The organism is Pseudomonas sp. D3-10, assembly GCF_051132175.1.
Taxonomy (GTDB): Bacteria; Pseudomonadota; Gammaproteobacteria; order Pseudomonadales; family Pseudomonadaceae; genus Aquipseudomonas.
This window is the reverse complement of the sequence record NZ_CP071668.1, coordinates 513833-629175: the sequence shown is the minus strand read 5'-3', so window position 1 is coordinate 629175 and position 115343 is coordinate 513833. Positions and strand designations below refer to the sequence as shown.

At 61.9% G+C, this 115343-nt stretch carries 89 protein-coding genes, 2 pseudogenes and 1 riboswitch (1 of these 92 cut by a window edge); of the genes and pseudogenes, 36 read left to right on the top strand and 55 right to left on the bottom strand.

Annotated elements, in window-relative coordinates; genetic code table 11:
* Positions 1 to 152: 152 nt before the first annotated feature.
* The 11 genes from J3P90_RS02690 to J3P90_RS02640 form a co-directional block, all read right to left on the bottom strand.
* A complete protein-coding gene (locus J3P90_RS02690; protein ID WP_003186407.1) occupies positions 153 to 1445 on the bottom strand; it encodes an adenylosuccinate synthase in 1293 nt (430 codons plus the stop codon).
* 55 nt (positions 1446 to 1500) lie between these two features.
* Positions 1501 to 2688 carry an ATP phosphoribosyltransferase regulatory subunit gene (locus tag J3P90_RS02685; RefSeq protein WP_420766192.1) on the bottom strand — a complete coding sequence of 396 codons (1188 nt, stop codon included), beginning with the start codon at positions 2686 to 2688 and terminating at the stop codon, positions 1501 to 1503.
* Positions 2689 to 3011: 323 nt separating this feature from the next.
* Entirely contained in the window at positions 3012 to 3881 is an 870-nt protein-coding gene (gene hflC / locus J3P90_RS02680) for a protease modulator HflC (protein WP_420766191.1), read from the bottom strand.
* The gene (gene hflK / locus J3P90_RS02675) at positions 3881 to 5056 is read right to left on the bottom strand and encodes an FtsH protease activity modulator HflK (protein WP_434675791.1); all 1176 of its coding nucleotides are present in this window, start codon (positions 5054 to 5056) and stop codon (positions 3881 to 3883) included. The genes hflC and hflK overlap by 1 nt, the downstream gene beginning before the upstream one ends.
* An 85-nt stretch (positions 5057 to 5141) precedes the next feature.
* Positions 5142 to 6443: a ribosome rescue GTPase HflX gene (hflX, locus tag J3P90_RS02670; protein ID WP_434675790.1), complete on the bottom strand. Its 1302-nt coding sequence runs from the start codon at positions 6441 to 6443 to the stop codon at positions 5142 to 5144.
* A gap of 12 nt (positions 6444 to 6455) precedes the next feature.
* Positions 6456 to 6716, bottom strand: coding sequence for an RNA chaperone Hfq (hfq, locus tag J3P90_RS02665; protein WP_003186419.1), 261 nt, complete (start codon positions 6714 to 6716; stop codon positions 6456 to 6458).
* A 92-nt stretch (positions 6717 to 6808) separates the two neighbouring features.
* On the bottom strand, positions 6809 to 7780 hold the full coding sequence (gene miaA / locus J3P90_RS02660; RefSeq protein ID WP_420766188.1) for a tRNA (adenosine(37)-N6)-dimethylallyltransferase MiaA: 972 nt from the start codon (positions 7778 to 7780) through the stop codon (positions 6809 to 6811).
* Positions 7780 to 9693 (bottom strand): DNA mismatch repair endonuclease MutL, encoded by a 1914-nt coding sequence (gene mutL / locus J3P90_RS02655; RefSeq protein WP_434649121.1) that lies wholly within the window; start codon positions 9691 to 9693, stop codon positions 7780 to 7782. Before mutL ends, miaA begins: the two co-directional genes overlap by 1 nt.
* The gene (locus J3P90_RS02650) at positions 9690 to 11120 is read right to left on the bottom strand and encodes an N-acetylmuramoyl-L-alanine amidase (RefSeq protein ID WP_434560970.1); all 1431 of its coding nucleotides are present in this window, start codon (positions 11118 to 11120) and stop codon (positions 9690 to 9692) included. Before J3P90_RS02650 ends, mutL begins: the two co-directional genes overlap by 4 nt.
* On the bottom strand, positions 11121 to 11591 hold the full coding sequence (gene tsaE, locus J3P90_RS02645) for a tRNA (adenosine(37)-N6)-threonylcarbamoyltransferase complex ATPase subunit type 1 TsaE (protein ID WP_305482479.1): 471 nt from the start codon (positions 11589 to 11591) through the stop codon (positions 11121 to 11123).
* The gene (locus tag J3P90_RS02640; RefSeq protein ID WP_434675789.1) at positions 11579 to 13078 is read right to left on the bottom strand and encodes an NAD(P)H-hydrate dehydratase; all 1500 of its coding nucleotides are present in this window, start codon (positions 13076 to 13078) and stop codon (positions 11579 to 11581) included. The genes tsaE and J3P90_RS02640 overlap by 13 nt, the downstream gene beginning before the upstream one ends.
* Before the next feature lie 63 nt (positions 13079 to 13141).
* Between J3P90_RS02640 and queG the strand changes: the two genes are divergently transcribed.
* Complete coding sequence (gene queG / locus J3P90_RS02635) at positions 13142 to 14221, top strand: tRNA epoxyqueuosine(34) reductase QueG (RefSeq protein WP_420766183.1); 1080 nt, start codon at positions 13142 to 13144, stop codon at positions 14219 to 14221.
* Here queG and J3P90_RS02630 read toward each other — a convergent pair.
* Together J3P90_RS02630 and orn are read right to left on the bottom strand one after the other, a co-directional pair.
* A complete protein-coding gene (locus J3P90_RS02630; RefSeq protein ID WP_420766182.1) occupies positions 14203 to 14814 on the bottom strand; it encodes a trimeric intracellular cation channel family protein in 612 nt (203 codons plus the stop codon). The genes queG and J3P90_RS02630 overlap by 19 nt on opposite strands.
* Positions 14815 to 15078: 264 nt before the next feature.
* Complete coding sequence (orn, locus tag J3P90_RS02625) at positions 15079 to 15621, bottom strand: oligoribonuclease (RefSeq protein ID WP_434676533.1); 543 nt, start codon at positions 15619 to 15621, stop codon at positions 15079 to 15081.
* Between the two features lie 118 nt (positions 15622 to 15739).
* Here orn and rsgA point away from each other — a divergent pair, with 118 nt between their 5' ends.
* Positions 15740 to 16771: a small ribosomal subunit biogenesis GTPase RsgA gene (gene rsgA, locus J3P90_RS02620; protein WP_053117887.1), complete on the top strand. Its 1032-nt coding sequence runs from the start codon at positions 15740 to 15742 to the stop codon at positions 16769 to 16771.
* A gap of 80 nt (positions 16772 to 16851) precedes the next feature.
* Here the strand turns inward: rsgA and motB are convergent, their stop codons facing one another.
* Together motB and motA are read right to left on the bottom strand one after the other, a co-directional pair.
* On the bottom strand, positions 16852 to 17922 hold the full coding sequence (gene motB, locus J3P90_RS02615) for a flagellar motor protein MotB (RefSeq protein ID WP_434675788.1): 1071 nt from the start codon (positions 17920 to 17922) through the stop codon (positions 16852 to 16854).
* Between the two features lie 162 nt (positions 17923 to 18084).
* Positions 18085 to 18936, bottom strand: coding sequence for a flagellar motor stator protein MotA (motA, locus tag J3P90_RS02610; protein ID WP_198797221.1), 852 nt, complete (start codon positions 18934 to 18936; stop codon positions 18085 to 18087).
* Positions 18937 to 19102: 166 nt separating this feature from the next.
* Between motA and J3P90_RS02605 the strand changes: the two genes are divergently transcribed.
* From J3P90_RS02605 to J3P90_RS02590, 4 genes are all read left to right on the top strand, one after another.
* Positions 19103 to 20641 carry an HDOD domain-containing protein gene (locus tag J3P90_RS02605; RefSeq protein WP_434560976.1) on the top strand — a complete coding sequence of 513 codons (1539 nt, stop codon included), beginning with the start codon at positions 19103 to 19105 and terminating at the stop codon, positions 20639 to 20641.
* A 42-nt stretch (positions 20642 to 20683) separates the two neighbouring features.
* Positions 20684 to 21499 (top strand): rhodanese-like domain-containing protein, encoded by an 816-nt coding sequence (locus J3P90_RS02600; RefSeq protein WP_420766179.1) that lies wholly within the window; start codon positions 20684 to 20686, stop codon positions 21497 to 21499.
* A 17-nt stretch (positions 21500 to 21516) separates the two neighbouring features.
* The gene (asd, locus tag J3P90_RS02595; RefSeq protein WP_420766178.1) at positions 21517 to 22377 is read left to right on the top strand and encodes an archaetidylserine decarboxylase; all 861 of its coding nucleotides are present in this window, start codon (positions 21517 to 21519) and stop codon (positions 22375 to 22377) included.
* 130 nt (positions 22378 to 22507) lie between these two features.
* Positions 22508 to 24268, top strand: a complete 1761-nt coding sequence (locus tag J3P90_RS02590; RefSeq protein ID WP_434560978.1) for a molecular chaperone — start codon at positions 22508 to 22510, stop codon at positions 24266 to 24268.
* 170 nt (positions 24269 to 24438) lie between these two features.
* Here the strand turns inward: J3P90_RS02590 and serB are convergent, their stop codons facing one another.
* The gene (gene serB / locus J3P90_RS02585) at positions 24439 to 25653 is read right to left on the bottom strand and encodes a phosphoserine phosphatase SerB (protein WP_420766176.1); all 1215 of its coding nucleotides are present in this window, start codon (positions 25651 to 25653) and stop codon (positions 24439 to 24441) included.
* A 133-nt stretch (positions 25654 to 25786) separates the two neighbouring features.
* Between serB and J3P90_RS02580 the strand changes: the two genes are divergently transcribed.
* Positions 25787 to 27301, top strand: coding sequence for an AhpA/YtjB family protein (locus J3P90_RS02580; protein ID WP_434675787.1), 1515 nt, complete (start codon positions 25787 to 25789; stop codon positions 27299 to 27301).
* Positions 27302 to 27537: 236 nt separating this feature from the next.
* On the opposite strand, the gene J3P90_RS02575 is transcribed toward J3P90_RS02580, so the two are convergent.
* From J3P90_RS02575 to J3P90_RS02540, 8 genes are all read right to left on the bottom strand, one after another.
* Positions 27538 to 28242, bottom strand: coding sequence for a PqiC family protein (locus J3P90_RS02575; RefSeq protein ID WP_420766174.1), 705 nt, complete (start codon positions 28240 to 28242; stop codon positions 27538 to 27540).
* 179 nt (positions 28243 to 28421) lie between these two features.
* Positions 28422 to 30686: a DNA topoisomerase IV subunit A gene (gene parC, locus J3P90_RS02570; RefSeq protein ID WP_420766173.1), complete on the bottom strand. Its 2265-nt coding sequence runs from the start codon at positions 30684 to 30686 to the stop codon at positions 28422 to 28424.
* A gap of 99 nt (positions 30687 to 30785) precedes the next feature.
* Entirely contained in the window at positions 30786 to 31772 is a 987-nt protein-coding gene (locus tag J3P90_RS02565; protein ID WP_434675786.1) for an esterase-like activity of phytase family protein, read from the bottom strand.
* Positions 31772 to 33676 (bottom strand): DNA topoisomerase IV subunit B, encoded by a 1905-nt coding sequence (parE, locus tag J3P90_RS02560; protein WP_434608106.1) that lies wholly within the window; start codon positions 33674 to 33676, stop codon positions 31772 to 31774. The genes J3P90_RS02565 and parE overlap by 1 nt, the downstream gene beginning before the upstream one ends.
* 42 nt (positions 33677 to 33718) lie before the next feature.
* Complete coding sequence (locus J3P90_RS02555) at positions 33719 to 34327, bottom strand: YqiA/YcfP family alpha/beta fold hydrolase (RefSeq protein WP_420766170.1); 609 nt, start codon at positions 34325 to 34327, stop codon at positions 33719 to 33721.
* An 818-nt stretch (positions 34328 to 35145) separates the two neighbouring features.
* Complete coding sequence (cpdA, locus tag J3P90_RS02550; RefSeq protein WP_434560984.1) at positions 35146 to 35961, bottom strand: 3',5'-cyclic-AMP phosphodiesterase; 816 nt, start codon at positions 35959 to 35961, stop codon at positions 35146 to 35148.
* Between the two features lie 99 nt (positions 35962 to 36060).
* A complete protein-coding gene (locus tag J3P90_RS02545; RefSeq protein WP_003186471.1) occupies positions 36061 to 36513 on the bottom strand; it encodes a DUF1249 domain-containing protein in 453 nt (150 codons plus the stop codon).
* The gene (locus J3P90_RS02540) at positions 36504 to 37121 is read right to left on the bottom strand and encodes an NUDIX domain-containing protein (protein WP_420766168.1); all 618 of its coding nucleotides are present in this window, start codon (positions 37119 to 37121) and stop codon (positions 36504 to 36506) included. The genes J3P90_RS02545 and J3P90_RS02540 overlap by 10 nt, the downstream gene beginning before the upstream one ends.
* A 214-nt stretch (positions 37122 to 37335) precedes the next feature.
* On the opposite strand from J3P90_RS02540, the gene J3P90_RS02535 reads away from it, so the two are divergent.
* Positions 37336 to 38082 (top strand): DUF3298 domain-containing protein, encoded by a 747-nt coding sequence (locus J3P90_RS02535; protein ID WP_420766167.1) that lies wholly within the window; start codon positions 37336 to 37338, stop codon positions 38080 to 38082.
* On the opposite strand, the gene cytX is transcribed toward J3P90_RS02535, so the two are convergent.
* Positions 38051 to 39343, bottom strand: coding sequence for a putative hydroxymethylpyrimidine transporter CytX (gene cytX / locus J3P90_RS02530; RefSeq protein ID WP_434675785.1), 1293 nt, complete (start codon positions 39341 to 39343; stop codon positions 38051 to 38053). The two genes, J3P90_RS02535 and cytX, sit on opposite strands and share 32 nt — an antisense overlap.
* A gap of 172 nt (positions 39344 to 39515) precedes the next feature.
* Positions 39516 to 41405: a phosphomethylpyrimidine synthase ThiC gene (thiC, locus tag J3P90_RS02525; protein ID WP_420766165.1), complete on the bottom strand. Its 1890-nt coding sequence runs from the start codon at positions 41403 to 41405 to the stop codon at positions 39516 to 39518.
* Positions 41406 to 41580: 175 nt separating this feature from the next.
* Positions 41581 to 41686: riboswitch (TPP riboswitch) on the bottom strand.
* Between the two features lie 157 nt (positions 41687 to 41843).
* On the opposite strand from thiC, the gene J3P90_RS02520 reads away from it, so the two are divergent.
* Complete coding sequence (locus tag J3P90_RS02520) at positions 41844 to 43283, top strand: TolC family outer membrane protein (protein WP_434564157.1); 1440 nt, start codon at positions 41844 to 41846, stop codon at positions 43281 to 43283.
* A gap of 54 nt (positions 43284 to 43337) precedes the next feature.
* Here the strand turns inward: J3P90_RS02520 and waaA are convergent, their stop codons facing one another.
* Both waaA and J3P90_RS02510 read right to left on the bottom strand, forming a co-directional pair.
* Positions 43338 to 44612, bottom strand: a complete 1275-nt coding sequence (gene waaA, locus J3P90_RS02515; protein WP_434675784.1) for a lipid IV(A) 3-deoxy-D-manno-octulosonic acid transferase — start codon at positions 44610 to 44612, stop codon at positions 43338 to 43340.
* 22 nt (positions 44613 to 44634) lie between these two features.
* Positions 44635 to 45525: a LysR family transcriptional regulator gene (locus J3P90_RS02510; RefSeq protein WP_434675783.1), complete on the bottom strand. Its 891-nt coding sequence runs from the start codon at positions 45523 to 45525 to the stop codon at positions 44635 to 44637.
* A gap of 103 nt (positions 45526 to 45628) precedes the next feature.
* Here J3P90_RS02510 and J3P90_RS02505 point away from each other — a divergent pair, with 103 nt between their 5' ends.
* From J3P90_RS02505 to J3P90_RS02490, 4 genes are all read left to right on the top strand, one after another.
* A complete protein-coding gene (locus tag J3P90_RS02505) occupies positions 45629 to 45961 on the top strand; it encodes a DMT family transporter (protein ID WP_109752132.1) in 333 nt (110 codons plus the stop codon).
* 109 nt (positions 45962 to 46070) lie between these two features.
* Positions 46071 to 47246 carry an NAD(P)/FAD-dependent oxidoreductase gene (locus J3P90_RS02500; RefSeq protein WP_434608116.1) on the top strand — a complete coding sequence of 392 codons (1176 nt, stop codon included), beginning with the start codon at positions 46071 to 46073 and terminating at the stop codon, positions 47244 to 47246.
* Positions 47243 to 48055 (top strand): aldo/keto reductase, encoded by an 813-nt coding sequence (locus J3P90_RS02495; RefSeq protein ID WP_434675782.1) that lies wholly within the window; start codon positions 47243 to 47245, stop codon positions 48053 to 48055. The genes J3P90_RS02500 and J3P90_RS02495 overlap by 4 nt, the downstream gene beginning before the upstream one ends.
* 34 nt (positions 48056 to 48089) lie before the next feature.
* Positions 48090 to 49055, top strand: coding sequence for a metal ABC transporter ATPase (locus J3P90_RS02490; protein WP_420766160.1), 966 nt, complete (start codon positions 48090 to 48092; stop codon positions 49053 to 49055).
* A gap of 88 nt (positions 49056 to 49143) precedes the next feature.
* Here J3P90_RS02490 and hldE read toward each other — a convergent pair whose 3' ends face one another.
* From hldE to J3P90_RS02470, 4 genes are all read right to left on the bottom strand, one after another.
* Positions 49144 to 50565: a bifunctional D-glycero-beta-D-manno-heptose-7-phosphate kinase/D-glycero-beta-D-manno-heptose 1-phosphate adenylyltransferase HldE gene (hldE, locus tag J3P90_RS02485; RefSeq protein WP_420766159.1), complete on the bottom strand. Its 1422-nt coding sequence runs from the start codon at positions 50563 to 50565 to the stop codon at positions 49144 to 49146.
* Positions 50566 to 50649: 84 nt separating this feature from the next.
* Positions 50650 to 51276, bottom strand: a complete 627-nt coding sequence (cysC, locus tag J3P90_RS02480; protein WP_434649134.1) for an adenylyl-sulfate kinase — start codon at positions 51274 to 51276, stop codon at positions 50650 to 50652.
* Between the two features lie 51 nt (positions 51277 to 51327).
* Entirely contained in the window at positions 51328 to 53133 is a 1806-nt protein-coding gene (gene msbA / locus J3P90_RS02475; protein ID WP_434675781.1) for a lipid A export permease/ATP-binding protein MsbA, read from the bottom strand.
* Between the two features lie 15 nt (positions 53134 to 53148).
* Positions 53149 to 54321, bottom strand: coding sequence for an O-antigen ligase family protein (locus tag J3P90_RS02470; protein WP_420766156.1), 1173 nt, complete (start codon positions 54319 to 54321; stop codon positions 53149 to 53151).
* A gap of 107 nt (positions 54322 to 54428) precedes the next feature.
* Between J3P90_RS02470 and J3P90_RS02465 the strand changes: the two genes are divergently transcribed.
* A complete protein-coding gene (locus J3P90_RS02465) occupies positions 54429 to 55034 on the top strand; it encodes a toluene tolerance protein (protein ID WP_434611677.1) in 606 nt (201 codons plus the stop codon).
* Here the strand turns inward: J3P90_RS02465 and J3P90_RS02460 are convergent.
* The 15 genes from J3P90_RS02460 to glnE form a co-directional block, all read right to left on the bottom strand.
* Positions 55020 to 56123, bottom strand: a complete 1104-nt coding sequence (locus J3P90_RS02460; RefSeq protein ID WP_434649137.1) for a glycosyltransferase — start codon at positions 56121 to 56123, stop codon at positions 55020 to 55022. The two genes, J3P90_RS02465 and J3P90_RS02460, sit on opposite strands and share 15 nt — an antisense overlap.
* Positions 56124 to 56171: 48 nt before the next feature.
* Positions 56172 to 56936 carry a glycosyltransferase family 2 protein gene (locus tag J3P90_RS02455; protein ID WP_420766154.1) on the bottom strand — a complete coding sequence of 255 codons (765 nt, stop codon included), beginning with the start codon at positions 56934 to 56936 and terminating at the stop codon, positions 56172 to 56174.
* A 56-nt stretch (positions 56937 to 56992) separates the two neighbouring features.
* Positions 56993 to 57949, bottom strand: a complete 957-nt coding sequence (locus J3P90_RS02450; protein ID WP_434561000.1) for a glycosyltransferase family protein — start codon at positions 57947 to 57949, stop codon at positions 56993 to 56995.
* A 63-nt stretch (positions 57950 to 58012) separates the two neighbouring features.
* Positions 58013 to 59416: a PIG-L deacetylase family protein gene (locus J3P90_RS02445; RefSeq protein ID WP_434649141.1), complete on the bottom strand. Its 1404-nt coding sequence runs from the start codon at positions 59414 to 59416 to the stop codon at positions 58013 to 58015.
* A gap of 8 nt (positions 59417 to 59424) precedes the next feature.
* Complete coding sequence (locus J3P90_RS02440) at positions 59425 to 60321, bottom strand: antimicrobial resistance protein Mig-14 (protein WP_420766151.1); 897 nt, start codon at positions 60319 to 60321, stop codon at positions 59425 to 59427.
* Positions 60321 to 61451, bottom strand: a complete 1131-nt coding sequence (locus tag J3P90_RS02435; RefSeq protein WP_434649143.1) for a glycosyltransferase — start codon at positions 61449 to 61451, stop codon at positions 60321 to 60323. The genes J3P90_RS02440 and J3P90_RS02435 overlap by 1 nt, the downstream gene beginning before the upstream one ends.
* Positions 61435 to 63192, bottom strand: coding sequence for a carbamoyltransferase family protein (locus tag J3P90_RS02430; protein WP_420766149.1), 1758 nt, complete (start codon positions 63190 to 63192; stop codon positions 61435 to 61437). Before J3P90_RS02430 ends, J3P90_RS02435 begins: the two co-directional genes overlap by 17 nt.
* 291 nt (positions 63193 to 63483) lie before the next feature.
* Positions 63484 to 64944, bottom strand: a complete 1461-nt coding sequence (locus J3P90_RS02425) for a lipopolysaccharide kinase InaA family protein (RefSeq protein ID WP_434608137.1) — start codon at positions 64942 to 64944, stop codon at positions 63484 to 63486.
* Positions 64944 to 65696, bottom strand: coding sequence for a lipopolysaccharide kinase InaA family protein (locus J3P90_RS02420; protein WP_420766147.1), 753 nt, complete (start codon positions 65694 to 65696; stop codon positions 64944 to 64946). The genes J3P90_RS02425 and J3P90_RS02420 overlap by 1 nt, the downstream gene beginning before the upstream one ends.
* Positions 65693 to 66427: a lipopolysaccharide kinase InaA family protein gene (locus J3P90_RS02415; RefSeq protein ID WP_434561006.1), complete on the bottom strand. Its 735-nt coding sequence runs from the start codon at positions 66425 to 66427 to the stop codon at positions 65693 to 65695. Before J3P90_RS02415 ends, J3P90_RS02420 begins: the two co-directional genes overlap by 4 nt.
* On the bottom strand, positions 66427 to 67233 hold the full coding sequence (gene rfaP / locus J3P90_RS02410) for a lipopolysaccharide core heptose(I) kinase RfaP (protein WP_434675780.1): 807 nt from the start codon (positions 67231 to 67233) through the stop codon (positions 66427 to 66429). The genes J3P90_RS02415 and rfaP overlap by 1 nt, the downstream gene beginning before the upstream one ends.
* Positions 67233 to 68354 carry a glycosyltransferase family 4 protein gene (locus J3P90_RS02405; protein ID WP_434675779.1) on the bottom strand — a complete coding sequence of 374 codons (1122 nt, stop codon included), beginning with the start codon at positions 68352 to 68354 and terminating at the stop codon, positions 67233 to 67235. Before J3P90_RS02405 ends, rfaP begins: the two co-directional genes overlap by 1 nt.
* Positions 68354 to 69412 (bottom strand): lipopolysaccharide heptosyltransferase I, encoded by a 1059-nt coding sequence (waaC, locus tag J3P90_RS02400; RefSeq protein ID WP_420766143.1) that lies wholly within the window; start codon positions 69410 to 69412, stop codon positions 68354 to 68356. The genes J3P90_RS02405 and waaC overlap by 1 nt, the downstream gene beginning before the upstream one ends.
* A 1-nt stretch (position 69413) precedes the next feature.
* Positions 69414 to 70448, bottom strand: coding sequence for a lipopolysaccharide heptosyltransferase II (gene waaF / locus J3P90_RS02395; protein WP_434675778.1), 1035 nt, complete (start codon positions 70446 to 70448; stop codon positions 69414 to 69416).
* Between the two features lie 1701 nt (positions 70449 to 72149).
* Positions 72150 to 75089, bottom strand: a complete 2940-nt coding sequence (gene glnE / locus J3P90_RS02390) for a bifunctional [glutamate--ammonia ligase]-adenylyl-L-tyrosine phosphorylase/[glutamate--ammonia-ligase] adenylyltransferase (protein ID WP_434675777.1) — start codon at positions 75087 to 75089, stop codon at positions 72150 to 72152.
* 382 nt (positions 75090 to 75471) lie between these two features.
* Between glnE and aceE the strand changes: the two genes are divergently transcribed.
* The 5 genes and pseudogenes from aceE (at position 75472) to msrA (ending at position 85081) form a co-directional block, all read left to right on the top strand.
* Positions 75472 to 78117: a pyruvate dehydrogenase (acetyl-transferring), homodimeric type gene (gene aceE / locus J3P90_RS02385; protein WP_420766140.1), complete on the top strand. Its 2646-nt coding sequence runs from the start codon at positions 75472 to 75474 to the stop codon at positions 78115 to 78117.
* A gap of 11 nt (positions 78118 to 78128) precedes the next feature.
* A complete protein-coding gene (gene aceF / locus J3P90_RS02380) occupies positions 78129 to 79775 on the top strand; it encodes a dihydrolipoyllysine-residue acetyltransferase (protein WP_434675776.1) in 1647 nt (548 codons plus the stop codon).
* A gap of 294 nt (positions 79776 to 80069) precedes the next feature.
* Positions 80070 to 81462, top strand: a pseudogene (locus J3P90_RS02375) (alkaline phosphatase D family protein).
* A 193-nt stretch (positions 81463 to 81655) separates the two neighbouring features.
* Positions 81656 to 84349 carry an EAL domain-containing protein gene (locus J3P90_RS02370; protein WP_434675775.1) on the top strand — a complete coding sequence of 898 codons (2694 nt, stop codon included), beginning with the start codon at positions 81656 to 81658 and terminating at the stop codon, positions 84347 to 84349.
* Positions 84350 to 84433: 84 nt separating this feature from the next.
* On the top strand, positions 84434 to 85081 hold the full coding sequence (gene msrA / locus J3P90_RS02365; RefSeq protein WP_420766136.1) for a peptide-methionine (S)-S-oxide reductase MsrA: 648 nt from the start codon (positions 84434 to 84436) through the stop codon (positions 85079 to 85081).
* Positions 85082 to 85233: 152 nt separating this feature from the next.
* Here msrA and J3P90_RS02360 read toward each other — a convergent pair whose 3' ends face one another.
* A complete protein-coding gene (locus tag J3P90_RS02360; protein ID WP_434675774.1) occupies positions 85234 to 86073 on the bottom strand; it encodes a 23S rRNA (adenine(2030)-N(6))-methyltransferase RlmJ in 840 nt (279 codons plus the stop codon).
* Between the two features lie 127 nt (positions 86074 to 86200).
* Complete coding sequence (locus tag J3P90_RS02355) at positions 86201 to 88237, bottom strand: type VI secretion system tip protein VgrG (protein ID WP_434675773.1); 2037 nt, start codon at positions 88235 to 88237, stop codon at positions 86201 to 86203.
* Between the two features lie 262 nt (positions 88238 to 88499).
* Between J3P90_RS02355 and J3P90_RS02350 the strand changes: the two genes are divergently transcribed.
* Positions 88500 to 89000: a DUF2165 family protein gene (locus tag J3P90_RS02350; protein WP_434675772.1), complete on the top strand. Its 501-nt coding sequence runs from the start codon at positions 88500 to 88502 to the stop codon at positions 88998 to 89000.
* Positions 89001 to 89072: 72 nt separating this feature from the next.
* Here J3P90_RS02350 and putP read toward each other — a convergent pair whose 3' ends face one another.
* Complete coding sequence (putP, locus tag J3P90_RS02345; protein ID WP_420766132.1) at positions 89073 to 90557, bottom strand: sodium/proline symporter PutP; 1485 nt, start codon at positions 90555 to 90557, stop codon at positions 89073 to 89075.
* Positions 90558 to 91032: 475 nt separating this feature from the next.
* Between putP and putA the strand changes: the two genes are divergently transcribed.
* Both putA and J3P90_RS02335 read left to right on the top strand, forming a co-directional pair.
* Positions 91033 to 94986, top strand: a complete 3954-nt coding sequence (putA, locus tag J3P90_RS02340; RefSeq protein ID WP_434675771.1) for a trifunctional transcriptional regulator/proline dehydrogenase/L-glutamate gamma-semialdehyde dehydrogenase — start codon at positions 91033 to 91035, stop codon at positions 94984 to 94986.
* A gap of 247 nt (positions 94987 to 95233) precedes the next feature.
* On the top strand, positions 95234 to 97036 hold the full coding sequence (locus tag J3P90_RS02335) for an acyl-CoA dehydrogenase (protein ID WP_434675770.1): 1803 nt from the start codon (positions 95234 to 95236) through the stop codon (positions 97034 to 97036).
* 162 nt (positions 97037 to 97198) lie between these two features.
* On the opposite strand, the gene J3P90_RS02330 is transcribed toward J3P90_RS02335, so the two are convergent.
* Complete coding sequence (locus J3P90_RS02330; RefSeq protein WP_420767095.1) at positions 97199 to 97501, bottom strand: cell division protein ZapA; 303 nt, start codon at positions 97499 to 97501, stop codon at positions 97199 to 97201.
* The gene (locus J3P90_RS02325) at positions 97498 to 97728 is read right to left on the bottom strand and encodes a hypothetical protein (RefSeq protein ID WP_420767094.1); all 231 of its coding nucleotides are present in this window, start codon (positions 97726 to 97728) and stop codon (positions 97498 to 97500) included. Before J3P90_RS02325 ends, J3P90_RS02330 begins: the two co-directional genes overlap by 4 nt.
* Before the next feature lie 258 nt (positions 97729 to 97986).
* Between J3P90_RS02325 and J3P90_RS02320 the strand changes: the two are divergent.
* The 5 genes and pseudogenes from J3P90_RS02320 to selO form a co-directional block, all read left to right on the top strand.
* A pseudogene (locus tag J3P90_RS02320) lies at positions 97987 to 98709 on the top strand (MCP four helix bundle domain-containing protein); the annotation flags it as partial.
* Between the two features lie 30 nt (positions 98710 to 98739).
* The gene (locus tag J3P90_RS02315; protein ID WP_420767102.1) at positions 98740 to 99612 is read left to right on the top strand and encodes a methyl-accepting chemotaxis protein; all 873 of its coding nucleotides are present in this window, start codon (positions 98740 to 98742) and stop codon (positions 99610 to 99612) included.
* Between the two features lie 221 nt (positions 99613 to 99833).
* Entirely contained in the window at positions 99834 to 101576 is a 1743-nt protein-coding gene (locus J3P90_RS02310; protein WP_420767093.1) for a potassium/proton antiporter, read from the top strand.
* A 34-nt stretch (positions 101577 to 101610) separates the two neighbouring features.
* Positions 101611 to 104973, top strand: a complete 3363-nt coding sequence (gene mscK / locus J3P90_RS02305) for a mechanosensitive channel MscK (protein WP_420767092.1) — start codon at positions 101611 to 101613, stop codon at positions 104971 to 104973.
* A 37-nt stretch (positions 104974 to 105010) separates the two neighbouring features.
* The gene (gene selO / locus J3P90_RS02300; protein WP_434561030.1) at positions 105011 to 106474 is read left to right on the top strand and encodes a protein adenylyltransferase SelO; all 1464 of its coding nucleotides are present in this window, start codon (positions 105011 to 105013) and stop codon (positions 106472 to 106474) included.
* 194 nt (positions 106475 to 106668) lie between these two features.
* Here selO and J3P90_RS02295 read toward each other — a convergent pair whose 3' ends face one another.
* A complete protein-coding gene (locus J3P90_RS02295) occupies positions 106669 to 106935 on the bottom strand; it encodes a hypothetical protein (RefSeq protein WP_420767090.1) in 267 nt (88 codons plus the stop codon).
* 92 nt (positions 106936 to 107027) lie between these two features.
* Entirely contained in the window at positions 107028 to 107933 is a 906-nt protein-coding gene (locus J3P90_RS02290; RefSeq protein ID WP_434564158.1) for a LysR family transcriptional regulator, read from the bottom strand.
* A 203-nt stretch (positions 107934 to 108136) separates the two neighbouring features.
* Between J3P90_RS02290 and ycaC the strand changes: the two genes are divergently transcribed.
* Positions 108137 to 108763, top strand: a complete 627-nt coding sequence (gene ycaC, locus J3P90_RS02285) for an isochorismate family cysteine hydrolase YcaC (protein WP_420767089.1) — start codon at positions 108137 to 108139, stop codon at positions 108761 to 108763.
* A gap of 168 nt (positions 108764 to 108931) precedes the next feature.
* Positions 108932 to 109354, top strand: a complete 423-nt coding sequence (gene trxC / locus J3P90_RS02280; RefSeq protein WP_420767088.1) for a thioredoxin TrxC — start codon at positions 108932 to 108934, stop codon at positions 109352 to 109354.
* A gap of 1 nt (position 109355) precedes the next feature.
* Here trxC and J3P90_RS02275 read toward each other — a convergent pair whose 3' ends face one another.
* The gene (locus J3P90_RS02275; RefSeq protein WP_434561032.1) at positions 109356 to 110126 is read right to left on the bottom strand and encodes a ParA family protein; all 771 of its coding nucleotides are present in this window, start codon (positions 110124 to 110126) and stop codon (positions 109356 to 109358) included.
* A 355-nt stretch (positions 110127 to 110481) separates the two neighbouring features.
* Between J3P90_RS02275 and J3P90_RS02270 the strand changes: the two genes are divergently transcribed.
* From J3P90_RS02270 to J3P90_RS02240, 7 genes are all read left to right on the top strand, one after another.
* Positions 110482 to 111201: a beta-ketoacyl synthase chain length factor gene (locus J3P90_RS02270; RefSeq protein ID WP_420767086.1), complete on the top strand. Its 720-nt coding sequence runs from the start codon at positions 110482 to 110484 to the stop codon at positions 111199 to 111201.
* Positions 111177 to 111986 (top strand): lysophospholipid acyltransferase family protein, encoded by an 810-nt coding sequence (locus J3P90_RS02265; RefSeq protein ID WP_420767085.1) that lies wholly within the window; start codon positions 111177 to 111179, stop codon positions 111984 to 111986. The genes J3P90_RS02270 and J3P90_RS02265 overlap by 25 nt, the downstream gene beginning before the upstream one ends.
* On the top strand, positions 111967 to 112224 hold the full coding sequence (locus tag J3P90_RS02260; protein WP_420767084.1) for a phosphopantetheine-binding protein: 258 nt from the start codon (positions 111967 to 111969) through the stop codon (positions 112222 to 112224). The genes J3P90_RS02265 and J3P90_RS02260 overlap by 20 nt, the downstream gene beginning before the upstream one ends.
* Positions 112225 to 112232: 8 nt before the next feature.
* Positions 112233 to 112487 carry an acyl carrier protein gene (locus tag J3P90_RS02255; protein WP_264427453.1) on the top strand — a complete coding sequence of 85 codons (255 nt, stop codon included), beginning with the start codon at positions 112233 to 112235 and terminating at the stop codon, positions 112485 to 112487.
* Positions 112484 to 113029, top strand: coding sequence for a hypothetical protein (locus tag J3P90_RS02250; protein WP_420767083.1), 546 nt, complete (start codon positions 112484 to 112486; stop codon positions 113027 to 113029). The genes J3P90_RS02255 and J3P90_RS02250 overlap by 4 nt, the downstream gene beginning before the upstream one ends.
* Complete coding sequence (locus tag J3P90_RS02245; protein WP_434675769.1) at positions 113026 to 114708, top strand: AMP-binding protein; 1683 nt, start codon at positions 113026 to 113028, stop codon at positions 114706 to 114708. Before J3P90_RS02250 ends, J3P90_RS02245 begins: the two co-directional genes overlap by 4 nt.
* A 158-nt stretch (positions 114709 to 114866) precedes the next feature.
* On the top strand, positions 114867 to 115343 hold the 5' portion of the coding sequence (locus J3P90_RS02240) for a glycosyltransferase family 2 protein (protein WP_434561038.1). It continues 258 nt past the right edge of the window; the window shows 477 of its 735 coding nt (coding positions 1–477); the start codon lies at positions 114867 to 114869; its stop codon lies beyond the right edge, outside the window.

Below are 115343 nucleotides of genomic sequence, written 5' to 3'. Positions count from 1 at the left end.
ACGTGAAATCCCTCTACCAAACGCCATTAATTTGATGGCACGCCTGGAAGGGGTGCCTTAATGGAGATGCGTAGCAAGTGTCATGCCGCCCGACAGGCAGAAACGACAAAGGGCTCCATAAGGAGCCCTTTGCTTGTTACATCAACGACTTATCAGGCAAATGGATGACGCAGAACGATGGTTTCGTTGCGGTCCGGCCCCGTCGAAATAATGTCGATCGGCGCGCCGACCAACTCTTCGACGCGCTTGATGTAGTTGCGCGCGGCCACTGGCAGCTCTTCCAGGGTCTTGGCACCCACGGTGGACTCGGTCCAGCCTGGCATCTGCTCGTAAACCGGCTCCAGGCCGATGTAGCTGTCGGCGTCGGTCGGTGCGTCGATGACAGCGCCGTCCTGGTTCTTGTAACCCACGCAGATGTTGATGGTTTCCAGGCCGTCCAACACGTCCAGCTTGGTCAGGCAAAGGCCCGAGATGCTGTTGACGTCGATGGCGCGACGCAGGATGACGGCGTCGAACCAGCCGCAACGACGGGCACGACCGGTGGTTGCACCGAACTCGTGGCCACGCTTGGCCAGGAACGCACCGACGTCGTCGAACAGCTCAGTCGGGAACGGCCCCGAACCGACGCGGGTGGTGTAGGCCTTGGTGATGCCCAGGATGTAGTCCAGGTACATCGGGCCAAAACCCGAACCGGTGGCGATGCCGCCAGCGGTGGTGTTGGAGCTGGTGACGTACGGGTAGGTGCCGTGGTCGATGTCCAGCAGCGAGCCCTGGGCACCTTCGAACATGATGTCCTTGCCGGCGCGGCGCAGCTCGTGCAGCTCGGCGGTGACGTCGAGCATCATCGGCTTGAGCAACTCGGCGTATTCCATGCACTCATCCAGGGTCTTCTGGAAGTCGATGGCCGGCTCTTTGTAGTAATTGACCAGCACGAAGTTGTGGTAATCCAGCAACTCGCCCAGCTTGGCGGCGAAACGCTCACGGTGGAAGAGGTCACCGATCCGCAGGCCACGACGGGCCACCTTGTCTTCATAGGCCGGGCCGATGCCGCGGCCGGTGGTGCCGATCTTCAGCTCGCCACGGGCCTTTTCACGGGCCTGGTCCAGCGCAACGTGATAGGACAGGATCAGCGGGCAGGACGGGCTGATGCGCAGGCGCTCGCGCACCGGTACGCCTTTCTCTTCCAGCTTGATGATTTCCCGCAGCAGGGCGTCGGGCGCCACCACCACACCGTTGCCGATCAAGCACTGCACGCCTTCGCGCAGCACGCCCGATGGAATCAGGTGCAGAACGGTTTTTTCACCGTCGATCACCAGGGTGTGACCGGCGTTGTGGCCACCTTGGTAGCGCACTACGGCGGCAGCATGTTCGGTCAGCAGATCAACGATCTTGCCTTTGCCCTCATCACCCCACTGGGTGCCCAGGACTACGACATTCTTACCCATAACACTTGTCCTCATTCGCGCAAACTTGGTGCCGGCTCCAGGCCGGCAGGAAAACTCAAGAAGCCAGCGGCAATACTTGCCAAAGCCCGTTCTGCTGAATCAATTGCCGGTCGCAGTCCGCTTCACGGGCGGCGGCCAAAGGTTGCCCAGGCAAGGCCTGGACGACACGCTGACCCTCACTGCGCAACTGGCAGACCATCTGCCAGAGTGCCGCATCCGTACTGTCAGGCATCCAGATACCGCCGGACGGTAACTCGATTTCAGCACGCCCCAGGGTCACCAGGGTTTTCAAATCGGTAGAGAAGCCGGTCGCCGGACGGGCGCGACCGAAGTCGGCGCCGATGTCGTCGTAGCGACCGCCCTGGGCGATGGACTGGCCAACGCCCGGTACAAACACTGCGAACACCACGCCAGTGTGATAGTGATAGCCGCGCAGCTCACCCAGGTCGAAATACAGCGGCAACTCAGGGAAACGCACCGACAGACGCTCGGCAATCGCCAACAGGTCGTCCAGCGCCGCCAACACCGGTGCCGGCGCGCCGGCCAAGCGTTCGCGGGCCGCGCCCAACACTTCACGGCCGCCGCAAAGATCCACCAATGCCCGCAACATGCCGGACAGGTCGCTCGGCAGTCCTTCGGTCAGGCTGATGACTTCATCGATGGCCTTGCGCTGCAAGGCGTCGAACAACCGCTGCTCCACTTCACCGGACAAACCGGCCGCACGGGCCAGGCCACGGTAGATGCCGACATGGCCCAGGTCCATGTGGACATCCGGCACGTCGGCCAGTTGCAGCATGGCCAACATCAGGCTGATGACTTCCACGTCACTGACTGGGCTGGCGTCGCCATAAAGTTCGGCGCCCAACTGGATCGGGCTGCGCGAAGACGACAAGGCACGCGGCTGGGCATGCAGGACACTGCCGGCGTAGCACAGACGGCTCGGGCCTTCGCGGCGCAAGGTGTGGGCATCGATGCGTGCCACTTGTGGCGTGATGTCGGCCCGAAAGCCCATCTGCCGGCCCGATTGCGGGTCGATAACCTTGAAGGTGCGCAAATCCAGGTCCTGGCCCGCACCGGTCAGCAGGGATTCCAGGTACTCGATATGCGGGGTAACGACGAACTCGTAACCCCAACTCTGGAACAGATCCAACACCTGCCGACGCGCTACTTCGATACGCGCGGCTTCCGGTGGCAGTACTTCTTCGATGCCATCTGGCAGCAGCCAGCGGTCTACCGTTGCCATTACGCCATTCCCCTATGGTCCGGGCGGCCAGCTTTCGGGCTGGCCTTGAGTGAAGCAGAAAATGCCCGCGTCATGCGAAAAACCGCAAACAACGCGCAAGGGCGACGTGACGAATGGCCCTGGATCGGCCTCGCCAAGCACTTTCCTCGAAAAACCTGTCGGGTCATTCAACCCGACGCCTGCACCGTATAAACCACAATCGAACGCGCAGACGCAAAAAAGCCGGGAATTTCCCGGCTGCCGCATCATACACACGTTTTCCCAAAGGATCACCCCGCCCGACGTTTTAGCCGCCGGGCGGAGTGCTTCAGGTCAACGTCGCATCAAGGCTTGGCCTTTTCCAGGTAATGGAAAAAGTCACTGCTTGGGTCCAGGACCATGACGTCGGATTTGTTCGCGAAGCTTTCACGGTAGGCACGCAGGCTACGGTAGAACGCGTAGAACTCCTGGTCCTGGCCATAGGCCTTGGCGTAGATCGCAGCGGCCTGGGCATCACCATCACCCCGGACCTCTTCCGATTCACGATAGGCTTCGGCCAGCAGCACGCGGCGTTGACGATCGGCGTCGGCACGGATGCCTTCGGCCAGCTCGTTACCTTTTGCGCGGTGCTCGCGGGCTTCACGCTCACGCTCGGTGCTCATGCGCTCGAACACGCTGCGGTTCACTTCCTTCGGCAGGTCGATGGCCTTGACACGCACGTCGACCACTTCGATACCCAGCTCTTTTTCCGCCATCGCGTTCAGCGAGCGGGTGATGTCTGCCATGAGCGCGTCGCGCTCACCGGACACCACTTCGTGCAGGGTACGTTTACCGAACTGGTCACGCAGGCCCGACTCCAGGCGACGGGACAAACGTTCGTCGGCGATCTGCTTGAGACCAGAGGTCGCGGTGTAGAAGCGCTCGGCATCCTTCACGCGCCACTTGGCGTAGGCATCGACCATCACGGCTTTCTTTTCCAGCGTCAGGAAGCGCTGCGTCGGTGCGTCCAACGTCATCAAGCGCGCATCGAACTTGCGCACCTTGTTAACGTACGGCACCTTCACATGCAGCCCTGGCTGGACATCAGCCTGGACCACGCGACCGAATTGCAGCAACACCGCGCGCTCGGTCTGAGCCACGATATAGAAGCAGTTCCAGGCAGCGATCGCCACGACGACGCCGACAATAAGGGCGATCAGCGATTTATTGCTCATCAGCGACTCTCCCTGGTACGTGCTTGCTGTTGCTGCAGGTCCGCCGCCGCGCGGGCATTGGCTTCATTGCTGGCGGCTGCCGCCGCGCCGGTTGGCGGTGTGCCGGCGTTGCGACCACTCTCGACCATCTTGTCCAGCGGCAAGTACAGCAGATTGCTCTGGCCGTCCTTGTTGCCGGTCACGAGGACCTTGCTGGTGTTGCTGAAGACTTCCTGCATGGTGTCCAGGTACAGGCGCTGGCGCGTGACTTCAGGCGCCTTGCGGTACTCGGCTACCAGTTTGGTGAAGCGATCAGCCTCACCCTTGGCGCGGGAAACCACTTCGTCGCGATAACCGTTGGCATCTTCGATGATGCGCTGGGCCTGACCACGGGCTTCCGGCACAACGCCGTTGGCATAGGTTTCGGCCTGGTTGCGCGAGCGTTGCTCGTCTTCACGGGCGCGGATCACGTCGTCAAAGGCTTCCTGCACTTCGCGCGGTGCCGCTGCGCTCTGTACGTTGACCTGGGTGACCGTGATACCGGTGCGATAGGTATCGAGGAACCGTTGCAGGCGCTCCTTGATTTCGCTGGCCATCAGCTCACGACCTTCGGTCAGCACCTGGTCCATGGCGGTGGAACCCACCACGTGGCGCAGGGCGCTTTCAGTCGCGTGTTGCAGGCTGATCTCCGGCTGGTCGACGTTGAGCACGAAGTCCTGCAGGTTGGTGATCTTGTACTGCACGGTCAGCGGCACTTCGACGATGTTCTCGTCTTCGGTCAGCATCTGGCCCTGCTTGGAGTAGGCACGCTCGCGCGTGACGTTCTCCATGTACTTCTGGTCGATCGGCGGGAAATAGATGTTCAGGCCCGGGCCGACGGTTTCGTAGTATTTGCCGAAGCGCAGCACCACGGCCTGCTCCTGCTCGTCCACGACATACACCGCGCTGTACAGCCAGACAGCCGCGAGCACGACAAGGCCGATGCCGAGCAGGCCGAAACCGCCGCCCTTGCCCGGACGGCTGCCGCCATCGTCACCGCGTTTCCTACCACCACCGAACAAACCGTTCAGGCTGTCCTGCAGCTTGCGGAAGGCCTCGTCGAGATCCGGTGGTCCCTTGCGGTCGCCGTTGTTACGACGCTTGCCGCCCCAGGGATCCTGGTTATTCGAGTTGCCACCCGGCTCATTCCAAGCCATAGCGCTCTCCATCTGATAAAGCAAAGACGCACCCACGGCGCGCCGGCCAATGCTACAGAATGCCTGACACAGCTTTCTCAGGCTTTTATTGCAAAGTGTGTTGCTCGATGAATTCCATCGGCTGGAGCCCTTCGCGACTGACCAGCCGGTTCAGTTCCGACCGAGGCAGGCGAACGGCCAGCAGGCAGATGCCTTCTTCGTCGTGTTCTTCTTTCTGCACCGCCCCCAACTCGAAAAACTGCGCACGCAGCCGGGCAAAACGCTGCGGCAGCTTCAAGGTGCCCACAAACAGGTCATCGCCCAGCAGTTCCGCCACGGCCTGCTTGAGCAGGTCCAGGCCACTGCCATCACGGGCCGAAAGCCAGACCCGCTGCGGCTTTCCGTCGGCATCGCGCTGGATCTGCGGCTCCACGCCTTCGATCAAATCGAGTTTGTTGTATACCTCGAGGATCGGCAAGTCCTGGGCCCCGATCTCTCCCAGCACCACCATGACCTGTTCGATCTGCAGCATCCGGTCCGGTTCGGCGGCATCGATCACGTGCAGCAGCAGGTCGGAGTTGCTCGACTCTTCGAGCGTAGCCCGGAAAGCCTCGACCAGCTTATGCGGCAAATGCCGAATGAAACCCACGGTATCGGCCAGCACGATGGGCCCGAGGTCGCTCAGGTCGAGCCGACGCAAGGTCGGGTCGAGCGTGGCGAACAACTGGTCGGCGGCATAGACATCGGATTGGGTGACGTTGTTGAACAGGGTCGATTTGCCGGCGTTGGTATAACCCACCAGTGAAACCGTCGGGATGTCGGCCCGCTTGCGGCCGCGCCGCGATTGCTCGCGCTGGCTGCGGACCTTCTCCAGCCGCCCTTTGATCTGGCGCAGGCGAACCCGCAGCAGGCGCCGGTCGGTTTCCAGCTGGGTTTCACCCGGGCCCCGCAGGCCGATACCGCCTTTCTGGCGCTCAAGGTGAGTCCAGCCGCGGACCAGCCGCGTGCTCATGTGCTCAAGCTGGGCCAGTTCGACCTGGAGCTTGCCTTCATGGGTACGCGCGCGTTGGGCGAAGATATCGAGAATCAGCCCGGTGCGGTCGATCACGCGGCACTCGAAGACACGTTCGAGGTTGCGTTCCTGACTGGGCGTGAGGATGTGATTGAAAATCACCAGATCGATGTGCTCGGCTTTGACCAGGTCGCGCAACTCCTCGACCTTGCCACTGCCGATCAGGAATTTGGCGGTTGGCCGATGACGCGGCACGTTGAAAAACGCGACGGTCTCGGCGCCGGCCGAAATTGCCAATTCCTGAAACTCCTGCGGATCTTCGCGCGCCTCAGGGTCCTGTCCTTCCAAGTGAACGAGAATGGTCCGCTCACCACCACCGTGGCGCTCAAAGAACAAAGGAGGCTCCTATCAAGCGTTACCCGGCTCAGCGTCACCGCCTTCGGATTCGGTTGCGCTAGGCAGACGAATCGGACGAACCGGCACCACTGTCGAGATAGCGTGTTTGTAGACCATCTGGCTGACGGTGTTCTTCAGCAGGATGACGAACTGGTCGAAAGACTCGATCGTGCCTTGCAGTTTGATCCCGTTGACCAGATAGATGGACACCCCAACTTTCTCTTTACGTAAAGTGTTCAAGTAAGGGTCTTGTAGCGAATGCCCTTTTGACATGTGCCGCACTCCTTTAAGGATCAATTATAAAAATCGGAATTCAGATGGCTTGGGCCGTCACACCCCCAAGGATAGACGGCAATTGCAAGGACTCAGCTCAATATGGAGATGGTCCCGAGGTATTTCAAGGCGCGTGGCAGATTGTCGCAATCAAGGCTGTCAAGCCAATGCAAGTCAGTCCAGCTGCGCAGCCAGGTGAACTGGCGTTTCGCCAATTGGCGCGTGGCAATGATTCCACGCTCGCGCATCTCGGCTGACGTCAGCTTGCCGTCCAGGTAGTCCCAGACTTGTCGATAACCCACCGCACGTATAGACGGCAACCCGGCATGCAGGTCACTTCGCTCACGCAGGGCTACGACCTCGTCTATGAATCCCTGTTCCAACATTAATGTGAATCTTTGTTCAATTCGCCGATGCAGCACTTGCCGGTTCGCCGGAGCGATGGCCAGATTCGCGACAGTATAGGGCAATTGTTGCAGTCCCGAAGCGGCTGCTTCAGTACTTTGCGCAGATTGTCGCTGCCGCAGGGCCGTCATGCTCTGGCCGCTCACCCGATAAACCTCCAGGGCCCGGCTGAGCCGCTGCGGGTCGTTGGGGTGAATGCGCGCCGCCGATTCAGGATCGATCACCGCCAATTGTTCGTGAAGCGCTTGCCAGCCAAGGCGCGCAGCCTCTTCTTCGATCTGTGCGCGCACCTCGGGATCGGCCGCCGGCATGTCCGCCAGGCCATCGACCAGGGCTTTGTAGTACAGCATCGTACCGCCCACCAGCAGCGGAATCTTGCCTCGCGCAGTGATCTCGGCCATGGCCTGGAGCGCATCACGCCGAAAATCAGCCGCCGAATAGGCTTCGGCCGGGTCGAGGATGTCGATCAGCCGATGGGGATATTCAGCCAGCAAAGCTTTCGACGGTTTGGCGGTGCCGATGTCCATGCCCCGGTAGACCAGCGCCGAATCGACGCTGATCAACTCGCAGGGCAAGACCTTGGTCAGTTCGATGGCCAGGTCGGTCTTGCCGGCGGCCGTCGGCCCCATCAGGAAAATCGCGGGTGGCAACTGGCTCATCAACGACCGCGCAGGAACAGTTTGTCCAGGTCGTCCAGGCCCAGTTGAGTCCAGGTCGGCCGGCCATGGTTGCATTGACCGCTGCGTTCGGTGTTTTCCATGTCCCGCAACAGGCCGTTCATTTCCGGCAAGGCCAGGCGCCGGTTGGCGCGGATCGCGCCGTGGCAGGCCATGGTGCCGAGCAATTCGTTCAAGTGCGCCTGGATCCGGTCGCTGGTGCCATATTCCATCAGGTCCGCCAGCACGTCGCTGACCAGGCGATTGGCCTCGGCCTGTTTCAACAAGGCCGGGATCTGCCGGATCGCCAGGGTTTCCGGGCCCAGGCGCTGTAGCTCGAAGCCCAGGCGCTGGAACCAGCTCATGTGCTCTTCAGCGCAATCGGCTTCGCGCTGGCTGACGGCCAGGGATTCGGGAACCAACAAAGGTTGGCCGCTCAAGCCTTCGCTGGCCATGGCGATCTTCAATCGCTCGTACATGATCCGCTCGTGAGCGGCGTGCATATCCACCAGGACCAGGCCCTGGGCGTTTTCGGAAAGGATGTAGATGCCTTTTAGCTGCGCCAGGGCATAACCCAACGGTGGTATATCTCCCTGACCGTCGGGCAATGTCGCCGCAGCGGTTTCAGGCAGAGGCTTGAAGAACTCGCGATACGCGGCCTGGGCCTCGGCTGCCGGCACATTGGATTGTGGGCGCGGCGTGTATTGATACTGATAACCGCTGCCAGCGCCGCTTCCGCCTGTGTTGTAGGCTGGTTGGGGCTGGGGTTGCTCCAGCAGGGCATGGGCCGCCAGGCGCATTTCCCCCTGGGGGCCAAACTCGCCGGCCTCCAGCCCGGTCGGCCGGACCATGCCGGCCACGGCCGCCGGGGCCGCCAACTGATCTTCCGGCCGAACATCGCCCAGGGCTCGATGCAACGTGCCATAGAGGAAATCGTGGACCATGCGTCCATCACGGAAACGCACTTCGTGCTTGGTCGGGTGGACGTTGACGTCCACCACCGATGGGTCGACTTCGAAGAACAGCACGAAGGTGGGATGCCGACCGTTGAACAGCACATCGCGGTAGGCCTGGCGCACCGCATGGGCCACCAATTTGTCGCGCACCGCACGGCCGTTCACGTAGAAATATTGCAGGTCCGCCTGGCTGCGGGAAAACGTCGGCAAGCCGACCCAACCCCACAGGTGCAAGCCATTGCGCTCCACCTCGATGGGCAAGGCCTGCTCCAGAAAACCCGCGCCACACACCGCGCCCACACGCCGGGCGCGAGCCGCATCATCGTTGGCCTCGTGCAGGCTGAGGATGGTCTTGCCGTTGTGGCGCAGGTGAAACGCCACGTCAAACCGTGCAAGGGCCAGGCGCTTGATGACTTCCTGCAAATGATCGAATTCGGTTTTCTCGGCCTTGAGGAACTTGCGCCGGGCCGGAGTATTGAAGAACAAGTCCCGTACTTCAACCGACGTGCCCACCGGATGAGCGGCGGGTTGCACATGGGAAGCCATGTCGCGGCCTTCGGTCTCGACCTGCCAGGCCTGATCGGCGTTTCGGGTGCGGGACGTGAGCGTCAGGCGTGACACCGAACTGATGGACGCCAGCGCCTCGCCACGAAACCCCAGGCTCATGACCCGTTCGAGGTCTTCCAGGTCACGAATCTTGCTGGTCGCGTGACGCGCCAGGGCCAGCGGCAGGTCATCGGCGGGAATGCCGCGACCGTCGTCGCGCACCCGCAACAGCTTGACCCCGCCCTGCTCGACATCGACGTCAATACGCCTGGCCCCGGAGTCGAGACTGTTTTCCAGCAGCTCCTTGATGACCGACGCGGGGCGCTCGACCACTTCGCCGGCGGCGATCTGGTTCGCCAGCCGAGGGCTGAGCAGTTCGATGCGGGCGGTGCTGTCGATCACGTCATCGCTCATTGCTTGGCCGCCACTTCGTTGCCAGGAATGGTCAGGGTCTGCCCGATCTTCAGCTCGTCACTTTGCAGATTGTTGGCGCTGCGCAAGGTCGCGGGCGACACCTGATAGCGCACGGCGATCATCGCCAGGGTTTCGCCCGGGTTGACTCGATGGTCGCGCGGGCCCTGGGCGATCTTGCCCGAATCGCGCAGCCAGGCGATGTAGGTGCCGGGCGGTGGATTCTGCTGGAAGAACTGCCGCACGCCACTGCTGATGGATCGGGCCAAGGCCTGCTGGTGGCTTGACGACGACAGTTTAGAGGCTTCGTTGGCGTTGGAAATGAACCCGGTTTCCACCAGGATCGACGGGATGTCCGGCGACTTGAGCACCATGAACCCGGCCTGCTCGACCCGCTGCTTGTGCAATGGCGTGACGCGGCCGATGTTGCTCAGCACTTTTTGGCCGACGTTCAGGCTGGAGGTCAACGAGGCGGTCATCGACAAGTCCAGCAACACACCGGCGAGCATCCGGTCCTTGTCGTCGAGGCTGACGTTGCCAGCACCGCCGATCAGGTCGGAACGGTTTTCACTGTCGGCCAGCCAGCGGGCGGTCTCGGAAGTGGCACCACGGTCGGACAAGGCAAATACCGAGGCGCCAAACGCAGCCTTGGAGGGTGCGGCGTCGGCATGGATCGAGACGAACAGGTCCGCGCCCTTCTTGCGGGCGATTTCCGTGCGTCCGCGCAGGGGAATGAAATAGTCGCCCGTGCGGGTCAGTTCGGCGCGGAAGCCTTTCATGCCGTTGACCTGGCGCTGCAGTTCGCGGGCGATGGACAGCACCACGTCCTTCTCACGCTGCCCGCGCGAACCCGAGGCGCCAGGGTCTTCGCCACCGTGGCCGGCGTCGATAACCACAATGATGTCGCGTTTGCCGGCCGGGGCCGGTGGCAGCTTGATCGCGGGTTCAGTGGGCGTGACCGGCACGGCGGGCACCGTGGCGACTTTGGTCGGCGGCGGCGGTGTCGGCGCGGCATCGGCCGGGTTATCGAACAGGTCCACCACCAGCCGGTTGCCGTACTGGGCGTTGGGCGCCAGGGTGAAGCTCTTCGGGGTCACCGCTTGTTTCAGGTCGACGACCACCCGCAGGTCGGTCGGCGTACGCTGGGCCGAGCGCATGGCGGTAATCGGAGTGTTGGCGGTGGGCACGTTCAGCGGCGCGCCCAGGGACGCGCCATTGATGTCGATCACCAGGCGATCCGGGGCGGTCAGGGTGAATACGCTGTGCTGCACCGGGCCTGTCAGGTCGAACACCAGCCGGGTATTGTCCGGCGCCCGCCAGAGGCGAACGCTGTTGACCTTTGTCTCAGCCACAGCATCGACGGCCAGTGCCGTAAGCAACAGTCCTACGACAGCAACCACCGCGCGAAAGCGCATACCAAACCCCATCATTTAATTAGTTTCCAAAGCCAAGGCGGCACACCACGACTCGCCACGCGAGCCTTGCGGTGTCAGTTTCAGCGAACGCCCGCCATTCTGCGCGCCAATGGTAATGGTCAGGTCCGGCTTTGGCAAAAAGCCTGCACCTTTCTGGGGCCATTCGATCAGGCACAAGGCGTCATCTTCGAAGTAATCACGGATGCCGAGGAACTCCAGCTCTTCGGGATCGACCAGCCGATACAGATCGAAATGAAACGCTCGGATGTCGCCGATCTCGTAGGGCTCGACCAGGGTGAAAGTAGGGCTCTTGACTGAGCCGACGTGCCCGAGACCACGGATGATGCCACGGGACAAGGTGGTTTTTCCCGCGCCGAGGTCGCCCTCGAGAAAGATCAAGCCATGCCCTGCGGTGATTTGCGCGATACGCGCGCCAAATTGTGTCATGGCTTGTTCGTCCGCCACGTACAGGGTTACTTCAGACACGGTGAATGCTCCTCCAACAACTGACGAATGGCCGGGATCAGATCGGTCGCCGCCAATCCCCGGCCCGAGCGACCGCACTGGACGCCCGCGCTGGCATGCAGCCAGACCGCCAGGCATGCGGCCTCGAACGCTTCCAGCCCCTGGGCCAGCAACGCGCCGACGACCCCAGCGAGCACATCCCCCAGGCCGGCGGTGGCCATGGCCGGGTGGCCTTGGGTACAAACCGCCAGGCGGCCGTCCGGGCTGGCGATCAAGCTGCCGGCCCCCTTGAGGATCACGGTAGCTGTGTATTTCTGGCTCAAGGCGTGGGCCGCCGCCGAGCGGTCGGCCTGCACCTGAGCCGTGGATATCCCCAGCAATCGCGCCGCCTCGCCCGGATGCGGGGTAATGACGCAATGTTCGGGCAGGCTGACCGCGCCAAGGCTCAACAGATTCAGGGCATCGGCGTCCCACACCTGGGGCAGCGCAGCATTGGCCGCCGCCGACAGCAGGCTGCGTCCCCAGGCAGCCTGGCCCAAGCCCGGGCCGACCACCAGGACGTTGGCCTGCTTGAGCAAGCCCATCAATTGATTGGCCGAATGAGTGCCCTGCACCATCACCTCAGGCAAACGGACCAGCGCCGAGGCGACGTGCTCGCTGCGGGTGGCCATCGAAACCATGCCCGCGCCGCAGCGCAGCGCACTTTCGGCGCTCATCTGGATCGCGCCGCCGAAACCCCGGTCGCCGCCGATCAACAGCACGTGACCGAACTTGCCTTTGTGGGACGTGGGCGGGCGAGGCGTCAGGCGCGGCAGATTAACAGGCAGGAGCAGACGGGCACTGGAAGGCGCCGACTCAACAATTTCAGGGTCGGCGTGCAGGTCGTTGAACACCAACTCACCGACTCGATCCGCCGCATCCCCGGTGAACAAGCCAAGCTTCAAGCCGATGAACGTCACGGTCAGGTCAGCCGCCACGGCGGTCCCGAGCACTCGGCCGGTGTCCGCACACAGCCCGGACGGTATATCCACCGCCGCGACCGGCAAACCGCTGACATTGATCGTATCGATCGCCCGGACATAAGGCTCGCGCACTTCGCCGGTGGTCCCGGTGCCGAGCAGCGCGTCGAGCAGCACTCCCCGCAGCTCGCTATCGTCCGACCAAGGCTCCACCGGCACACCCACGGCCACGGCCTCTGCATGGGCATTGGCGGCATCACCCAACAGGCGCCGGGGCTCGCCCACGGCCAGGACCCGTACCGACCAGCCGGCTCGGCGGGCCAGGGCAGCGACCAGGTAGCCATCGCCGGCGTTGTTGCCATGCCCGGCCAGCACGGTCAATTCAGCGCTTTGCGGCCAACGTCGCACGATTGCTCGCCACGTGGCGCGGGCGGCACGCTGCATCAGTTCGAAGCCGCTGGTGCCTGCCGCGATCAGCTGTGCATCCAAGGCCCGGACCTGCGCGGCGCTGTACAGCGCGTCGGGAAAATCATCTTTAGTCTGCGGCATGCGTCTTCGGGCTCCGATGTCTGGCAGAATTATACGCATCTCAGCTCCGGTTTCTCTCGCCTCATGCCTGCCATTCCCACAGACCTTGCCACCCTCGCCCAATCCATCAAGGAATGGGGCCGCGAGCTGGGCTTCCAGCAGGTCGGCATCAGCGGCCTGGACCTGGCCGAGCATGAACAACATCTGCAACGCTGGCTCGAGGCCGGCTACCACGGCGAAATGGACTATATGGGCGCCCATGGCAGCAAACGCTCGCACCCTGAAGAACTGGTGCCCGGCACGCTGCGGGTGGTGTCGCTGCGCATGGATTACCTGGCGGGCGACACCCAAATGGCCCAATTACTTGGCGAACCGGAAAAAGCCTACGTTTCGCGTTATGCGTTGGGCCGCGATTACCACAAATTGATCCGTAAGCGCGTGCAGCAACTGGCGGAAAAAATCCAAGAGGCCATCGGCCCCTTCGGCTATCGCGCCTTCGTCGACAGCGCGCCGGTGCTGGAAAAAGCCATTGCCGAACAGGCCGGCCTGGGTTGGATCGGCAAGAACACCCTGGTCCTGAACCGCAAGGCCGGCAGTTATTTTTTCCTCAGCGAGCTTTTTGTCGACCTGCCGTTGCCGGTGGACCCGCCCCACGGCACCGAGCATTGTGGGAAATGCACCGCTTGCCTGGACATCTGTCCGACCAATGCCTTCGTCGGCCCTTATGTACTGGATGCCCGACGGTGCATTTCATACCTCACTATCGAGTTGAAGAACGCCATTCCGGAGGATCTGCGGCCCTTGATCGGCAACCGGGTGTTCGGTTGCGATGACTGCCAGATCGTTTGTCCATGGAACCGCTTCGCCCGGCCATCCGGCGAAAGCGACTTCAAGCCACGGCACAACCTGGACAACGCCGGGCTGGCGGAGCTGTTCATGTGGGACGAGGAAAAATTCCTCAGCAGTACCGAAGGTTCACCGTTGCGCCGTGCTGGGTACGAACGTTGGCTGCGCAATCTGGCGGTGGGCCTGGGCAACGCGCCGTCAACGATTCCCGTGCTGCAAGCGCTGGAGGCGCGGCGCGATTATCCGTCGGAACTGGTGCGCGAACACGTGGAATGGGCGCTGCGCCAGCACGCCACGCGTCAGACTTCGTCGTTATAGACGAACTTAGGCATTTCCCAGTGAAAACGAATCGCCAGGAGCCGCAGCAGAAAACCGCCAAACAATGTGATGAGGATCGACTGCTCGCTGGGCAATTGCAGGTAGACGCATAACAAATAGCACCACGCGGCGGCAAACGAGACGCTGGCGTAGAGCTCGCGACGGAAGATCAGCGGAATATCGTTACAGAAGATATCCCGCAGGATGCCGCCAAATACCCCCGTGATCACGCCGCTCACCGAGGCGACCAACATGCCATGGCCCATTTCCAGCGCAGTCATGCAGCCAATCAGCGTAAATGCCACCAACCCCACGGCATCGAGCACCAAAAATAGCGAGCGCAGGTGACGCATCCAGCGCGCCAGGAACACCGTGAGCATCGCAGCCGCGGTGGTGAGCACCAGGTATTCCGGATGCTTGACCCATGTGAGCGGGTAGTGACCGAGCAACACGTCGCGCACCGAGCCACCACCCAGCGCCGTGATGCAGGCGATCAGCACCACACCAAACCAGTCCATGCCACGCCGCCCGGCGGATAGCGCGCCGGTCATGGCTTCGGCGGTAATGGCGATCAGATACAGCATCAGCAACATGGTGGCGGTCCTTGCGGGAAGGCGCGCAGTCTAGCCAGTTTGGGCGGGCACCAAAAGAGGGCCAGATCCCGTCGGCTGCCGGAGCGTGGCGAGGGGATTTATCCCCGCTGGGCTGCAAAGCAGCCCCAAATACAACCAACACCGACCGGCCTGACACAACCAGACATCAGGTCAAGGGGCTGCTCCGCAGCCCAACGGGGCGGTGCGACGTTTCGCTAAATCCCCTCGCCACAAAAGCTTGCCCGCCAGTCGCTTGGGGTTGGCTCAGAACTTGATGAAGTGCTTGCGGTAATGCTTCAGCTCGGCGATGGATTCGCGGATGTCGTCCAGGGCCAGGTGCGTACTGCCTTTCTGGAAACTGTCGCGCACTTCGGGAGCCCAGCGAGCGGCCAGTTCCTTGAGCGTGGAGACGTCAAGGTTGCGGTAATGGAAATAGCTTTCCAGGGATTTCATGTGGGTGTACAGGAAGCGACGGTCCTGGCAGATGCTGTTGCCGCAGATCGGCGACTTGCCCCTCGGCACCCATTGCTCGAGGAAAGCGATGGTCTGGGCTTCAGCCTCGGCCATGCTGATCTTGCTCTCGCGCACCCGCTGGGTCAGGCCCGAGCCGCCGTGTTGGCGGGTGTTCCACTCGTCCATGCCGGCCAGGATCTCGTCACTGTGATGGATCGCGATCACCGGCCCTTCGGCCAAGGTATTGAGATCGCTGTCGGTGACGATGGTGGCCATTTCGATGATGACGTCGCTGTCAGGGTTCAGACCGGTCATTTCCAGGTCGATCCAGATCAGGTTCTGCGGGTTTTGCAGGTTTTGCATGGGGGAGCTCCTCGGCTTAGCTGCGCAGTTTAGCTTAGGAAGCCCCTTGGGCGTGCTAAACTCGCCGCCGTTTTAAACCAATCGATGTATTTCTTCATACGGAACACCCATGGCCAAACGCCAACTCAATCGTCGTCAGAACTGGCGCATCGAAAAGATCCAGGGCGAGCGTGCCGCCCGTGCCGCCAAGCGCGAATCCAGCGCTGTCGAAGCCTTGGAAGGCGGTGACCTGGGCCCCGAGCAGACCGGCCTGGTGATCGCTCACTTCGGTGTGCAGGTCGAGGTCGAGGCCCAGGAAGGCGAACTGGCCGGCCAGGTGTTCCGCTGCCACCTGCGCGCCAACCTGCCAGCGCTGGTGACCGGCGACCAAGTGGTCTGGCGTGCCGGCAACCAGGGCATCGGCGTGATCGTCGCGCAACTGCCCCGGCACACCGAGCTGTGCCGTCCCGACAGCCGGGGCCAACTCAAGCCAGTGGCCGCCAACGTCGACATGATCGTCATCGTGTTCGCTCCGTTGCCCGAGCCCCACGCCAACCTGATCGACCGTTACCTGGTAGCGGCCGAACACGCCGGCATCCGTCCGCTGCTGCTGCTCAACAAGTTCGACCTGATCGATGAGCACAACGCCCCGGCGCTGAACGCACTGCTGTCGGTCTATCGGGACCTGGGTTACCCAGTGTTGGAGGTCTCGGCCCATCACGGCAACGGCATGGAACAATTGCAGCGGCAACTGGACGGACGCATCAGCGTGTTCGTCGGCCAGTCCGGCGTCGGCAAGTCTTCGTTGGTCAACAGCCTGCTGCCGGAGGTCGAGACCCGCGTCGGGCCGTTGTCCGAGCTGTCCGGCCAGGGCACACACACCACAACCACCGCGCGGCTGTTCCACTTTCCCGGCGGCGGCGAACTGATCGACTCGCCGGGCATCCGCGAATTCGGCCTGGGCCACGTCAGCCGGGCGGATGTCGAAGCCGGCTTCATCGAATTCAACGAGCTGATCGGCACCTGCCGCTTCCGCGACTGCAAGCATGATCGCGAACCCGGGTGCGCCTTGCTCAAGGCACTGGAAGAAGGCCGCGTGCACCAGCAACGGATGAACAGTTACCGCTCGATCATCGCCAGCCTGCCGGAGAGCAGTTACTGACTGTTGGTCACTATGGTGACGAGTCTCAGGTAAACCGATACCCACAAAAAAGCCGACAATGATGTCGGCTTTTTTGTGGATCACTGCGCCGGCGGCTCGGCCGGTTTCGGTGCGGCGTCGTCGAACAGGTTCAGGCGTTCGCGCAACTCGTGGGCCGGCACCGGCTGCTGGTCCGCCGGCAAGGCGTTCGGATCGACCGCTGCACCTGGCGCGGCCGCTGACACCGACACTTCACCTGGCGCGCCCTCGCCTTGGGCCGAATCGGGCACCGAATCGGGCACCGAATCGGGCACCGAATCGTCTGCTTGTGAACCCTCGATGGCTTTTTGGGCCTTCTTGGTCAACACCACGATATCGATACGCCGGTTGACCGGATTGAAGGGGTCTTGGCGATCGAACAGTGCCGAAGACGCATAACCGACCACCCGCGCCACTTGCTCGTCCGGATAGCTGCCCGCCACCAGGGCGCGACGTGCCGCGTTGGCGCGGTTGGCCGAGAGTTCCCAGTTACCGAAATCGCCTTTGCCCACGTACGGCTTGGCATCGGTATGGCCGCTGATACTGATCTTGTTCGGCACCGCCTTGATGGTGTCGGCCATGGCCAGCAGGATGTCTTCGAAATACGGCTTGAGCCGCGCGCTGCCAGAGTCGAACATCGGCCGGTTGTCGGCGTCCATGATCTGGATGCGCAGGCCGTTCGGCGTGATCTCGAACAGGATCTGGTCCTTGAACTTCTGCAATTCGGGATTTTCTTCGACCTTGTTCTGCAACTCTTGCAGGAGCAATTCCAGGCGCTCGCGCTCGACCTGCTCGGCCATGCCCTCGGCCTCATTGGCGTCGACGGTCGCCTTGTCGGGCTGGGGCTGGGATTTGACCTCGGGGTTGAGGGTATTTTCCGGTGCCAGGACAGGCGAGCCGCCCAGATCGATGATGTACGGCGTGCCGCTCTCGGAAAAACCCACCGGGTCCTTGAAGTAACCGGCGATCGCGATCTTCTGTTCCGGCGTCGCCGTGGACAGCAGCCACAGCACCAGGAAGAACGCCATCATCGCCGTGGCAAAGTCAGCGAAAGCGATTTTCCAGGCGCCGCCGTGATGCCCGCCAGCTATACGCTTGACGCGCTTGACGATGATCGGTTGGTTATTCTCCATAACGAGTGCTCTGCTTCACAAATACTGTTCCATTTTGACGGTGCCTGTTGCTGCCATACTGTATTGCCGCTCCTCGCCATAGCGGGCTATGACTCGTCGCGGCGCCTTGTCTGGCAGCAACAGTCACTCGCCAAAAAAGGAACGTATCTGCAAAGCAGAGCACTATCGACCGCGAACCGCTTGTTCCAGCTCGGCAAAGCTTGGACGGTGCGCCGGGTACAGGACCTTGCGGCCGAACTCCACCGCCAGGGACGGTGGCATGCCCGAGGCCGAGGCCACCAGGGAAGCCTTGATGGCTTCATAGACATTGAGTTCTTCCTTGGCGTCATGGGCCAGGGAGTGGGCCAGCGGGCCGAAGAAACCGTACGCGGCCAAAATACCGAAGAAGGTACCCACCAGTGCCGCACCCACGTGCAGGCCGATGGAAGCCTGGTCGCCTTCCCCCAGGGACGCCATGGTCACCACGATACCCAATACCGCCGCAACGATACCGAAGCCGGGCATGCCGTCGGCGATGCCGTTGACTGCGTGGGATGGGTGTTCCAGGTCTTCCTTGAGGCTGTACAGCTCCATGTCGAACAAGCCTTCCAGCTCATGGGGCGCCATGTTGCCGGACGACATGATGCGCAGGTAATCGCAGATGAACGCGGTCATGCGCTCGTCTTTCAGCACCGAAGGGTACTTGGCGAAGATCGGGCTGGCGGCGGCGTCTTCGATGTCGCCCTCGATCGCCATCATGCCTTCGCGGCGGCTCTTGTTGAGGATCTCGTAGACCAGCCCCAGCACCTCAAGATAGAAGGTGTGGCTGAAGCGCGAGCCGAACATGCTCAAGGATTTCTTGAGCACATGCATGGTCATATAGCCAGGGTTCGCCTGGAGGAATGCGCCAAGAGCCGCACCGCCGATGATCATCACCTCGAACGGTTGGATCAGCGCAGCGATCTTGCCATGGGAAAGCACGTATCCGCCGAGCACGCTCGCGAACACGACAATGATGCCGATAATTTTAGCCATAGGTAGAAAGTACTTATTTAAGTCGGGTTCAAGGTCATATTCGGAAGCTGAAAAATCTCTTCTTCTACTTATCGGCAAAACTGCGCCAGACTATAGCCAGTTCCGGCGAAAAGCCAATTTGCCCCGTTCCGGGCGTAGATACCTCATGCGAAGATCACGTCCAACCATGGCTAACGAAACGAACGTTCCAACTCCAAGACCGACCACGATCGAAGGCTGGGTAAAGCTGCTCGAAGGCGTCCATTTGCCGGTGCCCCAGGCCAGTCATGACCTGGTCTGCAAGGCCATTTCCGACAGCCGCCGCTCGTTGCGCGACATCGCCGAATTGATGCAGGACAGCCCCGCGCTGGCCCTGAGCGTCATCCGCGAAGCCAACCATCACACCCACGGCAGCCTGGCGGAGCCGGCTGAGAACCTCGAAGTGGCGATCAACCGCCTCGGCCTCAAGCGCACCGAGGAATTGCTCGCGCGCCTGCCTTCGCTACCGGCGCACCAGATACCGGTCGCCCTGCGCCAGTTGCAATTGATCAGCCAGCACGCTACACAACAGGCCAATGGTTTTTTCGCCAGCCGCCTGGCGCGGCTGTGGCAGGACATCCACTGGGGCAGCCTGTTGTTCCTGTCGCCGCTCTGGCCCTTGGCCCTGACCCATCCACGCCTGCTGGCGGAATGGGAGCTGCGGGTCGTCCATAAACGCCAGCCGGCCAGACAGGTCGAGCGCGAACTGTTCGGCGTCAGCCTGCTGAACATCTGCCTCGCGTTGGTGGAGGCGTGGCGCCTGCCCATCTGGGTGGCGCAAGGCTATCGCCTGCTGCTGAATGAACGCCGCGAACTGATGAAAGTGCTGCGCATCGCCCGCGACAGCGAACATCCGCTACGCCAGCAGAATCGCCTGGACGACGACCCGACGCTGCGGCGCTGGCTCAATCAACCCGCCAATACAGTGCTGCTGGCCAATGGTCTGGCACTGTCGGCGCAAGAGGCCTGGGAAAGCCCGCACAGCGCTCGCTGGCAATACCTCACCAGCCTGTATCTGCAGATGCCGATGGACGAACTTCAGCAGCAACTGCACCAACAAGCCGCCAACAGTGCTCGCCAGCACACCATGCCGGACCTCTGGCACCCCGCCGTGGCACTGATCTGGCCCCCGGGCAGCCGCCGCGTGCATCCCGGCTTGTTGCCCGCCGCCCCGCCCAGCGCCCAGGACCTGTCCCAATGGCGCAAGCAATGCGCCGCGCTGTTGGTGGAACCGAGCCCTTTCAGCAACGCCATGCACCTGACCACTTCGGCGCGAGATACCCTGGTGGCGTGCGGCATGCGCCGGGTGATGATTTTAATGCCCGATCGCAGCCAGACCAGCGTTCGTGTGCATCAGACCGCCGGCCTGCCCAAGGAAGCGGCGGCGATGAGCTTCTCCATCAGCCAAAGCAAGGTCTTGCAGCGACTACTGGCTCAACAGGCCCAGGTTCGCCTGACTCCTGAGAACAACGCCCAGTTCTCCGCCTTGCTGCCTCCGGGCCTTCGCGCCCTGTTCCGAGGCGAGCACCTGCTGTTGCGCTCACTGACGTGTAATGGACGGGTGATCATGCTAGTGGTCGCGGACCAGGGTGGCGGTCCGTTCTCGGACGTGTCCGTTCAGGCTTTCGGCAAGACCGTGCAATGCATCGAAAGGGCCCTGCACAGCTTTACCAACCGTGGCCGCTGAACTTGCTACAATCCTTTCCCTTTGCGCCCCAGGAGACCTCACATGCCTGACTTCTCTGGCTTGCCGCTGGTAATCGAGCCCAACGAGCTCTTGCCGCGCCTCGATGCTCCCAATCTGATTCTGGTGGACCTAACCAGCGCGGCGCGCTACAGCACCGGCCATATTCCTGGCGCGCGCTTCGTCGATCCCAAACGCACGCAACTGGGCCAGCCCCCGGCGCCGGGACTGTTGCCGGCGAAGGCCGACCTGGAAACGCTGTTCGGCGAACTCGGGCATAACCCTGGCGCGGTCTATGTGGTGTATGACGACGAAGGCGGCGGCTGGGCCGGGCGTTTTATCTGGCTGCTCGACGTGATCGGGCACTCCAACTACCACTATCTCGACGGCGGCCTGTTGTCCTGGCTGGACCAGGGCCTGCCGGTGTCGATCGACACCCCGGCGCCGGCCGCCGGCGATGTCAGCCTGGTGCTGCACGACGAACCCACCGCCACTCGCGAGTACCTGCAAAGCCGTCTTGGCTCGAAAGACCTGGCGATCTGGGATGCGCGCGGCCCGCTGGAATATTCCGGTGAAAAAGTCGTGGCGGCCCGGGGCGGACACATCCCCGGAGCGGTCAATTTCGAATGGACGGCCGGCATGGATCCTGCGCGCAGCCTGCGCATCCGCAAGGACATGCCGCAGATTCTCGAACAGCTGGGCATCACGCCCGATAAAGAAGTCATCACCCACTGCCAGACCCACCACCGCTCTGGCTTCACCTATCTGGTGGCCAAGGCGCTCGGTTATCCGCGGGTCAAGGGCTATGCCGGTTCATGGGGCGAATGGGGCAATCATCCCGACACGCCCATCGAGCTTTGAAGATTTAAGGACAGTTAATGAAAAACCGCTTGTTCATCCTCTCCCAATACCTGCTGCCGCACCACCTGCTGTCGCGGCTGGCCGGCTGCATCGCCGAGTGTCGCGTTCGCTGGTTCAAGAACGCCTTCACGGCCTGGTTCGCCAAGCGTTACCAGGTGGACATGTCCCAGGCGCTGGTGGAAGACCTCACTGCCTATGAACACTTCAACGCGTTTTTCACCCGCGCATTGAAAGACGGTGCGCGTCCCCTGGACGAAACGCCCGGCGCGATCCTCAGCCCCGCCGACGGCGCCGTCAGCCAGCTCGGCCCGATCGAGCATGGCCGGGTGTTCCAGGCCAAGGGCCATAGTTTCAGCGTGCTGGAACTGCTGGGCGGGGATGCGGCCAACGCGGCGCCATTCATGGGCGGCGACTTCGCTACCATCTACCTGTCGCCCAAGGACTACCACCGCGTACACATGCCGCTGGCCGGCACCCTGCGGGAAATGGTCTACATCCCAGGACGGATTTTCTCGGTCAACCAGACCACCGCCGAAAACGTCCCGGAGCTGTTCGCCCGCAACGAACGCGTCGCGTGCATTTTCGACACCGAGCGCGGGCCGATGGCCGTGGTGCTGGTGGGCGCGATGATCGTCGCCTCCATCGAAACCGTCTGGGCCGGCCTGGTGACACCGCCCAAGCGCGAGTTGAAGACTTTCCGCTACGATGAGGCCGCTCGCGCGCCGATCCACCTGGAAAAAGGCGCCGAACTGGGCCGGTTCAAGTTGGGTTCAACCGCTATCGTGCTGTTTGGACCAGACCAGGTGAAATGGGCCGAAGACCTCGTGGCGGGCTCGCCGGTGCAGATGGGCCAGGCCCTGGCACTGCCGAACGCCTGATCCAAAAGCTCACCCAGTGGGAGCAAACTCGCTCCCACTGGGTATCCGACAATCACAGAGCACCTCTTTCGCCTACAGCTGCTAGAGTTGGAAACATCCTTTTCATTTCCCGCCGGAGCCCGTCCACGGCATGAATGAGACCAGCCCTCTCCAGCTACTGCGCGTCTTGACACCGACCCAGTCGCGCCTGTCTTTCTGCGATGCCGCGCCACGCGACCTCAAGCGTTGGATCGCCAACCTGCCCAAGGCCAACATCGGCGAAACCGCTCGCCTGCTGTACCAGGCACTCGGCGAGCTGAACCAACTGCTGACCCCCAGCGATAATCGCCTGCAACTGCTGGAGCTGCTGCGACCAGAGGTTTATTACGTCTGCAAGCACCTTGAGCGGCACTTTCTGCAGCAGGCCATCGTGCTGGATGAGCGATCGCGCAAGATCGTCAACCTGTGCCAGGCCCTGCAAGCCCACCTGGCGATGGGCTACAAACAGATCGTCGGGCGTATCTCGTCGAAATTTTCCAAGGACCGGGCGCGCCTGCTGGCTACCGCAGCGCAACGGGCAGTCCACGCGCTCAATAGCACGTTGCTACGCTCCAGCCAGTTGTACAGCCCTGTGCCCGAGGGGCTCTGGCTCGATCTGCATCAGCTGTACCGGATCGCTTGCCAGCATAAACTGCAGCACCTGGCCGTCAGCGATGAACTGGCCAGCCAGGTTCACCAACTGAACGTCGAGCAAACCTACGTCGTCGCGCTATTGCTGGGCGCCTCGCGCAGCAACCAATTGCGCCAGAGCCAGATTGCCCGATTGGCCGAAGTGCTCGAACCCTGGAGCCAAGGGGTCAAGCTGGACCCGGCCGTGACCGCCTCCAGCCTGTTCGCGGTCGCGCCGCAGCTGGATGTCGGTCCGCGCTACCGCTCGAAATTCCGGGCGGAACAGCAACCCACCCTGCTGGGTTTCGACCCACAGCCGCTGGTGCGTGCCATTACCACCCACTTGGCGCAACCGGTCGAGTCGACGTTGACGGTACCGGCCGGCATGAGCGCCGACACCTTGCATCATCTGCAAGCCGCCTGGGGCGAAGCTGCCGAGCGCAGTTTCCAGCGCACCGAGGGCAACGGCACACTGACCCTGTGCGTGGGCATGAGCGCCTTGCATTATTACCTTGGCGGCGAACGCTCATTCAGTGAAATCCTGAAGAACCCGGCCACCCGCAAGGCCCGCTTCGAGGCGTCGCCCACCCGGAAAAACGATACCTGGGACCAAGCCTTCGACGCAGCGCCCAGCGGTGACAGTGAGCTTTTGCCCTACGAAGAAATCGAATACCCGGTCAATCCGGCCGATGATGACGCCGCAAGCTCCGACAACCAGCACCATTTCCCCACCTACGACTTGCCGATCATCAACCACAGCCCGGGAGGTTACTGCCTTGGCTGGCCGAAGGAGGTGCCGGAACAACTACAGGCTGGGGAAATGGTGGGTATCCGGGACGCCAACGACCAGAGCTGGAGCATCGCCGTGGTGCGCTGGATTCGCCAGGTGCGCAATGGCGCCATGCAGATGGGGATCGAACTGGTCGCGCCCCATGCCCAGCCGTGCGGCCTGCAATTGCTTCGAGAGCAAAACGAGCAAGGGCACTATCTGCGCGGGCTGCTGCTTCCGGAGATCAGCGCCATCGACTTGCCCCCCACCGTAATCGCCCCGCGCCTGCCTTTCCAGGAAGGCCAGCAGGTGTTGATCAACACCAATGGCGAGGAACGGCGCGCTGGGCTCGATCGACGAGTGACCAGCACCCACAGTTTCAACCAGTTCGCTTATCGCCAGGACGAATCAGCGGCGAACGGGGGTGACGGCACGCAAGAGGGGGATTTCGATTCGTTGTGGAAGTCGCTCTAAGGAACAACAACTATTGCGTGGCGAGGGAGCTTGCTCCCGCTGGGCCGCAAAGCGGCCCCGAAACCTGACACCCAGGCGTTTCAGGTGGGCCGTATTGGGCCTGCTGCGCAGGCCAGCGGGAGCAAGCTCCCTCGCCACGGCTATGCGAAATCCAACGATCGGCGAATTGCTCAAACCTGCCCGTCGCGATCCCGGAAGCCCAACAGGTACAACACCCCATCCAACCCCAAGGTCGAAATCGCCTGCCGGGCCGATTGCTTGACCAGCGGCTTGGCCCGAAACGCCACGCCCAGGCCGGCGATGGCCAGCATCGGCAGGTCGTTGGCTCCGTCGCCCACGGCAATGGTCTGCTCCAGGCGAAGGCCTTCTTTTTCGGCCAATTCGCGCAGCAGGTCCGCCTTGCGCTGGGCATCGACGATCGGCTCGACGGCCACGCCGGTGACCTTGCCGTCCACCACTTCCAGTTCATTGGCGAACACGTAGTCGATGCCGAGCTTGGCCTGCAACTGCTTGGCGAAATAGGTGAAGCCGCCGGACAGGATGGCGGTTTTGTAGCCCAGGCGCTTGAGTTCGGCGAACAGGGTTTCGGCGCCCTCGGTCAGCCGCAGTGAGGCGCCGATGGAATCGAGCACGCTGACGTCCAGGCCCTTGAGCAGCGCCAGGCGTTCTTTGAAACTGGCACGAAAATCCAGCTCGCCGGCCATGGCCCGCTCGGTGATCGCCGAGACCTTATCGCCCACGCCAGCCGCCTTGGCTAATTCGTCGATGACCTCGGCTTCGATCAACGTCGAGTCCATGTCGAACACCGCCAGGCGACGGTTGCGGCGGAACAGCGAATCTTCCTGGAACGCGATGTCGACGTTCAGCTCCTGGGCCACGCTGAGGAATTCGGCCCGCAGCGCCTGGGGATCGGCCGGTTCGCCGCGCACGGAAAACTCGATGCAGCCCTTGCCCTGGTCAGCCGGAGTATCGAGCGGCATACGCCCGGAGAGTCGGTCGATATGGTCGATGTTCAGCCCGTATTGGGCGGTGATCGAACTGACCCGTTGCAACTGCTCGGCGGTCACCTTGCGGGTCAACAGCGTCACGATGTGGCGCTTCTTGCCCTGGCCGGCTACCCAATGCTGGTAATCGGCTTCGGATACCGGGGTGAAACGCACCTGCTGGTCAAGCTTGTAGGCCGTGAACAGGATGTCCTTGAGCACCGACTTGCTTTGTTCGGCGTCCGGAATTTCAACCAGGATGCCGAACGACAGCGTGTCATGGATCACCGCCTGACCGATGTCGAGAATGGTCACACCACCCTGGGCCAGAACGCCGGTAATGGCCGCAGTCAGACCCGGACGGTCGCTGCCAGTGATGTTTATCAGGACGATTTCGCGCAAGGCGCACCCCCGCAGGTGGAAAAAAACCGCATTCTACCCACATTCAGTGACCATCGGGCACCGCCAGTGCTTTGCCGGCCATGGGCCTGTCGCTATACTGCGCGTCAATTTCACGGACAAAGAGCCGAGCTCAGTGAACCGGCCCACGCCAGTCAAAACCGACAACTTCTTCCTGCTGATCTTCCGTGCATTGCGCCATCGCCGCGTGCCGATTGCATTGCGCATCGCCAGCCATAACGTGATCCTGGTCGCCCTGGCCCTGGTCATCTATGCCTGCGTGATGGGCCTGCAATTCAAGCAGGCCATGCATGAGCAGGCGGACGCCCTGGGTGAAAGCCTGACCACCCAGACCGCCACCTCCGCCACCGAGTTGCTGGTGTCCAACGACATCCTCAGCCTCAACGTGCTGCTCAACAACCTGACCAAGAACAAACTGGTCGCCCACGCCGCCATCTACAGCGTGGACAACCGCATCCTCGCGGAGGCCGGCCAGCGCCCTAAACCTGGCCTGCTGGGCGAGACCGGCGGCATGTACCAGAGCAAGATCACTTTCCAGGACGTGACAGCCGGGCAACTGCGCATCAGCCTGGACATGGACCAGTTCCAGCAACCGATGACCATCAGCCTGCAAAGCATGGGCATTCTCAGCGCGATCCTGCTGGCGCTTGCCCTGGCCTTGAGCCTGCGCCTGGGACGGCACATCTCCACGCCGTTGTTGCAATTGCGCGTCTGGCTGCGGGACATCGATGAACACACGCCGGCGACCCAGCGCCAGGATGAGATCGGCGACCTGGCTCGGCAACTACACGCCAGCTTCGCGCCGGAACCTGAGCCGGTGCCGGAGCCTGAAGACATCGACTACGTCGACGAGGACGATGCCGAGCCGGGCTTCGAGGTGCGCAACCTGCGTGACCCGGGCTTTGACGAAAGCGCACCGATGCCCGCCTCCCGCTCTGCGCCGCGCCATGTGGTGCGCACGGTCGAAGACGAGGAAGACGACGACGCCTTTGCCGATTTGCGCGACGACGCGGTGACCGGCGCTCCTCAACCGGCTGCCCGCCCCGCCTCGAACGTGCCCCAGCACAGCGCCGTGCTGGCCGTTCAACTGGGTGCCCAGGATCAGCTGCGCCGCCTGCCCCAGGCGCGCCTGAAGGAGCTGCTCGAACGCTATCGCGACTGCCTTGACCAAGCCGCATCGCTTTATCAAGGCGAACTGCATACCCTCAATGACGGCAGTACGCTGATGCTCTTCCATGCCGAAGACAGCGGCGACGACTACCTGACCAACGCCATTTGCTGCGGTGAACTGCTGCGCGCGCTGGGTCATCAATTGCAAATCGAAGTCGCCGACAGCGGCATCACCCTGCAATTGCAGTTGGGCTTGACCTTGGGCGACGGCCTGTTCGGCCTGAGCCAGATCGACCTGCTGCTCACCGAAACCGCCCAGGACGCATTGGCCCTCTCCCAGCACAGCCGCAACTTGTTGCTGGTGGAGCGCAAGATCAACGATGACGCCCTGATCCGCCAACGCACCCGCATTCGCCCCATCGCCAGCCCGGAAGGCGCTTGCTGTGTGGAACGATTGATGGAGCCATATCCATCGATGCTGGAGCGGCAACTGGCGCGCATGCATGAGCGTCAGGCCTGAGGTCTCGGCCCTGAAATAATAAAACCCGCAGATGAGTAATCGTCTGCGGGTTTTTTGTTGCCTTCGCTGGCCCTATCGCGAGCAAGCTCGCTCCCACAGGGATCTTCATACGACCGTAGGTCCCCTGTGGGAGCGAGCTTGCTCGCGATGAGGCCAGCACAGACACCAGATATTCCAACCGGCAGAAACAACAAAGCCCGCATCAACGCGGGCTTTGTCTGGCAGTCATCAAATCGTCAGAACCGGAACACTTCCATGTCCGTACGAATCGGCAGAGCCATGGGAATCTTGTCCTTTTCCTTTTCCACCGGCTTGGCCGGAGCGGGCGCCGCCTTGCGCGGGACTTCCGCGATAGGGGGTTGGTTGGCCAGGGGCTTGAGCGACACGGACAGTTGCTCGGCCAGGCGCTGCAAAAGCACGCCTTGAGCCTGGACCTGCGCCGCGGTGGTGCCTGCATGCTGCTCCTGCAGGTGCACGATACGGTTTTCGCGAACCGTGCCGCGACGATCGATCAGCCGCCACTGGGCATCCAGTACCGCAGGTTGGGATTTGCCTGAGTCCAGACGGGTAATCGACAACAAGACCTGTACGTCCGGAGTGAACCCCTGGGTAGCGGGGGCCAGTACCACGCGCTGGCTGTCCAGGTGTCCGGCCACCTGACGCAGCAATAATTGATCGATGTCCGAAGACAGGCTGCCGGCCCAACGACCATCGGTGGCGGCTTGCAGGCTGCCGTCCGGTTGACGTTGCAACAAGGTTTCACGCTGCAGGTAGTCAGCGATCAGAACCGGGCCAAGCAGTACGGCCATGCCTGTGCTTTGTGCAGGCTGGGCCGGGGTACCGCTGTCCAGTTGGTACAGCGACACCGGCTGGTTCATGCTGCAGCCCGCCAGGCCAAGCAGGCCGGCGAGCCACAAAATAGGAAGGCGCAGAGCAGTCATCGTCTCGTCCAGGTGGCGGCCACAAGGCTTACCACAGTGAAAAATACTCGGTCATTATTGAAGAACGCTCGGCCACGCCGGCGCTTGAAAGGGCCTATCATCCGTGAATATGCGTCCCGACTCCAGCGCCAAAGCACCGATCCGCGGCTTTTAATCGCGGACCGAGCCCTCTAGCACGCTCAATTGAGGTTTTCGACGAGCAGTGCATCCACCCGCTGAAAACCTCTTGGAAGCTTATTGCCCCGCCGACCACGTTCACCTTTGTAATGCTCAAGATCGTCCGCTTTCAATGAAAGCGTACGCTTTCCAGCCTGCAGCACAAGCGTGGCACCCTCCGGTATCACTGCAATATCCGTGACATATTCCTCGCGACTCGCCACCCGTTCGCCGGAAATACCGATAATCTTGTTGCCCTTGCCTTTACCGAGCTGTGGCAGATCGCTGATCTTGAACACCAGCAACCGGCCCTCTGTCGTCACCGACGCCAGCCAATTGCTCTCGCGGTCGATGACTGGGCGAGGCGCGATGACTTTGGCGTTGTTCGGCAGGCTCAACAGCGCCTTGCCCGCCTTGTTCTTGGCTTGCAGATCCTCACCCTTGACGACGAACCCGTACCCGGCGTCCGACGCGATAACGTACAGCCCGTCATCATCAGGCATCAGCACACATTCAAAAGTTGCACCCGGTGGTGGCGTCAGACGACCGGTCAGCGGTTCGCCCTGTCCACGGGCCGATGGCAAGGTGTGGGCCGGGACCGAATAACTACGCCCGGTGGAGTCGATGAACACCGCAAACTGGTTCGAACGCCCCGGCGCCAAGGCCTTGAAGCCATCCCCGGCCTTATAGGAAAGCCCGGCGGCGTCAATATCATGCCCCTTGGCCGAGCGCACCCAGCCTTTTTCAGAGAGCACGACGGTAACCTTCTCGTTCGGCAGCAGGTCGTGCTCGCTCAACGCCTTGGCTTCGGCGCGCTCGACGATCGGCGAGCGACGGTCGTCGCCGTAGGTTTCGGCGTCCTTCAGCAGCTCGGTGCGCACCAGCTTCTTGAGCTTGGCTTCGCTGCCCAGCAAGGCTTGCAGCTTGGCTTGCTCCTTGAGCAGTTCGTCCTGCTCGGCACGCAGCTTCATCTCTTCCAGGCGCGCCAACTGGCGCAGGCGAGTGTCGAGGATGTAGTCGGCCTGGATTTCGCTCAGCGCAAAACGCTCGATCAGCTTGGCCTTGGGGTGCTCCTCGGTCCGGATGATGTGGATCACTTCGTCCAGGTTGAGGTAGGCAATCAGCAAACCGTCCAACAGGTGGAGGCGGCGCTCGACCTTGTCCAGGCGGAATTGCAGGCGCCGGCGCACGGTCTTGACCCGGAATTCGAGCCACTCCACCAGCAACGCCCGCAGGTTCTTGAGCTGCGGCTTGCCGTCCAGGCCGATGATATTGATGTTGACCCGGTAGCTGGACTCCAGGTCCGTGCTGGCGAACAGGTGCTGCATCAGCGCTTCGTGGTCGACCCGGCTGTTGACCGGGATGATAACGATGCGGCATGGGTTCTCGTGGTCGGATTCGTCACGCAGGTCAGCCACTTGCGGTGCTTTCGAAGGCTTTGCCTGCATCATCGCAGCAATCTGTTCCAGGACCTTGGCCCCTGACACCTGATGCGGCAACGCCGTGACAATGATGTCGCCATCTTCGATGTGGTACACGGCGCGCATGCGCACCGAACCGCGACCGGTTTCATAGATTTTCAGCAGATCGGCGCGGGGCGTGATGATTTCCGCTTCGGTCGGATAATCCGGCCCCTGGATATGCTCGCAGAGCTGCTCCACCGTGGCCTTCGGCTCGTCCAGCAAACGCACGCACGCAGTGGCCACTTCCCGCAGGTTATGCGGGGGCACGTCGGTGGCCATGCCGACGGCGATGCCGGTGGTGCCGTTGAGGAGGATATTCGGTAAACGCGCCGGTAACACCAGGGGTTCGTCGAGGGTGCCGTCGAAGTTAGGGCCCCAGTCCGCGGTGCCCTGGCCCAGTTCGCTGAGCAGCACCTCGGAATAGCGCGACAACCGCGCCTCGGTGTAGCGCATGGCCGCGAAGGACTTGGGATCATCCGGCGCACCCCAGTTGCCCTGCCCGTCCACCAGCGTGTAGCGATAGCTGAACGGCTGAGCCATCAGCACCATCGCTTCGTAGCAGGCCGAGTCGCCGTGGGGGTGGAACTTACCGAGCACGTCACCGACGGTACGGGCCGATTTCTTGTGCTTGGAGTCAGCATCCAGCCCCAATTCGCTCATGGCGTAGACGATCCGCCGTTGAACCGGTTTCAGGCCATCGCCGATGTGCGGCAAGGCGCGGTCCATGATCACGTACATGGAGTAATTGAGGTAGGCGTTTTCGGTGAAGTCAGCCAGCGACCGGCGTTCTACGCCGTCCAAGCTGTCTGCAAGAATATCGCTCATGCGGGCCTCATCAGTTCGTTGTCTGGCGCAACGGCGCATTGCCGTCGCGCAGGATAAATTCAAATGCTTGGAGGGCGCTGGTGCCCGGCGATTGCCGGGTCATGGCGAGGCGCCCCAGCCGCTGTCCGGCGCGGCGAAGCGCCAGATCACCGGCCGCCGCTCGCCATCGGCACGGGCTCCATCGTTGTTGTCCAGGCCAATCCACGCGCCGGTGGCGTCCACCACCAGCGCTTCGGCCAGTCCGTAGGGCTGGGAAAAACGACGAGCGTCCTGCAAGGCCTCGGCTGCGAACGACCAGCAGCGCTCGACCTCGGCCGTCCGCGCATCCCGCCTGCAAATCTGGAAGGCGTTGCGCTCCAGGGTAAACAGCTTGCCGTTGAACAATGACAGATCGGCAAAATCCCGTGAAACCGCCTTGGCCTTGGGGAATTGAGGCGGCTGCATCTGCTGCCCCGCTTCGCTAAGCAACACACAATTGCCGTCGCAGTCCCAGACCGTTTGCTGGCGCTTGATCAACAGCAGGCCGCGCCGTTCACGCTCGGCCGCCAGCCAGATGTGATCCCCGGCCGGGTTGACCGCAAGGCCTTCGAACAGCGAATTGAAATGCAACAACATGCCACTGCCCCGGGCTTGACGAATCATCGTCGGGGCGATTTTCAACCACGATGCAGGGCCTGTCGGCGGGATTTGCAGGACGGCGGCATGGGACTCGCTGACCACATAGCGATTGCCTGCGCTGTCGCAACTGATGCCTTCGAAATCCAATTCGCCACCGCGCAGGAACGACGCCGCCCATGTGCGGGACCTCAAGCCCCACGGCAAACCGCTGTCCGGCACCATCGGCACCTCGATCTCGACCACTTCGGCCGCCCAGACTGGCGCATCGACCGGCTGGAGGCGATAGATCCGGTCATCGTCGCGATCGGACACAGTCCACATTTCGTTGCCACACAGGGCCAGCCCAGACAAATTGCCGCCGCGCATGCCTTCGACGACATGCTCGGACAACAACGTGAGCTCCGGCGCCGGCTCGGCCACTACCCCCCCCGCCCACAGCAACAGCGCCAGGGCGAAACCCTTGCGCATCAGGCCAGGACCTCAGCCAGGTCACCCTTGGATTCGAGCCAGGTCTTGCGGTCGCCTGCACGTTTTTTCGCCAGCAGCATGTCCATGATTTCCGACGTTGCCGCGAAGTCGTCCAGGGTCAACTGCACCAGGCGACGGGTGTTCGGGTCCATGGTGGTTTCACGCAGCTGCGGCGGGTTCATCTCGCCCAGGCCTTTGAATCGGGTGACCTGCGGCTTGCCGCGTTTCTTCTCGGCGACCAGGCGGTCGAGAATGCCGTCGCGCTCCGCTTCGTCCAGGGCGTAGTAGATTTCCTTGCCCAAGTCGATGCGGTACAGCGGCGGCATCGCCACATAGACGTGGCCGGCATCCACCAGCGGGCGGAAATGCTGGACGAACAAGGCGCAGAGCAACGTGGCGATGTGCAGGCCGTCAGAGTCGGCGTCGGCAAGGATGCAGATCTTGCCGTAGCGCAGCTGGCTCATGTCCTCGGCGCCGGGGTCGACGCCAATGGCCACCGCGATGTTATGCACTTCCTGGCTGGCCAGCACTTCGCTGCCGTCCACTTCCCAGGTGTTGAGGATCTTGCCCCGCAGCGGCAGGATCGCCTGGAACTCCTTGTCCCGCGCCTGCTTGGCCGAACCACCGGCGGAGTCACCTTCCACCAGGAACAACTCGGAGCGCATCGGATCCTGCCCGGCGCAATCGGCGAGCTTGCCCGGCAACGCCGGTCCTTGGGTGATGCGCTTGCGCTCGACTTTCTTGCTGGCCTTGAGACGACGGCCGGCGTTGTTGATCGCCAGCTCCGCCAGGGCCAGGCCGGTTTCCGGGTTGGCGTTGAGCCAGAGGCTGAACGCGTCCTTGACCACGCCGGAAACAAAGGCCGCCGCCTCACGGGACGACAGGCGTTCCTTGGTCTGGCCGGAGAATTGCGGCTCCTGCATCTTCATCGACAGGACGAAGGCGATGCGCTCCCAGACGTCTTCTGGCGCCAGCTTCACGCCACGGGGCAGCAGGTTACGGAACTCGCAGAACTCGCGCATCGCGTCGAGCAAGCCTTGGCGCAAGCCGTTGACGTGCGTGCCGCCCTGGGCCGTCGGAATCAGGTTGACGTAACTTTCCTGAACGCTTTCGCCACCTTCGGGCAGCCACAACAACGCCCAATCCACGGCTTCCTTGTTACCGGCCAGGCTGCCGCAGAACGGCTCGGTGGGCAGGCATTCGAAACCGTTGACCGCGTCCACCAGGTAGGAACGCAGGCCGTCCTCGTAATGCCATTCGACCTTCTCGCCGGTGGCCTTGTCTTCGAAACTGACCAACAGCCCCGGGCACAAGACAGCCTTGGCCTTGAGCACGTGCTTGAGGCGGGTGACGGAGAACTTCGGCGAATCGAAATACTTCGGGTCCGGGGCGAAATACACGCTGGTCCCGGTGTTGCGCTTACCGACACTGCCGACCACTTCCAGCTCGGTGGCCTTATAGCCATCGGCGAAGGTCATCTGGTATTCGTTGCCATCACGCTTGACCCGCACCCGCACCTGGGTCGACAAGGCGTTGACCACGGAAATACCCACCCCGTGCAGGCCGCCGGAGAACTGGTAGTTCTTGTTGGAAAACTTGCCGCCGGCGTGGAGCTTGGTGAGGATCAGCTCGACGCCCGACACGCCTTCTTCAGGGTGAATGTCCACAGGCATGCCGCGGCCGTCATCGCTGACTTCCAGCGAGTGATCGGCGTGCAGGATGACCTGCACCGACTTCGCATGCCCAGCCAAGGCTTCGTCGACGCTGTTGTCGATGACTTCCTGGGCGAGGTGGTTCGGCCGACTGGTGTCGGTGTACATGCCGGGGCGCTTGCGCACCGGGTCGAGGCCCGAGAGGACTTCGATGGCGTCTGCGTTATAAGAGCTAGCGCTGGGAGTGGCCATGGGGTCTCGTCGTCAGTGTTCAATGAAAAAGGGGGCGATGGCTCACAGCGACGTGAAGTCGATCGCCTGATACAAATCGGCGCCAATGCCGGCAAAACTCAACAACGCCGGCAACTGTCGGGCAAACCCCTGAAAACTGTGGTCACCGCCGGCCTGGATGCGCAAGGCACAGGCCCGGTAATATTGCTGGGCGTGGCGATAATCCAGCGTTTCGTCACCGGTTTGCAACCATACCTGAAAGCGCTGCGGATCCCGGGGCGCCGGCACTTCCAGCTCGGCCAGGGCCGTGACGTGGTCGTGGGTCAACTCCCAGGTTTCGTCGGTATACAAATTCTTCTGCGTTCCCAGGTACCCGTCGAACATCCGATGCGGGCTCACGGCAGGATTGACCAACAGGGCCTTGAGCCCGTGGCGCTCGGCCAAGTGAGTCGCATAGTAGCCGCCGAGCGAGCTGCCGACCAGCAGCGGCCGGCCCAGTTCTGCAATCGCCTGCTCCATCTGCTCCATCGCTTGGCGAGGGTGGTGATGCAAGGCAGGCACCCGCAATTGGTCGCTGAGGCCAAGGCGAGCCATCACGTCGACCAATTGACAGGCTTTGGTCGACGCCGGGGCGCTGTTGAAGCCATGGATATAAAGGATCGAACCCGACATTGCCGACTCCCTGGGTGCTGGGCAAAGGCCGGAGTTTACAGGGAGTTTGTGGGGGTTTGGGGTGATTTCGATAACACTTCGCCTTAGTGGCGAGGGAGCTTGCTCCCGCTGGGCTACGCAGTAGCCCCAAACTGGTAATGCCCCATCTGGCTGACAGAACGCTGTGCCTGGTCTGGGGCCTGCTCCGCAGGCCAGCGGGAGCAAGCTCCCTCGCCACGGGGGCTTTGTCAGCCTTGAATCCTCATAGTCTCGGCTCGACGAAGGTTTTTGGTCGTTTATAAGATCAGTGTCCACCGCCGATTGCTGTGGGAGCCGAGCTTGCTCGCGATGGCGGTGGGTCAGCTTGCATCCATATTGTATGTGCCGCCGTCTTCGCGAGCAGGCTCGCTCCCACAGGGGAAACACGGTCCCACCGAGAGCCAGGTCGGCCCTAAGGCCGCCTCGGCTTGGCTTTTGATCTAGGGGCCCCGTTAACCACGATGGCCGAACGCAGGCATTGTGGAGTGGGCATCCCGGCATGGATGCCGGGATAGCCGCGCTGGACCATGGATGGTCCTTCGCGGCGGGCCCACGGAGCAATGCCGGAGTGAGGGCATGCCGAGCCTTGGCGAGGCACCGAGTGGTGGGGCCAAGCCTTTTTTGCTTACTTTTTTTGGCGTTTGAAAAAAAGTGAGCCGCCGTAAGGGCGGAACCCAAGTCGCCATTACCGCAGAAATGGATATGTACTCCGTCAAGCCGCCATCGCGAGCAGGCTCGCTCCCACAATTGGATCGGAGTACAGCAGTGAGAAATGGGCAGGCTGTCAGGCCGCCTCGTCCTCAATATCCGTTGGAGCCATAGTCCGGAGTGAAAGCAAACCCAACCACCCGCTCTACCCCCGTCTCCAACCGCCCATCCGGCAATAGCCGCAACCACCGATACCCCGGCGCCTGCGAGCCCACCGCAAAATCCTCGCTGCCCGGTTCGAATTGAATACAGGTCGAAGGAGAAGCCAACAAACGAACCCCCTCGCGCACCTCGTCAATCTCCTGATGCACATGCCCCCACAACACCGCTCGCACCTGGGGAAAGCGATCCAGTACCGCAAACAAAGCCTCGGGATTACGCAACCCGATCGGTTCCATCCACGCGCACCCAATCGACACCGGATGGTGGTGCAGACACACCAGATGATGCCGCTCCGGCGCTTCGCTCAAGGCATTGGCCAACAGAATCAATTGCTCCTCGGCCAAGAAACCCGGCACCGAACCTGGCACGGCGGAATCGAGCATCGTTACCCGCCAGTTTCCGATGTCCACCACCGGATCGAGCAACGTACTCCTGACCGCCGCCTCAAGCATCACTTGCGGCTCATCATGGTTGCCGGGAATCCACCGCGTCGGCGCATCGATACGCGCTGTCAGTTGTCGAAACGACTCGTAGGATTGCAACGTGCCGTCCTGGGACAGGTCGCCGGTGGCGAGCATCAGGTCGATGGCCGGCTGTTGCTTGAGCACCAAATCGATGACCGACCGCAAGCTGTCACGGGTGTTCATGCCCAGCAACGATGCATCGGCATCGGCGAACAAATGGCTGTCAGACAGTTGGACCAACAGCACCGCATCGGCCGTGGTCAAGCTGGATACGCTCGGCAAATCGCTCTCTCCCAGGCGCAATCACGCCGTTGCATGAAGCGGCAATTATGCTGGGGGATGATCGAAAGGGGAAACCCGCGAACCGGAACCGGTTCACAACTACCGTACGACTTCGAACTCGTGGCCCAGCGCCAGGCAATGACTCAGCCATTCCCCCAGGAACAGGTTCAACTGGGCTTTTTCATCTGGCTGGTGCATCGACGCATTGGGATAAGGATAGATGCCGCGAAAGCGTCGTGCATGTTCGGCGCTGACGACTTCGGCCATGCGCGCATCGTGATAGACCTGCACTTCCAACTGAGGCACCGGCAGCCAGGGCAAGCTGTGTTCCTGGCGCACCTGCAAAGTGGTGGTGTAAGGACAGGTTTGCAGCACCTCCAGGGCCAATACACCCAGCATCTGGTCGCCGTGGGTTACGGCGATGCGGCGCGGTGCCGGATCGTTGCGCATGTCCGGCAACAAGCGCATCAGGCGGGCGTAGTTGGCCTCGCAGGCGGCCTGCAACCCCACCAGATCGACGCGATAACGATCGCGCAACTTGTTCAGGACCATAGCCCCCTCACTTCATCACGGTTCAAGGCCAGCCATTGCAAGGCAATGATGCTGGCCGCGTTGCAAATTCGCCCGTCGCGCACCGCTTGAAGGGCATCTTCAAAAGCCCAGGCCTTCACGCGGATATCTTCAGCCTCTTCCAGCAGGCCATGCAGGCCGCCCGCCCCCGAGCTGTCGCAACGCCCCAAAAAAAGATGCACGTACTCGTCACTGCCGCCCGGCGATGGGAAATATTGAGTCATCGGCCAGAGCGCGGCGAAGACAAGCCCAGCTTCCTCCTGCGCCTCACGATGAGCAACTTCTTCCGGCTGCTCGTCCTTGTCGATCAGGCCGGCCACCAGTTCCACCAGCCAGGGATTGGCAGTCTTGCCCATGGCACCGACGCGGAACTGTTCGATAAGCACCACCTCATCGCGCTGTGGGTCGTAGGGCAGCACGCACACCGCGTCATGGCGAACGAACAGCTCGCGGCTGATTTCGCGGCTCATGCCACCGGCGAACAATTCGTGGCGCAGGTGCACGCGATCAAGTTTGTAGAAACCCTTGAAGCAATTTTCGCGCTTGACGATCTCCACGGCGCTCGGTGTGGCGTTGGCGAAATCAGTCATGACAATCCTCGTGTGCGGTGATCCAGTACGAGGTTCCAACCTCGGCTTCGCGCCATCCTAACGCGCCCGTACCGTTTGATGCAGCCCCTTTCCGGTCATCGGGATAGACGGCTGCCTTTAAAATTACTCTAATGAGCTTAGTGGCGAACTGATTGCCCTGCCGACAGTCGAAGCGGGTAACTTTTTGCCTTTCCCTGTTCCACGAAGGACGCCCATGTCGCTTTTTAGAATCGCTTCCCTGGCCGCCATCGCCCTGACCCTGGGTGCTTGCCAAAGCCTCTTCCAACCCAATTACCGAGCGCCCCTGGAGACGACTCGCGATGCGTCGGAGCAATTGCAGCCCGGTTGCGCCAGTGCCGACTGCCCGCTGGTGAACATCGACACCCTGCGCTTTCCCGCCGAGCCGGCCCTGGACGGCATCATCGAAAAACGCCTGTTGCAAATGACCCGCACCAGCCCGGACGCCCCTGCGGCTCCGACGCTGGCCGCCTATCGCGAGCAGTTCCTGCGCAGCGCCGCACCGCGCAACAGCAGCTATTTGCAGGCCAAGGTACGCGAGCAGCATGACGGCTTGGTGATTATCGAATTGTCCAGCTATCTGGACACTGGCGGCGCCCATGGCACGCCGGGTCGCGGTTTCATCAACTATTCGCGCCAGCAGCACAAAGTGCTGACGCTGTCGGACATGCTGCTGCCGGGCCAGGAGGAAGCCTTTTGGAAAGCCGCGCAAGTGGCTCACAACAGCTGGCTGATCAGTACCAAGCTGGATCAGGAACCCGAGTTTCTGAAACAGTGGTCCTTTCAGAAAACCCCACACATCGCGCTGACCTACGGCGGGGTGATCCTCAAGTACGAAGTGAGCACCATCGCGCCGTACGCCCTGGGCCACATCGAATTGAAGATCGCCTACCCACGCCTCAACGGCATCCTCAAGCCCGAGCTGTTTCCCGGCCGTAGCTGAAGGCCCGGCCCAGCAACAGTTGCAGCAACCCTGCCAGGATCAACGATGGCAGGGTTGCACCGATGTCCGGGTAGAAGGTGGCCAGCAGGTGATAAGTGCTCACCCCACCCAACCAGGCCAACAGGGCCGGCCAGCGCAACGCGGCTGACACCACTTGGCTGCTGCGCTTGCGCAGGATGAAGTGGTCCACCAGCACCACGCCGAACAGCGGCGCGAACACCGAGCCGATCAGCAACAGGAAGTTCTGATACTGCGCCAACGGCGCGAAGCAGGCGATCAAGGTGCAGATGACGCCAATCGCCAAGGCCAGGTGCTCGACTTTCAACCCTGACAGCATGCCGCTGGACACCGCCGCCGAGTGGATGTCGGCGAAGGCGTTTTCCGACTCGTCCAACAGAATCAGCAGCAGTGGGATGCCCAGTCCGGCGCCGGCCAGGGCCAGCAGCAATGCGTTGACTTCGCCGCTCGGCGCGAATGCCAGAGTGTAGGCGACGCCCAGGCTCATCAGCCAGAAGTTACCGATGAAGAAGCCCACGGCCGTACCGCCGAAGACATTCTTGGCGCGTTTGCCGAAGCGTGAGTAGTCGGCGATCAGCGGCAACCAAGACAGCGGCATCGCAATGGCGATGTCGAACCCCACCGCCAGCGGCATCGAGCCGTCGCCCGCCTGGGCCCAGAGTGCCGCCAGGTCAGCCTTGGCGAACAGGTTCCAAGTCAGCCAGATGCACGCGGCCAACAGCAGCCAGATGCCCCATTTACGCAGGACCTTACGCACAAAGGTCAGCGGCCCGCTGACGGCAAGCAGGGTCGCCAGGGCGCCGAAGAACAGCGTCCACAGCAGTGGGTTGGAGCCCAGGCTGCCTTCGCTGAAGGCCCGGGCACCGAGCAGGCTGGCGGCGTCGCGCATGACGATGATTTCGAACGACCCCCAACCGATCAGCTGCAGCAGGTTCAATACCGCCGGCACGCTCGCGCCCTTGCCGCCAAGGCTGAGCTTGAGCGCGGCCATGGCCGACAGGCCAGTGTCGCTGCCGATCACCCCGACCGCCGCCAGCAGCAGGACGCCCACCAGCGTGCCGAGGAAAATCGCCAGCAACGAACCGCTCAGGCCCAGGCCCGGCGCGAGCAGGGCGCCGACCTGCAAGACCATCAGGCCGATGCCGAGAGAGAACCACAAAGAAAACAGATCGCGAGCGCCGAAGACGCGTTTGTCCAAAGGCACGGCGGCGTCTGGGGAGTAGGTGCTGGGTTGGATGTTCAAGGATTGTTATCTCAGAGGGATATTTTGTTGTTCTGGTGATGGCTTTCGCGAGCAGGCTCGCTCCCACAATGGACCTGCGGTGAACACAAGTTTTGTGAACGACCGAGTTCCACTGTGGGAGCGAGCCTGCTCGCGAAGGCGGCAGTAAAGTCACCACCGCCCCCAGCTCAAATCACACTTTCTTGTAAAGCTGACTACCTTCCTGCTTGAACCGCTCCGCCTGCTCGGCCATCCCCTGGGCGACTTCGACGTCCACCGCTTCAATGCGCTGGTTCGCCGCGTACTCACGCACTTCCTGGGTGATTTTCATCGAGCAGAATTTCGGCCCGCACATCGAGCAGAAATGCGCCACCTTGGCCGAGTCCTTCGGCAGGGTTTCATCGTGGTACGAACGGGCGGTGTCCGGGTCCAGGCCGAGGTTGAACTGGTCTTCCCAGCGGAACTCGAAACGCGCCTTGCTCAAGGCGTTGTCGCGGATCTGCGCGCCCGGGTGGCCCTTGGCAAGGTCGGCGGCGTGGGCGGCGATCTTGTACGTGATGATCCCGGTCTTCACGTCATCCTTGTTCGGCAAGCCGAGGTGCTCCTTCGGCGTGACGTAGCAAAGCATGGCGCAACCGAACCAGCCGATCATCGCCGCACCGATACCGGACGTGATGTGGTCGTAGCCCGGCGCGATGTCGGTGGTCAGCGGGCCGAGGGTGTAGAACGGCGCCTCGTCGCAGCACTCGAGCTGCTTGTCCATGTTCTCTTTGATCAACTGCATCGGCACATGGCCGGGGCCTTCGATCATGCACTGCACGTCGTGCTTCCAGGCGATCTTGGTCAGCTCGCCAAGGGTTTCCAGCTCGCCGAACTGCGCTTCATCGTTGGCGTCGGCAATCGAGCCCGGACGCAGGCCATCGCCCAGCGAGAAGCTGACGTCGTAGGCCTTCATGATTTCACAGATGTCTTCGAAATGGGTGTAGAGGAAGTTTTCCTTGTGGTGCGCCAGGCACCACTTGGCCATGATCGAACCGCCACGGCTGACGATACCGGTGACGCGCTTGGCGGTCATCGGCACATAGCGCAGCAACACGCCCGCGTGGATGGTGAAGTAGTCGACACCCTGCTCGGCTTGCTCGATCAGCGTGTCGCGGAACAGTTCCCAGGTCAGGTCTTCGGCCACGCCGCCGACCTTTTCCAGGGCCTGGTAGATCGGCACGGTGCCGATGGGCACGGGCGAATTGCGGATGATCCATTCGCGGGTTTCATGGATGTGCTTGCCGGTGGACAGGTCCATGACCGTGTCCGAACCCCAGCGGATGCCCCAGGTCAGCTTCGCCACTTCTTCTTCGATGGACGAACCCAGGGCACTGTTGCCGATGTTGCCGTTGATCTTCACCAGGAAGTTACGGCCGATGATCATCGGTTCCAGTTCAGTGTGGTTGATGTTGGCTGGGATGATCGCGCGACCACGGGCGATTTCGTCCCGCACGAACTCCGGGGTAATGACTTTCGGCACGCTGGCGCCGAAGCTGTGGCCGGCGTGTTGCTGGTCAAGCAGGCCGGCGGCGCGGGCCACTTCCAGCTTCATGTTCTCGCGGATGGCGACGTATTCCATCTCGGCGGTGATGATGCCTTTGCGCGCATAGTGCATCTGGCTGACGTTGGCGCCCGGCTTGGCGCGACGCGGGTTGTTCACGTGGGCGAAGCGCAGTTGGGTCAGCTCGGGGTCGGCCAGGCGCTCCTGGCCGAAGTTGGAACTCAGGCCCGCCAGGCGCTCGGTGTCGCCACGGGCTTCGATCCAGGGCGAACGCACGTCGGCCAGGCCTTTGCGCACGTCGATAACCACATTCGGGTCGGTGTAGGGGCCCGAGGTGTCGTAGACCACTACCGGCGCGTTGATTTCGCCGCCGAAGTCGGTGGGGGTCACGTCGAGGCTGATTTCGCGCATGGGCACGCGGATATCCGGGCGGCTGCCCTGGACGTAGATTTTTTGCGAGCGGGTAAAGGGCTGAACCGATTGCTGATCGACCTGGGCCGATTCACTGAGGTTGGTCGCGTTTTTTGATTTTGTCGTCATCACGGGCTCTCCAGACACACATCCAGGCAGTGGATTTTTGTCGGAGCGAACCTGTAACGAATGGACGCGCCCCTGCACGACAGTGCGGACGCTGTGCTTGCTGCTCGAGCCTGTTCGAAAATCGGAAATCGATTGTCGAACAACATCCCGGACGAAGCACAAGAGGACTCGCCGGGTGACGAGAAATCTTGTTCCCTACGCAGGCGCTAACCTGATCAGGTTCAACGGGATCCGAAATTATTCGATCTCAGCCTCATAGCAAGGCACCCCGACAAGAACCCGGCCAGTCTAGACACAACCGGCGCAGAACGCCATCGCCTGGGCAAAAGCCGTGATGAATGGCGCAAATACAGGATTGTTGCCGTGCGTACGCACAACTACACTCGCTACGCCGCGCGCCTGTTATGCGCATTCAATTTGAACGTAAGGGATCGCCTCATGCTGCGCAAACTCTCACTGGCCCTGGCCGTGTCTTGTGCGTCCAATGGAATGGCCTGGGCCGCCGAAGCGCCTTTATCCACCAAGACCGATCTGGTCAGCGTGTACCAGGAGGCGGTGGACAACAACGCCGACCTGGCCGCCGCTCGTGCCCAGTATGGTGCTCAGAAGGAAGTGGTGCCCCAGGCCCGCGCCGGGCTGCTGCCCAACCTCTCGGCCGGCGCCGACCTGAACAACACCCGTACCGAGCTCGACCAACCGGCGATGACCGCCAACCGCAGCTCAACGGTTTACCAGGCCACCTTGTCGCAGCCGATCTTCCGCGCCGACCGCTGGTTCCAGCTGCAAGCGGCCAAATCGGTCAATGAGCAAGCATCGCTGCAGCTGTCCGCTACCGAGCAGAACCTGATCCTGCAAAGCGCTGAAGCCTATTTCAACGTGCTGCGCAGCCAGGACAACCTGGCCTCGACCAAGGCCGAGGAAGCCGCGTTCAAGCGGCAGCTCGACCAGTCCAACGAACGTTTCGACGTCGGCCTGTCGGACAAGACCGACGTGCTGCAATCCCAGGCCAGCTACGACACCGCCCGGGCCAATCGGATCATCGCCCAGCGTCAGGTCGAAGATGCCTTCGAGGCGCTGATCACCCTGACCAACCGCCAGTACAATTCGATCCAGGGCGTCGTTCATACCCTGCCGATCCTGCCGCCGGCGCCCAACGACGCCAAGGCCTGGGTCGACACCGCCGCCAGGCAGAACCTCAACCTGCTGGCCAGCAACTATGCCGTCGATGCCGCCGAGGACACCGTTCGCCAGCGCAAGGCCGGCCACGCGCCGACCCTCGATGCAATTGCCCAGTACCGCAAAGGTGACAACGACGGCCTCGGCTTCACCAACCCAAGCCCCACCGGCCAGCGCTACGGTGGCGACGCCGAGCAACGCACCATTGGCCTGCAATTGAGCATTCCGATCTACAGCGGCGGGCTGACCAGCTCCCAGGTTCGCGAGTCCTACTCGCAACTCACCCAGACCGAGCAGCAGCGCGAAGGCCTGCGCCGGCAGGTGGTGGAAAACACCCGCAACCTGCATCGCGCGGTGAACACCGATGTGGAGCAGGTCCAGGCCCGGCGCCAGTCGATCATCTCGAACCAGAGCGCGGTGGACGCCACGGAGATCGGCTACCAGGTGGGCACTCGCAACATCGTCGATGTACTCGACGCCCAGCGCCAGCTGTACACCTCGGTGCGCGACTACAACAACGCCCGCTATGACTACATCCTGGACAACCTGCGCCTCAAGCAAGCCGCCGGGACCTTGAGCCCGGAAGACCTGCAAGCCCTGTCCCGCTACCTCAAGCCCGACTACAACCCGGACAAGGACTTCCTGCCGCCAGACCTGGCACAAGCGGCGGCACAACAGTTGCGCTCGCGGCCGGCGCAGTAGCACAGCTGCGACAAATCCCCTGTGGCGAGGGAGCTTGCTCCCTCGCCACAGAGCTCAGTCGAGCAAGCGCCCCAACCCATCCAACAACCGCTGCAACGCGCCCTGGTTGCGACGCATCACCGCCAACCCCGACTCGGCCATGCGCTGGGCATCCCGGGGCAGTTCGAACAGACGCTGCACGGCCAGGGCCAGGCCGTGGGCATCTTCCACTTCCGCCAAGGCTCCGGCCGCGCGCAGTTGGGCGGCAATTTCGAGGAAGTTGAACAGGTGCGGCCCACTGAGCACCGGTTTTGCCAGCGCCGCCGGCTCCAGCAGGTTGTGCCCGCCGTTGGGTACCAGACTGCCGCCGACAAACGCACTGTCAGCCAAGGCATAGAGAAACAACAGTTCACCCATGGTGTCGCCCAGCAGCACCGAAGTTTGTGCGTCGACCGGTCGGGCACTGGAGCGCCGGACCGTGGCGAAGCCCTCACGCTCGCACAGTTGCGCCACCGCATCGAACCGTTCCGGATGACGCGGCACCAAAATCAGCAACGCATCCGGGTAGCTGTCGAGCAACCGACGATGGGCGGCCAGCACCACTTCGTCCTCACCCTCATGGGTACTGGCGGCGATCCACACCGGTCGCTCCACCGCTTGCCATTGACGGCGCAAGGCACTGGCGCTTTCCAGCAGTTGCGGGTCGATGGTCAGGTCGAACTTGATGGAGCCGGTCACTTCAACGGTTTCCGCCCTGGCACCGAGTTGACGAAAGCGCTCTGCCTCGGCTTCGGTCTGCACGGCAAACAGGCCCATCTCAGCAAGCATCGGCCGGGTCAGCTTGGGAAAACGGGCATAGCCGCGCGCCGAGCGCTCCGACAGCCGCGCGTTGGCCAACGCCACGGGGATACCGCGCAGGGCGCATTGATGGATGTGGTTGGGCCACAGTTCGGTTTCCATGATCACCGCCAGTTTCGGCCGGACCTGGTCGAGAAAACGCTTGGCCGCGCACGGCAGGTCATAAGGCAGGTAGCAATGCTGGATGCGCGGCTCATCGGCGAACAACGCCTTGATCCGCTCCGAACCGGTGGGCGTCATGCACGTCACCGTGATCGGCAGTGGTGGGTAGCGTTGCAACAACGCGCGAATCATCGGCGCAGCGGCAATGCTCTCGCCCACTGACACCGCGTGGACCCAGATGCCGCCCGGCGCCATCGTCGGCAAGCCCCACGAGAAACGCTCGCCGATACGCCGCGCATACGCCGGTGCCTTGCGAGCCCGCAGCCACAGCCGAATCGCCACCAGTGGCAGCCCCAGATAAAACAATGCGCTATAGAGAGTTCTGTTCATGGCGGCGGAGTTTATCGGTTTTTCAGCCGAGCGCCTGCAACTGCACGGCAAAACGTTCCGCCAGCCAACGGGCCGCCGGGCCCAGGGGTTCGTCGCGGCGCCAGACCAGCTCCACCACCAGGGCCGGCGGGGTCCATTCACTGTTGAGCTCGACCATGTCCCCCAGGTACGCCGGGTACTGCACGACGTGCCGCGGCAGCCAGGCCCAGCCCAGCCCACTTCTCAACCACTCGGCCAGCACGTAGAAGCTGTCGGCCCGCCAGACTTGCGGGCTGGCCTGCTCGCTGCCGGGATAGACGCTGGATTGGGTCGCCATCAGCAATTGCCGGTGCCGGGCCATCTCCAGGCAGGTCACGTAATCATGGCTCGCCAAGGGATGCCCCCGGCCGCACACCGTGACCATCTCGACGCTACCCAATACCCGGCGCTCCAGCGCCTCGGGAATCTGATCGTGATAAAACAACAACCCGAGATCGGCGCGACGCTCCACCAGCTTGCGCGCCACATCGCCCTGGGCGGCGCTGGCCAGTTGCACTTCTAGGGTGGGAAACCGTTCGGCCAGCGCCGCCAGGCTGTCGATAACGGGCTGATAGGGCATGGCCTCGTCCTGGGCCAGGCGTAGCGATGCCTCCTGCCCGCGCATCAGGGCCAAGGCCCGGCCGTTGAGGCGTTCGCATTGGCGTAACACTTCCCGGGCCTCCTCAAGCAGCGCCACGCCCGCATCGGTGAGTTTGGGCTGGCGACCACTGCTGCGCTCGAACAGGCTCACCCCCAGGTCCTCTTCCAGCATGGCAATCGCACTGCTGACAGCCGACTGTGCCTTGCGCTGATCCCGGGCCACCGCGGAAAACGACCGCTTCTCGGCGACACCGACGAACAGTCGCAATTGCTCCAGGTTCCATTGAACATTCATCGCTCAACCTATCTCTATCGCAGATAGGTAATGACTTTACCCCATTTGGCCATTCCCTAGAATGGGCCCATCGAACGACGCAACGACCCGAGAGGAATCGCTCATGAACGCCTATTACTACCTCGCCATCGCCATCTGCGCCGAAGTGATCGCCACCGTATCGATGAAAGCGATCAAGGGCTTGAGCACGCCCCTGCCCTTGTTGTTGGTCATCGCCGGCTATGGCACTGCGTTCTGGATGCTGACGCTGGTGGTGCGCACCGTTCCAGTGGGGGTGGCCTACGCGGTCTGGGCCGGCTTGGGGATCGTGATGGTCAGCGTCGCGGCGCTGTTTATCTATGGGCAGAAACTGGACGTGCCGGCGATGCTGGGGATGGCGTTGATTGTGTTGGGGGTGGTGGTGATCCAGTTGTTTTCCAAGACTGCAGGACATTGAAGCAGCGCAGCTCCAAGCCTCAAGCTGCAAGCACAAGCGATACCCTCTCGCTTGTAACTTGCAGCTCGAAGCTTGAAACTTGCCGCTTAATTTCCTCCGAGGTCGCTGCATGCCATCCGTTATTTCCACCGACGTCCTCATTGTCGGCGCCGGAGTCGCCGGCCTCTGGCTGAATGCGCGCTTGCGCCGCCAGGGGTTTTCAACCGTGCTGGTGGAAAGCGCCAGCCTTGGCGGCGGGCAGAGCGTCAAATCCCAGGGCATCATCCATGGCGGCGCCAAGTATGCGTTGCACGGAGCCCTGACTGGCGCCTCGGAAGCCATTGCCGACATGCCGCGCCGTTGGCGCGAGGCCCTCAAGGGCGACGGTGAGCTGGACCTGTCGGGGGTACGCATGTTGTCCGACGCCCATTACCTCTGGTCCCCAGGCACCCTGGCCGGCAACCTTACGAGCTTTTTCGCCAGCAAGGCCGTGCGCGGGCGCGTCGACCAGGTCAAGGGCGACCAACTGCCGCCAGCCCTGCAAGACAAGCGTTTCAAAGGCAAAGTCTACCGCCTGGCCGAGTTGGTGGTGGATGTTCCCAGCCTGATCGCGCGCCTGGCAGACCTGGCCGGCGACAGCCTGCTGGCCGGGCAGCAGGTCGAACCGTTGCACGAGGAAGGCCAACTTGTCGGACTGAAGGTCGACGGTCGCGAAATCCGCGCCCAGCGCATCGTCCTCAGTGCCGGCGGCGGCACCGCCGACCTGCTCCGCGCCCTGGGCCTCGACCAGCCGGCCATGCAGACCCGGCCGTTGCACATGGTCCTGGCGAAGGGCCCCAGCCTCAAGCCGCTTTACGCCCATTGCCTGGGTGGCGGGCCGAAGCCCCGGGTGACTGTGACCACCCATCCGGCCGCCGATGGCCAATGGGTCTGGTATCTGGGAGGCGATCTTGCCGAGGGGGATGCCGTCGCCCGCGAGCCCGCTGCGCAGATCGCCGTCGCCCAGAAAGAGCTCGGCCAGTTGCTGCCGTGGATCGACCTGAGCACCGCACAATGGGCCACGTTGCGGGTCGCCCGCGCCGAGCCGCTGCAATCGGGCCTGACCCGCCCGGATAACGCCTTTGTCGCCGAGCAGGGTCGCCTGCTGGTGGGCTGGCCGACCAAGCTCGCCTTGGCCCCGGACTTCTCCGACCGGGTGATCGCCGCGCTGCAACGCGATGGTATCCAGCCCAGCCATACCACCCCGCTGCCGGACCTGCCCAAGCCGCCCATGGGCGTTCCCGCCTGGGAGCAACTGCTGCCATGAGCCAGCCGACACTCCACGATCTGCGTCGCCCGCTGGGCAAAAACGGCCCGTTGGTTTCGCCCCTGGGCCTGGGCACGGTCAAGCTGGGCCGCGACCAGGGCGTCAAGTACCCCAGCGGTTTCCAGATTCCGGATGACACCGAAGCGCGCATGCTGCTCAAGCTGGCGCGCGACCTGGGCATCAACCTGATCGACACCGCGCCTGCCTATGGCCGCAGCGAGGAACGCCTCGGGCCGCTGTTGCGCGGCCAGCGTCACGACTGGGTGATCGTCAGCAAAGTCGGCGAGGAATTCAGCGATGGCCAGTCCCGTCATGACTTCAGCGCTGCTCATACGCGGCTCTCGGTGGAGCGCAGCCTCCAGCGCCTGGAAACGGACTACATCGACCTGGTACTGGTGCATTCGGACGGCAATGACCTGGCGATCCTCGACGACAGCGAGGTGTACCCGACCCTGGCGGCGCTCAAGCGCGAGGGCAAGATCGGCGGCTTCGGATTCTCTGGCAAGACCGTCGACGGTGGCTTGAAAGCTCTGGAGCAAGGTGATTGCGCGATGGTCACCTACAATCTGAACGAACGAAGCGAAAAGGCGGTCATTGAGTACGCGGCGGAGCACGGCAAGGCGATCCTGGTGAAAAAAGCCCTGGCCAGCGGTCATGCCTGCCTGAGCCCCGGTGAGGACCCGGTTCGCGCCAGCTTTGAACTGTTGTTTGAGCATCCCGGGGTTGCCAGTGCTATTGTCGGCACCATCAATCCGCTGCACCTCGCCCACAACGCTGCGACCGTAGCCAAGGTCCTACGCAGAAACTGACGCCGCCCTACGCGGCCTTAAGGAAGGAGCCGACATGCCGCGTACGCTCATCAGAAAAAATCCAAGTAACTTCAAGACTCTGCCCCTTTCCGTCGAAGCGACTCCCGAAGGCCTGACTTACCAGAGCGTGGGAATGCCGCTCAATTTTGCCCAGACCTTGCAGCGGCGGCGTCCCGTGGCTGTGGACGATGCCGAGCGTTTCTCCGTGGAGCTTGCGAACCTGGGCGTCTCGGTGCGCCTGACCCTGCACTGGCAGAACCGCGAGTATTGGGTATTGGTGCGTCAGCGTCGCCAGGATCGCGGCGACGTGGTGCTCAAGCTGATCTCCGGCTATGTCCCGGCCCATGAGCTGAACCTGCCGCTGCTTACCGCCATCAACGAAATAGCCGAAGAATGCCTTTTGGAAACACCGGAAGGTTGGCTCGGCGGACGCTTCAACGACACTTGGCTCCCGGCGCCTTATTCGAGCGCACTGCATTATCGCGAAGCCTTGCCGTTTCGCCTGGCTCCGCTGTCCGGCTCGGCCCGACCGGTGCGCTGCGCCAATCTGCAACTGATCGAACGACCACGGGCCTACGTGCATCTGCCGACGGCCTCCCTGCAATTGATTTATGACTTGCGCCTGGACGTGCCTAAGGAAGCCAAGTCACTGAGCCTGTTTCATGTCGATGAGCGTCTGGAGGGCGACCAATTGGTGGCGCGCCTGGACCGCAAGCGACCCGATCTTTACCTGATGCCGCTGCAGGACGGACAACCGCTGCCCGAACTGTATACATTGAAGAAAGATCAGCTGCTTGCGGCCAGCACCCGCGGCTTATACCTGGCGGAGAGCTTCGCCCGGCAGGACGGTTGGCTGGTGCGTGACGAGCGGATTCGCTGGAAGGACTGGTTACGCCAGCAAGGGCTGACGCCACCGGGCAAGGAGTCCGGGCTGACCCGGCTCAAGGGCAAGGCGCGGCAACTGCTCAAGAAAATCGTCCCGAGCAAGGTGGCTCGTTAGGCCTGACGACGATTTTTCTGACCGGACAACGAACCCTTGTGGGAGCGAGCGTGCTCGCATCCACAAGTGCTGCGCTTTGTCAGATAAATCAGTTATTGCGGATCTTTTCCACAATCGCCGTCGTCGAGCTGTTTTCCACCAGCCCCAGCACCTTCACCGTGCCCCCATAGGCGGAAACGATGTCGGCACCCACGACCTGGTCGATCCCGTAGTCGCCGCCCTTGACCAGCACATCCGGCTTGACCTGGCGCAACAGATTTTCCGGCGTGCCTTCGCTGAAGCTGATCACCCAATCCACCGCGCCAAGGCCGGCCAGGACCGCCATGCGGCGGTCGACGCTGTTGATCGGCCGGCCCGGCCCTTTCAAGCGGCTCACGGAAGCATCGTCATTGACCGCGACGATCAAGCGATCACCCTGGGCCCGGGCCTGCTCGAGGTAGGTCACATGGCCAGCATGGAGGATGTCGAAACAACCGTTGGTGAAAACGATTTTCTCTTTATGGGCGCGCGCGTCATCGACAGCCAGCAATAGTTGCTCCAGCCCCAGCACACCGCGCTCCGATCCCTCTTCGCGCTGGATCGCGCGCCGCAGTTCCGGGGCGCTGATCGCCGCCGTACCCAGCTTGCCGACGACAATGCCCGCCGCCAGGTTCGCCAGGGCAACCGCGTGGGGCAGTTCCTCGCCGGCGGCAATCGCCGCGGCCAGGGTGGAGATCACCGTGTCACCGGCGCCCGTCACGTCAAATACTTCGCGGGCACGGGCCGGAAGGTGCAGGGCCGGATGATCGGGACGCAGCAGGGTCATGCCGTGCTCGCCGCGGGTAACCAGCAACGCCCCAAGATCCAGGTCGTGCATCAGCTGTGCGCCCTTGCTCACCAGTTCGTGCTCATCGGCGCAACCACCGACGATGGCTTCGAACTCGCTGAGGTTAGGGGTAATCAGGCTCGCGCCACGGTAGATGGAAAAATCCTTGCCCTTGGGGTCGGCCAGCACGGGAATACCGCGGGCACGGGCAGCCTGGATCAGCACTTGATGGTTCTTCAACGCGCCCTTGCCGTAGTCCGACAACACCAGGACCTTGATACCGTCGAGCAGGTTGTCGACCTCGGCGCCCAGGGACAGCGGGTCGGTGGCGAACGGTTCTTCGAAGTCGATGCGCAGCAGTTGCTGGTGACGACTGATGACCCGCAGCTTGACGATGGTCGGCTGGTGCGCGATGCGCTGGAAGATCGCCCGCACGCCAGCGCCTTCCAGGCTGTTGGCCAGGCTCTCTGCCGCTTCATCGTCACCGGTCACGCCGACCAGGGAAGCCGGGGCGCCGAGGGCGGCGATGTTCAGGGCAACGTTGGCGGCACCGCCGGGACGGTCCTCGATGTGCTCGACCCTGACCACCGGTACCGGCGCCTCGGGGGAAATCCGTGATGTACCGCCATGCCAATAGCGGTCGAGCATGACATCGCCGACCACCAATACAGGGGCTTGATCGAATCGCGGCATGGACAACTTCATGGAACATCCCACATACAAAATGAACAGGGGCGCGATATTAGCACAGGGTTGGGGGAGGCTCGTCCATGGCGGTGACCGGAAGTATCAAGCCGCGCTTTCATTGTTTTCACACAGCAATGCCATCATCTGTGCGCAGGCCTGGGCCAGCTCCATCTCGCTGGTATCGATTTCGCATTCGGCCGCCAGCGGCGCCTCGTAAGGACTATCGAGACCGGTGAAATGCTTGATCCGCCCGGCGAGGGCTTCGCGGTACAGCCCCTTGGGGTCGCGCTCGGCACACACGTCGAACGGCGTACTGACGTAGACTTCGATGAAGTCATTATGGGAAAAGAGCCGTCGTGCCGCGTCTCGATCGGCCCGAAACGGCGAAATCGCCGCGACGATGACAATCAGCCCTGCTTCGACCATCAAGCGCGCCACTTCGGCTATTCGCCGCACGTTTTCCTTTCGGGAGCCGGCATCCATTCCAAGGTCACTGCAAAGCCCCCTGCGCAGGTTGTCGCCGTCCAGCAAAGCGGTATGCAGGCCTTGCTGGTGAAGGCGAACTTCCAGGGCATTGGCCAAGGTCGACTTTCCAGCCCCCGACAGCCCGGTCAACCAGAAACAGCGAGGCCGCTGGAACTTGATGGCCGCCCGGTCCGAGGGCGAAAGTGTCAGCGCGCCCGGCTGAGCCTGCGATTGTCGCTTTGATGCCCTTGTTGTCTCATCCATGTCGAGCATTCCATCGTCGTCGTGCACCAGAGCATAGCCTTGGCCTCGTATTCAGGCGATGTCCTGGGTGGGAACATCCAGGCCCATGGCATGAAGACGCGCGTAATAGCCATTTTGCGCGAGCAGTTCGCCATGGGTGCCGCGTTCGACGATGCGCCCCTGGTCCATGACCAGGATCATGTCGGCCTTTTCGATGGTCGACAGCCGATGCGCAATGACCAGGGTCGTACGGCCTTTCATGACTTGGTCCAGCGCGGCCTGGATATGCCGCTCGGACTCGGTGTCCAGTGCCGAGGTGGCCTCATCGAGGATCAACAGCGGCGCGTTTTTCAACAATGCCCGGGCAATCGCCAGCCGTTGGCGCTGGCCACCGGACAACAGCACGCCGTTTTCGCCGACCTCGGTGTCCAGGCCGTGGGGAAGCTGCGCGATGAAGTCCATCGCATAGGCGTCCTGGGCGGCTTTTTCGATGTCGGCCCGCGGCGCGCCGGCCAGGTCGCCGTAGGCGATATTGTTGGCCACCGTATCGTTGAACAACGTGACGTGCTGGGTCACCTGGGCCACATGCCGGCGCAGGTTGCGCAGTCGATAATCTTCGATTTCCACGTCATCGAGCAGGATCTGACCGACTTCGTGGTGATAGAAACGCGGGATCAGGCTGGCCAGGGTCGACTTGCCGCTGCCCGACCGCCCTACCAGGGCGATCATCTGCCCAGGGTCAGCGGTGAAGCTGATGTCCTTGAGCACTTCCCGATCGGCGCCAGGGTAGGTAAAGCTCAGGTTGCGCACATCGAGACGGCCGCTCACGCGCTCCTGCTCGACCGTGCCTTTATCCACTTCGGGCTCGACGTCCAGTTGCTCGAAGATGCTTTCGGCGCCCGCCACGCCCTTCTGGATCGTGGAGCTGACTTCCGAGAGTTGGCGAATCGGCTTGGGCAGCAGGCCCGCCGCGGTGATGTAGGCCACCAGATCGCCCGCTGTCGCGTCACCGCGCAGGAACAGTACCAGGAACATCAGCGCGGCCATGGCGGTGTAAATCACCAATTGCAGCATCGGCGTGTAGACCGCGCCGGTGCGGGTCATGCGCAGTTGTTTGTCGGTATTGCCTTGGCTGGCGCAGGCAAAACGCTGTTCTTCATAGGCCTCGCCACCGAAGCTGCGCACCACCCGATAACCCTGGATGGTCTCGGAGGCGACGTGGGTCACGTCGCCCATGGCCACCTGGATCTTTTTGCTTTGCTTGCGGAATTTCTTGCTGGTGCTGCTGACCATCACTGCAATCAATGGCAGGATCGCCAGCATCACCAAGGTCAGTTTCCAGTTCATCCACACAAGGTAAGCGAAGAGGAACACCACGGTGAGGCCTTCGCGAATCACCACCTTGATGGCGTCCGTGGCAGCACCGGTGACCATGGTCACGTTGAAGGTGATCCGGGAAATCAGATGACCGGAATTGTGGGTGTCGAAATAGCGGTTGGGCAGGACCAGCAGCTTGTTGAACAACTCGACCCGCAGATCATGCACCAGCCCCAGCGAGACCTTGGCCAGGTAATAGTTGCCCAGGAACGACCCCAGGCCCTGCCAGGCAGCGATCAGGATGATCAGCAGCGGCACGGCCATCAGCAGTTTCAAATCCTTGAGATACGGCACGCTGGGAAACAGTACCGCATCGGGATTGCTCAACCCGTCGACAAAATATTTGAGTATCCCGGCCAGCATGGGCTGGGTGGACGCAAATATCACGAAGCCCACGATACTCAGCAGGAAAATGCCCAAGTAGGGTTTGACGTATCCCAGCAGCCGGAAATAGATTTTCAGGCTGGAATCCTGTTCCGCTTTAGGCGGTGCGTCACTCATCGTCGAGCTCACTGGTTAGGAAGAGCGCGGGATTTTATCACAGCCATCGGGATTGGCCCGCGCCCAGGTCAAAAGGCTGGCCATGCCGACCGGCAGCCAAGTGATGAACCACTCGGCGCGCGGGGTGCCCGTCAGGCTCGCCGCGTCGAACTGCATCGCCAGGAACGAAAACACCCACATGCCCAGCACGCCTCGGCCCAGCAGGGTGTCACGGGCACGCCAGGCCTCGCGCAGCACCGCGAACCAGACCACGCACCATATCAACATTCCGGGCAGGCCCAACTGAATGGCAACGTGGGTGAACAGGTTATGCGAGTGGTCGAACAAACGGCCACCGACAGGAACCCGGTAGTCGCCTGCCAATCCCAGACCACCCCAGGGATGCTCGGAAATAATCTGCAGGCTGGACGCAAAAATTTCCGGACGATAGGAAGCTCCGCGGGCCATCACCAAGGGTTCCAGCAACCAGAAAGTCACCATCGCCAGCACCAGCGCCGCGGCGGCAATCAAACGAGTACGCGAGTCCCGGCAGTAAAGCGGCATGGCCAGTACGCTGAGCAACAAGGCCAGGGCCGCGCCGCGACTCTGGCTCATGACCACGAACAAGCCCAGCAGAGCCAAGGCCACGGCACAAACAGCTTGCAGCCCGATACGACGCGGCACCCAATGCAGCATCCAGATCGCCGCGAGGCCAATCACGTAGCCACCCAGGATCGGATGGGACAACTCGCCCAGCCCCTCGAGACGCGCCACCCAGCGCTGGTTCTCGATCCCATAGAAATGAATCATTGCCATCAAGGCCGTCAGGGCTAGCCCAACACCGCCCCACTGCATGATACGGATCACCCGCTCAGGTCGACCGTCAGCGAAAATCGGGAAGAACATCAGGAATATCAGGATGTACAACAACCGCTTGGCTTCGCGCACGGGCTCCGGCGACTCGGCCCAGAACAGGGTGATCAATGCCCACGCCATCAATGCCAGCAACGCCGTGTAGATCAAGCGCTGGGCGCGCCATAACTCCACCAGCCTGTGCCGCGCGGGCCAGGCGAACAGGATCGCGGGCAACCAGACGAATGCGATCATTCCTTGTTGATAAACCTTGTTGGCGGGTGCCAGTGCGATCGCCAGCAAAAACCATGACAAGCCAAAGGCCATCCATACCTGCGCCCAACGTGTTGCTTGCATCCAAAGCTCCTAATCGATGTACCAGCCAAACCGGCATGGTTAAAACAAAAACTTTTGGGCATCATGGCCCGCCACGGCACCGGTTCTTTCAACAAGGTTTCCCTACGATGCAATCCTCACGGCTTCCCCAAGCCGCTTTGAATCAATTGATTGAAGGCGCCAGCATTCTGGAGGCCGACAGCTACGGCCCAAAAGTCTATCTGTTGCAGGATGGAAACATCCTCAAACTGTTTCGCCGCAAGCGGCTATTTTCGTCGGCCCTGTTCAGGCCCTATTCGACGCGATTCATCAAAAACGCGGCCCGCTTGCAAGAACTCGGCGTACCGACTCTCGAAGTGCTTGCCTACTACAAACTGCAAAAGCCCGGCATGACCGCCGTACTGTATCGGCCGCTTCCGGGAAAAACCCTGCGCCAATTGTCGAATCAGGAGAGCTTCAGCTGGCAACAGCGCCTTCCGGACCTGATCGAACTGATCCGCAGCCTCCACGCCCGTGGTGTCTATTTTCGTTCGTTGCACTTGGGCAATATCGTCGTCACTCCGGAAAACACCCTGGGGCTGATCGATGTCGCCGACATGCGCTTCCTGCGCTCGCCATTGCCGCGCTATCTGGCGCGCCGCAACTTGCAGCATTTCGCTCGTTATATTGCGCGGGAAAACCTGAACGGGAGCTTTCCGATGCAAGCGCTGGAAAACGCCCTACTGCCTGCCTGAGATCAATTCCCGGGCGGTCCGGCAGAAACCCGCCCATGCCTCGTCAGGCGCCAATGCCTGGTATTGCGCCGCCGCGACGGCTTCGGCCGAAGCCTCTGAAGCCCGCGTGATCGCCTCGCCCCAGGCACTCTCATCGCCGGCAGGCGCATACCAACCGGCATCGGCCAGCTGTTCGCGGAACACCGCCAGGTCACTGGCCAGCACCGGAACGCCGGCCAGGATCGCCTCCTGGAGAATCAGGCCAAGGCCCTCTTCAAAGGAGGGGACCAGCACCCAGTCGAACGCTCTATAGAGCTTCGCCACGTCTTCCAGATGCCCCGCTAGCAATACCTTGTCGACCAGGTCCGGCTGGTCGATGCGCGCCTGCAGTGCTTCCCGTGCAGGCCCTTCGCCGACGATCACCAAGCGCCAGTCAGGCTGCGCGACAGCCGCCAGGGCAAAGGCATCGAGCAAACTGGCGAAGCCCTTCTTGTCCACCAGCCGCCCCACGGCGCCGAATATGCGGGGGCCCGCCAAAGGCAAGTGCATCCGGGCACGAGCCTCTTCACGTGGCAGGAGGCAGGTCTGGAATCCAGCCGGATCGAATGCACTGCGCAACGCAGTGACCGGCAACCCCAGCGCTTCCTGCAGCGATGCCGCCAATGTCTGCGACACCGCAGCCAGGGCCAGGCGCGAGGGCGCAAAGCCGCGCAGCAGATCCCGGCCCACGGCATTGAGCCGTGTCGCACCGTGGAATATCACCACCACATGGATGTGCGGCATGTCCTTCAATACTGGCAACAGGGTACGAGCCACACCGAGGCCGTCGAGCAGGACCACTTGGGCAGCGCTGTCGAGCAGCGCCTGGCGAAAACGGCTGTGCATCCAGGGCCTGAACAGGCGCCAGAAGTGCCGCCCCTTGAGTTTCGCCGAGGTCAGGTTCCATTCACGCGCCGGACCCACGCCCTCCAGGCATGCAGATTCCGAGCCCTGCAAGAGCCATGTCCTGACAGGCATCGCCGGGTCGATTTGTGAAAGTATCTGGCGATGGACCTTATGCACCGAAGCGAATGGCGAACCGCCTGCCCACATAACATTAATAATGCTCATCGAGCAGCAAACCTTTGATCGCGGACCCGAACTCGTGCTTCGAGAAACTCAATAATTGATAAGCCAGCCAACACAGACTCCGAGCAAAAGGATCAGAAAGAGCTTGATTTGCTCACGGCGCCTGCGACGCGCCTTGCGCTGGCGTTCGACAGGGACTTCGACATGGACACCGAATCCGGTGTGTAAAACAGCATCCCCTTCAAGGGTGACCGCGGTCAAGTTCAGTTGAGCGTAACGAAGCGACAGGGCCTTTTCGCCACCAAAACCGGCAAACGGGGCGCACAACTGGTATTCCTTCAAACGGCGCAGGCCAGGGTTGAGGGAAAAACTCTGCCATTCAGGCTTGTCGGATATCAGTGGATAGCACGGCACGCCGCCGATCAGCTGACGCTCGCCCAAGCGAATGTAGGGACTGTGGACACACAGGTCGTAGACATAATTGCGCAGCCATACCTGGAGAATCTCGGGCCGCAGTTGCAGGACCGTCAGAGAGTCCTCCACGAACCCCGGGCGGTAGAACTCCCAGTCATCCTCGCAGTGGAAGATATACGCTGTCTTGACGTGTCCGTAGGCCAGATCGATCGACGCCAGCTGCCCCAGCTTCGGCCGATTGATGAAAACCGTGCAGTGCGCCTTCCAATGGGCAGGAAGGACCTCATGCACCCCATCGTCGCCCGCATCTTCGGTAATGAACACTTCGCGGATAGGCGCAGTATTGAAACGGTCGAAACTCTCGAGCGTCCGCTTGAGCAGGTCGAGCCGGCCGCAACTGGTGACCACCAGGGTGATGTCACTATCGTCGGAAAACTGCACTGAAATACCATTTAGTCAAATGCCACCCAGGTCGTTGGATGGCATCGCGGTTTTTGTTAAATGCCCAGTTTCTGGCGCAAGGACTCTAGCAGACTCAACGGTTCGCGCGGTCGCAGCGGAGGTTCCAGCGCTTCCACGATTTTTTGTCCGATACGCGCGAAGCTGAACTGCTCCAATGCCAGCCTGTGGCCGTTGCGGGCGATACTTTGCGCCAGTTCGGGCTCCGCGCGCAGCCGGGAAAGTTTTTCCTGAAGTTGCGGGATGTCCCGATACAACACCACGTTATGCATGTCCTGCAACCCCAGCGCCCGCGCTTCCTCGGCGCCTTGATCATAGGCCAGCAGCACACAACCGCAGGCCATCGCCTCGAAATTCTTGATCATGTACTCGCCCATGCCCACATCGGCACTGACGAAGAAGCGGATCCGATTGAGAGTTTCGCAATACTCTTCGCCGGACTTGGTACGGGTGACGACCAGCGGCTCGACGCGCGCCAGCTCGTCCAGCAATGCCTTGCGCCCGCTATAGGCGACGCTGTTGGTACTGCCGACAAACGCCAGCTCGATGTCCCGCTCGCGCTGCTGGTCTTGCAACAGCGATTGATCATAGCCCTTGGGTACGAAAACCGCATCGAACCCTTCGGCACGCAAGCGTTCGGTCACCATGAACCCGGAGCTGATGACCCGCACCCACGGCAGGCGTCGGTAATGAGCGCTGAACTTGCCGGTGTATTTGCACGGGATGTAGTTCTGGTAGGCATCATGCTCCAGGATCACCAGGTTGGGGATCGTGCGGATGAACCCCGCCTGGCGGATTTCCTGCTTGAAGCGCAGGAAAAATACAATCCGGTCGTAGCGGGAGACGTCCACGTGTCTCCGGAAATAGCCTCGCAGGTTGCGTTGCTCCTGGCTGTCGAGCCAGCGCAGGTCGCACTCGCAATGGGCGGCGACACCTTCATAGAGCCGATCCAGGATGGCCCGTTGTTCTTTCTGCACCAGAAACAGAACTTTCATCGTCTTCCTTGCGGCACCGAACGACTTGATAGATAACCGGAGGCCTTGTAGCCCCCTGGGCCCTTAAAGCCGCCAGAACAGTTCATGACGGCGTACAGCCTTGCGAAAGAATTCATTCTCGCCATAGGGCGACTCCCGGCGCCCGGCCAACAGACGCTGGATACCACGACGCAACCGACGCTTGAACGGAGCAGGCGGCTGCAGGTCATGCATCATGCCCAGCGCCATGGCCTTGTCACGTTGCCCGGCCAGGGTCAGGCCCAGGCTGAACGGATGCATCGGCCGGGCCGGGTCGAAATGGGGCGGCAACGCGACGCCCATGCCGGTATCACCCATGGGCCAACGATCGTTGTCGTGCAGGTGGTTGGCGTATCCCAGCAGCACGGAGGGCTGCCACTCCAGTCCTTCCAGCGCCTGCAAGACAGCCTGGTGGGCACAAAGATGATCGGGATGCGGATCGAGCGTCGGGTGAGGCAGCACAATCACTTCGGGGCGCGCCTTGAGCAGCACTTCACGCAAGTCCGCCAGCAGGTTGTTCCAGGTCGGCGCACCGTCTGCATCGCCGGGCAAGGCAAACGGGTTCAGTTGGCGAAACAGCCGGGTATCGCTCAGATCCGCCTCGCGGGAGCCCTGGGGTTGGCCGGGCGCGGCTTGCATCGCCGCCAGTTGCAGGCAGAAATACCCCAGTTGCACGCAGTGTTCCTGCGGCACACCGGCCCAACGCGGCACGGCGAGGCTGTCCCAGGCGCGCAATCGCCCCTTGAGCCGCGCAGCTTCGGCACGTCCCAGGCCCATGCGCTGGTAATGTTGTGCTTCGATTTCCCCGGCCGTCAGGGTGACGATCCAGGCCTCTTCGGCCTGGCTGTAGAGTCCGTAAGCGGCCAGTTCCGCATCGTCGGCGTGGGGCGCGATAACCATCAGCCGTGGACGCTGTAGCTCCATCGGCGCAAACGACCACAGCATCGGCTCGCCCGACAAGCGACAAAAGCGTCCGCGCAAGCGCAATTCACCCCGGGACAGCACCGCGCCCTGCTCACTGAGGTTGAGGTAGCGCAGGCCGTTGACTCCACGCTCGAATGTTTGTCGGTCCGCCGCTTCACCGCCCGACAACTCGACGCTCGGATCGAAGAAACGCCCCAGCCAGGTGCTTTTGATCCGCAAGGCCAGGACCAGAGTCGCGCCGTCATCGAGAATCACACCTTCATCCAGGCGCAGTCGCCCGGCATTGAGGTGAACCTTCGGTTGCTGCGTGAAGGGGGGAAAATCGTACTGGTAGTCATCCTTGGGCGAATAGAACAGATGATCGGCGAACCACGCCTCGTGGGCTACCCAGCCCAACAGCGCCAGTACCAGCGGCAGCCACCAGGCTACCCAAACGCCTATCAGCCCCAATACGACAAGGGCGCACAACAGCCCCACGCGCTTGTTGCGACGATGGCGCTTGAGCAGTTGTTGTTTTCGATTCATCGGCGGGTTCATACGCTGAATACCGGCACGGGGTTGCACCAGCGATCCTTGTATTCGCGATCCGCCCGGCCAAAGGAAAACCGCAACGGCTTGCCAGCGGCCCGGGCGTGCTCCCAGGCGCCTTGCGTATTGAGGAAGCTCAAGACGCTGCCCGGGCTGAATTCGCGAGTCTGCGGGTCGACGCCGCCATTGATGTATTCGACGCTGATCCATTCAGGCGCTTCGACGCGATAGACCAGTTGGATGGCGATGGGCGCATCGTTGAGAAAAATCACCGAGCCGATCAGCAGCTCGCGCAGCAGCTCGACCACCTCGCCCATGCGCTCGGCACCGGTGGCGGGAAAACCCCAGCGACGCTGGAACAGATCACAGTAGATCGACGCCAACTCGGTACTGGAGAACTCGCCGACCGGCCGCACCTGCCCGCCGGCTTCCTCCAGAAGACGCAATTCACGGCGCTGGTTGTAGCGGAACTTCTTGGACAGTTCTTCCGGCAGGCGAGCCATGGCCAGCTGCTCTTTCTGCAGTTTCAAACCGCTGAAGCGACCTTCATTGAGCGCCGACAGATACCGTCCTCGATGACGCAACGGTGCCTGGGTGTCGGGCGCGGCCGGCAGGATCAACTCGGCATTGCCCAGGTCGAACAGGCCTTTTTTTCCGCTGCGCTTGAGCACGTCCTTCGACAGCGCCAGATCGCGGCCCCAGGTCGGAATTGCCGCCTTCAGCTCGCCGCCCTGCTCGAATGCCAGGTAACGCACGGGAATCCCAGCCAGGGCGGCCAGGCGCTCCACGACCAGGGGGTGTGTCGCCACACTGCCGCCAAAACGTTGCCACGCCTGGGCGTAGCTCGAGGCATCCGTGGTGGTCCAGCCGCGCTCTCGCCAGCCTTGGAATCGGTTGAGCATCAGTTCCTCGGCGCCAGTTCAGTCACTTGGGGCAAGCGCCAGAATGCCTCGCGTACGGCGCGATCGGAAAAACGTTCGCGCAAGCGCTCCAGCATCAACTCGGCGCATTGGCGCCGCTGCAATTCGTCCATCGCAGCCAGGTGTTGCAGCCCTTGGGCCATGTGCTCGGCGTCACCGAGCGGGAACAGGATGCCGACGCCCTCGACGACCTCCTTTGCGCCACCGCAGGCCGTGGCCAGCAACGGCACGCCGGCAGCCATGGCTTCGAGCAGCACCATGCCGAACGGCTCGTGATCAGAGCTCAGCGCAAACGCGTCGAAGGCACGGAAATAACGACGGGCCTCTGGCACCTGGCCGAGAAACAGCACGCGGTCGGCAATGCCCAACTCTCGCGCCAGAGCCTTGAGGTCCTGTTCCAGGCGCCCCTTGCCCAGAATCGCCAGTTGGCTGTGGCTTGGCAGGTACGCCAGCGCAGCGCCAAAACCGCGAAGCAGGGTGGCCTGGTCCTTGTCCGGATGCAGGCGTCCGACGTTGCCGACAATCCAGGCGTTCGCTTCCAGCCCAAGGGTTTGTCGCGCCTGCTCCCGGGAAACCTGGCTGGCCTGCAAGGCCTCCAGATCGATACGGTTGTAGAGGGTCTGGATCCTGCCGACCGGCCATTTTGGCAGGCAGCGACGCATGTCGTCGCGCACGGCGTCGGACACCCCGAGCAAGCTCAGGCGCTTGCGAAAAACCTGGGCGAACAACCGGCGGGTACGCCGTTGATAATCGCCAAAGGCATGGTGCACGCCGATCACCGGCAACCCGGTGCCGAGCAGGGCGATGTAGATCGGCTTGAACCGGTGGGCGATGCATAAACTGAAATTGCGCGAGGCGGCGATCTTGCGCAGATCGCCGATGGCACCCAGCTTCAGGCCGCGAATGGCACTGGAGCTGTACTCCATGAACAACACCTCGTCCGAGGCACAGGCAGCGGCAACCTCGGCGTCCGCCGAGCCGGTGAGAAACACCGTGGTCACACGATAACCGGTTCCGGCGAACAGACTGGCGTACTGACGGGCGCAGTCCAGGAACGGCCCGTCATAACCGTGGCAGAACTGCAGCACATGTCGCTCAGCCGAGCGTGTCATAAGCGTCCACGCCGTCCTTGACCACCAGGATGTCCTCCATGATCAGGTATTGCAGGTCGGAACCATAGAACATGTTCAGCGCGTCGGTGGGCGAGCAGATCATGGGTTCGCCGCGACGGTTGAGTGAGGTATTCAGCGACACGCCATTGCCGGTCAGGACTTCCAGGGCTTTCATCATGTCGTAGTAACGCGGGTTGTATTCACGCTTGAGCACTTGGGCCCGGGAGGTGCCGTCTTCATGGACCACTTCCGGCACGCGGGTTTTCCATTCCTCAGCCACTTCGAACGTGAAGGTCATGAACGGTGCCGGGTGGTCGACCTTGATCATCTGCGGCGCAACGGTGTCGAGCATCGACGGGCAGAAAGGCCTCCAGCGTTCGCGGAACTTGATCTGTTCGTTGATGCGGTCGGCCACGCCGCTGGCGCTTGGGCAACCGATGATCGAACGACCGCCCAAGGCCCGCGGGCCAAACTCCATGCGGCCCTGGAACCAGGCAACCGGGTTGCCGTCGACCATGATCTTGGCGATGCGCTCAGGGGTGTTGTCGATCTTGCGCCACGCCGGCTTGCTCGGGTGACGGGCGCAGGCGGCGATCACATCTTCGTTGCTATAGGCTGGGCCGAGGTAGACGTGTTCCATCTTCTCCACCGGCACGCCACGGGCGTGGGACACATAAGCCGCCGCGCCCACCGCCGTACCGGCGTCGCCGGAAGCCGGTTGCACGAACAGCTCCTTGACGTCATCGCGGGCGATGATTTTCTGGTTCAGTTTGACGTTCAATGCGCAGCCGCCGGCGAACGCCAGCTTGCCGGTTTCCTTGAGCACGTCGCCCAGGTAGTGATCGATCATTTGCAGCGCAAGCTTCTCGAACAGCGCTTGCATGCTGGCCGCGTAGTGAATGTACGGCTCGTCGGCGATGTCGCCTTCGCGTTTCGGACCGAGCCACTCGATCAGCTTTGGCGAGAAGTAGAAACCCTTGCCTTTCTCTTTATAGCGGCGCAGGCCGATCACGTTGGCGTAATCGGTATTGATCACCAATTGGCCATTTTCGAACGAGGCCAGGCGCGAGAAATCATATTTGCTGGCGTCGCCGTAGGGCGCCATGCCCATGACCTTGAATTCGCCATCAAGCATCTCGAAGCCGAGGAACTCGGTGATCGCGCCGTACAGGCCACCCAGGGAGTCCGGGTCGTAGAATTCCTTGATCTTGTGGATCTTGCCGTTTTCGCCATAGCCGAAGAAGGTCGTGGCGTATTCGCCCTTGCCGTCGATGCCGAGGATGGCGGTTTTTTCCTGGAAGCCCGAGCAGTGATAGGCACTGGAGGCATGGGCCAGGTGGTGCTCGACCGGCTCGATCTTGATTTTTTTCGGGTCGAAACCCAGTTGTTCCAGGCACCAGACGATCTTGCGGCGATAACGTTTGTAGCGACGATTGCCCATCAGAATCGCATCGAGGGCACGGTCCGGGGCGTACCAGTAGCGCTTGGCGTAGTGCCAGCGCGCCTCGCCGAACAGGCTGATCGGGGCAAAGGGTATCGCCACCACGTCAACGTCGGACGGCTTGATGCCGGCTTGCTCCAGGCAGAACTTCGCCGACTCGTAGGGCATGCGGTTCTTTGCATGTTTATCGCGTACGAAGCGCTCTTCCTCGGCCGCCGCGATCAGCTTGCCGTCGATGTACAGCGCTGCGGAAGGATCATGGCTAAGGGCGCCGGACAGGCCAAGAATCGTCAATGCCACAGGGGTCTAGCCTCTTATGTCTGCATACGGGCGACAAGCGCCGCGAAAAAATGATGTGCCACGCATCAAGGGTACGGGGCAGCTAAAGGGCGGGATTATAGCTTAAAAGCGATCTTAAGCCTCTAGCGGAGTCGTAGGGTTTACACGGTCCGTGGCGAGGGAGCTTGCTCCCGCTCGGCGGCGCAGCCGTCACAGGAACTGCAAATCGTTTTTTCCTGGTACTGCGCGTTGAATGGCGTCGGGGCTGCTGCGCAGCCCAGCGGGAGCAAGCTCCCTCGCCACGGTGAGCGGTTACACGATAGCCGACGTGTTATCGACTGCCTTCGGCAACCGCTGATCGATCACCCGATACAGCGCACTTCCCTCAGGCCAATTACGCATGAACCGTGCGCGATCCCGGGCGTAGGCTTGGGCGAAGCTGGCCTGGGTCCGGTGTTGGCACATGGAATCAAGGTCGATCAATGCCCAGCGGTCGTCTTGCCAGAACAGGTTGTGTCCTTTGAAGTCACCGTGGCTGATGCGCTCGCGGATCAGGTCGGCGAACAAGCGATCCAGCGCCAACAGCTCGGACTCAGGGGCTTCGCCGCTTTCCACATGCGGGGCGAAGCGTTCGATGATGTCCGGGCCAGACAGGTGTTCAGTGACCAGATAGGCGCCACGACGCAACCACAGGAAACGCTTTTCCAGCAACGCCAGTGGCTTGGGCGTGGCGATGCCGAGGAAGGCCAGCCGATGGCCTTCGCGCCAGGAATGCCAGGCTCGGCTCGGGCGCCAGAAGCGCTTGAGCCAGTGGGCGAAGCCCTTGATGTTGTAGCGTTTGATTACCAGGGTGCGACCGTTCGATTCGACCTTACCGACACTGGCGGCACCACCGGTCTTGTACAAGTGACCCTGGTCAAGCAACGCATCGGCATGCTCCAGCACCGGGACCATGGCCGTTTCTTCATCGCGACGAATAGCCCGCAGGCCGAACGGCCCGCGCTGCACGCTGAACAAGCTGCATTCGCGCCCGACCTTTTCAAGGAAGTCTTTCAGCCGCCAGGCGTGGACCTTGTCGATCTGTTTTTGCAGCGCTTCCATCGGCAGGGCGTGTTCGGCGTTACTCAACAGGTAATGCACCAGCAACTCTTCATTGAACGGCTCGATGGATTTTGGAAGCTGGGCGAAAAACACCCCCAGGTTTTCCAAGACCTTTTGCCGCGACAATGGCTGGCCGGGGGTTTCGGCGCGAATGCCGGCCCCATCGATGAGATAGAGCTTGTCGCCATGGCGCAGCAGATTGTCCAGGTGCAGATCTTCTTGCCACAGGCCCTTGCCGTGCAGCTGCGCAATAGCGCCCAGCGCCTCGGCCAGCACCGCCGTTTGTTCGTCCGCCAACATGGGGAGATGTTCGACCTGCTTCCAGGCATCGCCAAGACTCTCAGCGCCTTCCAGCAGCTCGAACAGCAGCCAGCCACCCTCGCCTTCTTTCAAGCCATCGGCCAGCAGCAATGGGGTCGTCAGCCCCTGTTCCGCGAGGAGGCGAACACCTTGCAGCTCTCGTTGGAAATGCCGCGGCGCCTTGCTGCCCACCAGTAACTTGGCCAGCACGGGCCGGCCGCGCCAGATACCGGCGCCGACGTAACGCTGCCCAGGCAGCACCCGCAACAGTGACAACAGTTGCAATTGCGCCGGGCCAGCGGCATCCGCCAGCTCCAGGCTCAGGGGCAGGCTCGGGCTGCGGCCAGCGCCTTTCAATTCCGACAAATGCATCAGCGGGTCTCCTTATGAGTGCGTCGAGCGCTCAGGCGGGCCAACCATCGATCGACCAGCGCACCGTCAAGCGGTTGGTCCAGATAGGTAGACAGCAGCTGACGCACATCCTCTTCACTCCAGGCCCGGGCCCGGCGCAGCAACGGCTCCAGGTCCTTGACCCGGTCACGCTGCCCGAACAGCAGCGGACGGGTCTTTTCCAGGTCGATCAACTGTGCCTGGTGACCGCCGGCAGTGGCCTGCAGAAAAATATGCTTGGGATAGAAACAGCCATGCACCTGATGCATGTCGTGCAGTCGCCGCGCCAGGTGACCACAGGCCTGAACGATGGTGGTGCGTTGCACGGTCGTCAGGGACGGCCAGCGCTCCAGGAGCGAATCCAGGTCATCCCAGCCGTCCAAGGCGCGGGTCAACAGAATCGCCCGAACCTCGCCGTCCACTTTCCGCCGCCCGTAGAAGACCGCCTGCAACGCTGGGATACCCAACTGGCGATACCGGCTGATGTTGCGAAACTCCCGGGAAAAACTGGGTTCGCCAAAAGGGTGCGATAGCGTCCGGGTCAGGTAATTGCTCTGGCGCTTGAGGTAATAACCCTGCCCCTCGAGCTCCAGCCGGAACACACTGCTCCAGCCATCGCCAGCCGTATTGGGCTCGTCCACTGCGTCCAGCTTGCGCAACCAGAGGGCTTCGAAGCTGTCCAGGCCATGGCGCTCCAGCAAGGCCCGGTCTTCGGCGGCCAGGAAATCGGTCATTCACGCCCCTCGAAAAATCTCACCACGTGGCGAATACGTTTCTTGTCGCACGCATCGAGCCGGTCGCGCTGGCGATATTGCAGGTAAAAACGCAGGCGCTGGGTGGCCGACAAATGATATTTGGCGACTTTGTCCAGGCATGCCAGGTCTTTGGTGATCCGGTACTTGAGCCAGAAGCCGCGCCAGAAGTCACCGTTCGGGCAGTCGATCAGGAACAGACGCGCCCGGTCGTCGATCAGCAGGTTGCGCCATTTCAAGTCGTTATGGGTGAAACGGTGATCGTGCATGGTCCGGGTATAACCGGCGAGCTGCCGGCTCACGCCATCGACCCAGGCGCGATCGTCGAGCCGCGAATCGTGCCGCTCGGCCAGGGCTGAAAGGTCTTCGGTGCGCGGCAATTCGCGGGTGATCATCGCGCCGCGATCATAGGCCGCACCCCGTCGTTCCAGCCCCCAGGCGACAATTTCCGCTGTGGGAATTCCCCACTTGGCGAAACGCTTGAGGTTCTGCCATTCCGACTTGACCCGTGGCTTGCCCAGATAACGACGCAAGCCCTTGCCGGCGCCGGTATAGCGCTTGACATAATAATTCACGCCGTTGCGCTGTACGCGGATCACCTCTGACAGTGGATCGCGGGTCAGGCGCTCGCCCTGGAGGGCGAACACCGCGTCGAGGCTGCCGAAATCCTGTGCCAGCTCAGCGTAGGCGGGTTCCAAATTCCAACCCGACATCAGAGCGCATCCCCGTACCGCTGTTTGCGCTCATACAGTTTCTTGGCCTTGCCTTCGAGCCAGGCCAGCAACGCAGCCTCTTGCGCCAGGATCTGGCGCAGCGGCTGCTGGAAATAGCCCTTGAGAAAACGCAGCTTGTCGCGGCGGGTCAAGCCAATGTCCAGCGCGGAGAAATACAGCGCCGCCAAGTCTTTGTTACGCCAGCGCGTGGTGATAGCCGGACGGGTCTGGGCGCGGTGCAGGTCGATCACCGAGAGTTTGAAATCCTCGGGCGTCACCGGTTTGTCGGTGTGCAGCAGGAAGTGGCAGATGTAGCAGTCGCGATGGTTGACCCCAGCGCGGTGCATCATGCCGGTCATGCGCGCCACTTCGGCGATCAGTGCTCGCTTTAGCCGGGGCTGCGGAGGCTGCTTGACCCAGTCGAGGCTGAAGTCTTCAAGGCTTATGGTAGGCGCCAGCTCCTCGGTAACAATAAAGGAATGCTGGTCCGCCGGGTTGTTGCCCTTCTCACCATAGGCAACGGCGGTCATGGTTGGCACGCCGACTTCCTGCAGCCGTTGGATGGCCTTCCATTCCTGGCCCGCGCCCAGCACCGGCAGCTTGGCGGTGAGCAGGTTCTTGAAAATCTCGCCCCAGCCGATGCCACGATGGATCTTCACGAAAAAACCGCGACCCTCTACCTCCGTGCGCAGGGTGCGCCGGGCTTCGAGCTCACGGTAGACCTCGCCCTGGAGCGCTTCGACTTCGACGAACGCATCGCGCCCGGCCCAAAGCCTCTTGAACGGTTCGGCCAGCATCAATTTCATTAAGCGTGCTCCGCCAATATCACATCGGCCGCGTGCTGCGGCATGCTGTAGAGGTCGGCCGTCTCGGCGAAGGCCAGACCATTGCGGCTCCAGGCCGCCCTCGCTTGCGGATCACTAAGCATCCGGCCCAGATATTCGGTCAACTGCGCCTGTTCGAACGGCTCATCCAGCACCAGGCCGCTGTCGGCCTCGGCGATGTAGTGAGCGTACCCGCACACCGCGCTGACCAGCACCGGCAACCCGGCCACCAGCGCTTCGAGCAGTACCGTGCCGGTGTTTTCGTTGTAGGCCGGATGGATCAATAGATCGGCACCGAGCAGGAAACGCGGGATGTCGCTGCGACCCTTGAGGAACCGCACGTTATCGCCCAGACCCAGCGCAGCGCTCTGCATTTGGAATACCTTGGGGTCGTCCTGGCCGATTACAAACAGCCGAGTGCGTTTTTTCAATTGCGTGGGCAGCGCGGCCAGGGCCTTGAGGCTGCGGTCGACGCCCTTGGTCTTGAACCCGGAGCCGATCTGCACCAACAACAAATCGTCGTCGGCCAGCTCGAATTCGGCTCGGAACGCCGCCCGGATCTCATCGGCATCGGCGGGCCGACGACGGTCGTGGGCAATGCCCGGCGGCAGCAGGTGAAAGCGCTCCAGCGGCGTGTCGTAGTGCTTGATGAACAGCGGCTGCTGGACTTCGGAAATCATCAGGACTTCGGTCTTGGCGTCCTTGGCGAACACGGCCCGCTCGTACTCGGCGAAATGCCGGTAGCGCCCCCAGCGTCGGTACAGCGAATTGCGCAGGTTCTGCGCCTTGTCTTCGAAGCAGCCGTCGGCGGCGTAGTACACGTCCAGGCCGGGCATTTTGTTGAAGCCGATCAACCGGTCCACCGGGCGCTTGGCCAGGTCGGCCTCCATCCACGCGCTGAGTTTCTCGTTGCGGCGGTGATTGAACAGCGCCTTGACCGGCGCCACCAGCACTTCGAAGCCGGGCGGGACGTCACCTTCCCAAATCAGCGTGTAGACGCGGATCTGGTGACCGCGTCGCTGACACTCCAAGGCGATGCGCATGAAGTCACGCTGCAGGCCGCCGAAGGGGAAATATTTGTAAAGGACAAAAGCCAATTGCATCAGCGCGGCTCCTCAGCCAATAACGTGCTCAGGTGGCTGGCAACACGCTCGGGATTCAGACGCGTGAAGCACAGGGGCTGCTCGCGTTTCAGGTCGAACCGCCGGGCATCTTCGGCGGTCGGTGGGTAAGTGCATTGTTTCTGCATGCACGGCGCGCAAGGAAAATCGCTGGCGAGATGAATCTGGCCCTTGCCATAGGCGCCGGTCAGCACGGGATTGGTCGGACCGAGCAGCGAGATGGTCGGCACATCCAGAGCGGCGGCCAGATGCCCGAGGCCCGTATCCACGGCCACGCAGGCCTGGGCACCGGCGAGCACCTTGCCCATGCCGCCCAGGTTCAATTTCGGCAGCACCAAGGCATTGCGCAGCCCGTTGGCGATGCGCTCGGCCCTGGCCTTCTCGGCCGGGTTGCCCCACGGCAGTTTCACCACCACGCCGAATTGCCCCATGCGCTCGGTGAGCTGACGCCAGTAGAGCTCAGGCCAATGTTTGGATTCCCACGTCGTGCCATGCAGGAACACCACGTAGGGGTATGGGCGCGGCAATTCAACCAGTCGGTCGATGTCCAGGCCATAGCTGCCCTGGGTTTGCGGCAAGTCATAGCCCAGCGCCAAGGCGAACAGTTGACGTACACGCTCCACCGCATGCTGACCACGAGCGACCGCCAGGCGACGCGAATAGAAGCGCGCCGCGAGCGGTTCACGCGCCGAATCCTTATCCAGCCCAGCCACCGGTGCCTTGACGTAGCGGGTCAGCCAGGCACTTTTCAGCAGGCCTTGGGCATCGATCACCAAATCATATTTTTCGGCGCGAATGCTCTGCTTGAAGCGTCGCCATTCACCGCTTTTGAGGGTTTGCCAGAGGTTCTTGCGCCAGCGCCGGATCGCCACCGGGATGACCTTGCCCACGGCCGGATGCCAGGTAGGGATTTCGGCGAAACCCTCTTCCACCACCCAGTCGAATGTGATGCCAGGAATTGCCCGCGTCGCATCGGTCAGCGCTGGCAACGTGTGGACCACATCCCCCAGCGAAGAGGTCTTGATCAACAATACCCGCAAGTTACCGGACCTCCACGGGAGTGCCCTGCAAACGCTCCAGGGCCTCGTTCACCGCCGGCGGCATGAGCTGGCGCAGGCAGTTGTAATGGCCGAAGCGGCAGGTACGGTCGAAGCATGGACTGCACTCGATGCCCAGGCGCACGACTTCGACCTGATCGGCCAACGGCGGAGTAAAACCCGGCGAAGTCGAGCCGTAGACCGCCACCAACGGACGGTTCAGCGCGGCCGCGACGTGCATCAAGCCGGAGTCATTGGACACCACCGAATCGGCGCAGGATAACAGGTCAATCGCCTCGGCCAGGGATGTGTCGCCGCTGAGGTTGACCGACTCTTCCCGCAGGCCCGGAATCAGCCGCGAACGGATGTCTTCGCCCACCGAGTGATCGTTTTTCGAACCGAACAGCCAGACTTGCCAGCCTTCACGGATCTTCGACTCGGCAACCTGGGCGTAATGCTCCGCCGGCCAGCGCTTGGACTCACCGAACTCGGCGCCCGGGCACAGGGCCAATACCGGGCGATCCAGGGTCAGACCGAACTTGGCCAGGGCCGTTTCGCGCGTTACCGGATCGATTTGCAGGCTCGGCCGCGGATACGGCTTGGGCAATTCGGCCCCCGGCTCGTAGGCCAGGGCCATGAAGCGCTCGATCATCAATGGATAACGATCTTTGTCCAGCGTGCGCACGTCATTGAGCAAGCCATAGCGAAACTCGCCGCGCCAGCCTGTGCGCTTGGGAATGCCGGCAAAGAACGGCACCAGCGCCGATTTCAGCGAATTGGGCAACAGGATCGCCTGGTCGTAGTGGCCGACCAGGGATTTGCCGATGCGCCGGCGAGTCGCCAGCTCCAGCACGCCATGGCCGAGCGGAAAGCTCAAGGCCTTGCGCACCTCGGGCATGCGCTCAAGGATCGGACGACTCCATTCAGGGGCCAGAACGTCGATTTCGCACTGCGGGTGACGCAGCTTCAGACACTGGAACAGTGTCTGGGCCATCACCATGTCACCGACCCAACTGGGCCCAACGATCAGAATATTCATGTGCTTTCCAAAAACGATACGGGGAGGCCTACGCCTCCCCGCCTCGAGAATCACTGTGGCTTAGGTCGTTGCCTGTGGCCTTAATCTACAACACACCGCCAATCAACTGTGGGAGCGAGCTTGCTCGCGATGGGGCCAGCACATCCAACATCGATGTCGCCTGACCCACCGCTATCGCGAGCAGGCTCGCTCCCACAGGGGTTCCGCATAAGTATCCAATACCGTGCAGCGCCGCCAATCAACTGTGGGAGCGAGCTTGCTCGCGATGGGGCCAGCACATCCAACATCGATGTCGCCTGACCTACCGCTATCGCGAGCAAGCTCGCTCCCACAAGGGCTCCGCATAAATATCCAATACCGTGCGGCACCGCCAATCAACTGTGGGAGCGAGCTTGCTCACGATGGGGCCAGCACATCCAACGTCGATGTTGTCTGACCTACCGCTATCGCGAGCAAGCTCGCTCCCACAGGGGTTGCGCATAAGTATCCATACCGTGCAGCACCGCCAATCAACTGTGGGAGCGAGCCCGCTCGCGATGGGGCCACCACATCCAACGTCGATGTCGCCTGACACACCGCTATCGCGAGCAAGCTCGCTCCCACAGGGGTTGCGCACAAGTATCCAATACCGTGCGGCACCGCCAATCAACTGTGGGAGCGAGCTTGCTCGCGATGGGGCCAGCACATCCAACATCGATGTCGCCTGACACACCGCTATCGCGAGCAAGCTCGCTCCCACAGGGGTTGCGCACAAGTATCCAATACCGTGCGGCACCGCCAATCAACTGTGGGAGCGAGCTTGCTCGCGATGGGGCCAGCACATCCAACATCGATGTCGCCTGACCTACCGCTATCGCGAGCAAGCTCGCTCCCACAGGGGTTGCGCACAAGTATCCAATACCGTGCGGCACCGCCAATCAACTGTGGGAGCGAGCTTGCTCGCGATGGGGCCAGCACATCCAACATCGATGTCGCCTGACCTACCGGTATCGCGAGCAAGCTCGCTCCCACAGGGGTTGCGCACAAGTATCCAATACCGTGCAGCACCGCCAATCAACTGTGGGAGCGAGCCCGCTCGCGATGGGGCCAGCACATCCAACGTCGATGTCGCCTGACCTACCGCTATCGCGAGCAAGCTCGCTCCCACAGGGGTTGCGCACAAGTATCCAATACCGTGCGGCACCGCCAATCAACTGTGGGAGCGAGCCTGCTCGCGATGGGGCCAGCACATCCAACATCGATGTCGCCTGACCCACCGCTATCGCGAGCAAGCTCGCTCCCACAGGGGTTGCGCACAAGTATCCAATACCGTGCAGCACCGCCAATCAACTGTGGGAGCGAGCTTGCTCGCGATGGGGCCACCACATCCAACGTCGATGTCGCCTGACACACCGCTATCGCGAGCAAGCTCGCTCCCACAGGGGTTGCGCACAAGTATCCAATACCGTGCGGCACCGCCAATCAACTGTGGGAGCGAGCTTGCTCGCGATGGGGCCACCACATCTAACATCGATGTCGCCTGACCCACCGCTATCGCGAGCAGGCTCGCTCCCACAGGGGTTGCGCACAAGTATCCAATACCGTGCGGCACCGCCAATCAACTGTGGGAGCGAGCCCGCTCGCGATGGGGCCAGCACATCCAACGTCGATGTCGCCTGACCCACCGCTATCGCGAGCAGGCTCGTTCCTACATTCGATCCTTCAACTCAGCCCCAGCTCTCGCCAGATCCGCATCACCTGTCGACGCTCATCCACGAACTGGTCGCCTGCAATCACCCCAGTGTCTTTCTGCAAGGCCTGGCGGTGGGCGGCGGAGCGGTAGGCCTTGTAGGCTTCGCGCAACAGCGTGGCATCCTCGGCAGGCATCAATCCGACCTCCTGCAATCCGTCCAGGATGCGGATGTTATCGGTGTAGCGCACCAGTGAAGGGTACGCCTCGGACCAGGCCAGGGCCGCGTATTGCACCATAAATTCAATATCGACGATACCTCCGGCGTCCTGCTTGAGGTCAAAGGGCGCCGTGGCTTCGAAGGCATTCGGCGCGGTCCCGGCGGCGGTGGCCTTGCTGCCAAGGTTGTCGCGCATCTTGGCGCGCATCTCGCTGACTTCCTGGCGCAGCGTCGGCAAATCACGGGTGCGTCCCAACACCTGGGCGCGGACTTTTTCGAACGCCTGGCCGACGTCCTGGCTGCCCACCAGCACTCGCGCACGCACCAACGCCTGATGCTCCCAGGTCCAGGCTTCGTTTTCCTGATAGCGGGCAAACGCTCCCAGGGAACTGACCAGCAAGCCCGACGCCCCGGACGGCCGCAGACGCATGTCCACTTCATACAACTGCCCGGAGTTCGTCTGGGCCGTCAACAAGTGAATGATCCGCTGGCCAAGCCGGGTGAAGAATTGAGCGCCGTCGATGGGTTTCGGGCCGTCGGTTTCAGCCTGCGGGTCGCCATCGTGGATGAACACCAGGTCCAGGTCGGAACCATGCCCCAATTCCAGGCCACCGACTTTCCCATAACCGACAATGATGAACCCCGGATCGCACGGGCTCCCATCGGTGCGCAACGGTACGCCATGCTTGGCGACTGTCTGGCGCCAGGCCAGGGCCAGCACCTGCTCGAGGATGGCTTCGGCCAGCCACGTCAGGTAGTCGCTGACTTTCATCAACGGCAGGCTGCCGGCGATTTCCGAGGCAGCGACGCGCAGGCGGTGGGCCAGCTTGAAATGCCGCAAGGCTTCCATCTGTTGTTCGAGATCGTCCTCGGGGATGCGCGTCAGCCGCTCGCGCAATTCCGCCGCCAGCTCAGGCGCCAACGGCGGCTTGAACAAACGGCCTTCGTTGAGCAACTCATCGAGCAACAGCGGAAAACGGGTGATCTGCTCGGCAATCCATGGGCTCGCCGCACACAACGTCAGCAAACGCCGCAACGCGCCAGGGTTCTCGGTCAGCAGCACCAGATAAGCCGAACGGCGGGCCACGGCTTCAACCAATGGCAATACCCGTTCCAGCACCAGGTCCGGATTGGCGTGCTCCACCGCCTGAGCCAACAGGCGCGGAATGAACGCATCCAGGCGCTCGCGCCCCAAACGTTGCATCGCGCGCAATTGCGGGCTGGCGCGCAAGGCAGCCAAGGCCCTCAGCGCCTTGGACGCATCGGTGAAACCGCCCGCCTCCAACTGGCGACACGCCGCTTCCTCATCCTGGCTGTCTTCCCACAGCGGCAGCCATTCTCCACCCACCGCGACTTCGCCTTCGCTGCCCTCATCTTCGTCCGGATCGGCGATGACCTGGCCGAAATGCCATGCCACGCGCCCACGCCAATGCATCAGCTGTTCGTGGAACGCCGACCAGTCGGCGAAGCCCAGCATGAACGCAATGCGCGCCTGATCCTGCGCAGTGTCCGGCAGCATCTGCGTCTGGCGGTCGGCAATGGCCTGGATCGCATGTTCGGTGTAACGCAGGAACTCATAGCCCTGGCGCAACTCGTCGATCACCTTGGACGGCAGGTAGCCCTGGCCCTCCAATGTGCCAAGCACCTTCAACAACGGTCGTTGCTGCAAGCTCAGGTCGCGACCGCCATGGATCAACTGGAACGCCTGGGCGATGAATTCCACCTCGCGGATGCCGCCCGAACCCAGCTTGATGTTGTCGGCCATGCCCTTGCGCCGCACCTCCTGCTGGATCAACTGCTTCATGGTGCGCAACGCTTCGATGGCGGAAAAATCCAGGTAACGGCGATAGACGAACGGGCGCAGCATGTCGAGCAGTTGCGCACCGGCCACCTGGTCGCCCGCCACCACCCGCGCCTTGATCATCGCGTAGCGTTCCCAGTCGCGCCCCTGGTCCTGGTAATACTGCTCCAGGGCATTGAAGCTCAGCACCAGCGCGCCGGCCGAGCCATAGGGACGCAGACGCATGTCGACACGAAACACAAAGCCATCGACGGTCATCGGATCGAGGGCCTTGATCAGGCGCTGGCCAAGGCGGATGAAAAATTCCTGGTTATCCAGCGGCCGCTTCGCGCCGACGGTTTCGCCGCCTTCGGGATAGGCGAAGATAAGGTCGATGTCCGAAGACAGGTTCAGCTCGACGGCGCCTAGCTTGCCCATGCCCAGGATGACCATCTGCTGCGGCTCGCCACTGCGCCGGCCGGTGGGTATGCCCAATTGCTGGCTCAGGCGTTGGTACAACCATCGATAGGCCTGGTCGATGCAGGTGTCGGCCATGTCCGAGAGATCGCGACAGGTCTGGACCAGGTCCGCCTGGCGGGTCAGGTCACGCCAAATGATGCGCACCTGCTGGCGGGTGCGCTGGCGACGCAGCACGCGACCCAACTCATCTTCGGTTTCGGCGGCCTGGACGGCGGCGCCGATCTGCGCGCACATTTCACCGGGGGCCAGGCTGCGGTCCAACTCGCCGCTGCGCACCAGCTCCAAGAGCATCGACGGGTCTCGTACACTTTGCTCAATGACAAAGTCGCTGGCCGCGACGACGCGATTGAACTCGGCCCAGCGCTGCGGCGTCCAGGCAGAGAGCCCATGGTCGTCGTCCAGAGTGGCGACCGCCGCGCGGAACGACTGCTCGGCCCGACTGACCAATGACTGGAGAATCGCCGGTATTTCGGCAAGCGAGGGCAGGCTCATGGTCTATCCTTGATCGGCGCGGGAAAGGCTAGATGTAGTGTTTTTTCGAATGCCACTACCTGATCGACTGTCGAACAAAGATGATAAATAGCTGATTTTCTGGTTTTATTGGCAGCCGGCATCAAGTTTTTACCTGTTCGAGTTGGCTAATGACCAACAGTAACGATTATTCTCACAACGAAACGAGGGGCCATAAGCCGCTCATGTGTAGTTTTACTACTCGTCTATACATTCGAAAGGCTGAAACGGCCAACGATTTGTAGTAAAACTACACGCCGCCGAGACAACCTTCGGCAATCCAAGAATTTATATCGTCTGCCCACAAGGCCAGTCGCAAACTCAGGCAACCGATTCTGGTAGCCTTTCCGCCCTGGAGCAAGCCATGCAAGACCTCGATCCCGTCGAAACCCAGGAATGGCTGGACGCCCTGGAATCGGTTCTCGACAAAGAAGGCGAAGACCGTGCTCATTATCTGATGACCCGTATGGGTGAACTCGCAACCCGCAGCGGTTCGCAACTGCCCTACGCCATCACCACGCCATACCGCAACACGATCCCTGTCACCCACGAAGCACGCATGCCTGGCGACCTGTTCATGGAACGCCGCATTCGCTCGCTGGTGCGCTGGAACGCGTTGGCCATGGTCATGCGTACCAACCTGAAAGATTCTGACCTGGGCGGTCACATCTCCAGCTTCGCCTCCAGTGCGACGCTGTATGACATCGGCTTCAACTACTTCTTCCAGGCCCCGACCGACGAACATGGCGGCGACCTGATCTACTTCCAGGGTCACGCATCACCAGGCGTCTACGCCCGTGCGTTCATGGAAGGCCGCATCACCGAAGACCAGATGAACAACTTCCGCCAGGAAGTGGACGGCAACGGCCTGTCCTCGTACCCGCACCCTTGGCTGATGCCTGATTTCTGGCAGTTCCCGACCGTTTCCATGGGCCTGGGCCCGATCCAGGCGATCTACCAGGCGCGCTTCATGAAGTATCTCGAAGCCCGTGGCTTCATCCAGCCAGGCAAGCAGAAAGTCTGGTGCTTCATGGGTGACGGTGAGTGCGACGAGCCGGAATCCCTGGGTGCGATCTCCCTGGCCGGCCGCGAGAAGCTGGACAACCTGATCTTCGTCATCAACTGCAACCTGCAGCGCCTCGACGGCCCGGTTCGCGGCAACGCCAAGATCATCCAGGAACTCGAAGGCGTGTTCCGTGGTGCCCAGTGGAACGTCAACAAAGTCATCTGGGGCCGCTTCTGGGACCCACTGCTGGCCAAGGACGTCGACGGCATCCTGCAACGCCGCATGGACGAAGTCATCGACGGCGAGTACCAGAACTACAAGGCCAAGGACGGCGCGTTCGTCCGCGAGCACTTCTTTAACTCGCCTGAACTCAAGGCGATGGTTGCCGACCTGTCCGACGACGAGATCTGGAAGCTCAACCGTGGCGGCCACGACCCGTACAAGGTCTACGCGGCGTACCACCAGGCGGTCAATCACAAAGAGCAACCGACCGTCATCCTGGCCAAGACCATCAAGGGTTATGGCACCGGTGCCGGCGAAGCGAAGAACACCGCGCACAACACCAAGAAGGTCGACGTCGAGAGCCTGAAGCTGTTCCGTGACCGCTTCGACATCCCGGTCAAGGACAGCGAACTGGAAAACCTGCCGTTCTTCAAGCCGGAAGAAGGCAGCGCCGAAGCCCGTTACCTGGCCGAGCGCCGCGCCGCCCTGGGTGGTTTCGTGCCGCAGCGTCGCGCCAAGAGCTTCAGCATCCCGACGCCGCCACTCGATACCCTCAAGGCCATCCTGGACGGCTCGGGCGACCGCGAAATCTCCACCACCATGGCTTTCGTGCGGATCCTGGCGCAACTGGTCAAGGACAAGGAAATCGGCTCGCGCATCGTCCCGATCATTCCGGACGAGGCCCGTACCTTCGGCATGGAAGGCATGTTCCGCCAGTTGGGCATCTACTCGTCCGTCGGCCAACTCTACGAGCCAGTCGATAAAGACCAGGTGATGTTCTACAAGGAAGACAAGAAGGGCCAGATCCTCGAGGAAGGCATCAACGAAGCGGGCGCCATGAGCTCCTTCATTGCCGCCGGTACTTCGTACTCCAGCCACAACCAGCCGATGCTGCCGTTCTACATCTTCTACTCGATGTTCGGCTTCCAGCGTATCGGCGACCTGGCCTGGGCCGCTGGCGACAGCCGTACTCGTGGCTTCCTGATCGGCGGCACCGCCGGCCGGACCACCCTCAACGGTGAAGGCCTGCAGCACGAAGACGGCCACAGCCACATGCTGGCCGGGACCATCCCGAACTGCCGCACCTATGATCCGACCTACGGCTACGAGCTGGCGGTGATCATTCAGGACGGCATGAAGAAGATGACCGAAGAGCAACAGGACGTCTTCTACTACATCACCGTGATGAACGAGTCTTACCAGCAGCCAGCCATGCCGGCCGGCGTAGAGGCAGGCATCGTCAAGGGCATGTACCTGCTCGAAGAAGACACCCGCGAAGCGGCGCACCACGTCCAGCTGATGGGCTCCGGCACCATCCTGCGCGAAGTGCGTGAAGCGGCGAAGATCCTGCGTGAAGAGTTCAACGTCGGCGCCGACGTCTGGAGCGTCACCAGCTTCAACGAACTGCGTCGCGACGGCCTGGCCGTGGAGCGCAGCAACCGCCTGCACCCTGGCCAGAAGCCAAAGCTGAGCTACGTCGAAGAGTGCCTGAACGGCCGCAAAGGTCCGGTCATCGCCTCTACCGACTACATGAAGCTGTTCGCCGAACAGATCCGCCAGTGGGTTCCTTCCAAGGAATTCAAAGTGCTGGGCACCGACGGTTTCGGCCGTAGCGACAGCCGCAAGAAGCTGCGTCACTTCTTCGAAGTCGACCGTAAGTTCGTTGTGTTGGCAGCCTTGGAAGCCCTGGCTGACCGCGGCGATATCGAACCTAAAGTGGTGGCCGAAGCCATCGCCAAGTTCGGCATCGATCCGGAAAAACGCAACCCACTGGACTGCTGAGGAGAATTTTCGTGAGCGAACTCATTCGCGTACCTGACATCGGCAGCGGTGAAGGTGAAGTAATTGAACTGTTTGTGAAGGTCGGCGACCGCATCGAAGCCGACCAGAGCATCCTGACGCTTGAATCGGACAAGGCCAGCATGGAAGTGCCTGCGCCGAAGGCCGGTGTCATCAAGAGCCTGAAAGTGAAGCTGGGCGATCGCCTGAAGGAAGGCGACGAGTTGCTGGAGCTGGAAGTCGAGGGCGCCGCCGCGGCGCCTGAAGCGGCCGCCCCTGCTGCTGCCCCGGCGGCGGCTGAAAAGCCTGCCGCTGCGCCCGCTCCCGAAGCGGCTCCAGCTCCGGCCGCTGCGCCTGCCGCCGCCACGGTTCAGGACATCCATGTCCCGGACATCGGTTCGTCGGGCAAGGCCAAGATCATCGAAGTACTGGTCAAGGCCGGCGACACCGTCGAAGCCGACCAGTCGCTGATCACCCTGGAATCCGACAAGGCCAGCATGGAAATCCCATCGCCGGCCGCCGGTGTGGTGGAAAGCGTCGAGATCAAGCTGGAAGACGAAGTCGGCACCGGTGACCTGATCCTGAAGCTGAAAGTGGCCGGTGCCTCGGCGCCTGCCGCGCCAGCCCCGGCTGCTGCGCCTGCTGCCAAGGCCGAAGCCGCCCCAGCGCCAGCGCCAGCCGCCGCCCCCGCCGCCAAGGCCGAAGCGGCTCCTGCCCCTGTCGCCGCGGTGCCTGCGCCTAGCGGTGCCAAGGTGCACGCTGGCCCTGCGGTGCGTCAGCTGGCCCGTGAATTCGGTGTCGAGCTGTCCGCCGTAGGCCCGAGCGGCCCTCACGGTCGTGTGCTCAAGGAAGACGTGCAAGCCTACGTCAAGGCCATGATGCAGAAGGCCAAGAACGCACCGGCCGAAGGCGCCACCGGCGGCGCGGGCATCCCGCCGATCCCGGCGGTGGACTTCAGCCGCTTCGGCGAAACCGAAGAAGTGGCCATGACTCGCCTGATGCAGATCGGCGCGTCGAGCCTGCACCGCAGCTGGCTGAACATCCCGCACGTGACTCAGTTCGACCAGGCTGACATCACCGAGCTGGAAGCTTTCCGCGTTGCGCAGAAAGCCGTGGCGGAAAAGGCCGGCGTGAAACTGACGGTCTTGCCGCTGCTGCTCAAGGCCTGCGCGCACCTGCTCAAGGAACTGCCGGACTTCAACAGCTCCCTGGCCCCAAGCGGCAAGGCTGTGATCCGCAAGAAATACGTGCACATCGGCTTTGCCGTCGACACCCCGGAAGGCCTGCTGGTACCGGTCATCCGCAACGTCGACCAGAAGAGCCTGCTGCAACTGGCTGGCGAAGCCGCTGCCCTGGCCGAAAAAGCCCGGAACAAGAAGCTCACCGCCGACGACATGCAGGGCGCCTGCTTCACCATCTCCAGCCTCGGCCACATTGGCGGCACCGGCTTCACGCCGATCGTCAACGCGCCGGAAGTGGCGATCCTGGGTGTTTCCAAGGCCACCATCCAGCCAGTCTGGGACGGTAAAGCCTTCCAGCCGAAGCTGATGCTGCCACTGTCGCTGTCCTACGATCACCGCGTGATCAACGGCGCCGCCGCAGCGCGCTTCACCAAGCGCTTGAGTGACCTGCTGGGCGACATCCGCACCATCCTGCTGTAATACCGAGCGGCCCTCCCTTGCGGAGGGCCGTTCGACTGCTGTTTTCCGAGCGCCACGCTCGTACCTCAACCCCGCCCGTTTGGCGGGGCTTTTTTTGCTCGGGCTAAAACCGTATTTCACTAACGGTTTTTCCTACCCACTTGAGCATAAAAGACTACTTGCTCTGGTAGTCGTTGCCCACAACTACCGCCCCCTGCCCTACCGATATTTAACCTGCTTGCGGCTTTAGCATGAATCCAGCGCGCCCAACAACTTTGGCGCTGACGAAAATATAAACTTCGAATGGATTCGAACATGTTAAAGCCAACGGTTGGCCCTATTATTGGCCACACGACGACCCACCACGCTCGCATCTTTCTACGAGGCGATGGGAACACCGACAATCCTTTATTCGCCGGTATCCGCTACCGCCGAAAAGGCGATACGGCCTGGTCCAGGGGACAGTTCATCCGACTGGTTTCTTATCGCGACTTAGCCGGTGTCATCGTATTGAAGGGCCTTGAGCCCGACACCTTCTATGAATACCAGGCCGGCTGGAAAAGCACATTGAGCCCGGCGCACACTCCAGAGACCATACTGGAGCTGCCGCTGCAGTGGCCCAAGGAGATTTACCAGTTGCGCACGCCCTCCAGCGAGACCGACGCCCCACGCAGCTATATCGTCGGCTCGTGTCGATACCTGCGCATTACCGCGGGTGTCCCTGGCGACACCGGAACGGGGGGATCGCACATTCGCGGGTATCAACCGAATCGTGGAGCGAGCCAACCCACCCATCAGCGCAGTAGTGATGACCGGCGACCAAGTGTATCTCGACGACCTGAATTTCATTGCGCCGGACCGCAACCTCAAGGACATGTTATTCAAGTATCGAACTGCCTTTTCCCAACCCCATATTAAAAAACTGATGTCCAGCGTGCCGACTTACATGATGCTCGACGATCATGAAATAAAGGACAACTGGCCCGCCAAGAAGAATCACCAAGACGAAACTCTCTATACAAACGCTCTTGATACATACGAGCTTTATCAAGCCAGTCACAGCCCGGCCCATGAACTTCTGGATGACGGCACGTTAAGGCCACTCACTCGCTACTGGTATACATTTGCCCATGGCAATACAGGATGGTTCGTTACCGACAGCCGGACTCGACGCAACCTGTCGGCAAACAACCGGCGCATCCTGGATGAAGAACAGGAACATTCGCTGCTGACATGGCTGATCGACAGCCCCTACCGGGTCAAATTCGTCGTCACCGGTGTCATGTTCTACCCCGACCGCAAATTCAACGCAGGGGATGCCTGGCAAGCGTTTCCAGAGCAACGGCTACGCTTGCTTGAAACCATCCGCAGCCATCGGATCAAGAATGTGATCTTCGTCTCTGGTGACGTGCACGGTTCCCTGACGAGCATGCTGACCCACAGCCAGGATCCTGACTTCCAAATCCACACAGTCGTCTCGTCGCCATTTTGCAACAGCAGGCTGTTGCCTTACGCCAATGCCTCGACTTTTATTCCCGGCAAACCCATGGCTCGGGCTCCAAGCGGTGAGTATCAATACGAGCTGACCGGCAAGGTGATCAGCCAGGACAACTTTGCCCAGCTGAAAGTCACGGCCCAGAGCGTTCAAGTGACGTTTCATGACCGTGACGGAGATCCCTTGGAGGTCGTCGACATACCGTTGCGCTGAGCTTGCGTAGCCCAGGGAACACCTCTGATCGGCCGACAACTGGAGAAATCCCCTCGTCGGCCGATAAAAGGTTTATAGCACTTGGCCTTCATGTCTCTTGTCAGCCAGTGCCGCAATGATGCAACCTTGCGGCAATCCGTAATAACGAGGGCGTCAGCCCGGCGCGATCAGCATTTTCGAAGCGAGTCTCCCCATGAAAAGCCAACCCGATGCCGCCAGTCGTATGGCGGCCGAGGTAGTGACGCAGTTACCGGTGCCCTCGCGGCTCGGTATGCTGCGTTTCGAACGGCTGAATGAAGCAAGCTGGGCGTTGCTGTTCCTCGATCCAAACTGCGAACGCTACTTCGGCCTGCCGGCCGTTGAGCTTTGCTCGCTGGTCAGCTCTCCCTTCGCCAGCCTGATGGAGCCTGAAGCGCGCTATCAGTTGCATGACGCGATCCAACAGCAGTTGGCCCAGGCGTCCCACTATCTGATCCGCTACACACTGCACACCGCCAAAGGGCCGATGAACCTGCTGGAGACCGGTGAAGCCTACAGGCAGCACAATCGCCATCTGCTGCGCGGCTATCTGATGGTGGTGGACGACCTGCTGCAGGACGGGCCATCCATGCCTGCCGTGGACCTGGAAACCCAGAACTCCAGGCTCCAGATCGCCCTGGAATTGAATCAACGCGCGCAGCAGGAGCAACTCCAGCACCTGGACCGGGTCCGCGCCCAGCAAGACCTGATCCTGTTGTTGACTCGCCAGCGCTACAGCGCCAACAAATCCCTGCAAGAAGCCGCCGAGCTGATTACGCGCAGCGCGTGTGACATCTACCAGATCGATTGCGCGAGCATCTGGAATCTGGAGGATGGCAAGCTGCTGCCGATCTCCGCCTATAATCGCGCCTCCCAGGAACATTTCCTGCCAAAGGTGATCAACGCCAGCGAATTTCCAGACTACATGGAAGCGTTGCAGACCTGCCGCGCCATCGATGCCCACAACGCGATGCGCGACCCTCGCACGCGGGAATTGGCCGAGAACCTCCGGGCCCGGGACGTCAATGCCATCCTCGACGCCAGCATCCGTATCGACGGGCAAGTCGTCGGGGTGCTCTGCCTGGAGCAAGTAGGCGCGACCCGCGCCTGGCAGTCGGACGAAATCGCCTTCGCCGGCGAACTGGCTGACCAATTCGCCCAGGTCATCAACAACCACAACCGCCGCACCGCCACCAGCGCCCTGCACCTGTTCCAGCGCGCCGTGGAACAGAGCGCCAACGCGTTCCTGCTGGTCAATTGCGACGGTGTGGTGGAGTACGTCAACCCAAGCTTCACCGCCATCACCCAGTACACCACCGAAGAAGTTCACGGCCAGCGCCTCTCGGAACTGCCGGCCCTGGAGAACCTCAGCGAACTGCTGTTCGATGCGCCATCGGCCCTGGCCCAGAGCAACAGCTGGCAGGGCGAATTCAAGAGCCGACGCAAGAACCTCGAACCCTACTGGGGCCAGTTGTCGATCTCCAAGGTCTATGGCGACAACCGCGAGCTGACCCACTACATCGGCATCTACGAAGACATCACCCAGACCAAACTGGCCCAGCAGCGCATCGAACGCCTGGCGTACACCGACAACCTGACCAACCTTGGCAACCGTCCGGCTTTTATCCGCAACCTGGATGAACGCTTCGCCCGCGACAGCAATTCGCCCATCAGCCTGCTGCTGGTGGACATCGACAACTTCAAGCGCATCAACGACAGCCTCGGCCATCAGACCGGCGACAAACTGCTGATCAGCCTGGCCCGGCGCCTGCGCAATAGCCTGAGCTCCAGCGGCAGCCTGGCGCGCTTCGCCAGTAACGAATTTGCGGTGCTGCTGGACGACACCGACCTTGAGGCCGGCCAACAGATCGCCAGCCAGCTGCTGATGACGCTCGACAAGCCGATGTTCGTCGATAACCAGTTGATCAGCGTGACCGGTTCCGTGGGCCTGGCCTGCGCGCCTTTGCATGGCCGCGACCCACAGACCCTCATGCGCAACGCCGGCCTCGCTCTGCACAAGGCCAAGGCCAACGGCAAGCACCAGGTCCAGGTGTTCACCGAGGCGCTGAACGCCGAGGCCAGCTACAAGCTGTTCGTGGAAAACAACCTTCGACGCGCCTTGACCCAGAACGAACTGGACGTGTTCTACCAGCCCAAGCTGTGTCTGCGCAGCGGTCGCTTGCTGGGCATGGAAGCGCTGCTGCGCTGGAATCATCCGGAAAAAGGCATGATCCGTCCTGACCAGTTCATCAGCGTGGCCGAGGAAACCGGCCTGATCATCCCCATCGGCAAATGGATCGCCCGCCAGGCCTGCCGCATGAGCAAACAGCTGACCGCGGCTGGCCTGGGCAATCTGCAAGTGGCGATCAACCTGTCGCCCAAGCAGTTTTCCGACCCGGACCTGGTGGCCTCGATCGCCAGCATCCTCAAGGAAGAACAATTGCCCGCGCGGCTGCTGGAACTTGAACTGACCGAAGGCCTGCTGCTCGAAGCCACCGAAGACACCCACCTGCAACTCGAACAGCTCAAGCGCCTGGGCCTGACCCTGGCGATGGATGACTTTGGCACCGGTTATTCATCCCTGAGCTACCTGAAGAAATTCCCGATCGACATCATCAAGATCGATCGCAGCTTTATCCATGAAATCCCGGACAACCAGGACGACATGGAGATCACCTCCGCGGTGATTGCCATGGCCCACAATCTGAAGCTCAAGGTCGTGGCCGAAGGCATCGAGACCGCCCAGCAGCTCGCCTTCCTGCGGCGCCACCGCTGTGACGTCGGCCAAGGCTACCTCTTCGACCGGCCGATCCCCGGCGCAGAGCTCGTCGAGAAGCTCAAGCGCTACCCGCGCGGTCCGCTGGTCTGACAGCCGCTTATAGCTTGCAGCGGCTTTTGTGAGGCACACTGACGGTCTATTTCGCTCAACTCAATCTGACTGAGAGGACTGATGATGGTCTTGCGCTCGGAAATTCTGGTGAACAAAAACGTGCTTCCTACTCCCGATCAAGCTCTCCCTGGCCGTGAAACCCCAATGGCCGTGCCGGAAAAACACTTTGTCCTCGACGCGCCGCTGTTGGGCCCATTCGTCACCAATGTGGACTTCGCCATCTTCGGCCTCGGCTGCTTCTGGGGCGCGGAGCGCAGGTTCTGGCAACGTGAAGGCGTCGTCAGCACGGCGGTGGGTTATGCGGGCGGCTTTACGCCTAACCCGACGTATGAAGAAGTCTGCTCGGGCCTGACCGGCCACAGCGAAGTCGTGCTGGTGGTCTACGAGCCGGAGAAAGTCAGCTATGACGACTTGCTGAAGATGTTCTGGGAATTGCACAACCCGACCCAGGGCATGCGCCAGGGCAACGACATCGGCACCCAGTACCGCTCAGTGATCTACTGCACCACGCCCGAGCAACTGGAAGCGGCGAAGAAGAGCAAGGAAGTGTTCCAGGCTGAGCTGGGCAAGGCCGGGCTGGGAGAAATCACCACCGAAATCGACGAAGCGCCGACGTTTTACTTTGCCGAGGCGTATCACCAGCAATACCTGGCGAAGAACCCTGAAGGCTATTGCGGGATTGGCGGCACGGGCGTGACCTGCCCGATCTGACGGTCGGGCCCTGAAAAGCTTCGCGAGCAAGCTCGCTCCCACAGGGGCCCGGGGCGGACACAGATGTCGCGTACACCTCGACACCCCATGTGGGGGGCGGGCTTGCTCGCGAAGGCGTCCTGCCTGACGACCTGAATGCATCGGCTCAGCGATCAGCTTTCAGCAATCAACCAATCCATCTGCCACCCACCCTGGGTCTGCCCAAGTTTCCTGGACAACCACGGCAGCAGCTCGCGCAGTTCCTCCTCAAGCCCCCACGGCGGGTTGGCAATGGCCAGGCCCGAGCCGTTCAGGCTGTTGGGCGTGGCCAGCGGGTGCACCAGCAACTCCACCCGCAACAATTTAGGCGCGCCCGTGCCGGCCAAGTCCTGGTAGAAACGACGCAACATGCGCTGGTCCTTTACCGGGTACCAGATCGCCGCCACGGTCTGGCGCATCCGACTGACGGCTTCCTTGAGCGACGCGGCGCAACGCTGCATCTCATCCAGCTGTTCGAACGGCGGATCGATCAACATCAGAGCGCGCTTCTCTGCCACCGGCAACAACGCACGAGGAACATGCCAGCCTTCGCCCAAGTGGACCGCCACGCGACGGTCGCCCTTCATGTTGTCCTTGAGCAGCACGCCGTCCTCCGGATGCTTCTCGTTGAGCAATACTCGGTCCTGCGGTCGGGTCAGGCGCCGTGCAAACTCCGGCGAGCCCGGGTAATAGCGCAACTGGCCGTCCGGGTTCATCTCGCGCAGCACCTTCATGTAATCGGCGGTCAGGGGCGGGAGGTCGTCCTGGTCCCACAACCGTGCGATGCCTTCCAGGTATTCACCGGTACGGCTGGCCTGGTCGCCCTGCAAGTCGTAAAGCCCGATGCCTGCGTGGGTATCGAGGTAGGCGAAGGGCTGCTCCTTGCGCGACATCAAGGCGATGAGGCGGGTCAAGGTCAGGTGTTTGAACACATCGGCGTGATTGCCGGCGTGGAAGGCGTGGCGATAATTCATGGCGGCTCCTGCGAAGGGCGACGAGTTTACCTCGAAGCGCGCCCAACGTCAGGGGTTGGCGGCCGAGTGGACGAACAGCGCCCCGTAGCGAGGGAGCTTGCTCACGCTGCACTGCGCATCTCTGAACTTATCTCCCAAGCGCAGCCAACGGCACGGCACAGGAACCCTCCTTGCAGCGTTCGCACTCCTCACAGAACGGCGCAGGACTTTTCAAACTGAGTATTTGCGCCAATGACAGCGGTGGCGCCAGCGCGGCGGCAAGTTTATCCGGAGCGCCCGCTGCAACGGGTTCGGCGCCCATCGCCACCATCGGCGCGCCGCCGACCTGGATGGGTACGCTGCTGAAGATTCCGCCCGGTCCGATGTTGATCCAGTGCCCGCCGGCCTGGATGGTCGCAGTGGCGCCGCCCTCCAGCACGATCTGTTGGCCGGCGCTGACATGAAACCGCCCAGCAGCGCTCAGGGCCTGGTTGGCGACGCGGATATGCCGGTCGCCCGTCACCATCAGGTGATCGTCCTGGCGAACTTCGACCTGCCGTCGCCCCCGGGTGATGCGCTGCTCGCCGTCCTTGAGTTCGTGCCGGGACAAGCCGGCAACGAAGATGCTGCGCTCATGATCGACCTGCACGCGCTGGTCATGCAGCACATGCTGGGTCCAGTTGCGCTGGGCTCGAAGGTAGATCTCCTCGGCGCCCTTGCGGTCTTCGATGCGCAATTCGTTGTAGCCGCCACCACCGGGGCTGCTCTGGCTGCGCAGGATACTGCGGGTCTTGTCGGCCGGCAGGTCGAGCGGCAGCGGGTTGGCGCCGTTCGGCAGGCAACCGACCACCAGCGGTTTATCGACGTCGCCGTCCATGAACCCGACCAGCACCTCCATTCCGACCCGAGGAATCATCACACTGCCGTAACGATCGTGCGCCCAGCCGGTGGCCACGCGCAGCCAGCAGCTGGAATGCTCATCACCTGCACCGTCGCGATCCCAGACCAGTTGCACCTTGACCCGCCCGAACTCATCGCAATGGATCTCGCTGCCCACCGGTCCGGTCACTACCGCTGACTGGTAGCCACTGATCGACGGCTTCTTGTGCTGCAAAGGCGGACGGAAAAAAACGTCCCAGGGCGTCGCCAGGAAGGTATTGCCGTAGCCCTGGAATTCACCCGGGCCGACCGAAGCGTTCTCTTCCAGCACTTGCGGCTGCCGGCCACGGTGATCGACCTGCGTCAACAGCCAGAGATCATTCCATTGCGGGCGGGGATGCTCCTCGATGCGCATGAAATGTCCGCTGGCGAAAGCGCTGTCGTCACTGCTGCCCTCCGCCAAAAGGTGGTCCGCGCCGTGTCGCTCGAGGGAACGTCGGGCCAGGTGGCTGCCATCGGCACGGTCGATGAATTGGCCGGGATATTGATAATCCTCAAGCGAAGCTGGCGCTTGCCCACCGAGACCGGCTTGCAGCAGCAGGCCAGGCTTGCGGAAGTCATAGTCGCGTAGCGTCACCGCAGTGGTTCGCGCCTGGTGCCGTACCGCCAGGCGCTTGATGGCCGGCGCAGCGCCAGCCATCCCGCTGCCCGGCAGGTATAGTGTCGACTCGGGTAAACGCTTGAACATCGTCTGGTCGTCGCCAAACACCAGCAGATGCCCGTCAGGGCTGTGCTGGAAGTGGTAATGGATGCCGACCTCGGCACATAGCCGCTCGATGAAGTCCAGATCGCTTTCACCGTACTGCACGCAATATTCACGCTCGGGGTATTGCCCACCCAGACTGAACTGGAATGCATCGGCCAGGATGCCATGATCCTTCAGGACGAGGCCAACGATGGCGGGCACACTCAGATGCTGGAAAATTCGCCGGTTGATGCGGTGGCGCAAGTACGCCAGGCGTGGCACGAGGGTGATCTGGTAACGGGTCAGGCGCTTGCCCGAGTCGCCTTGGGCCACGCTGTAGACCTGGCCATGTATCCCACCGCCGCAGCGATCGAAACCCAGGTAAGCCTGGCGATGCAGAAGGTCCTCCAGCACCAGGTCGGGCCGATCGCTGACCAGCTCCAGATCAAAGCAATAGGGTTGGCTGATGGCTTCCTTGCCCTTGAACTCAAGCACCTTGAGGTCATTTGGCCCGCTGTCGAACGCCAGCGTGAAACGTGGTGAATTGGCAGGCGCGAACATCCGATGTGCCTCTGCTGAATGAGACGGGCGATTCTGCACGAGCCACTGGCAGTGTTGATCCATTGTCAGGAAAAACAGATTTCCCCTACACCCAAGAGTCAAAAAGCTGCAAGGCACGCTGCATTTTCCGATGGACAATCCATACACCGCGATCCTGAAAGCCTTCGTACGAAGTAATCAGCTGCTTCTTACACAGCGACCGGCCTCCTATCGCGCAAAGGCGTGATAACGTCGTTTGGTCGTAAAAGCCAAGGACGCAACCATGACCCTCCGCTATACAAAAATCGCCATGATCCTGGCGCTTGCCGCCTTCGCCTTCCTGACCGTGTTCAACAACGTCACGGACTACAGCTCCAACTTCAATTTCGTCCAGCATGTGCTGAGCATGGACACCACCTTTCCCAACAACGCCGCCCGATATCGGGCCATTGACAAGCCCTGGATGTGGCACGGGGCTTATGGGCTGATCATCCTCGGCGAAGCAATCACCACCGTGCTGCTGGCCTATGGCGGGCTGACACTCTGGCGGGCACGCAGGGCGGATGGCCTGGCTTTTAATCGGGCAAAAAAATGGGCCATCGCTGGGCTGACGGTCGGATTCTTCGTCTGGTTTTTCGGCTTCATGGTTGTTGGCGGCGAGTGGTTCCTGATGTGGCAATCCGAGATCTGGAATGGCCAGGATGCCGCGTTCAGGTTCTACATGGCGCTGCTGGGCGTACTGATTTTTCTCAACCAGCCCGACACCTTGGACCCTCAGCCATAAAAAACGGCCCGCTCCAATGGAGGCGGGCCGTTTTTACTGTTTTGAGCGAGCCATTGCAGGCTCGCCAAAGCCTTACTGGTTCAAGCGGAAATCTTTCTCAGCCGCTTCGAAGCGCTGCAGCATGCCGGTGGTAGGCGTGCCCATCTTGCTGACGAAGTAGATGGCCAGGCTGGCGAAAATGAAGCCCGGAATGATTTCGTACAGACCCAGCAGCTCGAAATGCTTCCAGACCACCACGGTGATCGCACCGACCAGGATACCGGCCAAGGCGCCGTTGCGAGTCATGTTCTTCCAGACCACGGAGATCAGGACCACCGGACCGAAGGCGGCACCGAAACCGGCCCAGGCGTAGCTCACCAGGCCCAGAACGCGGTTTTCCGGATTCGCGGCCAGGGCGATGGCGATCAGGGCCACCAGCAGCACCATGGCACGGCCGACCCAGACCAGCTCTACCTGGGAAGCGCTCTTGCGCAGGAAAGTCTTGTAGAAGTCTTCGGTCAGGGCGCTGGAGCACACCAGCAACTGGCAGCTCAGAGTGCTCATGACTGCCGCGAGGATGGCCGACAGCAGTACACCGGCAACCCATGGGTTGAACAGGATTTTCGCCAGCTCGATGAATACACGCTCAGGGTTTTCGGTCACTGGACCGGCCACCTCTGGGTTAGCCGAGAAGTACGCGATACCAAAGAAGCCAACGGCAACGGTGCCACCCAGGCACAGGATCATCCAGGCCATGGAGATGCGACGCGCCTTGGCGATCGACTTGACCGAATCCGCCGCCATGAAGCGCGCCAGGATGTGCGGCTGGCCGAAGTAGCCCAGGCCCCAGCCCATCAGCGAGATGATCCCGATGAAGGTGGTGTTTTTCAGCATGTCGAACGAAGTCGCGTCTTTCGCTTCGATCGCCAGGAAGGTGGTATCCACGCCGCCCGTGGCCAGCAGCACGATGATCGGCGTCAGGATCAGCGCGAAGATCATCAGCGTGGCTTGTACGGTATCGGTCCAGCTGACCGCCAGGAAACCACCGATGAAGGTGTAGGCGATGGTCGCGGCAGCACCGGCCCACAGCGCGGTCTCGTAGGACATGCCGAAGGTGCTTTCGAACAAGCGTGCACCGGCCACGATGCCGGAAGCGCAATAGATGGTGAAGAATACGAGGATCACCACCGCAGAGATGATCCGCAGCAAGCCACTGGTGTCTTCAAAACGGCTGGAGAAATAATCCGGCAGCGTCAACGCATCGCCATTGTGCTCGGTCTGGACCCGCAGGCGACCGGCCACGAACAGCCAGTTCAGGTAGGCACCGATGATCAGGCCGATGGCGATCCAGCTCTCCGACAGGCCGGACATGTAGATTGCACCGGGCAAACCCATCAACAACCAGCCGCTCATGTCGGAAGCGCCGGCAGAAAGCGCCGTCACGACACTGCCCAGGCTGCGACCGCCCAGGATGTAGTCGGAAAGGTTGTTGGTGGAGCGATAAGCCATCAGGCCGATCAGGACCATGGCTGCGATATAGATCACGAAGGTGATCAGGGTGGGATTGCTAACACTCATGAGTTACGCCCTGGCTTTGTTTTTATGGTGCGGTGGCAGTTGAAAGCGTCGACAACGCGAACGTTGTGCGGACGTTTTGTGGACCCGCGAATTTATGACTGATGTTTCCCCAGGAAAGCCATCAGCCGATGCAGCTCGACCCGGTTTTTGTACCCAGAACCGGTTGCACCTTGGCCGCGAATGCTATTCAACAATCCAAATAAGGTGCAACCAGTTTCGTTCAAATAAGTTGCACCCAGTCGGAATAATCGTACGGATGGCAATTATTGCCCGCTATTGGTGCATCGAAGGAAGCTTTTGCAAGATTTTTCGCACCAAACAGGTGCTCTCATGAAAGGGACTACAGACCATCCGGATGAACTGCTCATAATTTCGACAAAAAACCGGTTGCACCCGGTTGCACCTCCCCCGGCTCGCAGCTAATCTTGCCGCCAGCTGATGCCACGCGGTACGTGGCAAACATGAGGATAAAAATATGGCTACCACCACCCTTGGGGTCAAACTCGACGACCCGACCCGCGAACGTCTCAAGGCGGCCGCGACTTCGATTGATCGCACGCCGCACTGGCTGATCAAGCAGGCAATTTTCAATTACCTGGAGAAACTCGAGGGTGGTGCAACCCTGACCGAGCTAAACGGTTCAAGCCGCGCCGACAATGACGATGCCGGCGAAGTCCAAGCGGACCACGCTCATCAATGCTTCCTGGAATTCGCCGAGAGCATCCTGCCGCAATCGGTCCTGCGCGCCTCCATCACCGCCGCTTACCGTCGCCCAGAGCCGGAAGTGGTGCCGATGCTAATCGAGCAAGCGCGCCTGCCGGCCGAAATGGCCGAAGCCACCAACAAGCTGGCGGCTTCTATTGCTGAAAAGCTGCGTAACCAGAAGAGTGCCGGCGGTCGTGCCGGTATTGTTCAGGGCTTGCTGCAGGAATTTTCCCTGTCGTCCCAGGAAGGCGTGGCACTGATGTGCCTCGCCGAAGCGCTGCTGCGTATCCCGGACAAGGGCACTCGCGACGCGCTGATCCGCGACAAGATCAGCACCGGCAACTGGCAGCCGCACCTGGGCAACAGCCCGTCGCTGTTCGTCAACGCCGCTACCTGGGGCCTGCTGCTGACCGGCAAACTGGTCGCCACCCATAACGAAGCGGGCCTGACCTCGTCCCTGAGCCGCATCATCGGCAAGAGCGGCGAGCCGATGATCCGCAAGGGCGTCGACATGGCCATGCGCCTGATGGGCGAGCAGTTCGTTACCGGCGAAACCATTGCCGAAGCCCTGGCCAACGCCAGCAAGTTCGAATCCAAGGGTTTCCGCTATTCCTACGACATGCTGGGTGAAGCCGCACTCACCGAGCATGACGCCCAGAAGTACCTGGCCTCGTACGAACAGGCTATCCATTCCATCGGCAAAGCGTCTCATGGCCGTGGGATTTATGAAGGCCCGGGCATCTCCATCAAGCTCTCGGCCCTGCACCCGCGCTACAGCCGCGCCCAGTACGAGCGGGTGATGGACGAGCTGTACCCGCGCCTGCTGTCGCTGACTCTGCTGGCCAAGCAATACGACATCGGCCTCAACATCGACGCCGAAGAGGCCGACCGCCTCGAACTGTCCCTGGACCTGCTCGAGCGCCTGTGCTTCGAGCCGCAATTGACCGGCTGGAACGGCATCGGCTTTGTGATCCAGGCGTACCAGAAGCGTTGCCCATACGTAATCGACTATGTGATCGACCTCGCCCGTCGCAGCCGTCACCGCCTGATGATCCGCCTGGTAAAAGGCGCGTACTGGGACAGCGAGATCAAGCGCGCCCAGGTCGAAGGCCTGGAGGGCTATCCGGTGTACACCCGCAAGGTTTACACCGACGTTTCCTACATTGCTTGCGCACGCAAATTGCTGTCGGTGCCAGAAGTCATCTACCCGCAATTTGCCACGCACAACGCCCACACCCTGTCGGCCATCTACCACATCGCCGGTCAGAACTATTACCCGGGCCAGTACGAGTTCCAGTGCCTGCACGGCATGGGTGAACCGTTGTACGAGCAAGTTGTAGGTAAAGTCTCCGAAGGCAAGCTGAACCGTCCGTGCCGTGTGTACGCTCCGGTCGGCACCCACGAAACGCTGTTGGCCTACCTGGTGCGTCGCTTGCTGGAAAACGGCGCCAACACCTCGTTCGTCAACCGCATCGCCGACCAGTCCATTTCCATTCAGGAATTGGTGGCCGATCCGGTGGCAAGCATTGAGCAGATGGCTACCCTGGAAGGCGGTTTTGGCCTGCCGCATCCACGCATCCCGCTGCCACGCGACCTGTACGGCAGCGAACGCGCCAACTCCAGCGGCATCGACCTGGCCAACGAACATCGCCTGGCCTCGTTGTCCTGCGCCCTGCTGGCTACTGCTCACAACAACTGGAAAGCCGCGCCGATGCTCGGTTGCGCCGCCAGCGAAGAAGCGCCGGCGCCGGTGCTGAACCCGGCCGATCATCGCGATGTGGTCGGTCACGTCCAGGAAGCCACGGTCGAAGACGTCGACAACGCCATCCAATGCGCCCTCAACGCCGCGCCAATCTGGCAGGCGACGCCACCGGCCGAACGCGCCGCCATCCTCGAGCGCGCCGCCGACCTGATGGAAGCCGAGATCCAGCCGCTGATGGGCCTGCTGGCCCGTGAAGCCGGCAAGACCTTCGCCAACGCCATCGCCGAAGTACGCGAAGCCGTGGACTTCCTGCGTTACTACGCGGTGCAGGCCCGCAACGATTTCACCAACGATGCCCACCGCCCACTGGGTCCAGTGGTCTGCATCAGCCCGTGGAACTTCCCGCTGGCAATCTTCAGCGGCCAGGTCGCCGCCGCATTGGCCGCCGGCAACCCGGTACTGGCCAAGCCCGCCGAGCAGACCCCGCTGGTAGCGGCCCAGGCTGTACGCCTGTTGCTGGAAGCCGGTATTCCGGAAGGCGTCCTGCAATTGCTGCCCGGTCGCGGTGAAACCGTTGGTGCCCGCCTGGTGGGTGACGATCGCGTCAAAGGCGTGATGTTCACCGGCTCTACTGAAGTCGCCCGCCTGTTGCAGCGCAACATCGCCGGGCGCCTGGACAACCAGGGCCGTCCGATCCCGCTGATCGCCGAGACCGGCGGCCAGAACGCTATGATCGTCGACTCCTCGGCGCTGACCGAACAAGTGGTCATCGATGTGGTGTCTTCGGCCTTCGACAGCGCCGGCCAGCGTTGCTCGGCCCTGCGCGTGCTGTGCCTGCAGGAAGATTCCGCCGACCGCGTCATCGAAATGCTCAAGGGCGCCATGGCCGAATCGCGCCTCGGCAACCCGGAGCGTCTGTCGGTGGACATCGGCCCGGTGATCGACGCCGAAGCCAAGGCTGGTATCGAGAAGCACATCCAGGCCATGCGCGATAAAGGTCGCACTGTGTACCAGATGGCGATTGCCGACAGCGACGAATGCAAGCGCGGCACCTTCGTGATGCCGACGCTGATCGAGCTGGAAAGCTTCGATGAGCTACAACGGGAGATCTTCGGCCCCGTGCTGCACGTGGTTCGCTACAAGCGCAAGGAGCTGGACCAGTTGATCAACCAGATCAACGCCTCCGGCTACGGCCTGACGCTGGGCGTGCACACCCGAATCGACGAGACCATCGCCAAGGTGATCGACAACGTTCATGCCGGCAACGTCTACGTGAACCGCAACATCGTCGGTGCGGTGGTCGGTGTGCAGCCGTTCGGCGGCGAAGGCTTGTCGGGCACCGGTCCGAAGGCCGGCGGCCCGCTGTACTTGTACCGCCTGCTGTCGACCCGTCCTACCGATGCGATCCAGCAATCCTTCGTACGTGGCGACGCCCTGGCCGCGCCAGACCTGCGCCTGCGCGACGCCATGAGCAAGCCGCTGACCGCCCTGCAAACCTGGGCCGACAGCCAGAAGCTTGCCGAACTGAGCGCCCTGTGCGTGCAGTTCGCCGCCCAGTCGCAAAGCGGCATCACCCGCCAGCTCACCGGCCCGACAGGCGAACGTAACAGCTACGCCATCCTGCCCCGCGAGCACGTGCTGTGCCTGGCGGATGTGGAAGGCGACTTGCTTACACAACTGGCAGCCGTACTGGCCGTCGGCGGCTCGGCCGTGTGGCCGGAGTCCGACACCAGCAAGGCCGTGTTCGGACGCTTGCCGAAGGAAATCCAGGCACGCATCCAGCGCGTTGCCGACTGGACCAAGGACGACGTGCTGTTCGACGCCGTCCTGCATCACGGCGATTCGGATCAACTGCGCAGTGTCTGCCAGCAAGTGGCCAAGCGAGCCGGTGCCATCGTCGGCGTGCATGGCTTGTCCCAAGGCGAAACCAACATCGCGCTGGAGCGCCTGGTCATCGAACGGGCACTGAGCGTCAACACCGCCGCGGCCGGTGGTAACGCCAGCCTGATGACCATCGGTTAAACCGCCATATACCAGGCATCTGCAATAGGTGCCTGGTCGTCGAAATCCCTGTGGGAGCGAGCTTGCTCGCGATAGCGGTGTGCCAGTTGAAATCATTTCTGACTGACCCACCGCTATCGCGAGCAGGCTCGCTCCCACATTTTTTGATTAGCGTCGCCCCTTCTGCTCCATCACCCAAATCAATCATCCTGTTCAGCCTCCATTCCCAGACCTAGACTCGGCCCATCCCAAGAAAAGGTAGGCCGCCATGTCCGAGACGCTGCTCAGTTCCCGCAATCTGGCTTTCGAGCTGTATGAAGTCCTTGATGCCGAAGGCCTGACCCAGCGCGAACGGTTTGCCGAGCACAATCGCGAAACCTTCGAGGCGGCCATCGGCACGGCACGCAACATTGCCGAAAAGCATTTCGCGCCACACAACCGCAAGAACGACGAAAACGAACCACGCTATGAAAACGGCGAGGCGATCCTGATCCCGGAAGTGAAGCCGGCGGTGGATGCGTTCCTGGAGGCTGGTTTTCTCAACGCCGCACGCAGTTTCGAGGCCGGCGGCATGCAACTGCCGACGTTACTATCCCAGGCTTGCTTTGCGCACTTTCAGTCGGCCAACGCCGCTTCGACGTCCTACCCCTTCCTGACCATGGGCGCGGCGAACCTGATCGAAAGCTTCGGCAGCGACGATCAGAAACAGCGCTTTCTGCAACCGATGATCGATGGTCGCTTCTTCGGCACCATGGCCCTGACCGAGCCCCATGCTGGCTCATCGCTGTCGGATATTCGTACACGCGCAGAGCCGGCGCCCGACGGCACCTATCGACTCAAAGGCAACAAGATCTTTATCTCTGGTGGCGATCATCCGCTGTCGGAAAACATCGTGCACATGGTCTTGGCAAAACTGCCGGATGCGCCGCCGGGCGTGAAGGGTATTTCGCTGTTTATCGTGCCGAAGTTCCTGGTCAACGATGATGGCAGCCTCGGCCAGCGTAACGACGTGCTGCTGGCCGGTCTGTTTCACAAGATGGGATGGCGCGGCACCACGTCCACGGCGCTGAACTTCGGCGACAACGGCGAATGCGTGGGTTATCTCGTAGGAAAACCGCACCACGGCCTGAGTTATATGTTCCAGATGATGAACGAGGCTCGCATCGGCGTCGGCATGGGGGCGGTGATGCTGGGTTACGCCGGCTACCTGTATTCCCTTGAATATGCCCGCGAACGCCCGCAGGGCCGCGTGCCTGACAGCAAGGACCCGACCACCGCCCCTGTGGCGATCATCCAGCACGCCGACGTGCGCCGCATGCTGCTGACTCAAAAGGCCTACGTGGAAGGTTCGTTCGACCTGGGCCTGTACGCGGCGCGCCTGTTCGACGACACCACCACGCTGGAAAGCGAAGCCGAGCGTCGGCGCGCCCATGAGTTGCTGGACTTGCTCACGCCCATCGTCAAGTCGTGGCCCTCGGAGTTCTGCCTGAAGGCCAACGAGCTGGCCATCCAGATTCTCGGCGGCCATGGTTACACCCGCGAATACCCAGTTGAGCAGTATTACCGCGACAACCGCCTGAATCCCATCCATGAGGGCACCCACGGTATCCAGTCCCTGGACTTGCTGGGACGCAAACTGGCGCAGAACGGCGGTGCCGGGCTCAAGCAATTGATCCGCCTGGTGGCCGACACCACTGAGCGCGCCCAAGCGTACGAATCGCTTACACCCTTGCGTCAGCCGTTGGAAGCCTTGGTGGCACGCCTACAAACAGTCACCCTCGGCCTGCTGACCGACCTGGCCCAAGGCAAGGTCAACGATAGCCTGGCCAATTCGGCGCTGTACCTAAAAGTGTTTGGGCACATGGTGATCGGCTGGCGCTGGCTGGAACAGGCGATTCGTGCCGAGGAGGGCTTGGCCAAGGGGAACGCGGCGGATGTCGACTTCTATCAAGGCAAGCTGCAAGCGGCACGCTACTTCCTGACCTGGGAAGTGCCGGGTTGCCAGCATGAGCTGACGCTGCTCGAAGCGCGGGATGACACCTGCCTGGGAATGCGGGATGAATGGTTCTGAGCCAGCGCCCGTAGCGCGGCTGACATCCAATCGCGAGCAGGCTCGCTCCCACAATGATCGGCGGTGAACGCAGTTTCATGTTCACTTAGCCCCCATGTGGGAGCGAGCCTGCTCGCGATGACTTGAGTGCGGACAACACCGCTTATAGGCCGGACCGTGGCCTCAGGCCTGCTGAATCGTCTTGGAGATCACTTCGACCGTGGCGCTGACCTGCTCCTGGTAACGGTCGAGTTCCGCCCGATGCTGCTTCTGCATTTCGATCTGTTGCGAACACAAATTCATGGCCGCCAATACCAGCAGGCGATCACCGATCAAGGTCGGGTATTTACGCTTGGTATCGGCCAGGGCCGCCTTGAGCATCGAAGCAGCGTCCAGCAACGCTTGCTCCTGCCCGGCCGGCGCCTTGATCGAATAGTCCTCCCCGAGAATCGAGACGACTGTCACCCCATCGACACGTTGACTCATGCGCTGGCCGTTGCGGTGCTGGCGCGCTCGATCAGCGCCTGGATCCGGGCGGTGGTGGTGCCATGGAGCTCTTCCTGCTCCATCAGGCTCAGTTGCAGGCTTTCGTTTTCATCCTTGGCCTTGGCCAGTTCGGCGCCCAGGGTTTCATTCAGGCCGGCGAGGTGACGGTTCTGTTGCACCAGGTCGTTGACCAATTGCTCCAGCTGGCTGAGGGATGTTTCCAACATATTGATTTCCAGGGTTTTTCAAGGGGCGCGTACGATAAAGAAAACTCATCGTCAACGCCACGACTCAGAGAACAGCGGCGCACCACTGGCGAGCTGTAGAGACTGCGAACAAGGAATCTGGTTCCGACCCTTCGTCGCGCCGTTGCCGGTGGAGTGCGACAAAAGCACGCAGCGCCCTCAAGACTTCAGTCGCAAGACCGATAAGTCATTGAAACCAGTCACAGCCCCGCACGGACGCGCTTCTTCACGGTAACTTCCATGTCCCTACGTAATATGAACATCGCGCCGCGGGCGTTCCTGGGGTTTGCCCTGATCGGCGCCCTGATGCTGGCCCTCGGCGTGTTTGCCTTGAGCCAGATGAGCAAGATTCGCGTGTCCGGCGAAAACATCGCTCAGAACAGCGTGCCCAGTATCAAAGCACTGAATGACGTCACCCAGCTCACCCTGCGCCTGCGCGTGTTGTCCTATCGCCTGCTGATCAACCGCGAAGCGGATACCCAGCAAAAAACGCTGGACCTGTTCGAGCAACGCAACCAGCAGGTCCGGGCCGCCCAGATGTCTTATGAGAAACTCATCAGTGCGCCTGAAGAACGGGCCGCGTATGAGCAACTCACGCAGCTGCTCAATCAGTACCGTCAGCTCGAAGAGCGGATGAAAACCCTGTCGCGCAACAATCAGCTCAACGAACTGCAAGCGCTGCTCAACGCTGAGTTGACGAGCAACTCCGACGCTATCAACGCAGCGCTCGCTCGCCTGTCGGACATCAACAACCAGCAAGCGGAAGCATTCAACAAAAACGCGGCACAGCAATATTCCACAGCCTTCATCTGGGTCGTCACCCTTCTGGCCATCGCCACCGGCCTGACCCTGCTGTTCGCCTGGCTGCTGACCAACAGCATCACCAAGCCGATCGCCAACGCGTTGGATGCCGCCGAAGAAATCGCCAAGGGCAACCTGACCCGGCCGATCACCGTTGACGGCAGCGACGAGGCTGGCCGTCTGCTGCGGGCGATGTCGACCATGCAGGAAAAACTGCGCGACACCCTGCAACGGATCTCCGGCTCGGCCACGCAACTGGCCTCCGCCGCCGAAGAGCTCAACAGCGTCACCGACGAAAGCGCCCGTGGCCTGACCCAGCAGAACAACGAAATCGAGCAGGCCGCCACCGCGGTCAACGAGATGACGAGCGCCGTGGAAGAAGTTGCCCGCAACGCGGTCAGCACGTCGGAAGCGTCGAAACACGCCACCACGTCCGCTGGCGACGGTCGCGACCTGGTGCAGGAAACCGTCGGTGCCATCGAGCGCATGAGCGCCGACGTCCAGAGCACCGCCACGCTGATCGGCAACCTGGCCGATGAGTCGCGAGACATCGGCAAGGTGCTCGACGTGATCCGCGGTCTGGCCGACCAGACCAACCTGCTGGCCCTGAACGCCGCTATCGAAGCTGCCCGTGCCGGTGAAGCCGGTCGTGGTTTCGCCGTGGTCGCCGACGAAGTCCGCGCCTTGGCCCACCGCACCCAGCAGTCGACCAGCGAGATCGAACGCATGATCGGCAGCATCCAGAGCGGCACCGAACAGGCCGTGGACTCGATGCGCAACAGCACCGAACGCGCCGAATCGACACTGAACATCGCCCGCGGCGCCGGCATGTCCCTCGACACCATCAACACCGCCATCGTCGAGATCAACGAACGCAACCTGGTGATCGCCAGCGCCGCCGAAGAACAGGCCCAGGTGGCCCGCGAAGTGGACCGCAACCTGGTGAACATCCGCGACCTGTCGGTGCAGACGGCCACCGGTGCGAATCAGACCAGTGCCGCCAGCGCCGAACTGTCGCGCCTGGCGGTGGATTTGAACAGCATGGTTGGGCGGTTCAGCCTTTAACCCACGTAACGATGACTGCTCACAGACCGTGAGCAATCCTCTGCCCGGCTTTTGTGGCGAGGGAGCTTGCTCCCTCGCCACAATGTTTCCGCTCCAGGGAGCCGATGCCTATCGGTCCCCCAACCTTTTTTGACAGCATCACATTTCAACAGGTTAGAATCGCTGGCACGCAGACTGCATGGTCAGTTTGTGCCCGCCCTCAGTTTTTCGGAGTACTGCCTTTGACCGCGACGACCATCAACAGCCTGTTCTTGATCGGCGCGTTGCTGGTGGGTGCGAGCATTCTGGTGAGTTCTCTTTCGTCGCGCCTGGGCATCCCGATCCTGGTGATCATCCTCGCCGTGGGCATGCTTGCCGGGGTCGACGGCGCCGGTATTCTTTTCGATAACTACGCCACGGCGTATCTGGTGGGCAACCTCGCGTTGGCGGTGATCTTGCTGGACGGCGGGTTGCGCACGCGGGTCTCGAGCTTTCGCGTGGCACTGTGGCCGGCGTTGTCGCTGGCCACTGTGGGCGTGTTGATCACCACCGGGCTGACCGGCATGGCCGCCGCGTGGTTGTTCAACCTGAACCTGATCCAAGGCTTGCTGATCGGCGCGATTGTTGGCTCTACCGACGCCGCTGCGGTGTTCTCGTTGCTCGGTGGCAAAGGCCTGAACGAGCGGGTCAGCGCCACCCTGGAAATCGAGTCCGGCAGCAACGACCCCATGGCGGTGTTCCTGACCGTGACCCTGATCGGCATGCTTGCCAGCGGTGAGACCGGGCTGCACTGGAGCCTGCTCGGGCATCTGGTGCGCGAGTTCGGCATCGGCGCGGTGATCGGCCTGGGCGGCGGATGGTTGATGCTGCAGCTGGTCAACCGCATCAACCTGGCCAACGGCCTCTACCCGATCCTGGTCATCAGCGGCGGCCTCGCGGTGTTCGCCCTGACCAACGCCCTGCACGGCAGCGGCTTCCTGGCGGTGTACTTGTGCGGCCTGGTCCTGGGTAATCGCCCGGTGCGCAGCCGCCACGGCATCCTGCACATGCTCGACGGCATGGCCTGGCTCGCCCAGATCGGCATGTTCCTCGTGCTGGGGCTATTGGTCACGCCCCATGACCTGCTGCCCATCGCCTTGCCCGCCATGGGCCTGGCGTTGTGGATGATCCTGATCGCGCGCCCGCTGTCGGTCATGGTCGGGCTGTTGCCGTTCAAGGCGTTTCATGGTCGCGAAAAGGCTTTCATTTCCTGGGTCGGCCTGCGGGGCGCCGTACCGATCATTCTCGCGGTGTTCCCGCTGATGGCCGGCCTGCCTCACGCGCAGCTCTATTTCAACCTCGCGTTCTTTATCGTGCTGGTGTCACTGCTGGTACAAGGCACCAGCCTGCCCTGGGTCGCCAAGCTGCTGCACGTGACCGTCCCGCCAGAACCGCTGCCCATTTCCCGGGCGGCGCTGGAAGTACATGTGACGAGCGAGTGGGAACTGTTTATCTACCGCCTCGGTGCGGAAAAGTGGTGCATCGGTTCGCCTCTACGGGACTTGAAAATGCCCGACGGAACGCGCATCGCGGCCCTGTTTCGGGGCCAGCAATTGCTCCATCCGTCGGGTAGTACGGTGCTGGAAGTGGACGATTTGCTCTGCGTGATCGGCCATGAACATGATTTGCCAGCCCTTGGAAAACTGTTCAGCCAGGCACCGCAACGGGGCCTGGATTTGCGCTTCTTCGGCGACTTCGTACTCGAAGGAGACGCCCAGCTGGCCGCGGTTGCCACGCTGTATGGGTTGAAGCTGGACGGCATCGATCCGGACATGACCCTGGGCCGTTTCATTGCCCAGAAAGTCGGCGGTGCACCCGTGGTTGGCGACCAGGTGGATTGGAACAACACCCTGTGGACCGTCGCGGCCATGGACGGGAACAAGATTGGCAAAGTGGGCGTCAGATTCCCCGAAGGAAGTCGCCCGGGTCCCGGCTTGTTCCTCTAAACTGCTCCCACTCTCATTTGCTTGACCGGTCTCTATGCCTACCCTGCGCTCCTTATTCGCCATCGCCCTGCTCGGCCTGGGTCTTTCCATCTGCACGGTCCAGGCCGCTGAGCCGCCGACCAGCACCTCGGTCCAGGCCAGCCTGGACAAGATCGCCGACCGCAAGCTCCCGGAAGCCGACCAGAAAGCCTTGCAGGCCGTGTTGCAAAACACCCTGACCCAGTTGACCAACAAGGCCGACTACGAACAGAAACTGCTCGCCCTTAAGCAGCAACTGGCCAACGCGCCCAAACAGAACATCGAGAACCAGCGCGAACTGGCGCGGCTCAAGGGCACCAATGTGGTGCCGGTGGCGCAACGCTACGCCAACCTGCCGATTCCCCAGCTAGAGCAAATGCTGACGGAACGCTCTACCCAGCAGAGCGATCTGCAAAAGGCCCTGGCCGACGCCAACAGCCTGGTCATCACCGCCCAGACCCGCCCCGAGCGCGCCCAGGCGGAAATCTCCGCCAGCCAGACCCGAATCCAGCAGATCAACGCCATCCTCAAGGCCGGACGGGATGCGGGCAAGGCGCTGAGCGCCGAGCAGCGCGACCAGCTCAATGCGGAACTGGCGGCCCTCAACGCGCTGATTCCACTGCGCCGCCAGGAGCTGGCCGGCAACAGCCAACTGCAAGACCTGGGCAATAGCCAGCACGATCTGCTTTCGGAAAAGATCGACCGCATGGAGCGGGAAATCCAGGACCTGCAGAACCTGATCAACCAGAAACGCCTGGCCCAGTCCCAGGAAACGGTGACGCAGCAATCCATCGAAGCGCAGAAAGCCGGCGGCAGCAGCCTGCTGGCGACCGAAAGCACGGCCAACCTCAAGCTTTCCGATTATCTGCTCAAGAGCACCGACCGCCTCAACGAGGTCACCCAGCAGAACCTGCAGACCAAGCAACTGCTGGACAGCGTCACCCAGACCGATGCCGCCCTGGACGAGCAGATCAGCGTGCTCAAGGGCAGCCTGCTGCTCTCCAAGATTCTTTACAAGCAGCGCCAGACCTTGCCGCGCCTGAAGCTGGACCAGAACCTGGCCGACCAGATCGCCGACATCCGCCTGTATCAGTTCGAAGTCAGCCAGCAACGTGAATTGCTGAACAATCCCGCAGCCTACGTCGACAACCTGCTGGCGTCCCAGCCCTCCGAGCAGGTCACCCCACAGCTGCGCAAGACCCTGCTTGAACTGGCCCTGACCCGGGTCGACCTGCTGGACCGCCTGAACCGTGAATTGAGCGCGGTGCTCAACGAGTCCATCACGCTGCAGCTCAACCAGAAACAACTGCTCAGCACCGCACAGAATCTGCGGGCCACCCTTGAAGAACAGATGTTCTGGATTCCCAGCAACAAACCGCTGGATTTCGAGTGGATGCGTGGCGTGCCGGCCCGCCTGGAAAAACAAGTCGATTCGCTGCCCTGGGCCTCGAGCCTCAGCGAACTGGCTGACGGCCTGACCCAGCGGCCGCTGCTGTTCCTGCCCCTGGCGCTGTTGATCGGCGCGCTGCTGTGGCGCCGCAAGAATCTTTATGCGCGCCTGAACAAGGTTCACCAGGATGTCGGCCACTTCAAGCGCGACAGCCAGTGGCACACACCCCAGGCGATCCTGATCAACATCCTTTTGGCCATGCCGGTGGCGCTGGCGCTTGCCTTGTGCGGCTACGCCTTGCAGATCGACGCCCGCGGCCAGAACACCAACCTCGGCGCGGCCTTGCTACAGATCGGGCAGGCCTGGCTGGTGTTTTACACAGCCTATCGAATCCTCTCGCCAGGCGGCGTTGCCGAGCTGCATTTCCGCTGGGAAAAACCCCAGGTCGAATTTCTCCAGGGCTGGATCCGTCGGCTCGGGCTGGTGGTATTGGCCTTGGTGGCCGTGGTGGCCGTGGCGGAGTTGCAGCCGTCAGCCCTGGCCGATGACGTGCTCGGCATGCCGGTGGTGCTGACCTGCTACGCCTCGATGGCCTGGCTACTCAGCCGGCTGTTGCTCAGCAGTCCGACGCACAAGAACACATCGCTGTTCCGCAAGGCCGTCGGCGTGCTGTTCACCGCATTGCCGATCGCGCTGTTCGTCGCCGTCTGCTTCGGCTATTACTACACCGCGCTTAAACTCAGCGACCGCTTGATCAACACGCTGTACCTACTGATGTTCTGGCTGGTGATCGAGGCCACCTTCGTGCGTGGCCTCTCGGTCGCGGCGCGGCGCCTGGCCTACCAGCGTGCCCTGGCCAAGCGCCAGGCGGCCAAGGAGGTCGGCGACGGCGAAGCGGTGGTCGAGGAACCGACCCTGGACATCGAAAAGGTCAACGAACAGTCCCTGCGCCTGATCCGCCTGGCCCTGCTGGGCGGTTTCATGGCCGCGCTGTACTGGGTCTGGTCGGACCTGATCAGTGTGTTCTCCTACCTGGACAACATCACCCTCTACGAATACACCAGCGGCACCGGCGCCAACATGAGCATGGTGCCCATCAGCATCGGCGACATGCTCGGGGCACTGATCATCATCGGTATCACCTTCGCGTTGGCCCGCAACCTGCCGGGCCTGTTGGAAGTGTTCGTGCTGTCGAAGCTGAACCTGGCCCAGGGCAGCGCGTATGCCACCACGACCTTGCTGTCCTACGTGATCGCCGGCGTCGGCTTCGTCACGACGCTGTCCACCCTGGGTGTGAGCTGGGACAAGCTGCAATGGCTGGTGGCGGCGCTGTCGGTAGGCTTGGGCTTCGGCATGCAAGAGATCTTCGCCAACTTCATCTCCGGCATCATGATCCTGTTCGAGCGCCCGGTGCGCATCGGCGACACCATCACCATCGGTAACCTGTCGGGCACCGTGAGCAAGATCCGCATTCGCGCGACCACCATCACCGATTTCGACCGCAAGGACATCATCGTCCCGAACAAGACGTTCATCACCGGGCAGTTGATCAACTGGTCGTTGACCGACACCGTCACCCGGGTGACCCTGAAATTAGGCGTGGATTATGGCTCGGACCTGGACCGGGTGCGCGAGTTGCTGCTCAAGGCCGCTCGCGATAACCCCCGCGTGCTGAAGGAACCGGAGCCGATCGTGTACTTCCTGAACTTCGGTGAAAGCACCCTGGACCATGAGCTGCGCATGCACGTGCGCGACCTCGGTGATCGAAACCCGGTGCTGGACGAGATCAATCGGTTCATCAACCGGGAATTCAAGAAGGAGCACATCAACATCTCCTTCCGGCAGATGGAAATCTACTTGAAGAACCTGCAAGGCCAGGAATACAAGCTCGTGCCTGCCGAGCCTGACAAAAAGACCATCACGCCCGTGCCTTCAACGGTCGCCAGCATCAAGCCGATGCCCGAGCCTCCGCAAGGCACCCTCGACTGACAGCGGGTTGCCTGCGGGCGGCCCGTCGGAGACGGCCATGAAAACGCTGGAAACGCTGACCTTCGATAACCGCTTCGCCCGCCTGGGCGACGGTTTCTCGGCCCATGTGCTGCCCGAGCCCATCGACAACCCGCGGCTGGTGGTTGCCAGCCCGGCGGCCATGGCGCTGCTGGACCTGGAGCCGGCAGAAGCCGAGACACCGCTGTTCGCCGAGATCTTTGGCGGCCACAAGCTGTGGGCCGAAACCGAGCCCCGGGCGATGGTGTACTCAGGGCATCAATTCGGTCACTACAACCCGCAACTGGGCGACGGCCGCGGGTTGCTGCTGGGCGAGGTGTACAACGAGGCCGGCGAGCACTGGGACCTGCACCTCAAGGGCGCCGGCCAGACGCCGTTCTCCCGGATGGGCGACGGGCGCGCGGTGCTGCGCTCTTCGATTCGCGAATTCCTCGCCTCCGAGGCCCTGCACGCCTTGGGCATCCCCACCACCCGCGCGTTGTGCGTGATCGGCTCCGACACCCCGGTGTGGCGCGAAAAGCAGGAGCGCGCCGCCATGGTGCTGCGCCTGGCCCCCAGCCATGTGCGCTTCGGGCACTTCGAATATTTCTACTACACCAAGAAGCCGGAGCTGCATGCTGCCTTGGCCGAGCACGTGCTGAACCTGCATTTTCCGCAATGCCGGGAGCAGCCCGAGCCCTACCTGGCGATGTACCGCGAGATCGTCGAGCGCAACGCCGAACTGATTGCGAAATGGCAGGCCTATGGTTTCTGCCATGGCGTGATGAACACAGACAACATGTCGATCCTGGGCATCACCTTCGATTTCGGGCCGTTCGCCTTCCTCGATGACTTCGACGCCAACTTCATCTGCAACCATTCCGATGACCAGGGCCGTTACTCGTTCAGCAACCAGGTGCCCATCGGCCAGTGGAACCTCAGCGCCCTCGCCCAAGCCCTGACGCCTTTTATCAGCGTCGATGCCCTGCGCGAGACCCTTGGCTTGTACCTTCCCCTTTACCAGGCCCACTACCTGGACCTGATGCGCCGCCGCCTCGGCCTGACCGTCGCCGAAGAAGAGGACCAGAAACTGGTGGAGCGCCTGCTGCAACTGATGCAGAACAGCGGCGTCGACTACAGCCTGTTCTTCCGCCGGCTGGGCGACCAGGCGCCGGAACAAGCCGTCGCCGCCTTGCGCGACGACTTCGTCGATCTCAAGGGTTTCGATGCCTGGGCCGAGCTGTACGTCGCCCGCGTCAACCGCGAGGGCCCGGTCGACCAGGACCAGCGCCGCGTTCGCATGCACGCCGTCAATCCGCTCTACGTGCTGCGCAACTACCTGGCCCAGAAAGCCATCGACGCCGCCGAGTCAGGCGATTACGAAGAAGTCCGCCGCCTGCACAGCGTGCTGAGCAATCCTTTTGAAGAACAATCGGGGATGGGCAGCTACGCCGAGCGGCCGCCGGAATGGGGCAAGCATCTGGAGATCAGTTGCTCGTCGTAACCCTCCCGCCAAACACATAACCCTGTGGCGAGGGAGCTTGCTCCCGCTGGGCTGCGAAGCGGCCCCAGAATGGACTGACGCGCTTTTTCAGACTGACCGCGTCAACCGGTTTTACGACGGCTGCGCCGCCGAGCGGGAGCAAGCTCCCTCGCCACGGGTGAAAGATTGACTGGGCGAAGGTCAACGCAGCCTGCTCATCCCGCCTTATCGTTCCCCTGTTCGGGCGTCTCGATGCCTGATTCTGGCTCTTCCCCAGCCGGCGCTGCCGGTTTTTCCTCCGGATAGCCGGGCATTCCATGCGCGTCTTCCGGGGTCAATTCGTCCCGATCGTGACGACTGTCAACGGCATAGGCCGGGGCGGCGTTGGGGTCTTCGTCGCGGCCAGCGGTGCCCAGGACGAAGCCATCATCGTTGGGGTTGTCCAGTGTCTTGGGGGTGGTTGGGTCTTGAGGGGTGCTCATGGGACCTCCTGGTTGTGAACAGGTATGGTTTTGAGGGCGCGGCGCGCCGTCAGTGCGGCGCACCTGATGAATGGCAACCCGAGGCCAATGCACTAGGCCATATCACTGTGGCTGAATTCCTCGGCCAGGAAATCGATCAACGTGCGCACCGACGGTAGCAACCCACGCCGCGACGCAAAGATTGCATGAACGATCCCGCATTTCGGCGTCCAGCCGGGGACCAACTCCACCAGACGCCCGGCGGCGATGTCTTCGCGCACCACCACGGTCGGCAGGTGGGCGACACCAATGCCCGCCAGCACCGCGTGCCGCAGGGCCAGCAAGTCATCGGTGACCATGCGCGGCTCATGTCGGATCAACGCTCGGGTGCCGTCCGGCCCGAACAACTCCCACTGATACTCCCGTTGCGCACCGCCCCAATGCACGCTGGGCAGGCCGTTAAGGTCCGCCGGTGAAGCCGGCGAAGACAATCGCTCTACAAATGCAGGGCTGCCCACCAGGCATTGGGTGCTGTTGCTCAGTACCTTCATGACCATGTCGGTGTTTTCCAGCGGCGGAAAGCGCACCCGCAGCGCTATATCGAACCCCTCGTGGATCAGGTCGACTCGGCGGTTGGTGCTCTCGATGAACAACTCCACCCGCGGATATTTGAGCATGTAGCGGGTCAGCATCGGCCCGACCCAGCTGTTGAGCAGCGCCGTCGGGCAACTGATGCGCACCAGGCCCTGGGGCTCGGAGCGGTTGCGCTCGATCACCTCGGCGGCGCTCTCGGCCTCGACACGCATCGCCAGGCAGCGCTGGTAATAGGCCTGGCCGATCTCGGTCAAGGTGCAATGCCGGCTGGTGCGATGGAGCAAGCGCACCCCTAGCCGCTCTTCCAACTGGGCGATACGCCGGCTGAGCTTTGACTTGGGTATGTCCAGCGCCCGGCCCGCTGCGGCGAATCCACGGTGCTCAACCACCTGGGTGAAGTAGTACAGCGTGTTGAGGTCTTCGATGATCGTTCTCCAAATAGAACGCTAAGGCTGATTTTTGCAGTCTAGCGCGTCAAAGGTGCCAGTTTTAATCTACACACATCGAAACGCAACACGGATTGAAGCCGACGCTTCGGCCAGATGAATCCCGAATAAACGCTGTACCGACATTAAAAACCTTAACCACGCCGAACCTTCGGCAACCAAAACTTAATGAGGGCTACGCCATGACCACTTCCTACAACCGTCTCGACAAAGATAACGCCGCCGTTCTGCTGGTGGACCACCAGGCTGGCCTGCTGTCGCTGGTACGCGACATCGACCCGGACCGTTTCAAGAACAACGTGCTGGCCCTGGCCGACCTGGCCAAGTACTTCGAACTGCCGACCATCCTGACCACAAGCTTCGAAACCGGCCCCAACGGCCCGCTGGTACCCGAGCTCAAGGCACTGTTCCCGGACGCGCCGTACATTGCCCGCCCTGGCCAGATCAACGCCTGGGACAACGAAGACTTCGTCAAGGCAATCAAGGCCACCGGCAAGAAGCAACTGATCATCGCCGGTGTAGTGACGGAAGTTTGCGTAGCTTTCCCAGCACTGTCCGCCCTGGCCGAAGGTTTCGATGTGTTCGTGGTCACCGATGCCTCCGGCACGTTCAACGAACTGACCCGCCAATCGGCCTGGGACCGCATGTCCTCTTCGGGTGCGCAATTGATGACCTGGTTCGGCCTGGCCTGTGAACTGCACCGCGACTGGCGCAACGACGTGGAAGGCCTGGCAACCTTGTTCTCCAACCACATCCCGGATTACCGCAACCTGATGACCAGCTACAACACGCTGACCCAGGCCAAATAATCAGCAACACCGATACCCTGTGGGAGCGAGCCTGCTCGCGATAGCGGTCTGCCAGTCCAGGATTCCTGACTGCACACCGTCATCGAGAGCAGGCTCACTCCCACAGGTTTTTGTGTTGGTTTCTATATAGTGTCCAACTTGAGTAACCAAATTCCAGGAGACGACCCGATGCTCATCCCGTGCCCCCATTGCAACGGGCTCAACCGCATACCCGCCGAACGCCTGGGCGACCAGCCCAAGTGCGGGCGCTGCAAGGCCCAGGTGTTATCGAGCAAACCCTTCGAACTCAAGCAAGGCGACTACGCCAGCCAGATCAAGGGCGACCTGCCGTTATTGATAGATGTCTGGGCGGATTGGTGCGGCCCGTGCAAATCCTTCGCGCCAGTGTTCGAACAGGCCGCCGCGCAGCTGGCCGGCAAGTGCCGGTTGGCCAAGCTCGATAGCGAAGCCAATCAACAATTGTCGGCGCAGTTGGGGATTCGCTCGATACCCAGCCTGATCCTGTTCAAGGACGGCCGAGAAGTAGCACGCCAAAGCGGCGCGTTCCCCTTGCCGCAGTTGATGAGCTGGCTGCGCGGCCAGGGGATTTGAATCAGGCGTTTTCCAGCAACCCATGCAACTCCACGAACTGCTGGGTCAGTTTATGCCGTGGGTCCAGGTGGATCAGTGGCAGGCTCGCCTGGTGAGACTCACGCATGCGCACGGAGCTGCTCAGGTAAACGGGCAGCACCGGCAAGCCTTCGGCGATCAATTCGTCGAGTATCTGCTGGGGCAGGCTGGCGCGGGCCTGGAACTGGTTGACGACAATGCCTTCGATTTCCAGTTCTTCATTGTGATCGTCCTTGAGCTCGGCGATTTCCGACAGCAGGCCATACAGTGCCTGGCGGGAGAAACTGTCACAGTCGAAAGGAATCAATACCCGATCTGCCGCGATCAACGCTGAAACCGCGTAGAAGTTGAGGGCCGGCGGAGTATCCAGATAGATCCGGTCGTAATCCTCGTCCAGCTCTTCGAGCAGCTTGCGTAGCTTGTTGATCTTGTGTTTTGCCTCGAGCTTGGGCTGCAGATCGGTCAGTTCTGCGGTGGCCGTGATGACGTGCAGGTTGTCGAAGGGCGTTTCGTAGATATCGACCCTGTTCTTTTTCGAGAAAGGCCCCGACGACAGGGTCTGCTTGAAGAAATCCGCGATGCCCACGGGAATGTCATCGCCGGTCAAGCCGGTCAGGTATTGAGTGGAGTTGGCCTGCGCATCCAGGTCGACCAATAGCGTGCGATACCCCTCGCTGGCGCTTACCGCCGCCAGATTACAGGCGATGCTGGACTTGCCTACGCCACCTTTCTGATTGAACACCACACGCCGCATGACAAAACCTCCGTGTATCAAAGATTCCCGAGTGTAGTAGCGCAACACACCGCTTCGCTACCTTCCCCATGATCGGATTACGGCGTCGGTGGCTTTTTCAGACAACCGAGCGTCAATTCGCCTGTATATGAAGGAAGCGCCTGACAGACAATCACTTTTTAACCGTCACAATGGCGGTCCCGTGTTGGGTCTGGTTCCTTGATGATTTTGCCTGGACGAAATGTAACCAGTATTTGCTACAAGCCAACCGCACCGGGATAATGCGCGCCACTTGGGTCGCAAGGCCATGCAGGGTTGGACGCGGGTCAAACCACTGAACCGTGACAATAAAAGCCCGCAGGGGTGGGATGAGTCTGTGATCAATTTCAATATCGCCCAATGGCGCGCGTGGGCCCCTGGGCTCGAAAGCGTGGACGATTGGCAGGCATGGAGCCGACAACCGGTCGTGCCGCCCGTCAGCGATGCGGCCCCTGACGTGTCGTTCCTGCCCGCCATGCAACGCCGACGCCTCAGCCGCCTGGCCCGCATGGCCTTCAGTGTCGCCTGGCCGCTGGCCGAGGGGCGACCGGACCTACCGTTGGTCTTTATTTCCCGCCATGGCGAAACCCCGCGCACTTTTGAGATTCTCAAGGACCTGGCCGGGGATCAACCGCTGTCTCCTACCCAGTTCAGCCTGTCGGTGCACAACGCGGTGATTGGCTTGTGGTCGATCATGCGCGGCGAAACCAGCGAGATGACGGCCCTGGCCGCGACGGGTGATGGCCTTGAACACGGCATGCTGGAGGCCGCCGCCTTGCTCGACGAGGGCACGCCAGCGGTGTTGCTGGTCATCACCGAAGAGCAACCGCCCAGCGTCTACGCGCCTTGGGTCGACGACGTACCGTTTCCCTACGCAGTGGGGCTGTTGCTGACCCGTGGCGACGACTGGCAACTGCAATTAGCCAATCCGCCGGCCCCGCTGCCGGTCAGCGACTGGCCCCATGCCCTGGATCTGTTGCGTACGCTGCTGGGCAACCAACTCACCTGCCAACATGCCTGGAAGAATCGTCTATGGACCTGGCAACGCAACCGGTGACCGGTAAACATCGCGACGCCTACTACTGGCGCTTGTTCGCGACCGCCGCAAGCTTCGCTCTCTTCGGGCTGGGTGGGCTGTGCCTGCGGTTGCTGGTGTTTCCGTTGCTCAACGCGCTGCCCGGCGACTCGCAGACCCATCGGCAGCGAGCCCGTAGAACAGTCGGGCGCCTGTTCTGGTTCTTCATTCGATTCATGGCCCGCACCGGTGTGCTCACCTATCAGATCGATGGCGCGGAGAAACTCGGCCGCCCGGGGCAGATGATCATCGCCAACCACCCGTCGCTGATCGACGTGGTGTTCCTGATCGGGCTGGTGCGCGACGCCAACTGCGTGGTCAAGCAAAGCCTGTGGGACAACCCTTTCACCCGTGGCCCACTGCGTTCGACCCAATACATCAGCAACGACGGCAGCATGGACATGCTCGATGCCGCCAGCAACGCCCTGCAGGATGGCCAATGCCTGATTGTCTTTCCCGAAGGCACGCGCACCCAGCCGGGCCAAGCGCCGGCCTTTCATCGAGGCGCCGCCGCCATTGCCCTGCGGGGTGCGAAAATCCTCACACCGGTGACGATCAAGGTCAGCCCCACGACCTTGACCAAGGCCGAGCCCTGGTACCGCATCCCCCTGCGCCGCGTGCACTTCAGTTTTCGCGTCGGTGCCGATATAGACCCACAGGCTTTCGCCGCGCTGGGCCCTGCGCCACAGGCTTCACGCCGGCTCAACGATTATTTGCATCACTATTTCATCAAGGAGCTCGCCGAAGATGAGCGATCTGCACCGTGACATCAAACAACTGATCATCGAGGCCCTCGGCCTGGAGGACATCGGTATCGACGACATCGGCGACGATCAGATCCTGTTCGGCGACGGCCTGGGCCTGGACTCGGTGGATGCCTTGGAGCTTGGCCTGGCGATCCAGAAAAAATATGGCATCAAGATCGACGCCGATGCCAAGGACACCCGTAACCATTTCAGCAACGTGGCAAGCCTTGCGGCCTTCGTCACTGCAAAAAGCGCCTGAGACCGACCATGCAAACTCGTGACGATATTTTCAACACCCTGCGCAATGCCCTGGTCGAGCTCTTCGAGCTGGACCCTGAGCGTGTAACGCTGGAGTCGAACCTGTATCAGGATCTGGAAATCGACAGCATCGATGCAGTCGACCTGATCGACCACATCAAGCGCCAGACCGGCAAGAAAATCGCCGCTGAAGAATTCAAATCGGTGCGCACCGTCAACGATGTAGTCGAGGCGGTCTATCGACTGGTCCAGCCGGCCGCATGAGCCGGCTGATTGGCCTCGGCCTGCTGCTGGCGGGCCTGCTATACCCTTTTGCGGTGTATTTCGGCATGGAGCACTTCGCCCCCTGGCAGTTCGGGCTTCTATTGGGCTGCCTGTGGCTGGCCCGGGCGTTCCTCGGCAAGGCCGGGCCCGGCAAACGCTGGATGGCGGTCACGGCGATCTTTTTTTGCGTGTTGCTCGCGGTATTCGACAGCCCGCTCTTGCTGCGCTGGTATCCGGTGTTGATCAGCGCGTTCATGCTCGCGCTGTTCACGCTGAGCCTGAAGTACGGCCCGCCGATCATCGAGCGTCTGGCCCGCCTGCGCGAACCACGGTTGCCGGCCAAGGCGGTGGTTTATACCCGCCAGGTCACGGTGGCCTGGAGTGTGTTTTTCCTGTGTAACGGTTTGCTCGCCGCCGCCCTGACCCTTTGGGCGCCGCTGAGCTGGTGGATGTTGTACACCGGCCTGATTTCCTACGGATTGATGGGGCTGCTGTTTGCCATTGAATGGCTCATACGACAACGGGTAAGAGGCCGCCCATGAATTGGATAACGCTTGAGCAGATACTGCTCGAGGCCCAGCCAGGCCGCGCGGTAGCGGTCGGGCCGGGACTGGACCACGCGCAACTGCGCACAGACGCGCTCAGCCTGGCCGCCGGATTGCAAGCCCGGGGCATCCGGCGCCTGGCCGTGCATCTGGATGATGCAGCGGACCTGGCGGTTGCCCTGCTCGGCGCCTGGCGCGCCGGCGCGCGCGTGCTGCTGCCCGCTGACCTGCAACCGCAGACCCGCCAGCGCTGGTCGGCCGATGTCGACTTGTGGCTGACCGACCTGCCCGGCGACACCCAACCCAATGACCTGCGACAGGCTCCGCTGGAAGCCGCTGAGCTGGATCTCGATCAATGCTGGCTGGCCCTGTGCACCTCCGGTTCCAGTGGCGAGCCCAAACGCATCGAAAAAACCCTGCGCCAGCTGAGCAATGAAGTCCAGGCGCTGGAGCAGTTGTGGGGCGCCGACCTTGGCCCGGACGCCTGCATGATCGGCAGCGTCGCCGCCCAGCATATCTACGGCTTGCTGTTCCGGGTGCTGTGGCCGCTGTGCGCCGGGCGCACCTTCGTTCGTCGGCAACTGGCCTTCCCGGAGGATATGCAGCGCGCCAGTCGCGAGCATCCGGCGTTTGCCTGGGTCGCGAGCCCGGCGCTGCTCAAGCGCATGGGCGATAACCTCGACTGGCCAGCCTTGGGCAGCGTGCGCCGGGTGTTTTCCTCTGGGGGCGCCTTGCCTGCCGACGCGGCCCAGAGTCTCGAACAACGCCTGGGACAATGGCCGACGGAAGTTTTCGGCAGCTCGGAAACCGGCGGCATTGCCTGGCGCCAGGGCGGCGACTTGTGGCAACCGTTCGCCGGTGTCGAGCTGAGCCAGGACAGTGACGGCGCCTTGCTGATTGCCTCGCCTTATTTGCCGGCCGGTCATGTGGAACACACCGCTGACGCGGCACGGATCGCGGCGGATGGGCGCTTCCAATTGCTCGGCCGCTTGGACCGCATCGTCAAGCTCGAAGAAAAGCGCATCTCGCTGCCCATGCTGGAACAGGCGTTGACGGCCCACGAATGGGTCAGCGATGCACGGCTGGGCGTCGTGCAGGAGAACCGAGCCTCCCTAGGTGCCCTGCTGGCACTCAGCGAAACCGGCTTGCTGGCCCTGCGCAATCTAGGCCGGCGGGCCGTGACCCAAGCCCTGCGCCAGCACTTGAGCGGGCACTGTGAAACCTTGGCGCTGCCCCGGCGCTGGCGCTGGCTGCGGCAACTGCCGTTAAACGCACAGGGCAAGCTGCCCCAGGCCGAAGTCGAAGCCGTGTTGATGGCGCCGCGTCCAAAAGCCCCTGAGGTGCTTGAGCAAATTGAAACCGACGGCGAATGGAGCCTGCGCCTGGCGGTGCCCCCCGACCTTGCATACTTCAGCGGCCATTTTCCCACCGCGCCGGTCCTTCCGGGGGTGGTGCAAGTCGATTGGGCCTTGAACCTGGGCCGTCGATTGCTGGACTTGCCGCCCCGGTTCGTCGGCATGGAGGTCCTGAAATTCCAGCAACTGGTGCGACCCGGTGATGAAATCCAGCTGCACCTGCGCTTCGATCGTGAGCGCGGCAAGTTGTACTTCGCTTACCGCAATGACACGGCGGCCTGTTCGAGTGGGCGGATTGTGTTGGGGGAAAACAATGCCTAGGCACCTGCATAGAACACTGTGGCGAGGAAGCTTGCTCCCGCGGGGTCGGTGCGACGCTTGCGGCGCAGCCGCCCTCGCTTTTTTTGCGGTTGCTACGCAACCGAGCGGGAGCAAGCTCCCTCGCCACAAAGAATTCCTTTGGCACAGGTGCAGAGCCCATGCATAACCCCTGCGCCGTCATCCCGGTCTACAACCACGAAACCGCCATCGCAACGGTGGTCCAGGCATTGCTCGGCAACGGCTTGCCCTGCGTGCTGGTGGACGATGCCAGTAGCGCGGCTTGCGCGGCGGTGCTCGAACAATTGGCTGAAAACGAACGGGTTCACCTGGTGCGGCTGGCCGTCAATCAGGGCAAGGGCGGCGCGGTGATGACCGGGCTGCGGGAGGCCGCGCGCCTGGGTTTCAGTCACGCCTTGCAGGTCGACGCCGACGGGCAGCACGACCTGGGCGACGTACGCACCTTCATCGAACAATCCAGCGCTCATCCCGACGCGCTGATCTGCGGTTACCCCCTGTACGACGCCAGCGTGCCGAAAGGCCGCCTTTACGCACGCTACCTGACCCACGTGATGGTCTGGATCAACAGCCTGTCCCTGCAGATCCGCGATTCGATGTGCGGTTTCCGGGTCTATCCC

Bases quoted from the DNA above. Each gene is read 5' to 3' on its own strand.
- ycaC (WP_420767089.1), top strand. From the start codon at position 108,137: ATGACCACTTCCTACAACCGTCTCGACAAAGATAACGCCGCCGTTCTG.
- J3P90_RS02445 (WP_434649141.1), bottom strand. From the start codon at position 59,416: ATGAATCGAAAACAACAACTGCTCAAGCGCCATCGTCGCAACAAGCGC.
- msbA (WP_434675781.1), bottom strand. From the start codon at position 53,133: ATGAGTGACGCACCGCCTAAAGCGGAACAGGATTCCAGCCTGAAAATC.
- J3P90_RS02500 (WP_434608116.1), top strand. From the start codon at position 46,071: ATGCCATCCGTTATTTCCACCGACGTCCTCATTGTCGGCGCCGGAGTC.
- waaA (WP_434675784.1), bottom strand. From the start codon at position 44,612: ATGAACAGAACTCTCTATAGCGCATTGTTTTATCTGGGGCTGCCACTG.
- J3P90_RS02420 (WP_420766147.1), bottom strand. From the start codon at position 65,696: ATGACCGATTTCCTGGCCGCCGAAGACCGGGCCTTGCTGGAGCGCCAT.
- aceE (WP_420766140.1), top strand. From the start codon at position 75,472: ATGCAAGACCTCGATCCCGTCGAAACCCAGGAATGGCTGGACGCCCTG.
- trxC (WP_420767088.1), top strand. From the start codon at position 108,932: ATGCTCATCCCGTGCCCCCATTGCAACGGGCTCAACCGCATACCCGCC.
- hflK (WP_434675791.1), bottom strand. From the start codon at position 5,056: ATGGCTTGGAATGAGCCGGGTGGCAACTCGAATAACCAGGATCCCTGG.
- hfq (WP_003186419.1), bottom strand. From the start codon at position 6,716: ATGTCAAAAGGGCATTCGCTACAAGACCCTTACTTGAACACTTTACGT.
- J3P90_RS02250 (WP_420767083.1), top strand. From the start codon at position 112,484: ATGAGCCGGCTGATTGGCCTCGGCCTGCTGCTGGCGGGCCTGCTATAC.
- J3P90_RS02245 (WP_434675769.1), top strand. From the start codon at position 113,026: ATGAATTGGATAACGCTTGAGCAGATACTGCTCGAGGCCCAGCCAGGC.
- J3P90_RS02330 (WP_420767095.1), bottom strand. From the start codon at position 97,501: ATGAGTCAACGTGTCGATGGGGTGACAGTCGTCTCGATTCTCGGGGAG.
- J3P90_RS02295 (WP_420767090.1), bottom strand. From the start codon at position 106,935: ATGAGCACCCCTCAAGACCCAACCACCCCCAAGACACTGGACAACCCC.
- J3P90_RS02590 (WP_434560978.1), top strand. From the start codon at position 22,508: ATGAATGAGACCAGCCCTCTCCAGCTACTGCGCGTCTTGACACCGACC.
- J3P90_RS02640 (WP_434675789.1), bottom strand. From the start codon at position 13,078: ATGCCGCAGACTAAAGATGATTTTCCCGACGCGCTGTACAGCGCCGCG.
- queG (WP_420766183.1), top strand. From the start codon at position 13,142: ATGCCTGCCATTCCCACAGACCTTGCCACCCTCGCCCAATCCATCAAG.
- J3P90_RS02415 (WP_434561006.1), bottom strand. From the start codon at position 66,427: ATGTCGGGTTGGAATTTGGAACCCGCCTACGCTGAGCTGGCACAGGAT.
- motA (WP_198797221.1), bottom strand. From the start codon at position 18,936: ATGGCTAAAATTATCGGCATCATTGTCGTGTTCGCGAGCGTGCTCGGC.
- J3P90_RS02490 (WP_420766160.1), top strand. From the start codon at position 48,090: ATGCCGCGTACGCTCATCAGAAAAAATCCAAGTAACTTCAAGACTCTG.
- thiC (WP_420766165.1), bottom strand. From the start codon at position 41,405: ATGACGACAAAATCAAAAAACGCGACCAACCTCAGTGAATCGGCCCAG.
- J3P90_RS02450 (WP_434561000.1), bottom strand. From the start codon at position 57,949: ATGAAAGTTCTGTTTCTGGTGCAGAAAGAACAACGGGCCATCCTGGAT.
- J3P90_RS02605 (WP_434560976.1), top strand. From the start codon at position 19,103: ATGGCTAACGAAACGAACGTTCCAACTCCAAGACCGACCACGATCGAA.
- J3P90_RS02260 (WP_420767084.1), top strand. From the start codon at position 111,967: ATGAGCGATCTGCACCGTGACATCAAACAACTGATCATCGAGGCCCTC.
- hldE (WP_420766159.1), bottom strand. From the start codon at position 50,565: ATGAAGTTGTCCATGCCGCGATTCGATCAAGCCCCTGTATTGGTGGTC.
- J3P90_RS02350 (WP_434675772.1), top strand. From the start codon at position 88,500: ATGACCCTCCGCTATACAAAAATCGCCATGATCCTGGCGCTTGCCGCC.
- J3P90_RS02470 (WP_420766156.1), bottom strand. From the start codon at position 54,321: ATGCAAGCAACACGTTGGGCGCAGGTATGGATGGCCTTTGGCTTGTCA.
- J3P90_RS02360 (WP_434675774.1), bottom strand. From the start codon at position 86,073: ATGAATTATCGCCACGCCTTCCACGCCGGCAATCACGCCGATGTGTTC.
- J3P90_RS02315 (WP_420767102.1), top strand. From the start codon at position 98,740: ATGTCGACCATGCAGGAAAAACTGCGCGACACCCTGCAACGGATCTCC.
- parC (WP_420766173.1), bottom strand. From the start codon at position 30,686: ATGAGCGATATTCTTGCAGACAGCTTGGACGGCGTAGAACGCCGGTCG.
- glnE (WP_434675777.1), bottom strand. From the start codon at position 75,089: ATGAGCCTGCCCTCGCTTGCCGAAATACCGGCGATTCTCCAGTCATTG.
- putP (WP_420766132.1), bottom strand. From the start codon at position 90,557: ATGAGTGTTAGCAATCCCACCCTGATCACCTTCGTGATCTATATCGCA.
- J3P90_RS02465 (WP_434611677.1), top strand. From the start codon at position 54,429: ATGCAATCCTCACGGCTTCCCCAAGCCGCTTTGAATCAATTGATTGAA.
- waaF (WP_434675778.1), bottom strand. From the start codon at position 70,448: ATGAATATTCTGATCGTTGGGCCCAGTTGGGTCGGTGACATGGTGATG.
- J3P90_RS02440 (WP_420766151.1), bottom strand. From the start codon at position 60,321: ATGCTCAACCGATTCCAAGGCTGGCGAGAGCGCGGCTGGACCACCACG.
- J3P90_RS02325 (WP_420767094.1), bottom strand. From the start codon at position 97,728: ATGTTGGAAACATCCCTCAGCCAGCTGGAGCAATTGGTCAACGACCTG.
- J3P90_RS02545 (WP_003186471.1), bottom strand. From the start codon at position 36,513: ATGGTCCTGAACAAGTTGCGCGATCGTTATCGCGTCGATCTGGTGGGG.
- rsgA (WP_053117887.1), top strand. From the start codon at position 15,740: ATGGCCAAACGCCAACTCAATCGTCGTCAGAACTGGCGCATCGAAAAG.
- rfaP (WP_434675780.1), bottom strand. From the start codon at position 67,233: ATGAAATTGATGCTGGCCGAACCGTTCAAGAGGCTTTGGGCCGGGCGC.
- J3P90_RS02520 (WP_434564157.1), top strand. From the start codon at position 41,844: ATGCTGCGCAAACTCTCACTGGCCCTGGCCGTGTCTTGTGCGTCCAAT.
- J3P90_RS02370 (WP_434675775.1), top strand. From the start codon at position 81,656: ATGAAAAGCCAACCCGATGCCGCCAGTCGTATGGCGGCCGAGGTAGTG.
- mutL (WP_434649121.1), bottom strand. From the start codon at position 9,693: ATGAGCGATGACGTGATCGACAGCACCGCCCGCATCGAACTGCTCAGC.
- J3P90_RS02505 (WP_109752132.1), top strand. From the start codon at position 45,629: ATGAACGCCTATTACTACCTCGCCATCGCCATCTGCGCCGAAGTGATC.
- cysC (WP_434649134.1), bottom strand. From the start codon at position 51,276: ATGGATGAGACAACAAGGGCATCAAAGCGACAATCGCAGGCTCAGCCG.
- J3P90_RS02255 (WP_264427453.1), top strand. From the start codon at position 112,233: ATGCAAACTCGTGACGATATTTTCAACACCCTGCGCAATGCCCTGGTC.
- J3P90_RS02555 (WP_420766170.1), bottom strand. From the start codon at position 34,327: ATGTCGGGTTCGATCCTTTATATCCATGGCTTCAACAGCGCCCCGGCG.
- asd (WP_420766178.1), top strand. From the start codon at position 21,517: ATGAAAAACCGCTTGTTCATCCTCTCCCAATACCTGCTGCCGCACCAC.
- J3P90_RS02510 (WP_434675783.1), bottom strand. From the start codon at position 45,525: ATGAATGTTCAATGGAACCTGGAGCAATTGCGACTGTTCGTCGGTGTC.
- J3P90_RS02650 (WP_434560970.1), bottom strand. From the start codon at position 11,120: ATGATGGGGTTTGGTATGCGCTTTCGCGCGGTGGTTGCTGTCGTAGGA.
- miaA (WP_420766188.1), bottom strand. From the start codon at position 7,780: ATGAGCCAGTTGCCACCCGCGATTTTCCTGATGGGGCCGACGGCCGCC.
- J3P90_RS02495 (WP_434675782.1), top strand. From the start codon at position 47,243: ATGAGCCAGCCGACACTCCACGATCTGCGTCGCCCGCTGGGCAAAAAC.
- motB (WP_434675788.1), bottom strand. From the start codon at position 17,922: ATGGAGAATAACCAACCGATCATCGTCAAGCGCGTCAAGCGTATAGCT.
- J3P90_RS02690 (WP_003186407.1), bottom strand. From the start codon at position 1,445: ATGGGTAAGAATGTCGTAGTCCTGGGCACCCAGTGGGGTGATGAGGGC.
- putA (WP_434675771.1), top strand. From the start codon at position 91,033: ATGGCTACCACCACCCTTGGGGTCAAACTCGACGACCCGACCCGCGAA.
- J3P90_RS02535 (WP_420766167.1), top strand. From the start codon at position 37,336: ATGTCGCTTTTTAGAATCGCTTCCCTGGCCGCCATCGCCCTGACCCTG.
- J3P90_RS02425 (WP_434608137.1), bottom strand. From the start codon at position 64,944: ATGCATTTGTCGGAATTGAAAGGCGCTGGCCGCAGCCCGAGCCTGCCC.
- J3P90_RS02435 (WP_434649143.1), bottom strand. From the start codon at position 61,451: ATGACACGCTCGGCTGAGCGACATGTGCTGCAGTTCTGCCACGGTTAT.
- J3P90_RS02265 (WP_420767085.1), top strand. From the start codon at position 111,177: ATGGACCTGGCAACGCAACCGGTGACCGGTAAACATCGCGACGCCTAC.
- J3P90_RS02335 (WP_434675770.1), top strand. From the start codon at position 95,234: ATGTCCGAGACGCTGCTCAGTTCCCGCAATCTGGCTTTCGAGCTGTAT.
- J3P90_RS02460 (WP_434649137.1), bottom strand. From the start codon at position 56,123: ATGAGCATTATTAATGTTATGTGGGCAGGCGGTTCGCCATTCGCTTCG.
- J3P90_RS02540 (WP_420766168.1), bottom strand. From the start codon at position 37,121: ATGACTGATTTCGCCAACGCCACACCGAGCGCCGTGGAGATCGTCAAG.
- J3P90_RS02630 (WP_420766182.1), bottom strand. From the start codon at position 14,814: ATGTTGCTGATGCTGTATCTGATCGCCATTACCGCCGAAGCCATGACC.
- parE (WP_434608106.1), bottom strand. From the start codon at position 33,676: ATGGCCACTCCCAGCGCTAGCTCTTATAACGCAGACGCCATCGAAGTC.
- mscK (WP_420767092.1), top strand. From the start codon at position 101,611: ATGCCTACCCTGCGCTCCTTATTCGCCATCGCCCTGCTCGGCCTGGGT.
- hflC (WP_420766191.1), bottom strand. From the start codon at position 3,881: ATGAGCAATAAATCGCTGATCGCCCTTATTGTCGGCGTCGTCGTGGCG.
- J3P90_RS02685 (WP_420766192.1), bottom strand. From the start codon at position 2,688: ATGGCAACGGTAGACCGCTGGCTGCTGCCAGATGGCATCGAAGAAGTA.
- msrA (WP_420766136.1), top strand. From the start codon at position 84,434: ATGGTCTTGCGCTCGGAAATTCTGGTGAACAAAAACGTGCTTCCTACT.
- J3P90_RS02565 (WP_434675786.1), bottom strand. From the start codon at position 31,772: ATGCGCAAGGGTTTCGCCCTGGCGCTGTTGCTGTGGGCGGGGGGGGTA.
- selO (WP_434561030.1), top strand. From the start codon at position 105,011: ATGAAAACGCTGGAAACGCTGACCTTCGATAACCGCTTCGCCCGCCTG.
- J3P90_RS02405 (WP_434675779.1), bottom strand. From the start codon at position 68,354: ATGCAATTGGCTTTTGTCCTTTACAAATATTTCCCCTTCGGCGGCCTG.
- J3P90_RS02355 (WP_434675773.1), bottom strand. From the start codon at position 88,237: ATGTTCGCGCCTGCCAATTCACCACGTTTCACGCTGGCGTTCGACAGC.
- J3P90_RS02600 (WP_420766179.1), top strand. From the start codon at position 20,684: ATGCCTGACTTCTCTGGCTTGCCGCTGGTAATCGAGCCCAACGAGCTC.
- J3P90_RS02575 (WP_420766174.1), bottom strand. From the start codon at position 28,242: ATGACTGCTCTGCGCCTTCCTATTTTGTGGCTCGCCGGCCTGCTTGGC.
- J3P90_RS02275 (WP_434561032.1), bottom strand. From the start codon at position 110,126: ATGCGGCGTGTGGTGTTCAATCAGAAAGGTGGCGTAGGCAAGTCCAGC.